At 34.4% G+C, this 115343-nt stretch carries 107 protein-coding genes, 1 tRNA gene and 1 riboswitch (2 of these 109 cut by a window edge); of the genes, 52 read left to right on the top strand and 56 right to left on the bottom strand.

The genetic code is table 11. The annotated features are described in order from the left end of the window. From ABEB23_RS02035 to ABEB23_RS02005, 7 genes are all read right to left on the bottom strand, one after another. Positions 1 to 1374: the 5' portion of a TonB-dependent receptor plug domain-containing protein gene (locus tag ABEB23_RS02035; RefSeq protein WP_348810708.1), read on the bottom strand. Its footprint begins 480 nt before the window's first position; only the first 1374 of its 1854 coding nucleotides appear in the window; it begins with the start codon at positions 1372 to 1374; its stop codon lies off the left edge, out of view. A 30-nt stretch (positions 1375 to 1404) separates the two neighbouring features. After that, positions 1405 to 1615, bottom strand: a riboswitch (cobalamin riboswitch). Between the two features lie 97 nt (positions 1616 to 1712). Next, positions 1713 to 2237 carry an alpha-ribazole phosphatase gene (cobC, locus tag ABEB23_RS02030; RefSeq protein ID WP_348810707.1) on the bottom strand — a complete coding sequence of 175 codons (525 nt, stop codon included), beginning with the start codon at positions 2235 to 2237 and terminating at the stop codon, positions 1713 to 1715. Continuing rightward, positions 2222 to 3028, bottom strand: a complete 807-nt coding sequence (locus tag ABEB23_RS02025) for an adenosylcobinamide-GDP ribazoletransferase (RefSeq protein ID WP_348810706.1) — start codon at positions 3026 to 3028, stop codon at positions 2222 to 2224. The genes cobC and ABEB23_RS02025 overlap by 16 nt, the downstream gene beginning before the upstream one ends. Positions 3029 to 3090: 62 nt before the next feature. Further along, positions 3091 to 4767, bottom strand: coding sequence for a nicotinate-nucleotide--dimethylbenzimidazole phosphoribosyltransferase (gene cobT / locus ABEB23_RS02020; RefSeq protein ID WP_348810705.1), 1677 nt, complete (start codon positions 4765 to 4767; stop codon positions 3091 to 3093). Between the two features lie 23 nt (positions 4768 to 4790). Beyond that, the gene (locus ABEB23_RS02015; protein ID WP_348810704.1) at positions 4791 to 5438 is read right to left on the bottom strand and encodes a Dph6-related ATP pyrophosphatase; all 648 of its coding nucleotides are present in this window, start codon (positions 5436 to 5438) and stop codon (positions 4791 to 4793) included. Further along, positions 5439 to 5948: a bifunctional adenosylcobinamide kinase/adenosylcobinamide-phosphate guanylyltransferase gene (gene cobU / locus ABEB23_RS02010; protein ID WP_348810703.1), complete on the bottom strand. Its 510-nt coding sequence runs from the start codon at positions 5946 to 5948 to the stop codon at positions 5439 to 5441. Positions 5949 to 5996: 48 nt separating this feature from the next. After that, complete coding sequence (locus ABEB23_RS02005) at positions 5997 to 6362, bottom strand: C1orf53 family protein (protein ID WP_348810702.1); 366 nt, start codon at positions 6360 to 6362, stop codon at positions 5997 to 5999. 96 nt (positions 6363 to 6458) lie between these two features. Between ABEB23_RS02005 and ABEB23_RS02000 the strand changes: the two genes are divergently transcribed. The 4 genes from ABEB23_RS02000 (at position 6459) to ABEB23_RS01985 (ending at position 11011) form a co-directional block, all read left to right on the top strand. Continuing rightward, positions 6459 to 7601, top strand: a complete 1143-nt coding sequence (locus ABEB23_RS02000; protein WP_348810701.1) for an ABC transporter substrate-binding protein — start codon at positions 6459 to 6461, stop codon at positions 7599 to 7601. A 1-nt stretch (position 7602) separates the two neighbouring features. Further along, the gene (locus ABEB23_RS01995) at positions 7603 to 8634 is read left to right on the top strand and encodes an iron chelate uptake ABC transporter family permease subunit (protein WP_348810700.1); all 1032 of its coding nucleotides are present in this window, start codon (positions 7603 to 7605) and stop codon (positions 8632 to 8634) included. Next, entirely contained in the window at positions 8634 to 9413 is a 780-nt protein-coding gene (locus ABEB23_RS01990; protein WP_348810699.1) for an ABC transporter ATP-binding protein, read from the top strand. The genes ABEB23_RS01995 and ABEB23_RS01990 overlap by 1 nt, the downstream gene beginning before the upstream one ends. Positions 9414 to 9616: 203 nt before the next feature. Beyond that, positions 9617 to 11011 carry a vanadium-dependent haloperoxidase gene (locus ABEB23_RS01985; RefSeq protein WP_348810698.1) on the top strand — a complete coding sequence of 465 codons (1395 nt, stop codon included), beginning with the start codon at positions 9617 to 9619 and terminating at the stop codon, positions 11009 to 11011. Positions 11012 to 11163: 152 nt separating this feature from the next. On the opposite strand, the gene ABEB23_RS01980 is transcribed toward ABEB23_RS01985, so the two are convergent. The 8 genes from ABEB23_RS01980 to ABEB23_RS01945 all read right to left on the bottom strand — a co-directional run bounded on the left by ABEB23_RS01980 (position 11164) and on the right by ABEB23_RS01945 (position 22184). Beyond that, complete coding sequence (locus ABEB23_RS01980) at positions 11164 to 12774, bottom strand: class I SAM-dependent methyltransferase (RefSeq protein ID WP_348810697.1); 1611 nt, start codon at positions 12772 to 12774, stop codon at positions 11164 to 11166. 116 nt (positions 12775 to 12890) lie between these two features. Further along, positions 12891 to 13346: a tRNA (cytidine(34)-2'-O)-methyltransferase gene (locus ABEB23_RS01975; RefSeq protein WP_348810696.1), complete on the bottom strand. Its 456-nt coding sequence runs from the start codon at positions 13344 to 13346 to the stop codon at positions 12891 to 12893. 30 nt (positions 13347 to 13376) lie between these two features. Then, entirely contained in the window at positions 13377 to 13955 is a 579-nt protein-coding gene (locus ABEB23_RS01970; RefSeq protein ID WP_348810695.1) for a pseudouridine synthase, read from the bottom strand. A gap of 361 nt (positions 13956 to 14316) precedes the next feature. Continuing rightward, positions 14317 to 15831 (bottom strand): hypothetical protein, encoded by a 1515-nt coding sequence (locus ABEB23_RS01965; protein ID WP_348810694.1) that lies wholly within the window; start codon positions 15829 to 15831, stop codon positions 14317 to 14319. Further along, positions 15828 to 16379 (bottom strand): RNA polymerase sigma factor, encoded by a 552-nt coding sequence (locus ABEB23_RS01960; RefSeq protein WP_348810693.1) that lies wholly within the window; start codon positions 16377 to 16379, stop codon positions 15828 to 15830. The genes ABEB23_RS01965 and ABEB23_RS01960 overlap by 4 nt, the downstream gene beginning before the upstream one ends. Before the next feature lie 57 nt (positions 16380 to 16436). After that, positions 16437 to 16838, bottom strand: coding sequence for a hypothetical protein (locus tag ABEB23_RS01955; protein WP_348810692.1), 402 nt, complete (start codon positions 16836 to 16838; stop codon positions 16437 to 16439). Positions 16839 to 16850: 12 nt separating this feature from the next. Beyond that, entirely contained in the window at positions 16851 to 17732 is an 882-nt protein-coding gene (locus ABEB23_RS01950; RefSeq protein WP_348810691.1) for a protease complex subunit PrcB family protein, read from the bottom strand. Between the two features lie 306 nt (positions 17733 to 18038). Further along, positions 18039 to 22184, bottom strand: a complete 4146-nt coding sequence (locus ABEB23_RS01945) for a hybrid sensor histidine kinase/response regulator (RefSeq protein WP_348810690.1) — start codon at positions 22182 to 22184, stop codon at positions 18039 to 18041. 327 nt (positions 22185 to 22511) lie between these two features. Here ABEB23_RS01945 and ABEB23_RS01940 point away from each other — a divergent pair, with 327 nt between their 5' ends. The 4 genes from ABEB23_RS01940 (at position 22512) to ABEB23_RS01925 (ending at position 25522) form a co-directional block, all read left to right on the top strand. Next, complete coding sequence (locus tag ABEB23_RS01940; protein ID WP_348810689.1) at positions 22512 to 23882, top strand: DNA recombination protein RmuC; 1371 nt, start codon at positions 22512 to 22514, stop codon at positions 23880 to 23882. Positions 23883 to 23892: 10 nt separating this feature from the next. Beyond that, complete coding sequence (locus ABEB23_RS01935) at positions 23893 to 24258, top strand: 6-phosphogluconate dehydrogenase (RefSeq protein WP_348810688.1); 366 nt, start codon at positions 23893 to 23895, stop codon at positions 24256 to 24258. A 6-nt stretch (positions 24259 to 24264) separates the two neighbouring features. Then, positions 24265 to 24813, top strand: a complete 549-nt coding sequence (locus tag ABEB23_RS01930) for an acyl-CoA thioesterase (RefSeq protein ID WP_348810687.1) — start codon at positions 24265 to 24267, stop codon at positions 24811 to 24813. A gap of 169 nt (positions 24814 to 24982) precedes the next feature. Further along, a complete protein-coding gene (locus tag ABEB23_RS01925; RefSeq protein ID WP_348810686.1) occupies positions 24983 to 25522 on the top strand; it encodes a YceI family protein in 540 nt (179 codons plus the stop codon). 8 nt (positions 25523 to 25530) lie between these two features. Here the strand turns inward: ABEB23_RS01925 and ABEB23_RS01920 are convergent, their stop codons facing one another. Next, on the bottom strand, positions 25531 to 25842 hold the full coding sequence (locus ABEB23_RS01920) for a DUF1731 domain-containing protein (protein ID WP_348810685.1): 312 nt from the start codon (positions 25840 to 25842) through the stop codon (positions 25531 to 25533). An 83-nt stretch (positions 25843 to 25925) separates the two neighbouring features. Next, positions 25926 to 26438, bottom strand: coding sequence for an NAD-dependent epimerase/dehydratase family protein (locus tag ABEB23_RS01915; protein ID WP_348810684.1), 513 nt, complete (start codon positions 26436 to 26438; stop codon positions 25926 to 25928). Between the two features lie 121 nt (positions 26439 to 26559). Here ABEB23_RS01915 and ABEB23_RS01910 point away from each other — a divergent pair, with 121 nt between their 5' ends. From ABEB23_RS01910 to ABEB23_RS01895, 4 genes are all read left to right on the top strand, one after another. Continuing rightward, positions 26560 to 27219, top strand: a complete 660-nt coding sequence (locus tag ABEB23_RS01910) for a TetR family transcriptional regulator C-terminal domain-containing protein (RefSeq protein WP_348810683.1) — start codon at positions 26560 to 26562, stop codon at positions 27217 to 27219. Continuing rightward, entirely contained in the window at positions 27219 to 28529 is a 1311-nt protein-coding gene (locus tag ABEB23_RS01905; RefSeq protein WP_348810682.1) for an ABC1 kinase family protein, read from the top strand. The genes ABEB23_RS01910 and ABEB23_RS01905 overlap by 1 nt, the downstream gene beginning before the upstream one ends. 105 nt (positions 28530 to 28634) lie before the next feature. Beyond that, positions 28635 to 29318, top strand: coding sequence for an SDR family NAD(P)-dependent oxidoreductase (locus tag ABEB23_RS01900; protein ID WP_348810681.1), 684 nt, complete (start codon positions 28635 to 28637; stop codon positions 29316 to 29318). Positions 29319 to 29392: 74 nt separating this feature from the next. Then, positions 29393 to 30811, top strand: coding sequence for an SDR family oxidoreductase (locus tag ABEB23_RS01895; RefSeq protein WP_348810680.1), 1419 nt, complete (start codon positions 29393 to 29395; stop codon positions 30809 to 30811). A gap of 95 nt (positions 30812 to 30906) precedes the next feature. Here ABEB23_RS01895 and ABEB23_RS01890 read toward each other — a convergent pair whose 3' ends face one another. The 7 genes from ABEB23_RS01890 to ABEB23_RS01860 form a co-directional block, all read right to left on the bottom strand. Then, entirely contained in the window at positions 30907 to 32202 is a 1296-nt protein-coding gene (locus ABEB23_RS01890; RefSeq protein ID WP_348810679.1) for a cryptochrome/photolyase family protein, read from the bottom strand. Beyond that, positions 32202 to 32663, bottom strand: coding sequence for an SRPBCC family protein (locus ABEB23_RS01885; RefSeq protein ID WP_348810678.1), 462 nt, complete (start codon positions 32661 to 32663; stop codon positions 32202 to 32204). The genes ABEB23_RS01890 and ABEB23_RS01885 overlap by 1 nt, the downstream gene beginning before the upstream one ends. A gap of 167 nt (positions 32664 to 32830) precedes the next feature. Continuing rightward, positions 32831 to 33271, bottom strand: coding sequence for a sterol desaturase family protein (locus tag ABEB23_RS01880; protein ID WP_348810677.1), 441 nt, complete (start codon positions 33269 to 33271; stop codon positions 32831 to 32833). A 25-nt stretch (positions 33272 to 33296) separates the two neighbouring features. After that, positions 33297 to 34136 carry a phytoene/squalene synthase family protein gene (locus tag ABEB23_RS01875; RefSeq protein WP_348810676.1) on the bottom strand — a complete coding sequence of 280 codons (840 nt, stop codon included), beginning with the start codon at positions 34134 to 34136 and terminating at the stop codon, positions 33297 to 33299. 2 nt (positions 34137 to 34138) lie between these two features. Then, on the bottom strand, positions 34139 to 35614 hold the full coding sequence (gene crtID, locus ABEB23_RS01870; RefSeq protein ID WP_348810675.1) for a bifunctional phytoene desaturase/3,4-desaturase: 1476 nt from the start codon (positions 35612 to 35614) through the stop codon (positions 34139 to 34141). A 35-nt stretch (positions 35615 to 35649) separates the two neighbouring features. Further along, on the bottom strand, positions 35650 to 36546 hold the full coding sequence (locus ABEB23_RS01865; protein ID WP_348810674.1) for a MerR family transcriptional regulator: 897 nt from the start codon (positions 36544 to 36546) through the stop codon (positions 35650 to 35652). 73 nt (positions 36547 to 36619) lie between these two features. Then, on the bottom strand, positions 36620 to 37582 hold the full coding sequence (locus ABEB23_RS01860) for an ion channel (protein WP_348810673.1): 963 nt from the start codon (positions 37580 to 37582) through the stop codon (positions 36620 to 36622). 276 nt (positions 37583 to 37858) lie between these two features. Here ABEB23_RS01860 and ABEB23_RS01855 point away from each other — a divergent pair, with 276 nt between their 5' ends. The 10 genes from ABEB23_RS01855 (at position 37859) to ABEB23_RS01810 (ending at position 47515) form a co-directional block, all read left to right on the top strand. Beyond that, on the top strand, positions 37859 to 38497 hold the full coding sequence (locus ABEB23_RS01855; protein WP_348810672.1) for a phosphoribosyltransferase: 639 nt from the start codon (positions 37859 to 37861) through the stop codon (positions 38495 to 38497). A gap of 45 nt (positions 38498 to 38542) precedes the next feature. After that, positions 38543 to 39178 (top strand): dienelactone hydrolase family protein, encoded by a 636-nt coding sequence (locus ABEB23_RS01850; protein WP_348810671.1) that lies wholly within the window; start codon positions 38543 to 38545, stop codon positions 39176 to 39178. 52 nt (positions 39179 to 39230) lie between these two features. Then, positions 39231 to 39644: a hypothetical protein gene (locus ABEB23_RS01845; protein ID WP_348810670.1), complete on the top strand. Its 414-nt coding sequence runs from the start codon at positions 39231 to 39233 to the stop codon at positions 39642 to 39644. 21 nt (positions 39645 to 39665) lie between these two features. Further along, complete coding sequence (locus tag ABEB23_RS01840) at positions 39666 to 41237, top strand: DUF6695 family protein (RefSeq protein ID WP_348810669.1); 1572 nt, start codon at positions 39666 to 39668, stop codon at positions 41235 to 41237. A gap of 179 nt (positions 41238 to 41416) precedes the next feature. Next, positions 41417 to 42229: a bestrophin-like domain gene (locus ABEB23_RS01835; protein ID WP_348810668.1), complete on the top strand. Its 813-nt coding sequence runs from the start codon at positions 41417 to 41419 to the stop codon at positions 42227 to 42229. 188 nt (positions 42230 to 42417) lie between these two features. Continuing rightward, on the top strand, positions 42418 to 43026 hold the full coding sequence (locus ABEB23_RS01830) for a YkgJ family cysteine cluster protein (protein ID WP_348810667.1): 609 nt from the start codon (positions 42418 to 42420) through the stop codon (positions 43024 to 43026). 64 nt (positions 43027 to 43090) lie between these two features. After that, positions 43091 to 43984, top strand: coding sequence for a dienelactone hydrolase family protein (locus ABEB23_RS01825; RefSeq protein ID WP_348810666.1), 894 nt, complete (start codon positions 43091 to 43093; stop codon positions 43982 to 43984). A gap of 254 nt (positions 43985 to 44238) precedes the next feature. Next, a complete protein-coding gene (locus tag ABEB23_RS01820) occupies positions 44239 to 45033 on the top strand; it encodes a hypothetical protein (RefSeq protein ID WP_348810665.1) in 795 nt (264 codons plus the stop codon). 193 nt (positions 45034 to 45226) lie between these two features. Continuing rightward, positions 45227 to 46300, top strand: a complete 1074-nt coding sequence (locus ABEB23_RS01815) for a serine hydrolase domain-containing protein (RefSeq protein WP_348810664.1) — start codon at positions 45227 to 45229, stop codon at positions 46298 to 46300. A gap of 579 nt (positions 46301 to 46879) precedes the next feature. Then, positions 46880 to 47515, top strand: a complete 636-nt coding sequence (locus tag ABEB23_RS01810) for a hypothetical protein (RefSeq protein WP_348810663.1) — start codon at positions 46880 to 46882, stop codon at positions 47513 to 47515. Between the two features lie 122 nt (positions 47516 to 47637). Here ABEB23_RS01810 and carB read toward each other — a convergent pair whose 3' ends face one another. Both carB and rpmH read right to left on the bottom strand, forming a co-directional pair. After that, a complete protein-coding gene (gene carB / locus ABEB23_RS01805; RefSeq protein ID WP_348810662.1) occupies positions 47638 to 50493 on the bottom strand; it encodes a carbamoyl-phosphate synthase large subunit in 2856 nt (951 codons plus the stop codon). 158 nt (positions 50494 to 50651) lie between these two features. Further along, entirely contained in the window at positions 50652 to 50813 is a 162-nt protein-coding gene (rpmH, locus tag ABEB23_RS01800; RefSeq protein WP_008464848.1) for a 50S ribosomal protein L34, read from the bottom strand. Between the two features lie 166 nt (positions 50814 to 50979). Here rpmH and ABEB23_RS01795 point away from each other — a divergent pair, with 166 nt between their 5' ends. Next, positions 50980 to 51495: a DUF2892 domain-containing protein gene (locus ABEB23_RS01795; RefSeq protein ID WP_348810661.1), complete on the top strand. Its 516-nt coding sequence runs from the start codon at positions 50980 to 50982 to the stop codon at positions 51493 to 51495. A 61-nt stretch (positions 51496 to 51556) separates the two neighbouring features. Here ABEB23_RS01795 and ABEB23_RS01790 read toward each other — a convergent pair whose 3' ends face one another. Further along, positions 51557 to 52459 carry a lytic transglycosylase domain-containing protein gene (locus tag ABEB23_RS01790; protein ID WP_438861662.1) on the bottom strand — a complete coding sequence of 301 codons (903 nt, stop codon included), beginning with the start codon at positions 52457 to 52459 and terminating at the stop codon, positions 51557 to 51559. A gap of 11 nt (positions 52460 to 52470) precedes the next feature. Next, positions 52471 to 53154 (bottom strand): alpha/beta hydrolase, encoded by a 684-nt coding sequence (locus ABEB23_RS01785; RefSeq protein WP_348810660.1) that lies wholly within the window; start codon positions 53152 to 53154, stop codon positions 52471 to 52473. 113 nt (positions 53155 to 53267) lie between these two features. On the opposite strand from ABEB23_RS01785, the gene ABEB23_RS01780 reads away from it, so the two are divergent. Beyond that, complete coding sequence (locus tag ABEB23_RS01780; RefSeq protein ID WP_348810659.1) at positions 53268 to 53990, top strand: pirin family protein; 723 nt, start codon at positions 53268 to 53270, stop codon at positions 53988 to 53990. 22 nt (positions 53991 to 54012) lie between these two features. Beyond that, positions 54013 to 54297: a GNAT family N-acetyltransferase gene (locus ABEB23_RS01775; protein WP_348810658.1), complete on the top strand. Its 285-nt coding sequence runs from the start codon at positions 54013 to 54015 to the stop codon at positions 54295 to 54297. A gap of 94 nt (positions 54298 to 54391) precedes the next feature. Here ABEB23_RS01775 and ABEB23_RS01770 read toward each other — a convergent pair whose 3' ends face one another. Continuing rightward, positions 54392 to 55459 (bottom strand): hypothetical protein, encoded by a 1068-nt coding sequence (locus tag ABEB23_RS01770; protein WP_348810657.1) that lies wholly within the window; start codon positions 55457 to 55459, stop codon positions 54392 to 54394. A 237-nt stretch (positions 55460 to 55696) separates the two neighbouring features. On the opposite strand from ABEB23_RS01770, the gene ABEB23_RS01765 reads away from it, so the two are divergent. Next, entirely contained in the window at positions 55697 to 56209 is a 513-nt protein-coding gene (locus tag ABEB23_RS01765; RefSeq protein ID WP_348810656.1) for a YybH family protein, read from the top strand. 85 nt (positions 56210 to 56294) lie between these two features. Here the strand turns inward: ABEB23_RS01765 and ABEB23_RS01760 are convergent, their stop codons facing one another. Further along, positions 56295 to 57929, bottom strand: a complete 1635-nt coding sequence (locus ABEB23_RS01760) for an ABC-F family ATP-binding cassette domain-containing protein (RefSeq protein ID WP_348810655.1) — start codon at positions 57927 to 57929, stop codon at positions 56295 to 56297. Between the two features lie 445 nt (positions 57930 to 58374). Between ABEB23_RS01760 and ABEB23_RS01755 the strand changes: the two genes are divergently transcribed. Then, complete coding sequence (locus ABEB23_RS01755) at positions 58375 to 58797, top strand: hypothetical protein (protein ID WP_348810654.1); 423 nt, start codon at positions 58375 to 58377, stop codon at positions 58795 to 58797. A gap of 72 nt (positions 58798 to 58869) precedes the next feature. Here ABEB23_RS01755 and ABEB23_RS01750 read toward each other — a convergent pair whose 3' ends face one another. Both ABEB23_RS01750 and ABEB23_RS01745 read right to left on the bottom strand, forming a co-directional pair. Next, positions 58870 to 60045 (bottom strand): GlmU family protein, encoded by a 1176-nt coding sequence (locus ABEB23_RS01750; protein ID WP_348810653.1) that lies wholly within the window; start codon positions 60043 to 60045, stop codon positions 58870 to 58872. A gap of 178 nt (positions 60046 to 60223) precedes the next feature. Beyond that, complete coding sequence (locus ABEB23_RS01745; protein WP_348810652.1) at positions 60224 to 60475, bottom strand: type B 50S ribosomal protein L31; 252 nt, start codon at positions 60473 to 60475, stop codon at positions 60224 to 60226. Positions 60476 to 60719: 244 nt separating this feature from the next. Here ABEB23_RS01745 and ABEB23_RS01740 point away from each other — a divergent pair, with 244 nt between their 5' ends. The 5 genes from ABEB23_RS01740 to ABEB23_RS01720 all read left to right on the top strand — a co-directional run bounded on the left by ABEB23_RS01740 (position 60720) and on the right by ABEB23_RS01720 (position 66807). Continuing rightward, positions 60720 to 61253 (top strand): DUF4199 domain-containing protein, encoded by a 534-nt coding sequence (locus ABEB23_RS01740; protein ID WP_348810651.1) that lies wholly within the window; start codon positions 60720 to 60722, stop codon positions 61251 to 61253. 5 nt (positions 61254 to 61258) lie between these two features. Continuing rightward, on the top strand, positions 61259 to 62218 hold the full coding sequence (locus ABEB23_RS01735; protein WP_348810650.1) for a glycosyltransferase family 2 protein: 960 nt from the start codon (positions 61259 to 61261) through the stop codon (positions 62216 to 62218). Positions 62219 to 62416: 198 nt separating this feature from the next. Next, complete coding sequence (locus ABEB23_RS01730; RefSeq protein WP_348810649.1) at positions 62417 to 64144, top strand: phospho-sugar mutase; 1728 nt, start codon at positions 62417 to 62419, stop codon at positions 64142 to 64144. A gap of 79 nt (positions 64145 to 64223) precedes the next feature. Next, entirely contained in the window at positions 64224 to 66050 is a 1827-nt protein-coding gene (locus tag ABEB23_RS01725) for an ABC transporter ATP-binding protein (protein WP_348810648.1), read from the top strand. Between the two features lie 55 nt (positions 66051 to 66105). Continuing rightward, complete coding sequence (locus tag ABEB23_RS01720) at positions 66106 to 66807, top strand: hypothetical protein (RefSeq protein ID WP_348810647.1); 702 nt, start codon at positions 66106 to 66108, stop codon at positions 66805 to 66807. A gap of 12 nt (positions 66808 to 66819) precedes the next feature. On the opposite strand, the gene ABEB23_RS01715 is transcribed toward ABEB23_RS01720, so the two are convergent. From ABEB23_RS01715 to ABEB23_RS01705, 3 genes are all read right to left on the bottom strand, one after another. Next, positions 66820 to 67542 carry a hypothetical protein gene (locus tag ABEB23_RS01715; protein ID WP_348810646.1) on the bottom strand — a complete coding sequence of 241 codons (723 nt, stop codon included), beginning with the start codon at positions 67540 to 67542 and terminating at the stop codon, positions 66820 to 66822. A gap of 100 nt (positions 67543 to 67642) precedes the next feature. Next, positions 67643 to 70069: a TonB-dependent receptor gene (locus ABEB23_RS01710; RefSeq protein WP_348811123.1), complete on the bottom strand. Its 2427-nt coding sequence runs from the start codon at positions 70067 to 70069 to the stop codon at positions 67643 to 67645. A 54-nt stretch (positions 70070 to 70123) separates the two neighbouring features. Further along, entirely contained in the window at positions 70124 to 71821 is a 1698-nt protein-coding gene (locus tag ABEB23_RS01705) for a M23 family metallopeptidase (protein ID WP_348810645.1), read from the bottom strand. Positions 71822 to 71999: 178 nt separating this feature from the next. On the opposite strand from ABEB23_RS01705, the gene ABEB23_RS01700 reads away from it, so the two are divergent. The 3 genes from ABEB23_RS01700 (at position 72000) to rny (ending at position 74367) form a co-directional block, all read left to right on the top strand. Further along, positions 72000 to 72290, top strand: a complete 291-nt coding sequence (locus ABEB23_RS01700) for a coiled-coil domain-containing protein (protein ID WP_348810644.1) — start codon at positions 72000 to 72002, stop codon at positions 72288 to 72290. Positions 72291 to 72299: 9 nt separating this feature from the next. Then, positions 72300 to 72593: a cell division protein ZapA gene (locus ABEB23_RS01695; protein ID WP_348810643.1), complete on the top strand. Its 294-nt coding sequence runs from the start codon at positions 72300 to 72302 to the stop codon at positions 72591 to 72593. Positions 72594 to 72801: 208 nt separating this feature from the next. After that, a complete protein-coding gene (gene rny, locus ABEB23_RS01690; protein WP_348810642.1) occupies positions 72802 to 74367 on the top strand; it encodes a ribonuclease Y in 1566 nt (521 codons plus the stop codon). Positions 74368 to 74482: 115 nt separating this feature from the next. Here rny and ABEB23_RS01685 read toward each other — a convergent pair whose 3' ends face one another. Together ABEB23_RS01685 and xerD are read right to left on the bottom strand one after the other, a co-directional pair. Then, complete coding sequence (locus ABEB23_RS01685; protein WP_348811122.1) at positions 74483 to 74686, bottom strand: ATP-binding protein; 204 nt, start codon at positions 74684 to 74686, stop codon at positions 74483 to 74485. Positions 74687 to 74717: 31 nt separating this feature from the next. Then, positions 74718 to 75614: a site-specific tyrosine recombinase XerD gene (xerD, locus tag ABEB23_RS01680; protein WP_348810641.1), complete on the bottom strand. Its 897-nt coding sequence runs from the start codon at positions 75612 to 75614 to the stop codon at positions 74718 to 74720. A 273-nt stretch (positions 75615 to 75887) separates the two neighbouring features. Here xerD and ABEB23_RS01675 point away from each other — a divergent pair, with 273 nt between their 5' ends. Further along, positions 75888 to 76430 carry a porin family protein gene (locus ABEB23_RS01675; protein ID WP_348810640.1) on the top strand — a complete coding sequence of 181 codons (543 nt, stop codon included), beginning with the start codon at positions 75888 to 75890 and terminating at the stop codon, positions 76428 to 76430. Positions 76431 to 76504: 74 nt separating this feature from the next. On the opposite strand, the gene ABEB23_RS01670 is transcribed toward ABEB23_RS01675, so the two are convergent. Next, the gene (locus ABEB23_RS01670; RefSeq protein WP_348810639.1) at positions 76505 to 77107 is read right to left on the bottom strand and encodes an outer membrane beta-barrel protein; all 603 of its coding nucleotides are present in this window, start codon (positions 77105 to 77107) and stop codon (positions 76505 to 76507) included. Positions 77108 to 77333: 226 nt separating this feature from the next. Here ABEB23_RS01670 and aroQ point away from each other — a divergent pair, with 226 nt between their 5' ends. Together aroQ and ABEB23_RS01660 are read left to right on the top strand one after the other, a co-directional pair. Next, complete coding sequence (aroQ, locus tag ABEB23_RS01665) at positions 77334 to 77747, top strand: type II 3-dehydroquinate dehydratase (RefSeq protein ID WP_348810638.1); 414 nt, start codon at positions 77334 to 77336, stop codon at positions 77745 to 77747. A 95-nt stretch (positions 77748 to 77842) separates the two neighbouring features. Next, a complete protein-coding gene (locus tag ABEB23_RS01660) occupies positions 77843 to 80332 on the top strand; it encodes a DUF5686 and carboxypeptidase regulatory-like domain-containing protein (RefSeq protein ID WP_348810637.1) in 2490 nt (829 codons plus the stop codon). Between the two features lie 116 nt (positions 80333 to 80448). Here ABEB23_RS01660 and ABEB23_RS01655 read toward each other — a convergent pair whose 3' ends face one another. The 4 genes from ABEB23_RS01655 to ABEB23_RS01640 form a co-directional block, all read right to left on the bottom strand. After that, positions 80449 to 81315, bottom strand: coding sequence for a cation diffusion facilitator family transporter (locus ABEB23_RS01655; protein WP_348810636.1), 867 nt, complete (start codon positions 81313 to 81315; stop codon positions 80449 to 80451). Positions 81316 to 81428: 113 nt separating this feature from the next. Continuing rightward, the gene (gene murA, locus ABEB23_RS01650) at positions 81429 to 82739 is read right to left on the bottom strand and encodes a UDP-N-acetylglucosamine 1-carboxyvinyltransferase (protein ID WP_348810635.1); all 1311 of its coding nucleotides are present in this window, start codon (positions 82737 to 82739) and stop codon (positions 81429 to 81431) included. 98 nt (positions 82740 to 82837) lie between these two features. Then, positions 82838 to 83545 carry a DUF4290 domain-containing protein gene (locus ABEB23_RS01645; protein ID WP_348810634.1) on the bottom strand — a complete coding sequence of 236 codons (708 nt, stop codon included), beginning with the start codon at positions 83543 to 83545 and terminating at the stop codon, positions 82838 to 82840. A gap of 2 nt (positions 83546 to 83547) precedes the next feature. Continuing rightward, positions 83548 to 83844: a DUF493 domain-containing protein gene (locus ABEB23_RS01640; RefSeq protein ID WP_348810633.1), complete on the bottom strand. Its 297-nt coding sequence runs from the start codon at positions 83842 to 83844 to the stop codon at positions 83548 to 83550. A gap of 160 nt (positions 83845 to 84004) precedes the next feature. On the opposite strand from ABEB23_RS01640, the gene ABEB23_RS01635 reads away from it, so the two are divergent. The 5 genes from ABEB23_RS01635 (at position 84005) to ABEB23_RS01615 (ending at position 88567) form a co-directional block, all read left to right on the top strand. Beyond that, positions 84005 to 84544, top strand: coding sequence for an AAA family ATPase (locus tag ABEB23_RS01635; RefSeq protein ID WP_348810632.1), 540 nt, complete (start codon positions 84005 to 84007; stop codon positions 84542 to 84544). Positions 84545 to 84594: 50 nt separating this feature from the next. After that, positions 84595 to 86490, top strand: a complete 1896-nt coding sequence (locus ABEB23_RS01630) for a RecQ family ATP-dependent DNA helicase (RefSeq protein ID WP_348810631.1) — start codon at positions 84595 to 84597, stop codon at positions 86488 to 86490. Further along, positions 86490 to 87437 (top strand): methionyl-tRNA formyltransferase, encoded by a 948-nt coding sequence (gene fmt, locus ABEB23_RS01625; protein ID WP_348810630.1) that lies wholly within the window; start codon positions 86490 to 86492, stop codon positions 87435 to 87437. Before ABEB23_RS01630 ends, fmt begins: the two co-directional genes overlap by 1 nt. Positions 87438 to 87616: 179 nt before the next feature. Next, positions 87617 to 87889 (top strand): HU family DNA-binding protein, encoded by a 273-nt coding sequence (locus tag ABEB23_RS01620; RefSeq protein ID WP_348810629.1) that lies wholly within the window; start codon positions 87617 to 87619, stop codon positions 87887 to 87889. A 117-nt stretch (positions 87890 to 88006) separates the two neighbouring features. After that, a complete protein-coding gene (locus ABEB23_RS01615) occupies positions 88007 to 88567 on the top strand; it encodes a YqgE/AlgH family protein (protein WP_348810628.1) in 561 nt (186 codons plus the stop codon). On the opposite strand, the gene ABEB23_RS01610 is transcribed toward ABEB23_RS01615, so the two are convergent. Together ABEB23_RS01610 and ABEB23_RS01605 are read right to left on the bottom strand one after the other, a co-directional pair. After that, positions 88564 to 89400, bottom strand: coding sequence for an aminotransferase class IV (locus tag ABEB23_RS01610; protein ID WP_348810627.1), 837 nt, complete (start codon positions 89398 to 89400; stop codon positions 88564 to 88566). The two genes, ABEB23_RS01615 and ABEB23_RS01610, sit on opposite strands and share 4 nt — an antisense overlap. Positions 89401 to 89455: 55 nt before the next feature. Beyond that, positions 89456 to 89848: an START-like domain-containing protein gene (locus ABEB23_RS01605; protein WP_348810626.1), complete on the bottom strand. Its 393-nt coding sequence runs from the start codon at positions 89846 to 89848 to the stop codon at positions 89456 to 89458. Positions 89849 to 90004: 156 nt separating this feature from the next. On the opposite strand from ABEB23_RS01605, the gene ABEB23_RS01600 reads away from it, so the two are divergent. Then, positions 90005 to 90078 (top strand) — tRNA-Met (locus tag ABEB23_RS01600). A gap of 92 nt (positions 90079 to 90170) precedes the next feature. Here ABEB23_RS01600 and ABEB23_RS01595 read toward each other — a convergent pair. The 4 genes from ABEB23_RS01595 to ABEB23_RS01580 all read right to left on the bottom strand — a co-directional run bounded on the left by ABEB23_RS01595 (position 90171) and on the right by ABEB23_RS01580 (position 93363). Further along, complete coding sequence (locus ABEB23_RS01595) at positions 90171 to 91442, bottom strand: tyrosine-type recombinase/integrase (protein WP_348810625.1); 1272 nt, start codon at positions 91440 to 91442, stop codon at positions 90171 to 90173. Next, positions 91439 to 91945 (bottom strand): hypothetical protein, encoded by a 507-nt coding sequence (locus ABEB23_RS01590; RefSeq protein ID WP_348810624.1) that lies wholly within the window; start codon positions 91943 to 91945, stop codon positions 91439 to 91441. Before ABEB23_RS01590 ends, ABEB23_RS01595 begins: the two co-directional genes overlap by 4 nt. 192 nt (positions 91946 to 92137) lie before the next feature. Continuing rightward, a complete protein-coding gene (locus ABEB23_RS01585) occupies positions 92138 to 92491 on the bottom strand; it encodes a hypothetical protein (protein WP_348810623.1) in 354 nt (117 codons plus the stop codon). After that, positions 92488 to 93363, bottom strand: a complete 876-nt coding sequence (locus tag ABEB23_RS01580; RefSeq protein ID WP_348810622.1) for a hypothetical protein — start codon at positions 93361 to 93363, stop codon at positions 92488 to 92490. The genes ABEB23_RS01585 and ABEB23_RS01580 overlap by 4 nt, the downstream gene beginning before the upstream one ends. 171 nt (positions 93364 to 93534) lie before the next feature. Here ABEB23_RS01580 and ABEB23_RS01575 point away from each other — a divergent pair, with 171 nt between their 5' ends. The 5 genes from ABEB23_RS01575 to ABEB23_RS01555 all read left to right on the top strand — a co-directional run bounded on the left by ABEB23_RS01575 (position 93535) and on the right by ABEB23_RS01555 (position 97247). Continuing rightward, positions 93535 to 93921, top strand: coding sequence for a helix-turn-helix domain-containing protein (locus tag ABEB23_RS01575; protein WP_348810621.1), 387 nt, complete (start codon positions 93535 to 93537; stop codon positions 93919 to 93921). A 104-nt stretch (positions 93922 to 94025) separates the two neighbouring features. Next, the gene (locus tag ABEB23_RS01570; protein WP_348810620.1) at positions 94026 to 94286 is read left to right on the top strand and encodes a hypothetical protein; all 261 of its coding nucleotides are present in this window, start codon (positions 94026 to 94028) and stop codon (positions 94284 to 94286) included. A gap of 179 nt (positions 94287 to 94465) precedes the next feature. After that, positions 94466 to 95365 carry a DUF8464 domain-containing protein gene (locus ABEB23_RS01565; RefSeq protein WP_348810619.1) on the top strand — a complete coding sequence of 300 codons (900 nt, stop codon included), beginning with the start codon at positions 94466 to 94468 and terminating at the stop codon, positions 95363 to 95365. Between the two features lie 230 nt (positions 95366 to 95595). Continuing rightward, positions 95596 to 95988, top strand: a complete 393-nt coding sequence (locus ABEB23_RS01560; protein WP_348810618.1) for a plasmid mobilization protein — start codon at positions 95596 to 95598, stop codon at positions 95986 to 95988. After that, entirely contained in the window at positions 95973 to 97247 is a 1275-nt protein-coding gene (locus ABEB23_RS01555; RefSeq protein WP_348810617.1) for a relaxase/mobilization nuclease domain-containing protein, read from the top strand. The genes ABEB23_RS01560 and ABEB23_RS01555 overlap by 16 nt, the downstream gene beginning before the upstream one ends. 18 nt (positions 97248 to 97265) lie before the next feature. On the opposite strand, the gene ABEB23_RS01550 is transcribed toward ABEB23_RS01555, so the two are convergent. From ABEB23_RS01550 to ABEB23_RS01520, 7 genes are all read right to left on the bottom strand, one after another. Further along, entirely contained in the window at positions 97266 to 98051 is a 786-nt protein-coding gene (locus ABEB23_RS01550; protein ID WP_348810616.1) for a hypothetical protein, read from the bottom strand. Positions 98052 to 98132: 81 nt separating this feature from the next. Continuing rightward, positions 98133 to 99998: a DUF8451 domain-containing protein gene (locus tag ABEB23_RS01545; RefSeq protein WP_348810615.1), complete on the bottom strand. Its 1866-nt coding sequence runs from the start codon at positions 99996 to 99998 to the stop codon at positions 98133 to 98135. A 76-nt stretch (positions 99999 to 100074) separates the two neighbouring features. Beyond that, on the bottom strand, positions 100075 to 101970 hold the full coding sequence (locus ABEB23_RS01540; protein WP_348810614.1) for an SIR2 family protein: 1896 nt from the start codon (positions 101968 to 101970) through the stop codon (positions 100075 to 100077). A 205-nt stretch (positions 101971 to 102175) separates the two neighbouring features. Then, on the bottom strand, positions 102176 to 103855 hold the full coding sequence (locus ABEB23_RS01535) for a coiled-coil domain-containing protein (protein WP_348810613.1): 1680 nt from the start codon (positions 103853 to 103855) through the stop codon (positions 102176 to 102178). A gap of 1 nt (position 103856) precedes the next feature. Continuing rightward, positions 103857 to 105749, bottom strand: coding sequence for an ATP-binding protein (locus tag ABEB23_RS01530; RefSeq protein WP_348810612.1), 1893 nt, complete (start codon positions 105747 to 105749; stop codon positions 103857 to 103859). 58 nt (positions 105750 to 105807) lie between these two features. Beyond that, complete coding sequence (locus tag ABEB23_RS01525) at positions 105808 to 106761, bottom strand: hypothetical protein (protein WP_348810611.1); 954 nt, start codon at positions 106759 to 106761, stop codon at positions 105808 to 105810. A gap of 15 nt (positions 106762 to 106776) precedes the next feature. Beyond that, a complete protein-coding gene (locus ABEB23_RS01520) occupies positions 106777 to 109818 on the bottom strand; it encodes an Eco57I restriction-modification methylase domain-containing protein (protein WP_348810610.1) in 3042 nt (1013 codons plus the stop codon). Positions 109819 to 111034: 1216 nt separating this feature from the next. Here ABEB23_RS01520 and ABEB23_RS01515 point away from each other — a divergent pair. The 3 genes from ABEB23_RS01515 to ABEB23_RS01505 all read left to right on the top strand — a co-directional run bounded on the left by ABEB23_RS01515 (position 111035) and on the right by ABEB23_RS01505 (position 114536). Further along, positions 111035 to 111469, top strand: coding sequence for an RrF2 family transcriptional regulator (locus ABEB23_RS01515; RefSeq protein ID WP_348810609.1), 435 nt, complete (start codon positions 111035 to 111037; stop codon positions 111467 to 111469). 88 nt (positions 111470 to 111557) lie between these two features. After that, positions 111558 to 112289, top strand: a complete 732-nt coding sequence (gene ric, locus ABEB23_RS01510) for an iron-sulfur cluster repair di-iron protein (protein ID WP_348810608.1) — start codon at positions 111558 to 111560, stop codon at positions 112287 to 112289. Positions 112290 to 112298: 9 nt separating this feature from the next. Next, positions 112299 to 114536, top strand: a complete 2238-nt coding sequence (locus tag ABEB23_RS01505; protein WP_348810607.1) for a nitric-oxide reductase large subunit — start codon at positions 112299 to 112301, stop codon at positions 114534 to 114536. 747 nt (positions 114537 to 115283) lie between these two features. Here ABEB23_RS01505 and ABEB23_RS01500 read toward each other — a convergent pair. Continuing rightward, positions 115284 to 115343, bottom strand: the final stretch of a protein-coding gene (locus ABEB23_RS01500; RefSeq protein ID WP_348810606.1) for a TonB-dependent receptor plug domain-containing protein. The gene runs 615 nt beyond the window's last position; 60 of the gene's 675 nt are visible here — the last part of the coding sequence; the start codon falls outside the window, past its right edge — the gene reads right to left on this strand; its stop codon occupies positions 115284 to 115286.

Genomic DNA, 115343 nt, shown 5'->3' with positions numbered 1-115343 from the left:
TTTGATCTTGATGTAATAAATAGTTTGGGAAAGGGTTATTTTTTTGAAAGAAAAGACATTTCCAATTTCCGCCTGATAGGAACTTTCAGGTTTCAAATTTTGATTTCCTCCTTCCTCCCAATACAAATCATTGTAGGTTGGAATTCTGAAATTACGTGAAAAATTAAATTTCAAATCATACAAATCACTAAACGAATAGGAAGAACCTACTGAAAATAAGACTGGCGGCTTATAATTATCTGTGAATTCTTTACGGATACCAAATTCATTTTGCCATTCTTTATTAATTTGTTGTTTGACCAACAAGGAAGCTGAACTAATTTCACGGACATGACTGCCAAAACTTGTTCCATATCCATTGGTTCTGTTATAATCTAACACACCATTAATGAGTGTCGATTTAAAAAGTTGGTATCCCAAATCGAATTTTGTGATTAAGCTTTCCGTCTTACCGTAACTGTAATAATCACGGTCAATATCTGCAAAATACTGGTAATTTTCGAAAACGTATGCTGTTTTAAAATTAGTCGTGAACTGCTTAAAATCGCCATTGTATTCAATCAAATTACGGCTAAAGCTATTAATGTATTTTGATTTTGTTTCAGATTCCGAAATCAAAGAAGTATTTCGATCTGTGTTTGAGGTTTGGCTGTATAATTTGAGACTGCTGTTTTTATTCCATTTGTATCCAAAATTAGCATTCAAATTCATCAAATCGTACTGTCCGTTCTGATTCCAACGTTGTTCTCCTTTCCAATTATAATTGTTTGGATATTTATAATCGTTAGTAGAACTGTTTTTAGAGAAACCTATTTGGGTACTCCATTTCTCATTCGAAACATTCATTTTATAATTTACTCCAATTGTGTTGAAGCTTCCATAATCAAGTTTTAAACTATTCTCAAATCTATTATAAAATGCTAAATCATTATTCAAATGAACAGTTCCCCCAATAGCACCACTCCCATAAATAACACTTCCTCCTCCTGCTTTTATGCTTATCGAATTGTAATCTGATCCTGAAATTGTATTAAAATCAGTACTCCCATTCATCTGTGAATTGATATTGATTCCGTTCCAGATTACTGCCGTTTGCGAAGCTGTTGTTCCTCTAAAGGAAACTGTTGAGAGCATTCCACGACCGTATTCTTTGAAATAAATAACCGAATTGAAGTTTAACAAATCCGTAAGCAATGCTTCGTTTTTGTTGATAATGGAATCATTGAGTGTTGAAACTGATTGCGAAGAAGAAAACTTTTTGAGATTATAATCAGAAATAATAACTTCTTTCAACTTTGTGATAGAGTCATTCTGTGCCGAAATCAATTGGCACAAGCATAGCAGGCAAAACACTATTAGTTTTTTTAAAGTCATAATTTCAGAACCTTTTTACCCGAAAGGTCGATATTTGTTAAGTAAAAGGCAGGTCTCCTGGCTTGCGTCTTGTTGTTCACCTTCCCAAGAAATTGAAATAAATTCAGTTAACTCAGTGGTCTTGTAGATAACAACAAGCTTTGTAGCTTACAGTTGCGGGAACAGCTTAGGTTTTGAACCTAATTCCCTTTTAATGCTGATTTAAAAAAACTAAACAGCAACCTTAATACGGCGGCAAAGATAAAACTTAATTCAGCTAAAAATCAAATTTAAATATGAATTTAGACATAAATTAAAACAAACAACTATTAATCAAATACTTATAAATACATTTAAAATTACAACTCTATTTTCAAAACCGAACCAAAATCGACTTTATTTTGAAAGGCATCCTTTAATGGTAACTCTGATATCTTACACAAGATGCTTCGTATTACGCCGGCATGAGCCACAATAACAATAGGTTTCGAGGTATTTCTTTCCAGTTCATTTTCCAAAAAATCAACTACCCGATCAAATACGTCTGTAAAAGCTTCCCCATTTGGAACACGGACGTTTACAAAATCATTCATCCAAGGCGTGAAATCATCTGAAGGAATCAAGTCCCAATTCGTCATTTCCCAATCACCAAAATCCATTTCCATCAAACGGGAATCAGTAATAATTGATGTTTCAGATACGTAACGGGCCAATTCTACACAACGTATCAACGGACTGGAATATACTGTGGCTTCATGTGGAATTTGCGATTTTATAACATCAAATTGTTCCCAATAGGGTTCTAATAATGCAACGTCTGATTGTCCGTAACAAACACCTTTCTCACAAACCGTTTCGGTATGGCGAACTAAATAAACTTCCATAAAGCAATAATTGATAAATAAAAAACAACTTCACAAACCTGTTGGGTAGCTCCAAGACAATCTCCCGTGTACCCGTCAATCCATTTTTGGAAATAGCGAGCGAGAAAAAATCGAGTTAAAAAAACAGGAACTAAAGCAAACAGAAGTTGCCATTGAAAAAAAGACAAAATAAAAAGAGGCACTAATCCAAAAAAGAAAGCTCCCAACACTTCGCGCCAAGTGTAACTCTGCGCAATCGGTTTGCTCTTGCTCGATGCATCTTCACGTGAATAATTGTGAGTAAAAACAATCGAAACCGCTGCCAAACGACTAACAGAATGTGCTGCAACAAACAGCAATAAAATTACAAATTGTGAATTGTAAATTGCAAATTTATGATTGCAGGAATCATCAATTAATTGAACCAAACCCTGAAACTTAAGTAAAAACAGTACTGCTAAACCAATGGCGCCATAAGCTCCAATAGCACTATCTTTCATGATCATCAAGATTTTTTCTTTTGTCCAGCCTCCACCAAAACCATCACAAACATCCGCAAAACCATCTTCGTGGAAAGCTCCTGTAGTAAGAATTCCAGCAATCATAGAAAGAACAATCGCTATTTCTGGAGTAAAGAAAAAAGAAGACAGGCAATAAACCGAAAAGCTAATTACACCAACTATCCAACCCACCAAGGGAAAATAACGGGAGGCCTTATTCAAATAATCAGGATTGTGATCTATGTTTTTGGGACATGGAATGCGGGTATAAAACATCAGTGCGGTAAAAAATATATGTAGTTCTTTTTTCATTTTTAAAATTGAATTTATTTATTGTGTAGAGACGCACTGCCGTGCATCTCTGCAGTGCGTTTCTACTGACCGCTAATACCTGCGGATTCAAAACTGGCCATCTCGTTCAAAAATGCAACTGCTGATTCAATGATCGGAAAAGCAATTGCACAACCGGTTCCCTCTCCCAAACGCAGATTAAGCTGCAATAATGCTTTTGCATTCAAATAATCCAGCAATTTCAAATGAGCCTGTTCTGCAGAACAATGGCAAAAAATGGCATTTTTGATAACTCGTGGATCTTTTTTATAAGCGGTCAGAAATGCGACTGTACAGATGAATCCATCAACAAGAATAAGCATGTCATTTTGAAAAGCCGAAAGCATTGCCGAAGCCATTTGCATGATTTCAAATCCTCCAAAATGAGCCAACTTTGCATCTAATTCATTTGAACCTTTATAATCATCAATGGCTTTTTTGAGTAAACTGTGCTTTTGCAATAATTTTTCATCTGTTACTCCGGTTCCTTTTCCGATGCATTCTTCTATCGGAATTCCGGTAAGAACACTCATTAAAACCGAAGCCGTTGAAGTATTCCCAATCCCCATTTCTCCAAAACCGATGCAATTACTTCCTGTCCTTGCTATTGTATTTACAATCTCCCCGCCTTTGGCAAAGCATTCCTGCAATTCGGATATACTCATCGCTGAACCCTGTAAAAATGACTGGGTTCCTTTTCCGACTTTTGCGGCAATCAAATTCGTATTCGTAGGGAAATCATAATTTACTCCCGCATCTACAATTGCTAATTTGATATTATTTTGTTTACAAAATACATTTATCGCTGCGCCTCCCTCAAGAAAATTAGTAACCATTTGTCTGGTAACATCTTGTGGATAAGCGCTTACTCCATGAGCGGCAATACCATGATCTGCGGCAAAAACGACTATCGTTGGTTCCTTTATTTTGGGTTCTAAAGTCTGAAAAACCTCTCCAATCTGTTTAGCCAAATTTTCCAAAACTCCGAGCGATCCTGTCGGTTTGGTTTTATCGTCAATTTTGCATTGCAATGCCTCAGACAAGCTGCTTAATTTTTCAGCTTCAACAGGCATTTCTATGGAAGAATCTTTCCTTTTTTGATGAATTATTTTAATTTCTTCCACAAAAGGATTCTCCATTTTTTGTTTCCAATTTAATTGTTGGAGCATTGGCTGATTCTCATAATTGGTGGCAGGTTTACCCACGCAAAAATAGCCTAAGGGTTCTATATTTTCATCCAGTCCCAATAACTCCTTAAACTGATAATAATTCAAAATAGAAACCCAGCCCATTGAATACCCTTGTTCTGTCAACGAAAGCCAAATGTTTTGTGCGGCACATACTGCACTGAACTTAATCGCCTCATTGCTTCCCACAGTTCCAATAGTAAAATTATTCAAAACCGAACGGTCGTAACAAATCACCAATCCAAGCGGAGCTTCCTCAATAGCCTCAAGCTTTAAGGTTTGGTATTGCGATTTTTGTTCATCATTATCCGTTTGATTTGCTGCTTTTTTATCATAATCCAAAAACAGTTCTTTAACCGCTTTCTTTATTTCATCCGATTTAATAAGATAGTATCTTGTAGCATCAGTCAACCCCACAGATGGTGCAAAATGTCCGGCCTGCAATGCCTTCTGAATAACAACTTCGGGCACTTCATCTTTTGTAAAATGTCGTGTGTCTCGGCGCGATTTTATAATTTCATCTAAATTTTTCATTCTGAAAGGCTTTGTTTCTTGGGTTATTCTTCCCAAATAATAAAACAATAATCGTTATAGATTTTGGTGCTAAACTTCGGCAATTTAATGGCTTCTGAAAACAAAGGGCAATTGATAACTAACGTATGAAATTCGCCGTTTTCGCCACAGGGATCAATGCCTTTATCCAATAATTCCTGAGCCAGTTCTTTGGTCAAAATTTTCCCCAGATAGCCTTCGCCCATTTGTGTATTACAGGAAACAATCATAGTTTCGATACCATTTTCAATCATCTCATTCACCAAAACGATTCGGTCTTGTTGCCATAAAGGTAAAATTGCTTTTATGGAAGCTGCTTCACACACTTTATCTTCCCAATCTTTATGCTGTTGCAAATCAATATCTCCAAAAACTGCAGCATCTAAATAGAACTGGGTTTTAAGTGTTTTTAAAGTACTGATAAACCTTTCTTCATAATCACCCCAAGTCGCAGAAACTGCTTCCAATGGCAATTGCATTTTTTGGGCCTGTTGATTCAAAATAATCAATGGCAAGCCATGAGAACGCGATATCTTTCCGTTTTCATTCATCATATTCAGCAATACTTTTGGAATAAAACCTTGCTGAATTGCTTTCATCATGGCATAACAACTGTCTTTCCCTCCACTCCACGAACTTACAAAATGTATCATTTATCCTTTTATTTTTACTGGAATTCCGGAAACCATCAAGATAACCTGATCTGCTTTTTTAGCCAAATATTGATTCATCCAACCTTGCAATTCGGTAAATTTTCGACCAATATGAGTTTCCGCATGTACCCCCATTCCTATTTCGTTTGTAATTATTAGGATTGTGATGTTTTCCTGACTGGCCATTTTTTCAAATTCGGTTTTGGCCTGTTCCAAACACAGGGGAACATCATTTTTAGTATCCACAAAAAAATTAGTCAACCAAAGCGTCACACAATCAACCACTGCCACTTTCCCCGAAAAATCGATCTCACTCAAATGCTTTTCTTTTTCAACATTTATCCAACGTTGATCCCGTTCTTGCTGGTGACGATCAATACGCTTTTGGAAATCACCATCCCATTTTCTGGCTGTTGCCACATACATTGGGGTGGCCGAAAGTTCCATGGCCAGCTCTTGAGCATAACTACTTTTTCCGGAGCGCTCTCCTCCTGTAATCAAATATATCATTGTAATTATTAAGTGTTAATTATTATAAATATCTAGTATTCGGTGAACTTATTTATAGGGACAATGACGACAGCCATTGGTACAACAAAAACCTCTTTTGAGATGAAACCAAGCCTTAAAAACATAGTTACCATTCTCTAAATAATAATCAATTCCTTCTACTAGATTGGATGATTGCGGTAAATCTTTAGCTCTGTTTTCGGTTGCTGTTTCAGGAGTTATTGTCGAAACATATTCTTCAATTTTAGCGGAACATGCATTTTTAAAACAAGTTGGACAAAAACAATCGATAGCATCAGAAGGTGCAAAAATAGGCGGAAAATCATTACACCAGCATTTACTTCCTTCCAAAGTATCGCCACAATTAAAGGCTGTGGAGCAATTTGAACAATTTTTGACTTTTATAACATTCATTTGGTAAAGATACAGTTTGTTGAATTTTTTACTATTAAAAATAAACAAGAATTTTTATAATTTGATTTACCTTTGCCACAATAGAAAAATTAAAATATGAAATTTTCCATTGTTAAAATGCTTTTGGGAGTCCTCTTTTTATCTTTTATAGGATGCCAAAAAAATGAAAAAAAAGAACCGCAACAAAAGATTGATTCAAAAAACACAATTGAATACGCTTCAGGCCTATCAATTTTTAAATATGAAGGATATTCAATTGTAAAAGTGATTAATCCTTGGCCGGACGCCAACAAAAATTTCACTTACATCTTAAAAGAAAAAAACGCTATCGTTCCTGATAGTTTACAAAAATATACCGCAGTCCAAGTGCCGTTGCAATCAATCGTAGTTACCTCAACTACTAATATTCCCTTCCTGGAAATGTTAGGTGTGGAAAAATCATTAGTGGGTTTTCCGCATACCGATTATGTTTCATCAGAGAAAACCAGAAAATTGATTGATGCGGGTTCTGTAAAAAACGTAGGGCAGAACGAAAAGTTAAACATGGAACAACTTATAGAATTAGCTCCTGAACTTATCGTTACTTTTGGCGTAGACAATAACAATCCAATGATTGAAAACTTACAAAAAAGTGGGTTAAAAGTGATGCTTCAAGGAGACTGGATGGAGCAATCTCCTCTTGGAAAAGCCGAATGGCTAAAACTGTTTGGGGCCTTATATGGTAAAGAAAAAGAAGCCAAAGTACTTTTTGATGACATTGTGAAAAACTATAATGAAGCTGTAGAATTAGTTGTAAATAAAAAACCGGAATCAACTGTGTTGTATGGCTCCATGTATCAGGAGCAATGGTTTGTTGCTAAAGGAAATAGCTGGGTTGCACAATTTATGAAAGATGCAAAAGCCAATTATCTTTGGTCGGATGTTTCAGGAACCGGTAGTCTTGGACTCTCTTTTGAAAAAATACTGGATAAGGCCAAAAATGCAAATGTTTGGATTGCTTCCGGTTCGTTTAAAACGATATCCGAATTAGGGAATAGCAATCCGCACTACAGCCAGTTTGATGCCTATAAGAAGAAAAACGTCTATACTTTTGAAAGTAAATTAGGGGCAACTGGAGGTACTATTTATTATGAGTTAGCACCAAGCCGACCTGATTTAGTTTTGAAAGATTATATAAAAATCTTTCATCCCGACTTACTTCCCGATTATACGTTTACTTTTGCGCAAAAATTAAATTAAATTGGCGAATCAAAAACGAAATACGATTCTGTTTTTCCTACTCGGTTTGGGGCTGATTGTCTTGTTTTTTATAAATATCAGTCTCGGCTCTATCAGAATACCTTTCAAAGATGTTTATACCAGTTTAACGGGGGGTCAAGCCAGTAAATCTACATGGGAATACATAATTATTAACTACCGTTTACCCAAAGCTATTACTGCAGTTTTAGTGGGAATGGGGTTATCTATAAGCGGTTTATTAATGCAGACTTTATTCCGAAATCCATTGGCAGGACCTGATGTTTTAGGCCTAAGTTCAGGAGCTAGTTTGGGAGTTGCTTTTGTCATTTTGAGCGCTAGTTTGTTACCTCCCTTTTTAAGTACGCTTTTGTTGTCTTCCTATGGAGTGGTTTTGGCATCAACAATAGGAAGTGCTGCGGTTTTGTTATTGGTTTTATTAATATCACAACGTTTACGTGATACGGTGGCGATCCTAATTGTGGGTTTGATGTTTGGCAGTTTTACTAGTGCGATTGTGGGCGTACTCACCTATTTTAGCTCGGCGGAGCAATTACAGAAATTCACTTTTTGGTCTTTGGGAAACCTTGGAAATTTGTCTTGGACATCGATCTTGATTTTATCCGTTTGCGTCGGAATTGGTTTGCTTTTAAGTGTTTTCAGTATCAAACCGTTGAATGCTTTACTTTTGGGCGAAAACTATGCCAGTAGTTTGGGTTTGAATTTCAAAAAAGCACGCCTGATTATCATTTTGGCAACAAGCATTTTAGCCGGTAGCATTACCGCTTTTGCAGGCCCGATTGCCTTTGTTGGTTTAGCTGTTCCTCATATAGCAAAATTGATATTCAAAACCAGTGACCATACTGTCTTGTATTGGAGTACATTAGTTTTAGGAGCTGCAATAATGCTGATTTGTGATGCTATTTCACAAATGCCGGGCATGGAAATTACTTTGCCTATCAATGCTATAACTTCTATATTTGGTGCTCCAATCGTGATTTGGTTATTGGTTCGTAAACGAAAAATGATGGGATAATGGAAAATAAAATCATCTTACAGGCAAAAATCAGCATTGGTTATTCTCATAAAAAGGAAAGAACAATTGTTTCTTCGGACATTGATTTATCTTTAGAAAAAGGAAAACTTATCTCCTTAATCGGGGCCAACGGAATAGGGAAATCAACTCTTTTACGAACAATAATTGGGATTCAAAAACCAATTTCTGGAACTGTTTTGCTTAATGGGACAAACATTCATGAACTGGATGCTTTGACCTTAGCACAAAATCTAAGTGTGGTCTTAACCGAAAAATTACCGCCCAGTAATCTGACTGTTTTTGAACTTATTGCTTTAGGAAGACAGCCTTATACCAACTGGATGGGGACATTGACTCCCATTGACATCACCAAAGTTAATGAAGCAATGGAACTGACTCAAATTAGTCATTTAGCCGCTAAAAAGCATTACGAAATTAGTGACGGTCAATTGCAAAAAGTATTAGTAGCACGTGCTTTGGCACAAGATACGCCCTTAATTATCCTTGATGAACCCACTACCCATTTAGATTTATTACATAAGGCAGCCCTTTTTAAACTTTTAAAGAAACTCACTCAGGATACCCAAAAATGCATTCTTTTTTCTACGCATGATATTGACATGGCTATTCAATTGAGTGATGAAATGATTATTATGACTCCGGAAACAGTTATTCAGGACCAACCTTGCAACCTTATTATGAAAGGTAGTTTCAATACTTTATTCAAAGACGAACACATTGTTTTTGATGCTGAAAAAGGAAGATTCTTCTTCACCTAATCCTTTTTTATAAAACGAACGAAATCGGGAAGTATTTTTAATGCTTTTTCCGCAATCCTATTATTCTTCCCATTAATTAATTTTTATATAAACTTATTGAAAATCAATAGTTTACATAATTTATTTGTATTTTTGTACTTCGTTTTTTTTCCCAAAGCTAAACTGATCTACGTCATTAAAACAATCTTTTAAAAATTTTAATTATGGAAAATTTGTTTACAATGTCGAAAAAAATTATTGTTTTGGGGTCATTATTTTTCCTGTTTTCTTGCAATCAGGACGAAATGATAAATAATGATTTACAAAAAAGTGTTCCCAGTTTTGATAAAAAAATTAAGGAATCCGGTTTTGCTGATAATGACATGGTCATGTATTGGAACGAGAAAACAAGTACTGTACTTACTGGCCCATTTAATCCTCCTACACAGGCTAGGTACTTTGCCATGATACAAATTGCCGTACATGATGCACTGAATGCCATTAAGCCAAAATACGAACGCTTTGCGTTGAACCAAAGAGAAAAATTTGCTGACCCTGATGCGGCAGTAGCCAGTGCCGCCTATTGGGTCATCAAAGGTACGAATGTTCAAGGTACACACCCAGTTGATTCCTGGTACAATGAAAGTTTGGCAACAATTCCAGACGGCGAAAGCAAGGAGCTAGGCAAAACACTTGGCAAACAGGCCGCCGATGCAATAATTGCCAATCGTTCAACAGATAATTTTGCGCAAGCTAATGTAGATTCGCCTGCCCCAGATGGTGATGATCCCGGCGAATACAGGTCCACACTTCCTTTCAGCTTACCGGGCCTGCCAAAAATTAAAGCTCTGCAGCAATGGGGTACATTAATGACTCCGTTTGCTGTACTAAGTAATAATCAATTCAGAGCTAGCGCACCGTACGCAGTTAACTCATTCAATTATGAAAATGACTATAATGAAGTAAAAACAAAAGGCGCAAGAGTGGGGCATACAAGAACTACTGATGAAACTGAGATTGGTGTGTTCTGGGTGGAAAGATCTACTATTGGTTGGAATCGTTTCGCCAGAAACATAATCGCTGATAAAAAATTAGATGCATGGAAAACAGCAAGGCTTTTTGCCTTATTACACACAGCGATGATTGATGGAGTATCAGGATGTTTTGAAGCCAAATATTATTATTTCTACTGGCGACCGGAAACAGCTATCCGTATGGGAGATGATGATGACAACAATAATACAATCGGAGTTGTTGATTGGTTACCCAGCTACACAGAAGGACCAAACCTTACTAATCCTGCCATGAATTTATACACTCCTCCCATTCCGGATTACCCGTCAGCCCATGCAAATTTTGGTGGCGCAGCAGCAGAAATACTGAAACTCTTCTTTGAAACAGATAATATTTCTGTTGATCAGACAAGTCCCACAGCACCGGGAGTAACCCGTCATTATTCCCGCATTTCGCAGGCTGCAAGAGATAATTCTTTATCAAGAATTTATGTGGGTTATCATTTCAGAAAAGCATGTTTGGCAGGTGAAGAACAAGGAAAACAGATAGCAAGTTATGTGTTCAGCCATAAATTTCAGGAAAGTGATAAGTGTGAAGAATTTTAACAATACTTCTCTCTAATCTATTTTAGTCCAATATTTTTTTGTCATATCGAGCGCAGTCGAGAATCATTAAAGTATCCCGACTGCGCTCAATGTGACAATTGGACTAATTTATAAACACTATTGGCATTAACTTTCAATCTGTTAAAATTGTATTATCCATTTCCCTTCAACAAATTAATACTCACTGTTGCAATAGAAGAATCCGGAAATCTTCTGAAAAAATTAGCATCAGGATACAAACCTGCTTCTGCAGCTATTTTGTGTAAAACAGGAATTTCAACTATATATTGATCGGAAAAACCATGTGTGGCATCATATGCCGTTGCGGCTGTTTTTCCTAAATTACCAGCAGTTAAAGCTGGCGCTATAGTATGCAATTCAATCATTAGCAAGCCATACTTCTTAACATAAGGAGACCATTTGTTAAAATGTTCCAACAGATTATCTTCGACCAAGTTGTTACTAATTCGCTTCCCTCTGTGAGCAAATGCCCCTGTTGAATGACTCACTCGCTCCTCGGTTATATGTTGTGGCATTTCCCAGATTCGATTATGATCCAGAAAGGTTCTTGCGTTCAACAAATCTTTTAAATCAATATTGTAATTTTCCATTAGATCTTCCGCCAATAAATCAGGTCTGCCAATATCACCCCAGATTACTTTGGCCCAGATATCGGCTTTTATTAAATTCGCCCGGGTTACTTTCAAAGCTGCCTGATTGTAATCGGCGCCGACAAGAAACAAAGGATAATCATCTAACATTTTTCCGCGTAGTGTCTGTCTTTCGATTACATCAAAAATATGTTCCAAAAAAGCCCCGTTGCCACAGCCCATATCCAGAATTCCTTTCGGTTGGTCTTCTATTGGTAAATTGAATAATCTGACAATGATTTCGTCTACCACTTTAAAATAAGTATCGTGCGCACCACCACTGCCCCACACATTCATTTCTCTATCTACATGAATTTCATCTTCTCCTTCTGCAGTATTTCTTAACACATTTGGATCTCCAAAAAGTAAATCTTCCATTTTATTAAACGTTGGCAAATAAGAGACTGTCACACCATAAGCAGAAGCCCTTTTAGCAAAAAATAGACCTGTCTCCGTAAATTGATAATTATCCTTTTTTTTGGAAAACCAACCTAGATAAACAAAGAAATCTAATATAATTTTGAAATTTTCCGGCGATTTATGGAACTCTTCCGCCCGAAAGGATATTTCCATAAAATACTTATGAAACATACCACTCCTACCCAAACGTACTAAAATTGGTCCAACAAGATTTCCCTCAATATGGGTTAGAATTTGCTGTTGAATTTCCTTGGTTAACGGATCATCGGAGATTGAAATACCGTAATTATCTTTATATAAATCGAAAATTAAACCCAGTCTGGCAAAAGGGATATCGTCTAATAACCGAGAGGGTGACTGCATCGTGAAATGCAATAAATCAACCACATCTTCGTACAAATGAAAGAATGAAAAAGCAATGGCGCTTTTATCGTTGACACTAAATTTGATCTGGTCATTAGCACTGTCAATGTGATAATCCAGAAATCCTTGGGAACACAAAACTCGCAGAGCCACATGGAGATAACCCTCATTGGCATTAAAATGTGTGGTAAGCTCTGCCAGAGTAGCCTCTTTTTTATAAAGAATATAAGACAGGATTCCATTTTCATTTAATGCATACGCTACGGGAGCAGTGACTAAACCATCCAAATGTTTGAAAATGGTACTTCTGAGAAAAACGGAATCTATCATAATGAGTAAATTTAAAAGACAAAAAATTACTGCTTAGACTAGGAAATGCTTTTCTCAAATATATGAAAATTCAGCAAAATAACATACTGAACTTCAAGCTTTTTAGTTCTTCGTATTTAAATTTTTAACGCAATTTGTCTTTTGGCTTCACCAACAACAAAGGCAACCGAATTGGCAATATTAAAACTTCTGATTAGTGGCGACATCGGAATTGTCAAATGATTTTCAAAAAGTGCTAAAACATCTTTACTCAAACCAACGCTTTCTTTTCCAAAAACCAACCAGTCTCCATCCTGAAAATGATTCTCCAAATACGATTTTTCGGCATGGGAACTCATCAGAAAAACACGAGATTTATCCGGAATTTGGTTCATCCATTCTTCGACATTTTGATATTCTGTCACATCAAGATGCACCCAATAATCCAAGCCGGAACGTTTCAGGTTTTTATCATTAATAACAAAACCAAAAGGATGGATTAAATGCAAACGACTTTCGGTGCCCACGCACAAACGGCCTATGTTTCCGGTATTATTAGGTATTTCTGGCTCTACTAAAACGATGTTTAACATACTGGTTTATTTGTTTATTTGGTAATTTGTTTATTCGGATACTTGAAAATCGGAAACGGGCAAGACTTCTCCCGCTTGTAAATCATTGAGGTGTACATTCCCTATTCGGACACGAACCAATCTCAAGGTTGGAAAACCAACGGCAGCAGTCATTTTTCTGACTTGTCGAAACTTTCCTTCATTGACTGTAATCGAAGCCCAGGAAGTCGGCCCATGTCTTTCGTCACGTATTTTTTTTCCTCTGGCGCCAAAGGCTGGAATTTCTGTTATCAAGGACGCTTTACAAGGTTTGGTGATATATTTTGAACCATTAAAACCTATTTCGACTCCCATTTGTATTTTATCAATCGCTTCCTGATTAATGATTCCATCGACCTGTACATAGTATTCTTTATCGACTTTTCTGCTTCGAATGGTTTCGCTCATTTTTCCATCGGTGGTCAGTAACAGCAGGCCTTCCGAATCTTCATCTAAACGACCTATCGCCATCGTGCCAATTGGAAAATCATACAATTCTCCCAAGAGTTTCTTTTTTCGTTTCAATTCGTAAATAAACTGACTTAAATAACCGTAGGGTTTGTGAAGGATGAAATGAGTGTGTAAGGACATTGTAATTTTATTTTCGAATGCAAAGATAGCACGAGAATTTGAATTTAGAATATTCGGCAATAGAACAATACCATTTGCAACCCGAGTTCGATTATTAGTTTAATACAATCAAAACACAATAACTCCATTTTTTTTCTGGTGTTATTTGTGTATTGAATTGCCTCTAGCTTCATCTAGAGAAATGCGTTTCAAAAAAGGTTTGGCTTTAAACAAAATATATAGCTTTTGGCTAAAGCCAATTTAATAACAATATAATTTACCTCCAACTAAAGCAGGAGGCAATTGATTTTCTTCTAAAAATGAAATAAAAAAAATCGTTTAGAGATTCCCTAAACGATCAATCCCCAAAAAAAAACCGTACTTAAAAAGAAACATTCAATCCAAAATTCAGTGCCCACTGAAATTGATTAAAAGATTGATTGTTTAAAGGATTAATATAATAATTCATCCCCGGTTCTACAAAAACACGGGTCTGCTTATACAAACGATATTGCACAGTACTACTCAACAAAGACCCGTAAACGAATTCATTTACATTAAGATTTTCACCAATTGAATTTCCGTTCAACAGCACTTCATTCGAAATTAATTTACCCACAAAACCACCTGTATTAAGGCTTATACTTGTTTTATTTTTATCCAAAATTGAATAGGAAACCTCTAAGGGCATTTCGATATATTTCAAGCTTTGATCAATAGTTCCTGTTTGAAAATTAGAATTTTTTGACTCATTTTGGTCATTATTTGAAATAAACACATAATTTGCATTTGTGCTGACACGTTCCATATTTGAATTCTGAATGAAAAAATTACCAGTAGCTAATCCAAAATTATTTTGTGCATTTACATACGAAACATCGGCAATAGCCTGACCTAATTCATTAAATTTAAATCCGGAACTTACTCCCCATTTTTTATTTAGCTTATAGTTTGTTTTTACACCATAAGCATTACCTTGTTTTGATTCTACGGCACTACCCAACGAACTTTCTGTTTTGTAATTTTGAGAATTCGAAACACCCGCAAATACCTGAACAGACCATTTATCAATTTCTGGAACAGGCTTGATTTTGTTATTTTTGTTTTCTCCTTTTGCAAAAGCATTTTCCAATCTTTGAAGTTCTGCCAGTTGTACTGAATCGTTTTGAGCCAAAGCCAAGTTTGTTGTTTTGCCTTTTCCGGATGCATTCATTACTGGCTTATTCGTTTCAGGTTTTAGGACGATAGTAGCCGTTGACGAATTTGTTTTGTTTTTTTGTACAATGCTATTAGTATTGTTACTGCTATTATTATCATTATTGCTATTATTGTTATTATTGTTATTATTGTTATTGTTATTCGCATCCTCAATTGGTTTTTCCAAAAAAGCATTCGTTATTTCTTGATGGGACGCGTTTAAATAATTTGATTTATTCGCATTTGAAACTAATCCGGTTTGTATTACAACTTGAGAACCGGTATTGCTTTTTGAAATTCTAGTTTTCCCGGATTCTTTTTTAACAACTGTATCCTCATTTTTATTTACAACAGCTACAGTTACTGTATTTTTAAGTTGATTGCTGTTTTTTGAAATTTCATCTTTAGTTGAAGTACCTTTAATCTTTGAATCTGTATTTTCATTTTGCAATACAACAGTATTGTTTTCGAAAGAAATGCTGTTTGGATTGTTACTGTTTGAAACCGAATTAAAATATAAAGCAGATGGAATCGCTAAACCCAACAAAAGACCAGCTGCAACTGACCACCAAATAATGGCTCTTTTCTTCTTTTTAGGTTTGCTTAGTTTTTCTTCAATTTCGATCCATAGTTCTGGTGGTGGAACACTAGAAAAATTTTCCATTGATGAAAAAATATCTTCTATTTTTTGCTTTTTCATGCTATCTTAAAATTTAATACGGTCAAAATTCTTTTTTGCAAAATTCTCTTTGCTCTATTCAAATTAGACTTCGAAGTTCCTTCTGAAATTTGAAGCAGTTTCGCTATTTCTTTATGCTTCATTTTTTCGAAAACATAAAGATTGAAAACCATTCGGTATTGATCCGGTAAATCCTGAATATACTCCAACATTTTCTCTTGACTAATTGGAATAATTCCTAATTCCTCTTCTGCAATTTCATCAGTTTCCGGATCAAAAACATCCAAAAAGAAACTTTCTTTTTTCTTTTTATTTAAAGTTTCAATCAATTTATTAATAAAGATCCGTTTCAGCCATCCCTCAAAACTTCCTTCAAATTTATATTGACTTATTTTTTGAAAAACGATAATAAATGCCTCTTGAAAAACATCTTTGGCATCATCTTCATTTTTCATATACTTAAGACAGATACCATACAAAACAGGAGAGAACAACTGATATAATTTCAGTTGTCCCGCTCTGTCATTTTGAATGCACTTGCGTATCAGTATTTCTAAATCTTCTTTCAAAAAATAATTTTAAAGTATTTCTAATTGGCAAAAATAAGTGTTTTATAACTCTTAAAATTATCTTTTATAATCAGAGCTGTACCCGTCAGCAAAATTATCAGCGATGGTTAAATTATGAGCATCTATAAACTGCACAACATAGGTCATTCCATCAAAGACAATCAGACTTCGCTCCTTTTCGTCAAAAATACTAGTCCCTTTTTTTATTTCGTAAGTCGTATTTGTAATTTCTACATTGTTACTATAAACCATTACTTTTCCTTCACCGGTAAAAACTATCTTTTTCTGGATTCCTGTGCTCTCAGGAGTTTCAGTACTTCCGGCGATTCCTCCCACCGATTTTTGCCAAGTCCAACTACCTATGATACTATTTGAATTTAAATCACCAACACTTGATTCTACTGAACAAGAAAGTGACAGAATACTGATTAGTATGATTATAAAGAATGATTTTTTCATATTTGAATACTATTAATTCGTTTTCAATGCAGTGATTTTATCTTGAATTGCTTTTTTGAAAAGTAAAATTTCAGAATTTTGATCGGCTGTATTATCGTTATCCAAATATATTTTGGTGATATCTGTCCCTTGACGGAGTTCAAAATACAATCCACCTTGATCGTGCGAATCGGGACTGCCGTAAGTTTTGGTTTGTCCTTTTAAATTTAAAATTTCTGCTGGGACATTTTTCAAAAACAGCGAATAATCTCCTTTTGGGGTCAATCCCTCAAAACTATATTGATTAAAATCATAATTTCCGTTCACCACGTTCAAAAAGTGTAGCACATTATAGTCGTTTATCTGATAAAATTTCTGGCAATCATTTCCTGTACATTCCCCGTTAAAACTTCCAATAATAACGCTGTTAGGCATTTGATTTACTTTATTAAAATAGATTGGTTTTGTAGTTTTTGGAATTAAAATAAAATCAGAAGGATAGCTTATAGCTTGCGTAACAACTTCACCAGGAAGGGGTGTTTTTTCATAAAAATCAATTACCATTTCACAATTATTTTCTACAACCGAAATTATTTTTATGCTATAACCACCTGTAGCTTTTGGTCCGGCAAAAAGACTAACTAAAAAATATTTACTAAAATCAATAGTCGCATTGGATGGATCTGGACACGTATTTTCGTGTTTTGTAAAATAGGTTTCCAATTTTTCCTGCGAGTTTATTATAATCGCAGTGGGGTTAGTTGGCAAAGTCTTAATGCTATAATTGCAATCCAAAGGAAAATTAGTAAATGCAACGTTGGTTGTGCTTCCGCAACTGTAATTTTCTTCATCAGAATTAATTGAACATGCACTAAAGCCAAAAGCGATAAATAAGCCTAACAGTATTTTTTTCATAATAGTTATATAAAGGTTTTACTTCATAGATACTATTGTTTTAAAATGGTTGCGTTAGTCCAAATTATTTTGGCAAAAAAATCAATTCATTGCATTATTTAATGGTTAAGAAAAGTTTCATTTTTCTTTTCAAATCGTTCATACACTGACATAATTAATCTTAGGGTTCGCAGCTAATCAAGTGACGGTAAAAGACATTATAATATTCTTTGCGATAGCAGCAATAGGCTGTTTATATGCAAATTAATTAGAGATTTGATTACTTTCTCGTTTTCTAATTTCGCATAATATCTTTTTCTTAATGCTTCAAGAACTAATTCTTGTTGTGCTAACCCTAAGTGCAGCTTGCTTTAACATCTCTATTAATATTTCTATTTTAATAGGTTTGGATATATAATCATCCATGCCGGCTTCTAAACAGGCCAACCTGTCTTCTGGAAATGCATTAGCCGTCATAGCTATAATCTGAGGTTGTACATCCATTGTCCCTCTGATTATCTTAGTTGCCTGCAGACCATCGATTTCTGGCATCAACATATCCATTAGGATTACATCAAATGGTTTCACTTTCAGCATATCAACAACTTCTTTTCCGTTATTGGCTACCTCTGGTTCATATCCTAATCTCTTCAAAATCCGCATGATTAACACCTGATTAATCTTATTGTCTTCAGCAATCAAAATACTCAACGGATAAGTTTCGGAAAAATCTTCAGGAAATAAGTTTTGCTTGCTCTTTTCGTTCGGAATTTGTTCCCCCTTATGTTTCAACTCCTGCTGGATTTCTTCATACAATTGCGCTTGCTTAATTGGTTTGGTTAATACCGATTTGAACAAATGTGCGTATTTTAATTTGTTTTCATTTTCTATAAATCCCATCAGAATAATTGGCATCTGTGGTAGTTTGGCTTTGATTTCATTAGCCAACATCACTCCATCCATCTCGGGCATTTGCATATCTGTAATGATCAAATCGAAGGTTTCTCCTTGACCCAGAATTTCAAGTGCTTCTCCCGCAGATTGTGCCAGAGTTGAGCTGAGTTTCCAGATTTCCAGCTGAGTTTTCAGGACACTTAAATTGGTCGCATTATCATCGACCAGCAAGACCTTTTTGCCCTCGTTTCCATCCGTATCAAAAATATCATACAGATAGGGAGATCCTTTAGCTACTTTGCTCTTTATAAAGAAACCGAAGGCTGTTCCTCCCCCTTCTTCACTGTTGACACTAACCTCCCCGCCCATCAGTTTTACTAAACGCTCACTGATTGCTAAACCCAATCCAGTACCGCCATACTTGCGGGTTGTTGAAGAATCTACTTGTGAAAAGTCTTTAAATAATCGGGACAGTTTATCTTTCGGAATTCCAATACCCGAATCTTTAACCTCAAAATAAATCCGTAGGTTCTCGCCGTCCGCTTTTTCAGAACGAATTTGTACAAATACCTCTCCTTTATGGGTAAACTTCAAAGCATTACTAACCAGATTCATTAACACTTGCTGTAAGCGAACACTATCTCCAACAATCATGACCGGAAGTGAATAATCGATTTGGCAAACCAATTCTAAGTTCAGTTGGGCCGCTTTTACAGCAAAATTATCCAGTACATTTTCCACACACTGACGCAGATTGAAATCATGCCGTTCTATTTCTATATTACCGCTTTCTATTTTGGAGAAATCCAAAACATCATTGATAACTGCCAATAAAGCGTCGCTACTCGTTTTGATAATATTTACATAGCCCTCCTGCTCATGGCTTAAATTGGTGCTCGCCAATAATGAAGTCATTCCCATTACACCATTCATGGGGGTACGAATTTCGTGGCTCATCGCAGCCAAAAAGGCACTCTTGGCCTGATTAGCGCGTTCAGCATCCAACATAGCGGCCTCGGCTTCTTTTGATTTATTCACCAATTCTTCGGTGCGCACTCTGACTTGTCTTTCGAGGTCTTCCTTTTTGGCATTAATATTAGCCAATCTATATTTGGCTTTTAATATAGTCACCCTGAACTTGAAAAATCCATATAAAGCGCCAAAAACCAATAGAACAACAACAATTCTAAACCACCAGGTAGCCCAAAAAGGTGGAGTAATTGTGATTTTCAGCGTAGTTCCTTTTTCGTTCCAAACACCATCATTATTAGAAGCTTTAACACGAAATATATAAGTTCCCGGGTTAAGATTGGTATAAGTTGCTTTTCTTTGGTCGCCTAAATAATTCCAATTTTTATCAAAACCCTCTAATTTATAAGCAAACTGGTTTTTTTCCGGATGGATATAATTAAGAGCCGAAAATGCTATCGTAAATACGGAATGCTCATAAGAAAGAACAATTTCTTTGGCTTCACTAATATCTTCCTTCAGTGGAGAATTTTCGTCTCCAACTACTATATCCTTATTAAAAATTTGAAAATTTGTGATAAAAACAGCCGGCACAAAAGGATTATCCTTTATTTTATCGGGATAAAACGAGTTAAGCCCTCCGGATCCCCCAAAAAACAATTCTCCATCCTCCGCTTTATAGCAAGCATTACGTCTGAATTCATTTCCCTGAATTCCATCAGAAATTCCGTAATTCCTGAATGTTTTACTTACCGGATTAAACTTTGAAATCCCTTTATTGGTTCCAAGCCACAGGTTTCCTTTTTCATCCTCAAGAATACCGGCAATAATATTTCCGGGAAGACCATCCTTTTCGGTAAATACGGTAAAGGAATTGTTTTTTTTATCGAATCGATTCAGACCTCCTCTGGTTCCTACCCATAGATTTCCCTTTTTGTCTACAAATAAATGTTCAACAAAATTATCTGAAAGACTGTTCTTTTCTAGATGGCTGCTTTTGTATTGCTCAAAACGATTACTGTGTTCATCATACCTGCAAAGCCCTTCATCTCCTCCAAACCACATCGCACCATCGTCATCTTGACAAATTGAATAAATGGTATTTCCAATAAGAGAGTTCTTGTCTCCTGATTTTTTAAGAAAATGAGTAAATTTCTTAGTTTCAAAATTATAACGATTTAACCCATAATTTGTGGACCCAAGCCAAAGATTCCCTTTATTATCTTTGTATGCGTAAGGTATCGAAGATCCCGTCAAACTATTGGTATCATTAGCATCCGGAAGGTGGTGGGTGAATTTTCCGGTTCTTTTATTAAATAAGTCAAAACCTTCATGCAAATAGGTAATAGCGATATTATCCCGATCAATTTCCTTTACGGAATAAATATAATTACTGCTAATACTGTTCTTGTCTCCATTATTTTTAAAAACTTTGAACGTCTTTTTATCTCTATTAAAAACATTTAATCCTCCACCATCAGTCCCTATCCAGACATTCCCTTCGTTATCGCCTCCAATGCCAAGAATATTGCCTGAACTAAGAGAAGTAGACGCATGAGGATTCTGCCTAAAGAGATTCATTTTATTTCCATATTTAGGTAAAAAATTAACCCCACCAGCATAGGTTCCTACCCACATGTTCCCTGAATTATCTCGGTACAAACTATGAATTGAGACATCATTGAGGCTTTGTGGATTGTTTATATCACTTATTACATTATAAAAATTATCTTTCTCTTTACTGTAGATACTGATGCCCCCATTTTCAGAACCAAACCATAGCTTACCCGCAGCGTCTTGGGAGATGGACAAAATAGCATCCCGATAAAGACTCTTAGGATTGTTAGGATTGTGTTTGAAATTTTTAAATGAATCTTCTTTTTTATTGTATAAGGATATTCCCGATCCATAAGTACCAATCCAAATATTACCGGCACTATCTGTATAAGTAACCCTAATATCATTCCCGGAGATGCTTTTTGGATTTTTAGGATTATTGAGGTAATGAACCATTTTATTGGTTTTGTAGGTAAACCGATCAAGCCCGTGATGCGTAGCCAACCACAAATTACCCTCGGTGTCTTCGGTAATTTTTCTTACATCATTCTTTATAAAAGCATCGTTCAGATCTCTTCCAAAAAACTTACATTTTCCGCTTTGTATATTGATCAGACAAAAACCATTAGAGGTCCCTAACCAAATGTTTCCGGATTTATCCTGAAAAATATCATTAATAATAACCCCTTCAATAGTGTAGTGTACAAATTTATTTGTTTTCCTGTCAAATTTATCCAAGCCTATTCTGGTGGCTATCAGCAAATAGCCATTTTGGTCTTCCAAAATATCGGTAATATAATTATTACTGAGACTAAAGCGATTATGAGGATCATTTTTAAATACCTTGAAATCATAACCGTCAAATCTATTCAGCCCGTCCTTCGTACCAAACCAGATAAACCCTCTACTATCTTGAAATATTGATTTAACAGTGCTTTGAGATAAACCTTCATTAGTTCCTATTTGTTTAAATGAAAAGTCATCATTTTGAGCATGGGCAAGCTTTGTCCCCATGAAAATCATAACAAGATATAATAAGTAAATAGATTTCATTTTATAATTTATTTAGAACGACTAATTCTGATGAACTATTATTAGGGATTACTAAGATGAAATTCTATTTTGAATCAAATCATCAAACACGATAAAAAAATTACATATGATGAGATACAACCATTTACTCCCTTAATTTATAAAACAATCTAAACACTTCATTTGACAAGCAATAAGCTAATATACGATTTTGAATTAAAAATCATCAAACCGCAGAAACAAAATTAATTAGGAACAAACCAATTCAGATTTTTTTAGAATACTGCTCTTATAAATTTTACTTTTGATATTATTCTTTACTTTTACTACTCAAAAAAAAGAATTTCTATGTCTGATATGTTTCCGTTTTTATTGATTTTTATTATTGCTCTTTCGCTTGGTGTTTTCATTGGAAAACTGATTTTCTCCGCCCGCTTTCAGTCGGAAAAAGTGAGTCTGGAAGAAAAACTGATTGCTTTAACCTCACAACTCAACCAACAGAAGGAACAATTTTCGACTGACAAATTAGCTTTCGAAAAACAATTATTTGCTGCCAATGAAGACAAGGAAAACATTCGAAATGAGAAAGACAGTTTAGCAATCCAGCTTTCTAAAAAAGAAGTCGATTTTGAGAATCTTTGGGAACGCAACAAAGAACAAAAAGAGGAAGTCGAAAAGTTACAGGAAAAATTCACTAAAGAATTCGAGAATCTGGCCAATAAAATATTAGACGAAAAGTCCAATAAATTTACGGAACAGAACAAGGAAAACATGAAAAATATCCTGTCTCCTTTACAGGATAAAATTCAATTATTCGAAAAGAAAGTCGAAGATACCCACAAGGAAAGTATTGACTACCATGCTGCTTTACGCCAACAAATATTGGGCTTGCGCGAGATGAACATTCAAATGAGCAAAGAAACTGTCAACCTCACCAAAGCATTGAAAGGAGACAGTAAAATGCAAGGAAATTGGGGTGAATTGGTTTTGGAGAGAGTATTAGAAAAATCAGGCTTGGAAAAAGGACGTGAATACGAAGTTCAGCAAGCCTTTACAACCGAGGACGGAAATCGTGTCTTTCCCGATGTTGTCATCAATCTTCCAGATGGCAAAAAGATGATTGTCGATTCGAAAGTATCTCTGACAGCTTATGAAAAATATACTAATGAAGAAGATGAGGATACGAAAACTGGCTTTTTAAAAGAACATGTCAACTCTATCAGACGACATGTAGAACAATTAGGAAACAAAAATTACCAAGATTTATATCAAATAGAAAGCCCTGATTTTGTATTACTTTTTATTCCTATTGAACCGGCTTTTGCAATGGCACTCAATGAAGACTCCTCTTTATACAACAAAGCATTTGAGAAGAATATTGTGATTGTAACTCCAGCCACCTTACTGGCTACATTACGAACAATAGACAGCATGTGGACCAATCAAAAGCAACAGGAAAACGCCTTGGAAATTGCACGACAAGCGGGAGCATTATACGATAAATTTGAAGGTTTTGTCGCTGATTTAATTAAAATCGGCAAGAAAATAGACGAAACCAAAACCGAGTACAGTGGTGCCATGAATAAATTGGTAGAAGGAAAAGGAAACTTAATCGTAAGTGTCGAAAAATTGAAAAAGATGGGTGCCAAAGCCAAAAAAGCACTTCCGGAAAACATATTAAACAGAGCCGAAAAAGACGAAAACCAACTATTAAACTAAACCCGCCACAATGAAACGAATTTTAGGAATTATTGCAGGAATTATAACCCTAGCCCTTTTGTGCTATTTTGCATTTATTTATTATGTCCCTTATAGTGAAGGAATCCGTTCTGGTGAATTAATCAAACTAAGTCATAAAGGCATGGTCATCAAAACTTGGGAAGGAGAGCTGAGCCAAGGAATTTCCGGTGCCCAAATTTTTAGTTTTTCCGTTTTAGACTCAGATAAAAAAGTGATTGAAGATTTAAAAGGACTTCAAGGTCATTATGTAAAAATGACTTATGTTGAAAGATATAAAACTTTTGCCTGGTGGGGAGAAACCAGATATTTTGTTACTTCAGTAAAAAAAGAGACTTCTCCATTTAATCAAAAATAAGTCACAATGAATACTGTTTTTAAAAGCGTTGCCTCGTCCTATGTCAGCATTTCAGAATTAATGCTACCATCACATACTAATTTCAGTGGAAAAATTCACGGGGGCTATATTTTGTCCCTGCTCGATCAAATTGCCTTTGCCTGTGCTTCAAAATTCTCCGGAAACTATTGTGTAACTGCATCTGTTGATACGGTAAATTTCTTGAAACCGATAGAAGTAGGTGAACTGGTGACCATGAAGGCCAGTGTCAATTATGTGGGCAAAAGCTCGATGATTGTTGGAATTCGCGTGGAAGCCGAAAACATTCAAACAGGAAAAATAAAACACTGTAATTCTTCCTATTTTACTATGGTTGCCAAAAACAAAGAAGGATTAAGCGTTCCTGTTCCTGGCCTTATTCTGTCAAATCTGGATGAAGTGCGCCGATTCAGTAATTGTTTAAAACAAATTGATTTGAAAAAAGAACGGGAACTTCACGAAGAAGAATTCAACTACAGCAGCATAGAAACAATCGCCAGCTTTAGCAAATATAACGTCCAAGTGCAATTAGGTTAGTATTTAATTATACCGTTTCTTATTTTTTATTTTATTTTCGGATTTCAAATAAAAACAATTAAAAAGCTTCATTATAAAATTGAAGCTTTTTAACTTTTTTTCAACACTGCTTCTATGTTTTTTGCGATTAAAAAATCGTAACTTTAAGTAATTTAATTCATGCCCCACTATGAAAAAAATTACTTTTTTACTTTTCATCTCCGTAATTTATGGGAGCTTCGCTCAAGAAAGATTGATGACTAATACTGGAATCATCACTTTTGAAGCGTCCATACCTTTTTTTGAAGAAGTGAAAGGAACACATGATAAAGTGATTTGCATTTTAGAACCAAAAACAAGTAAATTAAGCTGTGTTGTCATCATTAAGGGATTTCAATTTAAAAGACAATTAATGAAAACCCATTTCAATGAGAATTACATGGAAAGTGACAAACATTCGAAAGCCACCTTCAAAGGAAAAATCGAAAAATTTGATTTAAAAAACATTCATGAAGAAGCGTTAGAATACTTAATAAAAGGGAAAATAGAAATTCATGGTGTGACCAAAAACATTGCTGTAAAAGCCAAAATCAAAAAAGTGGCGGACGGACTTGAATTCACTTCCGATTTCAATTTGAATACTGATGACTTCAAGATTGAAATTCCATTCATCGTGAGTAACAAAATATCAAAAAATGTTAACACACAATTAAAATTTGTTTTACAATAAAGCCATTTTCATAAACAATCTTTCAATGCCGTTTCTAAATTTTTAAACTGAAATTGGAAACCTGTTTTTTCTATTTTCTCAGAGGAGATCCTTCTGCCTGCTAAAATGAGTTTTGCCATTTCACCCATTGCCAATTTTATCAAAAAACTTGGCACATTAGGCAGCCAAATACTGTATCCTATGATTTGTGCCAATGTTTTTGAGAAAATAGTATTGTTTGTATTATCATTTATTGCTGCATTATAAGATCCATGCATATTACTGTTTTCAACAGCTTCAAAATAAATAGCACAGAGATCATTAATATGAATCCAAGGCATATATTGTTTCCCTGAACCCAAAGCAGAACCTAATCCCCGTTTAAAAATAGGGACTAACTGGGCTAAAAAACCTTCATTTTTCCCTAAAACATACCTGTACGGATTTTCACCGTTCTAATTTCAAGCGTTCCAATTTCATCAGCTGCAGCTTCCCATTTTTGGCAGACAGTACCCAAAAAATCATCAGCTGCCGGAGTCTCCTCTGTACAAATCTCTTCTCCATTTACAGCACCATAAATTCCAATTGCCGAGGCCGAAATAAAGACATCCACTTTTTTATTATTTTTCTTCAAAACAGTGTAAATCAAATGGGCCGACTGTATCCGACTATCGATTATTTCTGCTTTACGTTTCGCTGTCCACCTTTTTCCTACAATGTTCTCTCCTGCTAAATGTATAATATAGTCTGCATTGAGAACAGCCGCTTCATCAATAAAATTACCAGCTACATCCCATTTATAATACGAAATATCTCCCATTGGTTTCTTTTCGCTTCTGCTCAAAATAGAAACCGTATATCCTTCCTTAAGCAACAAATCAGTAAGATGTCTGCCTACAAATCCGGAACCACCGCTAATTAATACATTTTTTTTCATGATAAATCACTATTAACTATTTGAATGTATAACAAAGATACGACAATTATTTTGTTTAACTTTATGAATATTTTGTTAAACATTTAGTATCTTTACACTTCAATTTGAAATTCTTCAGAAAATGGCAACTAAAAAAGTAATACTCACAAAAGATATGATCGTCTCAATGTTTATGAATTACACATTGGAACATGATCAGAAACCCAAATCAGTCTATCAATTCGCAAAACTAAACGGTTTTTCGGAGGCAGAATTCTATTCATTTTTCGGAACTCTGGAAAGTATCGAAAAAGAAATTTTCAATCTGTTTTTAGAAAAAACAATCGAATTATTACAAAAAGACAAAGACTATGATACTTATGACATGAAAACTAAAATGCTTAGTTTTTATTTTACGTTCTTCGAATTATTAGCGGCCAATAGAAGTTATGTGGTTCTTAGTTTGAAAGAACATCAAAACCAGTTGAAAAATCTAATGCAATTGTCTCGTTTGAGAAACAGTTTTAAAGATTTTGTTGCCGGTATTATATCGGATGAATACCGAATCAAACAAGAAAAGCTTCAAAAAATTCAGGAAAAAGCGATTCAGGAAACGTCTTGGATTCAACTTTTAATGACTCTGAAATTTTGGATAGAAGATGCTTCACCGGCTTTTGAAAAAACAGACATTTTTATAGAGAAATCAGTAAAAGCCACCTTTGAACTAATGAACATCACTCCTATTGACAGTTTAATTGATTTTGGGAAATTTATTTTCAAAGAAAAAATATACAGCAAATAATGAAAACCATCGATTATATTCCCACCTCAAAAATTGAGAGAGCTACAAAACTGGTGCAAACCGGAGCAAAAGTTGGCGTTAATTATCTGAAATATTACGGCGAAAAAATGGTTAATTCTGATTTAACCCGTGATAAACTCAATGAAGACAATGCCGAAGATATTTATGATGGATTAAAGAGTCTCAAAGGGAGCGCGCTAAAAGTTGCGCAAATGTTGAGCATGGACAAAAGTTTTTTACCTCAGGCTTATGTAGAAAAATTTTCATTGTCCCAATTTTCGGTTCCACCTCTTTCGGCGCCTTTGGTATTGAAAACCTTCAAGAATAATTTTGGCAAGACACCTTATGAAATTTTTGACGAGTTCAATTCGACTTCGGTGAATGCAGCGAGTATCGGGCAAGTTCATTTGGCAATAAAAGACAATAAAAGACTGGCCGTAAAAATCCAATATCCAGGCGTTGCCAACAGTATCTCGTCTGATTTGGCTTTGGTAAAACCCATAGCCATCAGAATGTTCAATCTGCAGGGAAAAGATTCTGATAAGTATTTCAAGGAAGTTGAAGACAAATTAATCGAGGAAACCAACTATTTATTGGAACTGAAACAAAGTCAGGAAGTCGTTGATGCCTGTAAAAAAATAGAGAATCTGGTTTTCCCGAACTACTATCCTGAGTTTTCTTCGGAGAAAATTATCACCATGGACTGGATGAGCGGTATTCATCTCTCGGAATTCACCAATAAAAACACCAATCAACCGATAGGAAACAAACTTGGTCAGGCGCTTTGGGATTTCTATATGTATCAAATTCATGTTTTGAGGAAAGTACATGCCGATCCGCATCCGGGAAATTTTCTGGTGAACCAAAATAATCAATTGGTAGCGCTGGATTTTGGCTGTATGAAACAAATTCCAACTGAATTTTATGTTCCTTATTTTGAATTAATCAACAAGGAAGTGATTGATAACAAGAATCTTTTCCGAGAAAAATTATTCGAATTGGAAATTCTTAGAACCGACGACAGCAAAGAAGAAATTGCCTATTTCACACAAATGTTCTATGATTTGTTATCGCTTTTTACGAAACCATTTCAAACCGAAACTTTCGATTTCTCGGATGAAGTATTCTTTGACAACATAGCGCAGTTAGGCGAACGTTTTTCAAAAGACACGAATCTCAAAAAAATGAATGGTAACCGAGGCTCCAAACATTTCATTTATATGAACAGAACCTTCTTTGGCTTATACAATTTGATGTTTGATTTGAAAGCTAAAATCGTTGTTAATGAATATCAAAAATATCAGGATTGAAAAAAGAATTAGCTGATTTAGACAAAAACAGAATCATAGAAATGGCTTGGGGGACCGAACCACTTTTGAGGCGATTCTATTGCAATACATAAAAATATTTCAAACATGAAAAACATCGTCATCATTGGGGGCAGTAAAGGAATTGGAAATGCTATTTTACAACAACAATTAGAAAGCAATAAAGTATATAATATCAGTAGAAATGCTCCTGAGCTTTCACATCCTAATCTGAAACATTATTCTTTGGATGTCTTACAGGATGCACTTCCCGAGATTGAAAATATTCATACTTTGATTTACTGCCCTGGATCTATCAATTTGAAACCGATAGGCAGTTTGAGTATTGATGATTTCAGAAATGATTTTGAAATCAATGTCATTGGTGCCATAAAAGCAATTCAGAAATATTTACCTGTTTTAAAAAGAGGAACAAATCCGTCCATTCTTTTGTTCAGCACAGTGGCAGCCAAATTAGGAATGCCTTTTCATGCCAGCATAGCTACAGCAAAAGCAGGGCTTGAAGGATTAGTGAAATCGTTGGGAGCAGAAATGGCGTCGGTAGTACGCATCAACGCCATTGCTCCCACGATTACCGAAACCTCTCTTTCTGCCAGTATTTTGAGAAACGATCGTATGAGAGAAAATATGATTGAGCGCCACCCGATGAAAGGCTATTTAAAACCGGAAGAAGTCGCCGATATGGCTGATTTTTTAATTTCCGAAAAAGCGAAATCAATTTCAGGTCAAATCTTCGAAATGGATTACGGTATCGTTAGTTTTAAAATGTAAAAACTAAAAAATGGCACATAGATGACACCAACTAAACGGATACACACGAATTATCTCCTTTACAAACCAAAACCATGAAAATTCTCTTAACAGGCGCAACAGGATACATCGGAAAACGACTTTTGCCTATGTTGGTTGGGCAAGGACACAATGTGTTTTGTTGCGTAAGAGATAAAAACAGATTTTATTGTCCGAAAGAATTTGAAAACAAGGTGACCGTACTTGAAGTTGATTTCTTGAATCAAGAAAGTTTACATGCCATTCCTAAAGACATAGATGTAGCCTATTATTTAATTCATTCCATGTCGGGCTCCGATACAAATTATGATGAATTGGAAAGTATTTCGGCACTCAATTTTGTCGAGTATCTCAATCAAACCAAAGTCAAACAAGTGATTTATTTGAGCGGTATCGTAAATGACCAGACACTCTCCAAACATTTATCCTCCAGGAAAGCCGTGGAAACTATTTTAAACACAGGAGCCTTTGCCACAACAACACTGAGAGCGGGAATTATTGTGGGTTCCGGAAGTGCTTCTTTCGAAATCATTCGGGATTTAGTCAACAAGCTTCCCATAATGATAACCCCAAAATGGTTGAATACCAAATGCCAGCCCATTGCCATAACAGATGTGTTGGAGTTCCTGACCAAATCGTTATCAAATCCCCTTACTTACAACCAGAGTTTTGATATTGGCGGGCCTGATATTTTGACGTATAAAGAAATGTTGTTGGGTTTTGCCAAAGCTAAAAACTTAAAAAGATGGATTTTCACGATTCCAGTGATGACTCCAAAATTATCTTCTTATTGGCTTTATTTTGTTACCTCAACTTCGTATAAACTCGCCACAGCATTAGTGAGTAGCATGAAAGTAGAAGTTGTTTGCAGGGATACAAAAATCAATGAATTGCTCCAAGTTCAACCCATGTCTTATAACCAGGCACTGTCCCGGGCTTTGATAAAGGTCAAGGAAGACAATGTGGCTTCGAGTTGGAAAGATTCCTTAGTCAGCGGGAGATTTAACAGCAATATTTCCGAATATTTGAAAGTTCCAAAAAAGGATTGTTTCATAGACCGTCGAAAAATGAAAATTGAAAATCGAGATTTTACTATCGAAAGAATTTGGTCCATCGGCGGAGAAACCGGTTGGTATTATGGTGATTGGTTGTGGAATTTACGCGGCTTTATCGACAAATTATACGGTGGTGTCGGTTCCAGAAGAGGACGAACCAAGCAGCATGATATCCATTCGGGCGATGCACTTGATTTTTGGCGGGTTTTGCATGCCAACAAAGAAGAAGGAAAATTAATCTTATTTGCCGAAATGAAATTGCCAGGAGAAGCCTGGCTCGAATTCAAAATCATCAACAACACCTTGTATCAATCCGCAACATTCAGACCAAGAGGAATTTGGGGGAAATTATACTGGTATTCTGTTTTACCTTTTCATGGCTTTATTTTTAATGGAATGTTGAAAAAATTGATTCGATAGTTTATTTAAGCTTCCTCCCAAAAATACGACTCGATTTACCGAAACAACAAAATAGCGGAATAAATAACCGTGCATGACCTATATAGTTCAAAAAATCACTTCAAAATTCCCGCTTTGTACGTTGCAATCGCCCTGTCTCTGGCCATAGCATGATCCACCATAGGTTCTCCATAGCCCAAATCAAATTCTGGAATCCATTTGCGGATGTAAATACCTTTCTCATCAAATTTTTTGAGTTGAATATCCGGATTAAAAACACGGAAATACGGTGCTGCATCGCAACCTGTTCCAGCCGCCCATTGCCAGTTGCCTACATTGGCAGACAATTCGTAATCCAATAATTTTTCGGCAAAATAGGCTTCACCCCATTGCCATTGAATTAACAGATGTTTGCACAAAAAACTCGCTACAACCATGCGGACACGGTTGTGCATGTATCCGGTTTCGTTGAGTTGACGCATTCCGGCATCGACCATTGGATAACCGGTTGTCCCGGTACACCAACGTTTAAAATCTTCTTCATTATTGCGCCACTGAATTCCATCATAAGCCGATTTGAAGTTTCGGTCAACAACTTTCGGGAAGCTGAATAATATCTGCATAAAAAATTCTCTCCAAATCAGTTCACTTAAGAAAACGTCGTTCTTTCGTACCGCCCAATTCACTAATTTTCGGATACTCACTGTTCCAAAACGCAAATGCGGGGACAAATAGGATGTACTATCTGCAGCGGGGAAATCACGCGTTTCATGATAATTGGCAATCTGAGTCAGGTTATGGGGTTTGACTTTGATTGGACTTTCTTCAAATCCGATTTGCTCCAAAGTTGGGAAAAGAAAATTGCTTTTAAAGAAATTAGAAAAACTTGTACCGGTATCATATTCTTGAACAGGCGCCATTGATTTGTATTTCTCTAACCATTTATTTTTATAAGGTGTGTAAACCGTATACGGCAAACCATCGGCTTTGGCGATTTCTTTTTCTTCAAAAATAACTTGGTCTTTGAAAGAATACGAAATGATTTTATTTGATTCCAATAGTTCACAAACCGCCAAGTCGCGTTGAATAGCGAAAGGCTCGTAATCTTTGTTGAAGAAGACTTCTTTTAGATCAAATTCAGCGATTAATTCCTGCCAAACAGTTTGGGTTTTTCCTTTTTTGATCAAAATTGAGCTGCCAATTTCGTTCAGCTGGGTATTTATTTTCGAAAGCGATTCGTGAATAAACCCCACTCTGGCGTCATTTTTTGGCAGACTGTCCAAAATGGAATCGTCAAAAATAAACAATGGAATTACCCGATATTTCGATTGCAGAGCATGAAACAAACCCACGTTATCCTCCAATCGCAAATCGCGGCGAAACCAAAAAAAGGAAACTTCTTGTTTAGACATTATTTAGTATTAAACAGTTGATCGACCATGACACGTCTGTGGTCAAAAATGGCTTTCAGTTTATTTTTCACGACCAAAGTATTCACAATCCGGCCAATGAAACCCAAAGGCAAAGCATAATGAACCACATCGGTCATTTTTACTCCGTTTTCCGTCGATTCAAAAAAATGTTTGTGATGCCACAACGCATAAGGTCCGAAACGTTGTTCATCTATGAAATAACTGTTTTCTTTTACATAGGTGATTTCGGTTACCCAAGGTAATTTTAATCCCAGAAGCGGTGATATCTTGTATTGAATAATTTGACCTGCGTACATGTTTTTGCCATCAAAATCAGTGATTTGAAAACCCATGGTTTCCGGTGTAATTTTTTGAAGATTTCTGGGACTGGAAAAAAAAGTCCAACATTCTTCGATACTGGCGTTGACGTGCTGAACGGCTTCTTTTTTATAGACTTTCATTAGTTCTAATTGTTGTTGTTTAATCGAAAATCGTCTTGAAATAGGGTCCGCGTGAGGGATTGTAGGCGATATCCTCGCAGTCCCGATCCCGAAACTTCGGGACGGGACGAAGAGATAAAGCCGTAAAGCCCGACCGCCTTTTCGGCGGGCACGCCCAAAATAAATGACTACATTTTGTAATACTTGAAAGGCACGAACAACATGCCGAAACATTCGCCGTCTTCCTTACCCAAATGTTTATGGTGTACTTTGTGGGCTTTTCGCAAGCCGATTAAATATTTATTATTGGTGTTTTTGAACCATTTGAACCGCTGATGAATCAAGACATCATGTATCATGAAATAGCAGAATCCGTAAAAGGTTATGCCTAAGCCTATAAAAAAAAGATAGTTCATCCCTCCTTCTACTCCGAAGTAAAAAAGAACAATACTCGGAATGGCAAAAATCACAAAAAAGATATCGTTTCGTTCGAACACATGGGCGTACTTGGGTTGGTGATGGTCGGCATGAAAATACCACATCAATCCGTGCATGATGTATTTGTGGGTGAGCCAAGTGACACATTCCATAAACAGAAAAACGCCTAAAAATATTAAAAAAGAAATCATTGTATTTTATTTGATTAAAGATGCGTTATACCATTTTCAATTTGTAGGTCACAAAAGATTGCGCTAAAAGTCCCGCTTTGGTATAATTAGAAACTCGTATTCTGGCATTTCCGATTTCGTGACAAGGTGTGTTTTTTAATTTTTTCAACAGCTTTTTGTAATACACAAAAGCAGTGTATACTCCAAATTTAGCTTCAATTGGCAACTTAATAATCCCTTGGAACGCGGCGCTGAAATCTTCTTCGATTTCATTAATAATCATTTTTTTTGCCTTCTCATCAAAGGAATTCAAATCGACTCCGGGAAAATAATTGCGGTTCAAAACCAGATTATCGTCTTTAAGATCACGCAGGAAATTGACTTTCTGGAAAGCCGAACCCAATCTCATGGCTTCTCCTTTCAGTTGTTCGTATTTGATGTCGTTGCCTTGCACGAAAACCTTTAAACACATTAATCCCACCACATCGGCAGAACCATAGATGTATTCATCATATTCGGCTTTGCTATGGTAATCTGACTTAATCAAATCCAGCTTCATGCTTTTCAGGAAAGCCTGAATCAACTCATCAGGAATGTTGTATTGCTTTACAGTAATCTGAAAAGAGTTCAAAATTGGATTTAAACTTATCCCAGAATTATACGCTTTGTAGTATTCGACCTCAAAATCATTGATCAGGGTTTCTTTTTCGAATCCATGAAACGAGTCTACAATTTCATCCGCAAAACGCACAAAGCCATAGATGCTGTAGATGGCATCCCTAATGCTCGGCGAAAGCATATAAACCGCCAAAGAAAATGAAGTGCTGTAGTTTTTTGTAACCAGCTTGCTGCACTTGAAGGATACATCATCAAATAATTGCTTCATATTTACTTTTCTGAAAATTGCTTATTAATTAAATCCGACACTAATTTCCCTGAGATTAATGCAGGAGGAACACCCGGGCCAGGAACCGTTAATTGTCCTGTAAAATAAAGATTCTTAACTTTTTTACTCTTTAATTTAGGTCTCAAAAAAGCTGTTTGTAACAAGGTATTTGCCATTCCGTAGGCATTCCCTTTATATGAATTGTATTCCTTTACAAAATCATTTTTACAAAAAGACTGTTTAAATACAATGCTGTTTTTCACGCTTTGCTGCGTCAAACTTTCAAAACGATCTATTATTTTATCAAAATATTGCTCACGAAGTTCTTCTGTATCCACAATTCCCGGAGCCAAGGGCACCAGAAAAAAAGCCGATTCCATTCCCTCAGGAGCAGCTGTTTTATCTGTCAGCGAAGGAAAATTAGCGTAAAACAACGGCTCTTTTGGCCATTGCGGCTCATCATAAATATCCTTCGCATGTTGATAAAAATCAGTATCAAAAAACAAGGCATGATGCGAAATATTAGCTATTTTTTTATCAAACCCAATATAAAAAAGTAAAGAGGAAGGCGCAAAAACACGACTATTCCAATACTTTTCAGAATACGCCCGATGCTCTTCATCTAACAAAGTTTCGGTATGATGGTAATCTGCACCGCTCAAGATTAAATCAGAAGCAACTGTTTTTCCATTTACCACCAATGCTTTGGCTGTTTTATTTTCGACAATTATTTTTTCAATATTTGAACTGGTATGAAAAACTACTCCCAACTCTCTCGCCAGAATTTCCATCGCACGAACCACATCAAACATTCCTGTTTTTGGATGCCAGGTTCCCAATCCAAAATCGGCATAATTCATAAAACTATAGAACGATGGCGTATCTGATGGTTTTGCTCCGAGAAACAAAACAGGAAACTCTAAAATTTGAATTAACCTTTCGTTCTTGAATTTCTTACGAACATCTTTACTGATGTTACTAAAAAACTGCCCGACTTTTTTAGCTGTCTCCACAGTCACCAACTCTAATGGCGAAACTCCGGGACGATAGACTAAATCTTTGATAGCAATATCATAGTTACTTTGGGCTTCGGCCATAAAATCTTTTAATACTGCACCGCTTCCTTTCTCTATAGCTTCAAAAGTTTCAACAATTTCCGTTAAATTATCCGCTATCGAAATGAATTCGTTAATTCCGAAATACACTCTGTACGCTGGCGATAATTTTATTAGCTCATAATAATCAGTCGTCTTTTTATTAAAATCAGCAAAAAACCGATCAAAAACATCCGGCATCCAATACCAGCTTGGTCCCATATCAAAAGTAAAGCCGTTGCTTTTTAACTGCCTTGCCCTACCTCCGACACTTGCATTTTTTTCAAACACTTCCACTCTGTGACCGCTTTGCGCTAAATAGCACGAAGCAGCTAAGGCTGAAAAGCCCGAACCTATAATTGAAATTGTTTTCTTTTCTTTCATTTGTTTAGCAAATATACAAAATGTTTAAACAAAATCTATATTTTTTCTACTAATTCTGAAATGGAATGAAAAAGGAAAACTTTATCGGAAAGATCTTCTGTTTGAATGCATTCGACCAATCGGCCAATGAACCACAGTTCTGTGTTTTGATCCATCAATTCATCAGTCATACGAAGAACATAATCAGTAACCGCATCTCTTTCAGGTTGAATAGTGAGATAAGAAATAAATACGATTGAATCAAAATGTGTTTTCAGGTCTTTTAAATTTTCAATAGGCATACTTTCGCCCAAGTAAATTGATTGATATCCATTGAGAAGAATTTCATAATGAAGATACATCAGACCCAATTCGTGTATTTCATTTAAAGGCAATGAAAGCACAAAAACTTTATCTGTTTTAGTCCGTTTAAGAACCTGAAGTTTTTCGGTATTTACCAACAGTTTTTGTTTTATCAGGTAACTGACAAAATGCTCGTGAGCCGGCGTAATGGTCTCCGACTGCCACAACAATCCGAGCTCATTAAGAAGAGGAATAAAGACTTGCTGGAAGATTTCCTTAAATGATTTCTCAGCAATCAACCAATTATAGGTTGTAAAAAACAACTCCTGATCAAAATTCATCATAGCCATTTTGAAATCACTGATTGCATGATTTTTGGCATTCTTCGTGGAGATAATTTCTCTTACTAGTGTGGGTATTTTCTCTGGAGGAAAACCTGCTATTTTGGATATTTTATACCCGTAGTCGTGTAACAAAGTAATATTCAATAATTTTTGCAAACTGGCCAAATCATACAATCTGATATTACTGTCAGTTCGCATTGGTTGAAGTACGTTATACCTCTTTTCCCAAATTCGAATTGTATGCGCTTTTATACCAGAAAGATTTTCAAGATCTTTTATACTGAATACACTTTTTATGTTGTTCATTGTTTATCCTTATTTGATAAACAAATGTAAAATATTTTTTAGTATAAAATTGAAATAATTCAAAAACAATTAATTATTCTAAAGTGGCCCAGTCAAATGCATTTAATTTATCTAAATTCAGGATAGTTTTAGAATTATCATTGCTTCGAGCGTACATCGGCTCAAATTTCGCCCCATAAATAACCTCATCAAAAGTATAGGAGGTACGAATTGCAACTGTATTACTGAACATATCATCAAAGGTTTTAACAAAAACAAGGATTTCCCCATGGATTGTACTGAAATCTTCTTTGGTAAAATTATATAGCGGACTATCTTCAGTAATCGGATGGACCAAAGTCCAACTCAAGGTTAGTGCATTTATTTTTTCCAATTCTAATTCCAAAGAAAAGAATTTATTGGTCATGATACCATTTTCTTCAATGCTCATTCCCAGAGTCATTTTTGCTTCAGCATCCGTAAGATTCGTGTTTTTAAACGGTACTGTTCGAATCATCAAACCCTTAATCTCGCCATAAGGAGCAATCAAAGCGTTGTGTGAAAACTTCAAAAATGCGGTAGGTTTACTGAATCTTCCAAAAAATAAACCCGTTGCAATAGCAAAACTCAACAAACCAATTAGGGCTTCTGCTGCCGCAATCAGGCTTGTCAGAAAGCCGGAAGGACTAATATGTCCATAGCCTACCGTGGTAAAAGTTTGCGCACTAAAAAAATAGGCTTGACCAAATTGTGTCCAATCAGATCCTGAAGAATCAATCCCATCCAAATGCTCAATTCCTATCGCATAATAAACAATGGCAAATAAAAAATTTACACCTCCATAAAACATCAAAAGAATCGTCATAAACTTCCATCGCGGCATATCAATCATGGTGTGATACCAACTGATGCGATGCAAAAGATGCATTCCTCGTTTCTCAATGTTTGCGGTACCGTTTTTATTGATGAAACGCCCTCCATAGCTATTGGCATTCGTGCCAAAACCAGTATTCCTATCTGTTTTGGCTTTTACATTTATTCTTTTTAACAATGCCATTTTTCTTCAGTTGGTTATGAAGTAAAAATAACAAAAAATCTCTTCGATAAAGAAAAGTGCTTTTTGCTTTCAAAAGGAATAGTAATTCGATTAAGCCACTTTTACAGTTCCTCTTTTTTTATCCCGACTCATGAATCAATCTTTTGAAAAATACATCCAACCAAATTAGACAGAATTCTAAATTTTACTCCAAAATAATCCATCTTAAACAAAACCAAAGTCACTGAAAATCAGTACCTTTATGTTACTTTTTTCTAATTTCACAAATTAAAGATTATGTACGACGAAACAATAAAGGATAGAATTGAAGCTGGTTTATTGCTTTCAGAGAAATTAAAAAAGTATCAGAATAGCAATAGTGTAATTCTTGCCGTTCCTCGAGGCGGTGTACCTGTTGGATTCGTAATTGCTAAAAGTTTACATCTTCCTTTAGATATCGTACTTTCAAAAAAAATTGGGCATCCTAGTAATAAAGAATTCGCCATAGGTGCCGTATCTATGGACTCCACACTTATTGATGAGCATCCCGGCGTTCCTGATGAGTACATCGAAAAAGAAATTATCCGACTCAGGAAATCGATGCAGGACAAATACCAACTCTACATGGGCAATCGTGAACCTCTGGATATAAAAGGAAAAAATATAATCTTGGTAGATGATGGCATCGCGACAGGAAATACCTTATTGGCCAGTATAAGTATGTTGCGAAAAAGAAAACCGGCAAAAATCGTTGTTGCTGTGCCCGTGATACCAGCTGACAGGGTAAACGTATTTGAGAAAAATACGGATGAATTTATATGCCTGATAGCTTCCCAATATTTTAGGGGAGTAGGTGGATTTTATGAAGAATTTGATCAGGTAGAAGATGCCGAAGTGATTCGGTTACTGAGCGATAAAAGCGCTAATAACTCATAAATAGAATTTAAAATCTGTTAATCGTTTACTTTAATGCAATCAATCATGAAAAAATCAGATATAGATATCCCCTTAGCTTCTGCGATATTGAAGGGAGATTTAGTAATTCCCGATAACGCTATTGGGATTGTTGTTTTCTCGCACGGTAGTGGCAGCAGTAGGTTCAGTTCCCGAAACAGAATGGTAGCAGAGCTGATTCAGCAACAAAAAATAGGAACCTTCCTCTTTGACCTGCTCACTGAAAAAGAAGACCAAATTTATGAAAACCGGTTTAACATTGATTTACTGTCCAGCCGATTGATTGATACTACCGAATGGTTGCTGGAAAATAAAGAAGCGAAAGGCTTACCTATTGCCTACTTTGGAGCAAGCACGGGTGCAGCTTCAGCATTAAGAGCTGCCGCTTTTTTTGGAAAAACCATTAAAGCAGTAGTATCACGCGGAGGGCGTCCAGATTTGGCGATAACCGAATTGCCGATGGTAAGCGCTCCAACACTTCTGATTGTCGGCGGTCTTGATGTTCCTGTAATTGGAATGAATAAAATGGCTTATGATGAATTGCAATCTGTAAAAGAAATGAAAATAATCCCTGGTGCAACACACCTTTTCGAAGAACCCGGAAAATTACAGGAAGTAGCTGAGCTGGCTATTGAATGGTACAAAAAGTATTTGACTAAATAAAGTGGTCAAATTAGCATAATTACTGGAAATACAAACGCAAAAACGTATTATCATGAAAAAGATTCTTATTTTTCTTATGCTTTTACTTTTTACAGTAAGGGTATTTGGTCAGGAAATCCCAAGCACAGAATTTTCTAAAGAATATTACTTGGAAAAAAGCAAAAAACAAAAAACAACAGGCTGGGTTATGCTTGCGAGCGGCGCCGTACTAACTATTGTAGGAGTAATTGGTTTTAGTGATACTTTTATGGAAGAAGATTCATACACCACAACAGATATTTACGGTGTGATGGCTGTTGGCGGCCCTCTTATCTGTTTAGGAAGTATTCCGTTTTTTGTAAGTTCAGGAAACAATGCCAAAAAAGCGGCAACACTCTCTTTTAAAAACCAACCCATTCTTATGCCGCAACAGGGTTCACTTGTTCAAAATTCGCAACCCTCATTATCTTTAAAAATAGATTTCTAGCCACTGTAAAAGCAATGCAGTATGAAAAACCAAAAAAAAACCATTCCTCTATTTGACAATCCATTATTGGAAAGATTCTCGAGAACCAATGCTGCACTAGCTATAAGTACTTTGGTATTTATTTCTTTGGGAATTTTGGCATATGGTATATTCGAAGGGGAAATAAAAATAATGGTACAGATGGCTGTGTTCACTCTGGGATTTCTGTTTTTCACCCTGGCTGAATATCTCATTCATCGTTTTGTTTTTCATTCTGGAGAATACATGAACACCCAGAAATGGCAATTCAAGATTCACGGAATCCATCATACAACACCTCAGGATAAAGAGCGGCTGACCTTGCCAATTCCGTTAGCTATAATACTTTCCAGCCTCTTCTTTTTCTTGTTTTGGATGATAATGAGATCCCATGCATTTTCCTTTTTCCCGGGTTTTCTATTGGGATATGCTTTTTATCTTTCTGTGCATTATATCATTCATACGCGGAAGCCTCCAAAAAACAGTTTCCGGTTTTTATGGAAGCACCACAACATTCATCATTATAAAAATGACCATCAGGCATTTGGTGTCACCAGCCCTTTTTGGGATATCGTCTTTGGAACAATGCCAATAAACAAACCTAAAGAGTCTTTCAAAATGAACCTATTCAACGGAACAGCAATCGCTATAGCCTGGCCAGAATTTACCGGTAAGCAACCGGGTTCTTGGTATGATGAGCCTATGAGATGGGTGGGACATAATAGAGACTTCCAATACAAAGTAGGGCATGCCGCTTTGGTATTGGTAAACAACTCCACAGGCAGCTGTTATCATTTTGATTGTGGGAGATATCACGCCCCTTTTCAGCATGGCCGTATTCGTGATGTCTCAACAGATACTAATCTTACCATACACACCAAGGCAAACTTTTTAGATAATAAAATCGCTAATATAAACCACATACTCACTGAAATACAAGGAAACGAATCTACTTTTGGGATGGGTCCCTTATACGCTTCCTATTGTCCTGTAAATTTTGATGCTGCCCAATCAAAGATCAAAGCGTTGCAAAATAAAGACGCCATTCCTTTTGGCCCGTTTGTAGTCAACGGTATCAACTGTTGTCGGTTTGTCAGAACCGCAATTTTGGCGGGAAACCCTGCTTTTAAATACAGCTTTAAACTTCGTTATTTATGGTTTTTAAAACCCATGCCTATAAACAATATCAATTGTCTTACGGATAAAATGATCGTTCCGGAATGCCTTTCTTCCGAAACGCAAAAACAGAATCCACACTCCCATTCACCCTATACCAAAGAAAATGTAAAAGGCACGCTACCGGCACCAACAAAGCCCGAAAACATTCCAGCAGACAGTCAATGGTTGGGCGGTGAAGTTGTCGGTGGATGGTTTTGGATGCATCCAAAGGAAGACAATTATATCATAAACCGATATTCATCAGAAGGCAAAGCGGAATGTAGCGGAATATTCAGACTGGTCGGCAAGGTTTCTTTCGATGCCAAATTACCGTATTCATTTTCCCATCTGTCTCATTGCAGCAAGGTGACCATCACTCAAAATGGGAAGGTATTTCGGTTTTTACGGAACGAATAAACTATTTAATCTCTGAAACCCGAATATATTTCATTAAAACATCTAAATGCCTGTACCATCGCTTTTGCACTTGAAAACCAAAATATTGCCCGATAATGCGTTTGTTCAGACTGATTACAACTGTTATCAAAATACAATTAGATTCAAAAATTGAATTAAACCTTTAAATAATTAAGATTATGAAGATAGAATCCATCCCCATTTTAGTGTTTTTCCTGATTGTATGCATCATAGTAGTCGCTTCTATTGAAATTGGATACCTAATCGGTAATAGTGTACATAAAAAATCGGTTAAAAAGAGGGAACTGTTTGAAGAGAAGGAATCACCGGTATCCGGTATTTCAGGCTCTGTACTGGGCTTACTGGTTTTTATTTTGGTTTTTACATTTAGTATTGTTTCCGAACGATATGATAACAAAAGAAGACTTGTTCGGGAAGAAGCCAATGCCATCCGCACGGCTTGGTTCAGAACTGATTTCCTGCCCGAGCCAGACCGTGGCAAATCCAAAGAATTGTTGAAGGAATACGTCGCTATGCGTTCGGATGTAATTCAGGCAGCCAAATCAAATCAAATGAAAGAATTGATGGCTAAGTCTACCAAAATTCAAGACCAACTGTTTGACATCGCAGTAGTGAATGCCAGAAAAGATATGAACTCCGATGTAGCGGCACTCTATATTGAATCGCTGAACGAAATGATTAACTTCCATTTTGAACGGGTATCAATCGGATTGCAGGTGCGAATACCCAATGGAATTTGGCTTATCCTCTTTGTTCTTATGGTTTTCTCAATGTTTACTGTTGGATACCAAACTGCCATAGCCAATTCCAGCCGAACATGGTTATCAGCTGTTTTAGCCATATCTTTCTCTTTGGTGGTTACTTTGATTGCCGTACTTGACAGGCCTCAAACTGATTTCTTAACTATTTCACAGCAGTCGATGATTGATCTCAATACGTATATAAATCAAGAGATGACGCAAAAGAAATAACCCAATTGTCCTCCTAAATAAGCGGATCGATTTATAAAATATTCCCGACTGTATCAAGCAGTCGGGATTTTTGTTTTTAATAAATAAGACTTGACTGTACGAATATGTACCTGCTTTGAAAATAAACTGTAAGTAAAACCAGGATTTACCTTTAACCCTTTTTAATAGCGTACATTAGACAAAAATTAATGTCCATAGAACATAAAGTACGATTGGTAGAAAAGTTGTTCGCCCGTCTTGAAATTGAAATTACCACTTTTAAATCAGAATCACATTTAAATTGCAATGCAGGCTGTGGCCAATGCTGCTCAAAACCCAATATAGAGGCCTCACCTTTGGAGTTTTTACCTTGGGCTTTTTATTTATTTTTAAATGGTAAAGCCGAAGGCACTTTAGTGAAGCTCAACCAAAAAACCAATACCAATTGTCATTTATACCGCCCTCTTTCTGTTCTTGACAGCAATAACGGAAGCTGCAGCAATTATCGCTATCGTGGATTAATTTGCCGCCTTTTTGGATATGCTGCTAATAGAGATAAATATGGGCAACTTCGAATGGCCACTTGCAAAATCATAAAAGAAAACCAACAGGAAAACTACAACAATACCGAAGAAGCCATTAGCAAAGGACTGTATGTACCTGTTTTTACAGATTACTATATGAGGCTTACCCAAATTGACAACCGATTGGCCACCACCTTGCTCCCTATAAATGAAGCCTTAAAAATAGCCATCGAAGAAGTCCTGCATTATTATGCGTACAGACCATTTCCGGGAGGGCTCGAAAATATTGCTTAGCATCAGAAGCAATGCTAAAACAATCGCTTTTTTTTCTAAATTAGTTGAATCAAATAAAACAACTATGGAAAAGCTAACCAAAGAAGACATCAGTCAGGAAATTTTTGATTTATATGATGACTACGCCCATAATAAAATAGAAAGAAGGCAATTTATAGAAAAATTATCCCTGTTTGCGGTAGGAAGCCTTACACTTCCTTCCCTTCTTAGCTTTATGACCCCAAATTATTTGGATTCTATTGTAATCAAACCCGATGATCCGAGATTGAAATCAGAATACATCACTTATGAATCTCCTAAAGGCGGAGGAAAAATTAAAGGTCTTTTATCCCAACCCATCGAAGCCAAAAAGAAATTACCCGGAATCATTGTCGTTCATGAGAATCGAGGACTGAATCCTTATATTGAAGATGTCGGAAGAAGAGCGGCAGTAGAAGGATTCATCACCTTGGCACCAGACGCTTTATCTCCTTTGGGCGGTTATCCCGGCAATGACGATGCAGGAAGAGAATTACAGAAAAAACGTAGCCGCGAAGAAATGCTCGAAGATTTTATTGCGGCTTACGAATACCTCAAATCACACAAAGATTGTAATGGTTATGTAGGTGTCGTTGGATTTTGTTTTGGAGGCTGGATTGCCAATATGATGGCAGTCAAAATTCCAGATTTGCGGGCAGCAGTTCCTTATTACGGAGGCCAACCCACTGCTGAAGAAGCTGAAAAAATTAAGACGCCACTCCTGCTTCAGTACGCCAGTTTAGATACCCGTGTCAATGAAGGTTGGCCAGCATTTGAAGCCATACTCAAAAAGAACAAAGTAGCACATACCGCCTATTTCTATGAGGGCGTCAATCATGGTTTTCACAACAATACCACTCCTCGATACGACGAAGCAGCCGCAACTTTATCGTGGACACGAACGATCGCCTTTTTTAAGGAGAAACTAAAAAAGAAATAACTCAGTATTTTAGCATCAGCAAAGTCCCTTCATCGGGGCTTTTTTTTATGACTCATTGAGAGCTATTTTACAGAAAACACTTTATAAATCTAAAAGAAGAATAAATTTAGGTATATTTGAAAATACGAATAGCTTTACAAATTAATACAAACGATGGCTACCATTTGTACAGGTGTAGCGGATATTTATGAGTTGGCAGACATATAACTCGAAAAAACGAAAAGACATTAAATAAGAAATTAAAAATTAGATTTATGACACCAAAGCAATTAGTAAAATTGAGCAATATAATTGGAATAACCGCAATAATACTTTTAGTTTATTGGGTTTTTACATTTATAACAATTGAAGTTTTCGGCTTGAAAGTTTTTAGAGAAAATATGACTGAAACTTTTTATTTGAGTGTTTTGGGAATTCTTGCTTTAATGGCTGGCTCGTTAATCATAAACGTAATGTTTAATCTTACAAGAATTGCAGAAAACAAAAATAAAGATGATGATACTGCAAAATCTAATAAGAGAATGTATTTAATTCTTTTAGCAATTTTTCCAGTAATTGGAATAATATTATTTGGCGGAGATTATTTAACATCGAGTAAAAAAGAAAAAATGCTAATTAAATCAGCAAAATCAATTTTAGAAAAAAACGAAAATAATAGTGTGAAATTAGTAAACTACGAATTTTCTGAAAAGTACATAAATGAAACAAGCAATATTCTAGAAATATATTCAGATACAGACAAAAATTTTCCAAGCGTAAATTTATTGGTTAAAGATAGCATAAATGCTTCACCAGTATATTTAGGATTTAATCAAGGCAACGTTGAAAAGGTAAATGACACAATAAAACCTAAAAAAAGAGAATATATTTACCAAACAACTCAAGAAGAAAGAGAATATCTGGACAAAATATTTAGTGGAAAAAGTGAAGAATTAAGATATCGCAATCACGATGGAGAATATGAGCTATTTTATCCATACAAAAAAGGCAAAAAAGTAATTGTTTTATATTTTTCTGAAAATCAGAGATACGGAAAACTAGGAAGCTAAAAATGATTGGATCCGCCAACAGCGGTTACAAAAGATTTGGGTTTTGGACATAAACTGAAACTTGGTTTTGTGCCTTAAAGTTCAGTCTTTACTGAAAATTAAAACATACTTTTCCCAAAACCCCTTGTACATACCAAAAGTTGACAGTAATTACACCAAGAAAACCATAAAAATCAACCAAATAAAAGAAAATATGAAAAAAATAATGTTTTTACTTGCCTTTTTTGCCCTTAATAATCTTACTTATTCGCAAGTTGACAAAGTTGATATTGCAATAAAAGACCTGATGCATAAAAATAAAATTGTTGGTTTGCAATTAGCGGTAATTAAAGATAATGTGATTATTAAAACAAGTCATTACGGATTAGCTACTATTGAAGATTCAATTGCGGTTGATAGCCAAACCGTTTTTAGCATTAATTCTATTGTTAAGGCATTTACAGGAGTTGCTATTATGCAATTGGTAGAAAATGGTAAATTAAATCTCGATGAGCCTATTTCAAAGTATTTGGATAAGCTGCCTAAAACTTGGCAAAATATTACAGTAAAACAAGTGGCAACTCATAAATCGGGACTTCCTGAAATTTGGGATTCAGAAGGAAACATGTTATCTGAAAATAGCGAGACGTTATTCCAAAAAATGCAAAAATTTCCTCTTATTTTTAAACCTGGAGAAGAATTAAGAGACAATCAAGCGAATTACCTGCTGCTCGGAATGATTATTGAAAAAATAAGCGGACAATCATATGAAAAATATATTGTTGAAAACGAGTTTAAAAAAGCTGGAATGAAGAACTCGATTAAGGCAGGGATGGGAGATTTTTACAATATAATTAATCACTCTGCAAAGCCGTATTCTTATTTTAGAAATGGTGTTTTAACCAATGTTTATCAACCGATACCTTCAAATTTGTATCCAGCAGCGGGGATATATTCAACTGCAACTGAAATGGCACAATGGGTAATTGCATTACAAAGTCATCAATTAATTAATGCAGAAAATCTTAAAACGCTTTGTGAACCAATACAATTAAATAATGGAAAAACATATGAAACAAACGATTTTCTAAACAGAAGTTCGATTGGTTTTTCTACAACTTCAAGAACTAAAAACCCTGTACTTGCTTTGTTAGGCGGTAATAGAAATGCCTTATACATTTATCCAAAAGATAATGTTTCAGTAGTGATTTTGACGAATCTAGTAGGCTCACATCCGGAAAATTTTATAGAAGAAATAGCAAATTTATACATAACAGAGGAAAAATAACATCTTCCGCTTTCAAAAGCATTCATAATAAAAGCTGCGCAAACGTCTCTGACTTTGCGCAATTTTTTTGATGTGCTTGTAAATTATAAACCCGATAAAAGTCTCCCGACTCAAACTACGGGTTTTATCCAAAAGCATGTTTTAGAATTTAATAGAAAAAACCTTCTCATGAAAATGCTGCCCTAGCCCAGACAGGAGCGGCATCCTTTGCTTGCTTTCTTTAAGCAAGCAAAGATATAGTCGTATGGCTGGAAATAGCTTCTAATAAAAGTGACGTTCTCATATATGCTAAAAGAAAACACCTGTCAAACGTTCCCTACTTTGCCACCAGCTATAAACAGCTAACAAAATACAATTGATAAAAAACCTCAACGAGACTTTTCAATACTCTAAATTCAAGTATTATTCAGTACAATTCGCAGAACTGTTCAAGTCGTCAATAAACAAGATGCTTTTCTTTAATATATTTATATTATAAATAACTGAAAATAAGCTAGTTAAATAAATAACTCCAATTATAATTTCGTAAATTTGATAGTTGTTTGATGGTTCATTTAGCACAATCTTAAAAATATCGCTATGAAAAAACAATCTGCCTATCTATTAATTTGCTTTTTTACTTTACTGGTATCCTGCTCCTCATCAGAATCAGAAAATCAGGAAGAAATCAAATCTTATACAATCAAAGTAAAAGAACACAAAACCAATTTGCCTCTGCAAGGAGTAGAAATCAGTTTATACTATTGTAATTATGATATTGAGTTTGGATGTCAAAAAAAGCTATTACGGACACATATGACTAATGCAATGGGTGAATACAAAATGACGGAAGAAGAATATTTAGAAGCTGACGAAGGATTTATTTTAAGAAAACCTCAATACTGGGATGTGAACAGAAAGGTGGAAGAAATAATTATGGAACCGGAAGCTTGGACAACAATAAATATTAAAACAAATACAACCTATCCTAGTACGAGTTTTTTTGTATTAAAAACCACTAGCGAATTAGGTATTGAAAGCTCTAAAATTTTTAAAGCACCAAAAGACTCTATTGTAAATTTCAGGCTATTCGGCAATGAAATGAATATCGTTAGCTGGGCAGTCTATGAAGTAGGATATCCTCCCTATTGCAATCCTTGTGAAGTTCTAGCAAATGCAAGTTTCAATTTACGTCCTCAAAAATTTGAAACCATTCCTTCAACAATAAACTATTAGCTAAAACTTATATCTTATATCTTATATCTTATATCTTATATCTTACTTCTTTCTTGATACTAAAAATGCTACTCCACAAAAAAAGCCCCAAACGGGGCTTCTTTACTATAAAAAATTCAAGTTTATTTACTCAAATACATTTTTCTTCTGGAGTACAATTCGTAGAACTGATCGTCTTTCAAGTCATCAATAAACAAGATACTTTCTCCTGTTGATTTCATCTCTGGCCCTAATGCTTTGTTTACATTTTGAAACTTGCTGAAAGAGAAAACCGGTTGTTTAATCGCATATCCTTTCAACTGCGGATTGAATTTGAAATCGGTTACTTTATTGTGACCCAACATTACTTTAGTAGCATAGTTTACATAAGGTTCTCCGTATGCTTTTGCAATAAATGGAACAGTACGGGAAGCTCTAGGATTTGCCTCGATAATGTAAACAGTATCATCTTTTATAGCAAACTGAATATTGATTAGACCAACAGTTTTTAACGCTTTAGCAATTTTAACTGTGTGATCTTTTATTTGTTGCATCACAAATTCTCCTAAATTAAAAGGAGGCAAAGTAGCATTACTATCTCCTGAGTGCACTCCACAAGGTTCAATGTGCTCCATAATTCCTATGATATACACATTACCGTCAGCATCACAAATTGCATCGGCTTCCGCTTCGATTGCTCCGGCCAAATAATGATCTAAAAGCAATTTATTACCTGGGATCTGTTTCAGTAAGTTGATAACGTGTTCTTCCAATTCTTTTTTGTTGATCACAATTTTCATTCCCTGACCACCCAATACATAAGAAGGACGAATCAATAATGGAAAGTCTAAAGTATCTGCCAAAGCTGCAGCTTCATCAGCCGTTTCTGCAATCCCGAATTGTGGGAAAGGAATCTTCAATTCGGTTAACAAATCAGAGAAACGTCCTCTGTCTTCGGCTAAATCCAAAGCATCAAAACTGGTTCCTATAATCTTAATACCATATTTAGAAAGCTTTTCAGCCAATTTCAAGGCTGTTTGACCACCTAACTGAACAATTACACCTTCTGGTTTTTCGTGTTGGATGATATCGTAAATATGTTCCCAAAATACAGGCTCAAAATACAATTTATCGGCTGTATCAAAATCAGTCGAAACCGTTTCCGGATTACAGTTGATCATGATGGTTTCATAACCACATTCTTTTGCAGCCAAAACTCCGTGAACACAAGAGTAATCAAACTCGATTCCCTGACCAATTCTATTTGGGCCTGACCCAAGAACGATTATTTTCTTTTTATCGGTTACAATACTTTCGTTATCTACATAACGTTCACCGTTAGCTTTTTCAATTTCAGCCTCAAAAGTGGAGTAATAATAAGGTGTTTTAGCCTGAAACTCGGCCGCACAAGTATCAACCAGTTTAAATACACGGTTAACATCCATTGTCATACGCAAAGAATGCACTTCACTCTCCTTGGCTCCCATCATGTGTGCAATCTGTCTGTCCGCAAAACCTTTTTGTTTCGCTTCAAGCAATAATTCTTTTGGTAAAGATTGTATGGTATAGTTAGAAATTTCTTTTTCTAAAGTATAAAGTTCTTCGTATTGCTTCAAAAACCACATATCGATTTTAGTGATTTCATGGATACGGCTCAATGGAATTCCCATTGCGATAGCATCATAAATTACGAAAACACGATCCCAGCTTGCAAAAGTCAGTTTCTCGATAATTTGCTCGTAGTTGGTATATCCTTTTCCGTCGGCACCTAAACCATTTCTCTTGATTTCCAATGATTGGGTGGCTTTGTGTAAAGCTTCTTGGAACGAACGTCCAATTCCCATTACCTCTCCAACCGATTTCATTTGAAGTCCTAAAGTTCTGTCAGCTCCTTCAAATTTATCAAAGTTCCAACGTGGTATTTTTACAATCACATAATCTAAAGTCGGCTCGAATAAAGCTGAAGTAGATTTTGTAATTTGGTTTTGCAATTCATCTAGGTTATAACCCAAAGCTAATTTAGAAGCAATTTTTGCAATTGGGTAACCTGTCGCTTTTGATGCCAAAGCAGATGAACGGGATACGCGAGGATTAATTTCAATCGCAACGATATCTTCTTTTTCATCCGGAGAAACAGCGAACTGTACGTTACAACCTCCTGCGAAGTTTCCGATGCTACGCATCATTAATATAGCGTAATCACGTAATTTTTGGAATGTTGTATCAGACAAAGTCATTGCCGGTGCTACAGTAATCGAATCTCCTGTATGGATTCCCATTGGATCCATATTCTCGATAGAACAGATGATCACAACATTGTCGTTTTTATCTCTCAACAACTCCAATTCGTATTCTTTCCAACCTAACAAAGCTTTATCAATCAAAACTTCATGGATTGGTGACATTTCTAATCCGTAGGTTAGTTTTTCGTCAAACTCTTCTTTACTATGCACAAAAGCTGCTCCAGTTCCTCCAAGTGTAAATGAAGGACGAATTACTAATGGAAATCCAAATTCCTGAGCAATTTCTTTTCCTTCCAAGAAAGAAGTGGCTGTTTTTGCCGGTGCGGTAGGAACATTTATTTTTTGAAGCAATTGTTTGAATTGCTCTCTGTCTTCTGTAATATTAATGGCGTTCACATCAACACCTATTAATCGTACTCCGAAATCCTGCCAAATTCCCTTTTCATCAGCTTCCAAACACAAGTTTAGCGCAGTTTGACCACCCATGGTAGGTAAAACAGCGTCAATTTGTGGATGTGCTTTAAGAATTTCAATAATGGATTTGGTCGTTAACGGTTTCAAATAAACATGATCCGCCATAGAAGGATCGGTCATGATTGTTGCCGGATTAGAGTTAATCAGGATAACTTCAATTCCCTCTTCACGGATAGAACGGGCTGATTGAGATCCTGCATAATCAAATTCGCAAGCTTGACCAATAACAATAGGACCAGAACCTATTATTAAAACTGATTTTATGGATGTGTCTTTTGGCATTGTATTGTATTATTGTGTTGTGTAGTTTTTTTTTTTGAAAGTTTAAAGTTAGCCAACTTTAACCCCTTAGAACTTAACTGTTAATGTTTTTTTAACGATTAGGTATAAAAAAAGGCGATACTAAAAGAAGTAACGCCTTATATAAGTTTATACAAACATTATTTTTTGTGTCTAGGTTCACTAGAAACAGTCAATTTATGTCTTCCTTTAGCTCTTCTACGCGCTAGAACTTTTCTTCCATTCGCAGAAGCCATTCTGTCCATAAATCCGTGCTTATTTCTTCTTTTTCTTTTCGATGGTTGAAATGTTCTTTTGCTCATTGCTTTGTATCTTTAAAATCTTAGTTTATGTCTTATTGTTTTTTGAATAACCGTTATTCTAAAACCGAGTGCAAATATACAAAGACTTTTTTTTCTGGCAAGTAGTTTTATAAAAATATTTTTAATTCCTTTTACTATCTTTGCAATCATAAAATTACACCTTACTATGTTTCACAAAAATATTAAACTTATTATTGCCGGACTTATTATAGTTGCTGGCATTTGGCAATTTACAGAAAGCAATATCGGAAATGGAATTTTCCTTATTTTACTAAGTGCCATTCCTGTTTTTCTTTACTTTAAAAACGAATTCATTTTATTGGCTTTCCTAAAATTGAGAAAACAAGATTTTGAAGGTGCTAAAAAATGGTTGGCTTACATCAAAAATCCAGAAACTGCTTTGGTAAGAAAACAACAAGGATACTTTAATTACCTACACGGAATTATGCTTTCGCAAACCAATATCAATCAATCTGAGAAATATTTTAAGAAAGCAATCGAGTTAGGATTATCTATGGATATGGATTTGGCTGTAGCCAAATTAAATTTAGCGGGAGTTGCGATGACACGTCGCAGAAAACTGGAAGCTACTGCTCTATTAAACGAAGCTAAAAAACTGGACAAGCAAAACATGTTGAAAGATCAAATCACCATGATGAAAGAACAAATGAAGAAAATATAATTTATAAATTATTGAAAAAGGGCCAAATGAAAAACATTTGGCCCTTTTTTTTTATTTCAAATTAATATCCTTTTAAAGGAATCTCTATCTGGTATTTTTTATTGGAATCATTGACAAACTTAGATTCTCTCAGCCACGGATTGTGTATTTTTAGAATCTTATAATTAATACCCTGGCTTTTTGCAAAATCGGCCAAATCCGTAATAGAACTGTCTATTTCCACCTTCTTTACAGGCAAAATTTCATATTGTGCTTCCGGAGCAATTGCAAATCCAAATTGTGACGGGTTTTTCATAATCTCTTTTAAGGCTAGAATCCTGAACACATATCTTGAGGTTTCATCAGAAAGCAATAAATCATAGTAATTAGACACTTTTTGAATATCTATTTGCTTTTTAATTCCGGCTTCTCCTGCATTATAGGACGCAGCCACGAGCGTCCAATTCCCAAATTTTTCTTTAGCCTTCAAGAAATAACTGCAGGCTGCCTGCGTAGCTTTCTCTAAATGATAACGCTCATCTATGTTTTCATTCACTTCCAAACCTCTTTCCTTGGCCGTTTCCGGCATAAATTGCCAAACACCTTTGGCCCCGGCCGGAGAAACCACATTGACCAAACCACTTTCTATAACCGCTAAATATTTGAAATCATCAGGGATTCCATTTTTTTTCAAAACAGGTTCAATCACCGCAAAAGCACGATTGGCTCTTTTCAAAATCAATGCGGTCGAGGCATGAAGATTTTCGTTTACCAATAACTCCCTGTCCAAACGTTCTTTAACATCCGAAATTCCCAAAGGAGCTGCTTCACCTGCAAAATCAACTTTCGCTGGAAAATAACCTCCTTCTACTTGTCTTGCAAATTCATTTTGGGATTTTGGTTTAGTTGCAAAAATAAACATACCACTCACCAAAACCATTGCTGTAATCAGACTTATCCTTTTAATTTTATTTAATTTTTCCATTTTCATATTCATTATACTTTTAAATCAAAATTAGTACTTGTGCCCATTATAATATCAGGTAAATTTTCATTTAACCATTTGTACTTGTTCAGAATCATAATATGTGTTCCTCCTTTTACAATAATACATTTTGTGATGTATCTAATTGGAAAAACATCATCATTGTCCCCGTGAATATGGACAACACTTTCATCTACAACTATTCTGTCCCACAGAATTACCCGCTCAACCGCCCAATTCAAATAGCGAATATCCCGAACGGAAAGAAACTTTTCATACAATTTCAACCTTTGGTTGACCTTTTCCCCAAAAGAAAATTTAGCCAGATTTTCAACATTCAGAATCAGACTCATCGGGATTAATTTGTATGCTTTGGTCGTTTTGGCAATTTTCATCCTTCTCGGGAATTCCAAATTACTTTTGACACTTGAAATAATGATTATTTTTCTGGTTTGAACAAATTTTGCCATTTCCTGAACCAAAATCCCACCAAACGAAACCCCAATTAAAACCGGATTCGGATGTGTGATTTTTTCTGCAATCCGCTTCGCATAGTCCGGTAAGGATTCGTTATCCAAAGGAAGCTCCCATTCCAGCAGTATCATCTCAAAATTATCTTCCGGAAGCGCAATGCGCTCAAAAATTTTAGAACTGGCCGCTAAGCCCGGCATCAAATAAACAGGGATTTTACTCATATTTGTTTTAACGATTTTACAACAGTATTCCGAATTATTATCCCGAATTTTGTATAAAATTAATTTTTTTATTGAAACTTAACCGAATTCCCACCTTATATTATCAATAATTTATGACTACAAAACTATTTGAATCGAGTTCAAGAGGCAAAGCTGATTTTGGATGGCTTAAAGCTAATTTTTCTTTTTCGTTTGGAAATTATTTCAATCCTGACCGAATTCAGTTTGGCATGCTACGTGTCTTAAACGATGACACAATTGCTGGAGGAACGGGTTTTGGCACACATCCACATGCCAATATGGAGATTATCACGATTCCGCTTGAAGGCGGCTTACAACATAAGGACAGTATGGGAAACGAGGGAGTAATCCGTTTTGGAGAAGTACAAGTCATGAGTGCCGGAACTGGAGTTGAACATTCGGAAATGAATGCTAGTCAAACAGAACAGGCAAAAACACTTCAATTATGGGTATTCCCTGACAGGGAAAATGTAGAACCGAGATACGATCAAAAATCATTTGATATTGAAAATCAAATCAATACCTTTGTAAATATTGTTTCACCAAAAGAAAATAATGACGGAAATGCGCTTTGGGTTTACCAGAAAACCTTTTTTAGTTTAGGAATTTTCGAAAGCAATTCCACAACGACATACAAAGTTAAAATACCCAAAAACGGTGTGTACTTATTTTTAATTGATGGCGAAATAGCTATTGACAATGTAATCTTGAAAGCAAGAGATGCTATGGGAATTACTGATTTTGAAGAATTCAAAATACAATGCAAAACCAAATCAAAAATACTTTTGGTAGAAGTACCAATGAATCATCATTAAACACACAGAAATAAATTTTACTATGGAAATCAAAGACAATACATTTGCAAGACAATTTGAAACCGTAGTCGACGAAGGATTAGTTTCTGTTGAATATTCTTTTCAGGAAAAAAAGATATTTTTAACAAAAATCAATACCCCGGAATTATTTGATAACGAAGAATTTATTTCAAATTTTCTTAAAAACATTATGGAAATAGCCCTGGAGCGAAAATTTAAAGTAGTTCCAATCCTTCCTAAAATAGTTGTTTTCTTCAAAAAGAATCCAGTCTATAAAGAATTACTTCCTCCCGGAATACGATTATAAAAAAAGAGGCAGCCTTATTAAAGACTGCCTCTTTTTTTATATGTTTTATCTAGTCCTGAAAAACAGATACAGGATTAAAAAAAACAACTACTTATTATCTTCTTCCTCCACGCATACCGCCGCCGCCGCCGAAACCGCCGCGACCACCACTAAAACCTCCGCTTCCACCTGAACGACCTCCGCCACTGTAAGAGCTAGAAGAGCGTGAACTACTTGATGAAGGGCGAGTTGATGCCGATTGACGCGTTGACTTAGATTCACGTGAAGATGATTGTCGTGTTGATGCTGATGGAGTTGTTGGTCTTGTAGATGGTCTCGTTGACGCTCCTGTAGATGGTCTTGTCGATGCTCCCGTTGACGCTCTATTACCTCTGTCACTACCTGATCTATTACCAACATTTTTATAATTACCACTGGCCTTATTATGCGACACAGTGTTAGATCTATTTCTACTATTATTATTATAATTATTAAAATTATTTGTATTATGAATCACAGTCGTATTGCCATAACCATAACCGCCACCGTGATAATGATAATGATTATGTCGATAAATACCAACCGCCATTATCGTAAATGCCGCAAAATAAGGAGGGTAATATCCGTAATAATAAGGTGGATAGTAAGGTACATAAGCCGGAGAATACACATACTGCACAATTGGGGCAGATTCAACTACAACGGTAGTCGTTGCCGGGACATTCACGGTAACAGGATCTGGGCCCACATATCCAGGATTAGAAGTAACGGATTGAGAAGCTTTCGGTTCTACAATATAATTTTTTCCATACAAGTCTTCATCTCCCACAATCTGCATGGTAACTTTCTTATTTTTATCCTTTGAGACCAAAATAACAGCAACATCCTGTGTTTCCGTTTTACTTACCGCATCCTGAAGAACAAATGTAAAATCATCACCATCTTTCTTAGTGACTACTTTTATAAAATCAACCTTCTGGTCATTATCTAAATCAAGATTATTTACTTTTGTTTTTTCATCGTTTAACGTTTTTTCAAAATCTTCAATGGTTTTTGATTTTTGAAAAATATCCAAGACTGCATAAAGATCTAAATTATCTCCAGGCAATCCTAAAGCTTCGGGTTCTTTGTCGGTTTGTGAAAACATCGGTACGCTCCATAAGCCTGAAACTAATATTACCAATGCTAAAAAACTATTTTTCATATCTTTAATTTAAAATTAAACAACTTGAGCCAACATATCTATGCTAAATTACGAAGAAATACCTTTCTTCTTCTCAATTCCACTTAAAATTTTCACATAAACCATTCTTGTTCAGAAAAATAGAAATTATTCAAATTATTTCATAATATTAGATTAAATTTGTTTCAATAAATCTTTGAAAAACGCATTATTAGTGATTTTAAACTAAATATAATTATGAAAAACAAGATTTTAAAAGGAGGATTATTGGTCGTTATCACTGCTTTATCGATAGCCTGTAATCAAAAAAAGGAAGAACCAATCCCGGTTCCAACAATTGACAAAGAACAAATAAAAGCCGAAATTCAAGCTATTGAAGATGCTTTTGCGAAAAATTACAATACAAGAGATTCTACTGGCTTAACGTATTACGCAGATGATGCTATCAGCTTTTTTAACGGAAGCAAACCATTAGTTGGCAGAGATGCTATCCTAAAGTCTTTTAGGGAAAATCTATCGACTTTTCGAAAAGGAGTGACAGTTTCATTTGTTACTAATGAAGTTTTTGTGTCAAATGACGCTAACCATGTCGTTGAAATTGGAGGATACCAGCTAACCGATTCTACAAACACCAAAATTGAAAGTGGAAACTATATGAGTTTATTCGAGAAAAGAAATGGCAAATATTTATGCGTTAGAGACATGAGTAATCTTGACTCTCCGCCACTTGATCAATTAAACAAGGAATAAATAGCAGAAAGTCCTAAAATAAAAAGACCGTCTTTAAATATAAAAGACGGTCTTTTTGTTTTAGTATTCAGTCAGAAAGTAAATACTACTTCTCTATCTCTCTCAGATTTTCCATTTTTTTGTGCGCCAAGAAACCTGTGATATCTTCAAAATGTTCTTTCACGCGTTTGTTTCCAAATTCGAAAACTTTGGTAGCCAATCCATCTAAAAAATCACGATCGTGAGAAACTAATATTAATGTGCCGTCAAAATCACGAAGCGCATCCTTAATAATGTCTTTAGTTTTCATATCCAAATGGTTAGAAGGCTCATCCAGAATCAACAAATTCACTGGCTCCAACAATAATTTTATCATTGCCAAACGTGTTTTTTCCCCACCTGAAAGCACTTTTACCTTTTTGGTTACGTCATCTCCATGAAACATGAAAGCACCCAAAATATCTTTAATCTTAGTTCTAACATCACCAACGGCAATATCATCAATAGTCTCAAAAATAGTGGCATTTTCATCTAATAAAGCTGCTTGATTTTGGGCAAAATAACCAATTTGAGAATTATGTCCAATTTCAACAGAACCATTATCAATCCCAATTTCTTTCATTATAGCTTTGATCATTGTCGACTTACCTTCTCCATTTTTCCCAACAAAAGCAACCTTTTGACCTCTTTCAATCACAACATTGGCATCTTTGAAAACCACGTGATCTCCATAAGACTTTGACATCTCTTTTATAATTACTGGATATTGTCCGGAACGAGCAGCTGGTGGAAATTTTAGTTTCAATGCTGAAGTATCAACTTCATCCACCTGTACAATAACCAGTTTTTCTAACATCTTAACTCGAGACTGAACCGCATCTGTTTTAGAAAATGTTCCTTTAAAACGGTCAATAAAAGCCCTATTATCAGCAATCATCCGTTGTTGCTCATCATATGCTTTTTGCTGGTGCATTCTACGGTCTTTTCTTAACTCTAAATAATGGGAATACTTGGCTTTGTAATCATAAATCCTTCCCATCGTCACCTCAATAGTACGATTGGTAATATTATCAACAAAAGCCCTGTCGTGTGAAATAACTACGACAGCTTTAGCCGAATTAATCAAGAAATCTTCCAGCCATTGGATACTTTCGATGTCCATGTGATTGGTAGGCTCATCCAGCAAAATCAAATCCGGTTTTTTCAAAAGGATTTTCGCTAATTCGATTCTCATTCTCCAACCTCCCGAAAACTCCGAAGTTTGACGTGTAAAATCTTCACGAACAAAACCCAAACCCACTAATATTTTCTCAACTTCAGCTTCATAGTTTACTTCTTCAATCGCATAGTATTTCTCACTCAAGTCAGAAACCCTTTCGATAAGCTTCATGTATTCATCGCTTTCATAATCGGTACGAATAGTCAATTGCTCATTGATTTCATCGATTTCTGCTTTCATTCCAAAAATTTCTCCAAAAGCTTTTGAAGTTTCCTCCATTACCGTTGCTCCATCAGTCGTTAATAAATGCTGAGGCAAATAAGCAACAATAGCATCTTTGGGTGCCGAAATATTTCCAGTCGAAGGTTTGCTTTGTCCTGCGATTATTTTTAGAAGCGTCGATTTTCCTGCTCCATTTTTACCCATTAGGGCAATTTTATCATTTTCATTAATAGCAAAAGAAACATCACTAAAAAGTGTAGTCCCACCAAATTGCACCGATATGTCGTTAACTGTAATCATTATTTTTATTTAAAGTTTAATGTTCAAATGCTTAAAGTTATGATTTATACTTTTGAACACTTTTTTTGAAGGTGCAAAGATAGGTTAATTAAGCAATTAGACAATTGTTAATTAAAAAAGGAAGCGCCAACAAAAACTTTCGTGGAGTCTCAAAAAAAGAGGAAGTGTTATTTCACAATTCATATTAAATCCAAACAGTAAAATCACCCCCATTTTTATCTTATAATGAGGAAAACCGTAAGGAAGTGCTCAATATTGACTTTAGTTTTGTTCGAATAAAAACACACAATGCCACAGATCTCTCTAGATATTAATTTATTAATGACCATAGAGCTGGCTGTACTACTCATGGGAGCTGCATGTGTCATTTATATCATTTTAAAAATGCGCCATAAAAAGTAATAGTAAAAAAAACTCAAAACAGGCAGCAAGCCAGCAAAATAACATGATTTCAAAAAACAAAATCAAAGACATCAGTTTAGTTGATACCGGGATAATTTTAGACTTTAAATTCCAAAAACAAATCGAAATTTCATTTAAGAAACTAGAAAAAATTCACATTAAAGTGATTCAAATTCGCCCCATTCATGAATTTCTATTCCTGTTAGGTTGCGTGAGTTTTGGCGTCTTATGTTTAATCTATTTACCATTCGATTTCGCTCTATTCATTCCTTTTGCACTCGTGATAATAGCAGCAGTAAAAATAAATAATTATAAAAATTACGAATTATGCATCACTTTAAAAAACGGCCAAGTTCTAAAAAAAACAGTCCCTTTAGAGTTAAAATATAAGACTTTAGAAATCATAGACAGCACTCGTAAAAAAATTTATTTGTCTAAAATAAATAATGAAAATAACCCTTCTTAAATTAATTTTAAAAAAAGTGCTTGTAGAAAATTGATCTCTACAAGCACTTTTTGAATACTCCTGTTTGTTATTCTATTCTTTCCTCCACTTTTTAGTTTCCTCAAAAATATGTTCTAAAATAGCGGCTTCTTTTTCATCGAATTCAACATTCCTGCGACTCATCACTAATCGAGCCGTTTCAAAAGCCTTTTTAGTAATATAAGTGGTAAAGCCTGAGGCACCTCCCCAAGAAAAACTAGGCACAAAATTGCGAGGAAATCCCGTGCCAAAAATATTAGAACTCACTCCCACTACCGTACCTGTGTTAAACATCGTATTTATACCACATTTACTATGGTCTCCCATCATCAATCCACAAAATTGCAATCCTGTTTTAGCAAATCCTGCGGTTTCATAGCTCCACAAACGCACCTCTTCATAATTGTTTTTCAGGTTCGAATTGTTACTGTCTGCACCTATATTACACCATTCACCAAGAACAGAATCACCAAGGAATCCATCATGTCCTTTATTTGAATAAGCAAAAAGAACTGCATTTTTAACTTCTCCGCCAATTCTGGAATAGGGACCAACAGTTGTGGCTCCATAGACTTTAGCAGCCATTTTAATCTGAGCATTTTCACACAATGCCAATGGCCCTCGCACAACAGAACCTTCCATTATTTCTGCATTTTTACCGATATAAATAGGTCCTGAAGAAGCATTTAAAGTAACAAACTCCAATTTGGCTCCCTCCTCGATAAAAATATTTTCTGGCGCAATCACATTAACGCTTTTAGGTATCTGTTGTGATGTCCTGTCTTCTGTTAAGAAATTAAAATCTTCCCGAATAGCAGCATCATTATTAGAGAAAATATCCCAGGTGTTTTTAACTGTAATACAATCCCCTTTATATTCTATAATATCGTAGCTGTCAAAATCAACTTCTTCCTGATTTTCATTGGTATAAAATGCAATTACTTCATCACCTTTGAAAATAGCCTGATTCGATTCCAGATTACTCACCATTTCAGCCAATACATCATTGGGAAGAAAAGAAGCATTAATCATAATATTCTCTTCCAACTCAACCATTGGAAACTTCTCCGAAAGATATTCCTCGGTCAATGTAGTTGTGGTAGACCCCAAACGCATTTCCCATTTTTGACGAATCGTCACAATACCGATAAGTATATCTGCAACAGGACGTGTAAAAGTAAAAGGCAATAATGCATTTCTGGCTGGGCCATCAAAAAGTATGTAATTCATAAATAAAAATGATTTTCTGAATGTTAAAATATTGATTTGGTTATCACCGTCAAAGTTACAATTATTTTTTATGTAACCTCAAAAGGACAAATCCCTTAAATCGGGCTTTTTAAAAATAAATCCATAAAAAAAGCCTTCCAAAAAGGAAGGCTTCATTGTATTAAAAAACAAGTTAAAATTATTTAACGTGTTTAGCGTATTTAGTTTTGAATTTATCAATACGTCCTGCAGTATCGATAAGTTTAGATTTACCTGTGTAAAAAGGGTGAGAAGTTCTAGAAATCTCCATTTTCACAACTGGATATTCTACACCGTCAACAACGATTGTTTCTTTAGTATCTGCAGTAGATTTAGTAATAAAAACATCTTCGTTTGACATGTCTTTAAAAGCTACTAATCTGTAATTTTCTGGGTGTACACCTTTTTTCATCTTAAATCTTTTTTTATTTGTTTCAATTATAACTTGCTTTGAAGCTTCTCTTCTGACAGAAAAGGTATAAACACTTTATAACTTTTTGTTTTTACATCATTATTTTGAGTCTGCAAATTTACAATTATTTTTTAATAATCAAATCTTTGTTTGACTTTTTTTATCTGCATTGTAAAAAGCGTTTTTTATCCTTCTATATATTGGGAATTGCTATATTTGTGGATTAATAATAAAACAGCTACTAATGATTAATGAAATTATAAAAAGAAACGGAATTACTTTTGGAATAATAACAGGAATTAGTTCTGTATTACTAACAACCATAATCTATTCTATTGATTTGGAATTATTTACCGCATGGTGGAATAGCGTTGTGAGCTTCACTCTTTATATTGTAATTGCCGTAGTCTTACTTACCAAAACAAAGCGTGAATTAAACGGAATATTTCCTTTCAAAGACGCCTTCACGACTTATTTTATATCAGCAGTGATTGGTATTCTTATTTCTGTTTCTTTTAATATCATATTATTTAACTTTATTGACCCTGCCGCAAAAGATGCTATTAAGGAAATAACCATAAAATATATGATTAGCACTTTAGAGAAATTCGGCACTCCAGCCTCGGCAATTAACGAAGCCATTGCTAAACTAAAAGAAAACGATCAGTTTTCAATTACCGAACAATTAAAAGGATCTATATTCAGTATTTTATTTAGTGCCATTTTCGGATTACTTTTGGCCGCATTCTTTAAAAGCAAAACTTCATCACAAGAATAATAGTAATGAATTTATCTATACTCATACCGCTTCTTAATGAAGAAGAATCACTTCAAGAACTTTACACTTGGATCATCAAAGTAATGGAATCAAACCATTATTCTTATGAGATCATTTTTGTAGATGACGGAAGTACCGATAATTCATGGTCACTTATAGAAGGCTTTGCTCGCAAAAACCCTCATGTAAAAGGCATTCGTTTCATGAAAAATTTTGGAAAATCACAAGCACTGCATGCCGGTTTTGCAAAAGCCCTGGGTGATGTTATTATCACTATGGACGCCGATTTACAAGACAGTCCCGAAGAAATTCCAGGATTGTATAACAAAATCGTTAAACAAAATTTCGATTTGGTTTCCGGTTGGAAAAAGAAACGATACGATTCTGTTGTTGCTAAAAACTTACCTTCCAAATTATTCAATTGGGCAGCCCGAAAAACATCTGGTGTAGAATTGAATGATTTCAATTGCGGATTAAAAGCCTATAAAAACGTAGTCGTGAAAAACATCGAAGTATCTGGTGAAATGCACCGTTATATTCCTGTTTTAGCAAAAAATGCCGGCTTTGGAAAAATTGGGGAACAAGTTGTACAACATCAGGCAAGAAAATACGGTGAAACCAAATTTGGAATGGAACGTTTCATCAATGGTTTCTTAGATTTAATAACCATTTGGTTTCTTTCAAGATTTGGAAAAAGGCCCATGCACTTATTTGGCGCCATCGGATCTTTAATGTTTATCATCGGGTTTATACTGGCGGGATATATCGGGATTTCAAAACTATACCATATGTATAACGATATGCGCTATAGTCTGGTAACAAATAATCCATGGTTTTATATTGCTTTAACCACTATGGTTTTGGGAACACAATTGTTTTTAGCGGGATTTCTTGGTGAAATTATTTTACGTACAAAAAACAATGAAGCAAGATATAAAGTTTCAAGTGAGGTGAATTTTTTATAACTCCCGTTCAAGAAAAACTATTTAAATAGTATAACATATTGATTGAATTTGCGAATTGCATTTCATCAGAATTACTGAAATTTGTCCAAATTATTTTGTAGACAAAAAAAGTGAAAGACGCTATAAAGTTTCAAAGGAGGTGATTTTTTTATAGTTATCATTTGCACAAAAAAACTAAAAACTAAAAAAACTGATACAATGAACATCGCACAAAACATTTTGGATGCCGTAAATGAATGGTTGACCCCAACATTTGACGCTGCAACGCAAGAAGCTGTCAAAACTATGATGACCAATTCCCCTAAAGAACTGGAAGAAAGTTTTTATAAAAATCTCGAATTCGGAACTGGTGGTATGCGAGGTATCATGGGAGTTGGAAACAACCGAATCAATAAATACACCCTTGGAAAAAGTACACAAGGACTTTCGGATTATTTGCACACAGCTTTCCCAAACCAACCTCTGAAAGCGGTTATTGCTTATGATTGTCGTCATAACAGCAATACATTAGCCAAGGTGGTTGCTGATGTTTTCTCTGCTAATGGAATTCAGGTATATTTATTTTCGGATTTACGTCCAACACCAGAGTTGTCATTTGCACTTAAATATTTAGGTTGTCAATGCGGAATTGTATTAACTGCATCACATAATCCGCCAGAATACAATGGATACAAAGTATATTGGCAAGATGGAGGACAAATTGTTCCACCGGAAGACGAAGGAATTATAAATGTAATTGAGAATTTGAATTACAATCAAATCAAGTTTGCCGCTAATGAAAGTTTGATACACTATATTGATAAAGACGTAGATCAGGCTTTTATTAAATCATCCATAGAAAATGCCAGTTTTAATACACCGGCTGAAGCCAAAGAAAATCTAAATATTGTTTTCACCTCATTACACGGAACCTCTATAACATTAGTTCCTGATACTTTATCACAGGCAGGATATCCTAATGTAAATATTGTTCCTGAACAAGCCGTACCAAATGGAGATTTTCCAACTGTGAAATCACCAAATCCGGAAGAACCGGAAGCCTTATCAATGGCATTGGCATTAGCGGATAAAACTAATGCAGATATCGTTATTGGTACTGACCCGGATTGTGACCGATTAGGTGTTGCCGTTCGAAATAACGAAGGCCAAATGACTTTACTCAATGGTAATCAAACCATGATTTTAATGACTGCCTTTTTATTGGAAGAATGGAAAAAAGCAGGTAAAATCAATGGCAAACAATTCGTAGGTTCTACTATTGTTTCAACTCCTATGATAATGGAGCTAGCCACTGCTTACGGAGTAGAATGCAAAGTAGGTTTGACTGGTTTTAAATGGATTGCCAAAATGATAAAAGATTTCCCGGAACTGCAATTTATTGGCGGTGGAGAAGAAAGTTTTGGATACATGGTTGGCGATGCTGTGCGTGATAAAGATGCTGTTGCAGCTACTTTATTGATTTGCGAAGTTGCGTCTCAGGCCAAAGCCAAAGGAAGCACCGTTTATAAAGAATTATTGAAACTTTATGTAGAGCACGGTTTCTACAAAGAATATTTGGTTTCATTAACCAAAAAAGGAATGGATGGTTTACAGGAAATCAATCAGATGATGATTGACTTGAGAGAAAATCCATTGAAAGAAATCAACGGACAAAGAGTGGTTATGGTTGAGGATTATCAATCTTCAATAGCCAAAAACCTGCTTAGCAATGAAGAACTAACAATGGATCTTCCAAAATCGAATGTACTTATTTATTACACCGAAGACGGTTCAAAAATTTGTGCACGACCAAGCGGAACAGAACCAAAAATAAAGTTCTATATCAGTGTGAATACTGAATTGGATTCGGTTGAAAATTTCACGGAAGTGGAAAGCATTTTAAATGCCAAAATAAAAAACATCATTGCTGCCATGCAATTGAATTAATAGCATACAAATTGATTTTTCTGAAGGACCCGACATGTTTATAAAACGTGTCGGGTCTTAACGATAAAAAATAATACAAATGAACAATTTCAAAAAAATATTCCCTTTCATTATTCCTTATAAAAAATATGCTTACCTGAACATATTTTTTAATATCCTCTATGCGTTTTTCGGTACACTTTCTTTTGTATCCTTAATGCCTATGATGGATGTTTTATTTGGGCAGTCGAAAAAAAATTACGTACTTCCTACATATAAAGGAATTTGGGAATTAAAAGCTTATTTATCTGATTCTCTAAGCTATTATTTAACATCGATTACTGATGCTAACGGAATTGGCTATACCCTATCCATATTGGTTGCAGGTATTATCACCATCTTTTTATTGAAAAATCTATCCGATTATTTGGCTATGTTTTTCATTACCTACCTTAGAAACGGTATTTTGAGAGACATTCGAAATGCGATGTACAAAAAAACACTTGATTTACCACTTTCCTTTTTTTCTGAAAAGAGAAAAGGAGATACCATTTCCAGAATTTCAGGCGATGTAAATGAAGTTCAAAATTCATTTTTATCAATCTTGGAATTAGCGGTAAAAGAGCCGTTGACCATAATTTTTACAATCGTAACCATGTTTACAATCAGCGTAAAACTTACGGTTTTTGTATTCATTTTCATTCCTGTTTCCGGTTATGTCATTTCACTGATTGGAAAAAAATTAAAAAAACAATCAACCAAAGCCCAAGAGGAACAAGGAATATTTTTATCTACCATTGAAGAAACACTTGGCGGGTTAAAAGTGGTAAAAGGATATAATTCTGAGAAATATTTCAATAGAGTATTCCAAAATTCAACCAATCGTTTTTTCGGTTTGTCTAACAGTATTGGAAACCGACAAAATCTAGCCTCCCCTATGAGTGAATTTATGGGAATTATGGTTATTGCCATTTTACTTTGGTACGGAGGACATATGGTTTTAATTGAGCAAACTCTAAAAGGTGCCGCTTTCATTACTTACATGGGATTGGCATACAACATCCTTACCCCCGCAAAATCTATTTCGAAAGCTTCTTATGCAATCAAAAGAGGAAATGCAGCAGCAGAAAGAATATTGGAAATCCTGGATCAGCAAAACACAATCACCAGTAAAAAAGATGCGCTACAAAAAAACTCCTTCGATTCAGAAATAGCAATCAAAAACATCAACTTTAAATACGAAGAAGAAACAGTTTTAAAAGACTTTTCACTTGACATAAAAAAAGGACAGACTGTTGCTTTGGTTGGTCAATCAGGAAGCGGAAAAAGCACCATTGCCAATTTACTGACACGTTTCTACGATGTCAATGAAGGAACTATCAGCATTGATGGTGCCAATATTAAAGACATGAATCTGCAATCTCTTCGTGGATTAATGGGATTGGTAACCCAAGACAGTATTTTATTTAACGACACCATAAAAGCAAACATTTCCCTTGGCAAATTGGACGCCACTGACGACGAAATCATTGAGGCCCTTAAAATTGCTAATGCTTTCGAATTTGTAAACCAACTTCCAAATGGTATCTACACCAATATTGGTGACAGTGGAAATAAACTTTCGGGCGGACAAAAACAACGTTTATCAATTGCTCGCGCCGTTTTGAAGAATCCACCGATAATGATTCTTGACGAAGCCACTTCGGCTTTAGATACCGAAAGCGAAAAATTTGTGCAAGTAGCCTTAGAGAACATGATGCAAAACAGAACTTCTATTGTTATAGCACATCGTCTTTCTACTATTCAAAAAGCAGATGCCATTGTAGTGATGCAAAAAGGAAAAATTGTTGAACAGGGTACTCATGAGGAACTTATTGCACTAAACGGCACTTATAACAAATTAGTAACCATGCAGTCTTTTGAATAACGGTTGGATATTCGTACTTTTATGTTGAATTATGAATGAAAATTTAAAATAAAAAATGTACCTCAATAATCCAAACATAAAACTTCCTGATGATTCTGATACTATTGTTTGGAAATATCTGGACTTATCAAAATTTCTCGATTTGTTGCTGTCTAAAAAATTATTCATGTCCCGTTCCGATAAATTTGAGGATCAGTATGAAGGCACTTTTAGCGAGCCTACCTATGAAGAAATCAGGAAATTGGCCACCGACAATCCTGACTTCTTAAATTATTACAAAACTCATCGGGAAAGAGTCGCTATCAGCAGTTGGCATATCAATGAATATGAATCGTTTGCCATGTGGCAGATTTTTACACAAAACAGCGAAGGACTGGCTATTCAATCTACAATTAGTAGACTACAGAAGGCATTGGTACCGGAAACCAATTTCAATCAATACATCGGAGAAGTCAATTATATCGATTACAAAAAAGAATATATTCCGTTTGACGATATGTTTTTCCCCTTTTTGTTCAAAAGAAAAAGCTTTCAATATGAGCGTGAGGTACGTATCATTTCAGATATTTCCGAAAGCAAAATTAAACTTAATGATGGTTTAAAAATCAATGTGGACATTAATCAATTGATTGAAAAAATCTACATCCATCCTAAATCAGAAAACTGGTATAAAAATTTAGTAATTCAATTGGTCTCAGAATTGGGTTTCAATTTTGAGATTGAAAAATCAGATCTTGAAAGTGATATCTTGATTTAGACTATTAAAAACCTAAACCGGTTTATAACCAATCACCTTCCATTCATTACCCGACAAATCGATATAATTGTAATGCACCACATCTTTTTTATCGAATTGTCCGTTTTTATTGGTATCCTCAACCGTTCTAAAATACAAACGGTTTTTTGACTCGATCAGATTCCAATCAATTATTTCCTGAAAATCACTAGAAATTTTAGTTAATTTCTCACCGCTGATTTTACTTAAATACAAAGCTTTAATATCACTGGTATCCAGCTTTCCATCCTTATTTGTATCGATATCAACCATAGTATATACCATGATTTGTTTATTGATTTTATCGGAAACCGATTTTAAGTAGGTAGCCGTTAGAATTAAAGCAGGCTTATCTGTCAAAGCAGTTATGGAATCAGAGTCTATTTTTTGAAACTTTAAATTTTGCAAATAGCCCGTAATCTCATATTGTGCCACATTAGAAATGGTGAAGCTCAAATCGTTGACACTTGAAGAACCATAAGTATTTTTGGTCCTTTTTTCAAAAATACTCAAATCCCCAACCGGATGAATCAAATAATGGGTTCCTTCCATTTGAATTGGCAAATCGGCAATTTCTATTTGAGTCGAATCGATTTTAGTGATTTCTCTTCCTTTATTTGTGGTATCGTAAATTACTCTTGGCTTTTCAGCATCTTCTTTACAACTGCCTAAAAGTAAAAGAGTCATTCCGAATAATACTATATGTATTTTTTTCATGTTGCGTACTATTAAAAAATAAATTCAAATGTAATCATTTTTAAAAATGCTTTTGATTTCTACAATTCATTTATTTCATTAAAATAATTTAGAATCATTGCTATAACCTCGCATTCAGTTTAATATTAAAAACTCTGGTGGTCATATAATTTGGAATTGCGTACTGGGTTTTAGAATATACATCCCGAACCCAAGTGTTTGTAATTGCGTTCTGATTGTCAAAAAGGTTGAAAATTTCTAAACCGATAGCCAATTCCTTAAAATCCTTAAACCAACTCTTATCAGATACTTTAGTGGTATTATCTATAAAGACTTTCGAAAAACCAATATCAGCACGGCGGTAATCATTCAATCTATTTTGATACAAATAAGGATCCGCATATGCTGGAGACCCGCCTGGCAGACCGGTATTGTAAACCAAATTCAAATATAATTTTATACTTGGAATATTAGGCATATAATCCTGAAACAAAAGTCCAAATTTCAATCTTTGATCTGTTGGTCTGGCAATATATCCTCTGTCATTACTGTTTTCTTCTGTTTTCAAATAACCAAAACTTATCCATGATTCGGTGCCCGGAACAAATTCCCCATTCAAACGAAGATCCAATCCTTGCGCGTAAGCTATGGCGTCATTAGAAGCAGCATAACGGATCCGAACATTATCAATAGTGTAAATATTTACATCGGTCATTGATTTGTAATACAGTTCAGAAACCAGTTTGAAAGGTCGGCTCCACATTTTGAAATTATAATCATTCCCCAAAACCAAATGAACTGATTGTTGCGCCTTCGTATTGGGTTGTACCACTCCATCAGCATCCCGCAACTCCCTGTAAAAAGGCGGTTGATGGTATAAACCTCCGGAAAGTCTGAAAATCATATCCTTTTCCCAATCGGGTTTTATGGCAAACTGGGCTCTCGGACTAAAAGTAGTCTGCATTTTCCCTTCAGTATTTTGTCCGGAAACTTCCCAATTGTGAAATCGTGCGCCTGCATTATACCAAACCTCGCTCGTCCCAATAGTACTCTTCAAACTCCATTGCGCATATCCCGAAAATCTGTTGATGTCATTGAAATTAGTAGCTCGTACATTCTGATAAGGAACTAACGGACCTGTGTACGATGAATAGGGTTGATCATTCTTTGGCAAAATAACAATGGGTGGATTTATAGAAAACCCTGCAGAATCAATTACTTCCCATTCTACAATTCGATCACGAATAGATTCCCGGGTGTATTTAACTCCCCATTCAAATTGATTTTTTTTCCATTCTTGAAATCCTTTCAGTTCCGCGTTTATGATTAAAGCATCCAAATCATTACGGGCATGATTCAATTGCGAACCAATTCCTCTTGAAAAGGAAACATCCCCGTAGGTTTCCGAACCAATATTCGAATCTACTTCTCCTAAACGATATTGAGCTAAAATATCAAAATATTCCTGCTCCAAAGTTTGAAACACTGAACCTATAAATTTTAAAGTAAACGCATCTGAGGCTTTAAACGTTGTTTTGATGGCTCCAAAATAGGTATCGTATTTATCTTTTTCCTGTCCTTCATAATAAACAGAAAGCGCCATAGGCTCATCAATTGTCCCAAAATTAGTTTGACGGGTCAAGGGCTGGTATTGGTATTTATTTTGAGAAATATTTCCCAAAAAACTCCATTGCCATTTTGAGGAAGCCTGATAATTTACATTGGTTTGAATATCTGCAAATGTTGGTGTATAGTTGGTTTGCGTTTCCTGACTATCTACTAAAAGACTATTATTACGGTATCTTACACCTGTAATCGCAGACCATTTTTTATTTTTAGAAACAGCATCAGCAGAAACGCTTCCTCCCAAAAAACTAGCTTCAAGCGTTGCACCAAATTGTGTGGGGTTTCTATACGTGATATCCAAAACTGAGGAAAGTTTGTCCCCAAATTTTGCTTGAAATCCTCCCGCAGAAAAATCAATATTCTGAACCAAATCCGTATTGGTAAAACTCAAACCTTCTTGCTGTCCTGAACGAATAAGAAAGGGGCGATACACTTCTATTTCATTTACGTAGACTAAGTTTTCGTCATAATTTCCACCACGTACAGCGTATTGGGTACTCAATTCATTATTCGAATTCACACCCGGTAAAGTTTTTAAAATATTTTCAATCCCAGCATTGGCTCCTGGAATTTTTCGCAGGATTTCAGGCTCTATTGTTGTAACTCCTTCAACCCGTTTTCTATTTTCTGAAGTGATGATAACTTCTCCCATTTGTTCTTCACGATCACTCATCACAGGATTGAATTCATAGGACTCATTTGATTTCAAAGTAATCGATACGGTTGTTTTTTTTAAAGAAACATGAGAAAACACGATCACTGCCATTTTATTGGCAGGAACAGTTATTTCATAAAATCCATTGGCATTAGATTGAGTACCTGCTCCCAAACAAGAGACATTTACATTCTCGACGGCTTGGTTATTTTTATCAAGAATAATTCCTTTTACAATTGCAGTTTGGGCAAAAGACACAAACCCCATCCAAGAAAAAAAGAAAACAAATATTATTTTGGAGACACTCAAGCGATTTACTTTTTATTTTTTTTGACTTCTAAAAAATCGAGTCTCAAAGATAGTTGAATTTCCTACATTATCGATTACAACTACTTTTAAATCGTTGGCTCCTTCGGCAACAATACCATCGTTGAAATCATGGGTTATTTTTTTTGTTTTATTATCATATTCCATTAATATCCATTTCCCGTTCAAATAGCCATTATAGGATTTAATTCCCGATAAGGAATCGCTAATGGTAAATTGAATATTTTTTTCATTAGTCAGCCATTTCCCTTCGATAGGATTTGAAATTGTAATTTTCGGCGCTATAGTATCCATAACCAAAGCATATTGTCCTAAGGTTTTTACTTTAGTACTAAAAATGCTGTCTTTTCGAAATGTTGAATTGTAACTGATATTTTTCCCTTGAATTCTCCCGATAAATATTTTCTGTCGCTGCTCTTCGAAATATTTAGAGTCTTCAATTGAAATCGTAAAATTAGTATGGGCCGGAACCGTATCCTCATGAAGAAATAAGGTGTCGTTTTTTACATCGAAATTCAATTCAAAATCATCATAGAAGGTTCCCGCAGGAAAGAAAACTGACATGTTATCTTTAACAAAATTATTATCTTTATCAGATTTTATAAAATAATCGGAAGCGATAGGTTCCGGTTGTATAATAGCGGGAAGCGAATCAAATTCAATAGGAATGGAAACCATGGTCTGATTCCCCAAAAAATCTGAGACCTCGATACGGCATACAGAAGACAAATTAGGAACTACCATTGGAATCCCAAAAGTTTCATCTGTGACTATAAAACTCAACTTATACGGTTTTTTCATAAACAATTTCTGAACCCTTTGTTGTGTCTTTTTATACCTTGAATAATCAATCAGTGCATTTACATAACGCATGTCGTCAAAAGAATAGGTATCTAATTGATAACTAAAATTAGGTTTCCCATTAAAAAAAGACTGAACTTTATACACCCCGTTTTTATTAAAAGAAACATCATCATAATCAAAAGTACTAATCCCGAAACCAATTTTACCATTAGTAACTACCTTATCAGACAGATAGGTTCCATCATTTTGCAAAGACAAATTCAATAAAATAGGACGCTTTGATTGATTAACTGTCGTGTTAATATCCAGCGGATAAACGTACACGCCTGAAAGAACAGGTTTTTTAGTATCTTTTATGAATTTATCAAACCCGAAAAGCATTGGATTAATAATGAACTCAGTTTTTGAATCCCTAAATTCAAAATGTAAATGAGGCCCTTCCGAAGCACCAGTATTTCCGGAAAAAGCAATTACTTGTCCTTTTTTGACTAGCAACTCATCCGGTTTATAAAACACTTCTATTTCAAAAGATTCTTTTTTATAATGCTCTTGTTTGATAAAACTTTCAATCGTGTCGGTCGCTCTTTGCAAATGAGCATAAACAGATGTATAACCATTAGGATGTGTAACATATATAGTCTTACCATTACCAAAAGTAGAAATTTTTATTCTTGACACATATCCATCAGCGACCGCATAAACTTTCAATCCCTCCCTTTGCAAGGTTTTAAAATCAAAACCCGCATGAAAATGATTGGGTCTTAATTCTCCAAAATTGCCAGACAATTCCATCGGAATCGAAAGTGGCGGACTAAAATAATCCTGCGGATAATTGGTTTGTGCAAAAACAGAACCTCCGAATAATATAAAAAACACAAAAAATCTCATTGAATACATTTTTGCTAAGATAAAAGAAAGCGCTTAATAAAAAAACACAAAACAACACAAATGACAACATATTGAATATCAATTCGTTATTTTTTTTAATGTAAAAAAACAGATAAATTATTGCAATAATAAAAAGGAATACTAACTTTGTAAGATTAAGTAATGAATAGGATTAATAATGAGTGTAATTGCAGAAATAATTGATACTCTTGAAAATAAGATTGGTAAACTTTTCTTGAAAATAAAAAGTTTAGAAAAAAACAATCAAGATTTAAAAATAGAATTAACAAATGCTGCAACCATCATACAAATGCAATCCCAAGAGATTGAAATGCTCAAAAAGCAATATGAAACACTTAAAATTGCCAATACATTACTAGGCAGTGACGATAATAAAAGAGATACAAAGCTTAAAATAAATTCATTAATTCGTGAAATTGATTACTGTATAGCCCAGCTGTCAGATTAGTAAAAAATTATGGACGAAAAGCTTAAAATTAAAATATCAATAGCAGATAGAGTTTACCCTCTAACGGTTGAACTATCTCAAGAAGAAGGGCTTCGGAGCGCTTCTAAAAAAATTGATATGATGATAAAGCAATTTGAAGAAAATTATGCCGTTCGTGATAAGCAAGACGTTTTGGCCATGTGTGCCCTACAATTTGCTTCACAATCCGAACAAAAAAATATTGATAGCACCTCAGACGGTGAAGTCGCCATTGAAAGAATAAAAAAACTCAATGCGCTTTTAGATCAATATCTCGATAATTAAACGTTCTTTACATAGACTAAGATACTGCCTACATTAGTTCATATTTGGTAAACTCAACACTAACAATTTAGAATGAGCAAATCATCACTACTAAAGCATGCCACGCTCCGGCGAGGAAACTTGAACAGTGAGTTAGCTCAAAACTTGTCTTTTCGAGTTTATTCAAGCAATCTAATGTAGGCTTTTTTATATATAAATTTTAACAAACATGGACAACATATTAACGATTATTATTACCGGAATTATAGGGATAGCAGGAGGTTTTGGTATAGCCAAAATCATAGAAAAAAGCAACATTTCCAATCTAATTAAAAATGCAAAAAAAGAAGCAGCTTCTATTTTAAAAGACGCTAATCTTGAGGCAGAAAACATTAAAAAAGACAAAATTCTTCAAGCAAAAGAGAAATTTATCGAATTGAAAGCTGAACACGAACAAGTAATTCTATCTCGTGACAAAAAAGTAGCGGAAGTGGAAAAAAGAGTTCGTGATAAAGAATCTCAAATTTCAAATGAATTGGCTAAAGCCAAAAGAGTTAATGATGATTTTGAAACTAAAACCCTTGAATACGCAGCCAAAATTGAAACTTTAGACAAAAAACAAGCTGAAGTAGATAAATTACATAAAAGCCAACTACAACAATTAGAAGTAATTTCTGGTTTGTCTGCCGATGAAGCAAAAGAGCAATTGGTAGAAGGCTTAAAAGCGGAAGCTAAAAGTAAAGCCATGTCTCATATCCAAGATACTATCGAGGAGGCTAAACTCACCGCACAGCAAGAAGCGAAAAAAATCATCATCAATACTATTCAAAGAGTAGGGACAGAAGAAGCGGTGGAAAACTGTGTTTCTGTTTTCAACATTGAATCAGATGATGTAAAAGGAAGAATTATTGGTCGTGAAGGTAGAAACATTAGAGCGTTGGAAGCAGCAACAGGTGTTGAAATTATTGTAGATGACACTCCTGAAGCAATTATCCTTTCTTGCTTTGACCCTGTGAGAAGAGAAATAGCCCGTTTGGCATTACACAAATTAGTAACAGACGGTCGTATTCACCCAGCCCGTATCGAAGAAGTGGTTGCTAAAACCGCCAAACAAATTGACGATGAAATTATAGAAGTTGGAAAACGTACCGTTATCGATTTAGGAATTCACGGCTTACATCCGGAATTGATTAAAGTTGTAGGACGTATGAAATACCGTTCTTCTTATGGTCAAAACTTATTACAACACTCCCGAGAAGTTTCTAAGCTTTGTGGTATCATGGCAGCTGAATTAGGATTGAATGTAAAATTAGCCAAAAGAGCCGGTTTACTTCATGATATAGGGAAAGTGCCTGACACAGAAAGTGATTTACCTCACGCTTTATTAGGAATGCAGTGGGCTGAAAAATATGGTGAAAAAGAAGAAGTATGTAACGCGATTGGAGCACACCATGATGAAATAGAAATGAAATCTTTATTATCACCAATTATCCAGGTTTGTGATGCAATTTCAGGTGCAAGACCGGGTGCAAGAAGACAAGTTCTTGACTCTTACATTCAACGTTTAAAAGATTTAGAAGAAGTGGCTTATGGTTTTAGTGGAGTGAAAAATGCTTATGCAATTCAAGCCGGTAGAGAACTTCGTGTTATCGTGGAAAGCGAAAAAGTTTCTGACGACAATGCGGCTACCTTATCATTTGAAATATCTCAAAAAATCCAAACGGAAATGACTTATCCTGGTCAAGTAAAAGTTACTGTAATTAGAGAAACCAGAGCGGTGAACATCGCAAAATAAAAACACCAATTAATAAAAAAAACTTCTCTTAACGGGAAGTTTTTTTTTTGGCCTTTAGTTTTGGAAGCCACAGTCTAATCAACTTTAGAAAATTTAGGTAAAAAAGATTCAAATATTAATCATTAAAAATGACTTTAAAGGTAGTTCCCTCTCCTACTTTGCTACTAACAGCAACTTTCCCTTTCATGGCTTCAATTTGATTTTTTGTAATATATAACCTTATCCCCTGAACGTCCTTATGCTTATGAGATGTCTTATACAAACCAAATAACATTTCTCCATGTTTATCCAAATCAATCCCTAAACCATTATTAGCTATGCTTAAAACCTTTCAATCGCATCGGCAGAAACTATTTCCTTGGATGAAATGCATGAATTACTTCTGTTAAATATTTCCTGTCCAAATGGACATAAATTTCCGTTGTGGTAATTGATTCATGGCCTAACATCAATTGAATAGATCGTAAATCAGCTCCATTTTCCAGAAGATGCGTAGCGAAAGAATGTCGCAAGGTATGCGGACTAATACTTTTATTTAATTCTGTCTTGACTGCTAAATCTTTAATAATAGTAAAAATCATTGCTCTGGTCAGTTGGCTCCCTCTTCTATTCAGAAACAGAGTATCTTCAAACCCTTTTTTTATAGTCAAATGATTTCTTACTGTATTTCTATAAATTTCAATATATTTCTGGGTTAAATCCCCAATAGGAACAAAACGCTGTTTATTGCCTTTTCCGGTAATCTTAACAAAGCCTTCCTCAAAAAATAAATCAGAAATCTTTAATGAAATTAATTCTGAAACGCGCAGTCCACAACCATATAAAGTCTCCAACATTGCCCTATTTCGTTCCCCTTCATTCGATGTTAAATCAATAGCAGAAATAAGCGCATCAATTTCAGCAACAGATAAGGTATCTGGCAGTTTTCTACCTGTTTTTGGTGCTTCAATTAGCTCCAAAGGATTGTCTGATCGATAATCTTCAAATATCAAATAACTGAAAAAACTTTTAAGTCCCGATAGTATCCTGGCTTGAGATCTTGGATTTACCTGTTTCGAAACATTATAAATGAACTGCTGGATAGTTTCTTCCTCAATTTTAAGTGGTGAAACAACAATTTCATTTTGAGTCAGAAATTGACACAGTCTTTCTATATCGAAAGAATAATTATCGATGGTGTTTTTTGACAAACCTCGTTCGATTTTCAGATACGATTGATAATTCTTTATATAGCTGCTCCAATTCATAAAACAAAGTAAACCATTTTTTAGACATAAAAAAACCTTCACCATTGCGAGAAGATTGAAAATATTATATTTCAAAAAAATAGAAATACGTTGTCATAAAAGTATTGATTACCAATAAGATTCAACTACACCACCCCCTGCAATAAAATTTATCGCATTAAAAATGAAAGAGAGTTACCGTTAAATTCCCAAAAGAGCTCTAGGATTAAAGCAATAAAACCAGTACTATTGAGTTTTTATGTTACAAATCATGTTTAAAAATTCAAAAAAATTATGAAAAAAATCATTGTCCTATTCGTTTTTATTTTTGCTTCATCAGTAAACGTTCAAGCACAATTACTTAAATTAGGGTTAAAAGGCGGTTTAAATTATTCTAACCTTACTGGCTCTGAAATTCAAACTGATGCCTTAACCAGCTATCACATAGGTGCTGTTGCAGAAATTAAACTTGCTGAAAAATTTGCAGTACAACCTGAACTATTGTACTCAACACAAGGCGCAACCTACAAAACCATTTTAGGAGATATTGACAATGAATTGGGTTATTTATCGATTCCGGTATTGGCAAAAATTTATTTAAACAATACAATAAGTTTAGAAATGGGACCCCAAGCTTCCTTTTTATTAAGCGAAAAAAACGATTTTGATATTGAAAATCAGAACACTTTTGATTTTGCCGTTGCTGCGGGTTTAGGTGTTAATCTCACTAAAAACATTTTTATCCAAGGTCGTTATGTTTTGGGATTAACAGAAGTTTCTACAACTGCCGATACTAAAAACTCTGTTTTACAATTATCAGCTGGTTTTATGTTTTAAGGAAAAATTTCAGTTACAAAAAAAAACCACGCTGTTTGCGTGGTTTTTTTTTATAAATATTGCTCAAAAAAACATTACCATTTATATAATAAACCAAATTTTGGCTGAGCGAAAATATTATTAAATAAATTAATATTGATAACCAAGTCATCAGTACTTTCGCCATTTTCCGGATTAGCATTATTATAACTCAAAATCTCCGCTAAAGTAAATGTAGCGGCCCATTTTGGAGTGAAAAAATAATTGATCCCTAAATCAATATTTGCTTTAATTCCATTATTATTTTCAGAACTATTATCCAGATACTCGAGTTTAGTATGATTATAACCTACACCAGCTTCTCCGTATGCTTTAAAATTTTTTAATTCTAAGAAATAATATCTTACAAAACCACCGATACCATAAGAATTCGATTTATCAAGGCCATTACTGTTTGGCAAATAGGTTGTAGCTGAAACATTTAAATCCCCACCTACAGCTAATTTTTCTGATAAAAAATATCCAAATTTTGGCGTCAATGCAAAATAATCATCATTACTGTCCCCAGTAGTTAATGAAATCCCCCCTTCAAGCCACATATCCCCTTTTGAGAAAGTTGCTTTTTTTATTTCCGAATCTTGAGCATTAGCATATGCAAATGCTAAAACTGTTGCTACAGTTAAAAAAACTTTTTTCATTTTGTTTGGTTTTTATATGTTAATTCTGCACAAATATAAAATAAAAACCAAAAATAAAACACATTTTAAATATAAATTTCCTACTAATAATAAAAACAATTAAAACTAACAATCTGTTAAACAATAACATAACCAAAATTTAACGTTCTTATATCAATACACACATTATTTTACTGCTGAACACTATAAATTAGAACGCTTTTTTTATTTTTACAAAAAATGAATTATGAAAATTTGTATCATCAACGGTCCTAATCTGAACCTTTTAGGAAAACGTGAACCTGAAGTTTATGGCAGTCAAACTTTTGAAGACTATTTTGAAACCTTGAAATCAAAGTTCCCACAAGTGGATTTGACTTATTACCAAAGTAATATTGAAGGGGAATTAATTGGAAAAATTCAGGATGTTGGATTTTCATACGACGGAATCATCCTAAATGCAGGAGCCTATACTCATACCTCAATAGGAATTGGTGATGCGATAAAAGCCATAACAACACCTGTAATTGAAGTGCATATCTCAAACACTTTTTCCCGTGAAAGTTTTAGACATCAATCCTATATTTCAGGCAATGCGAAAGGAGTTATTCTAGGATTTGGATTAAAGAGTTATGAATTAGCAATTCAGTCATTCTTATAATTAACCAAGCTTAACTTACATAAATTTCAATTTTTAACAAAATATTAAGGCATTCCTCTTAAGCATAATCTATTTTTGTGAAAGAAAAAACTTTCATGAGAAACACCTATTTATTTTTATTTTTTTTAATAAGCTTTTCAAATTTTGCTCAGGTCAAAGGAACTGTCACAGATACGAAAGGTAATCCATTACCATTTGTAACCATTTTTGAAGCAAACACCTATAATAGTACCACTTCAAATGAGCAAGGAAATTATGAACTGAACATAAAAACAACAGGAAAACATTCAATTGTATTCCAATATTTAGGATTCAAAACCCAAAAAACAGCATTACTGACAGAAAAATTTCCGCATACTCTAGATATTAAAATGGATGAGGAAAACTATACTTTAAATGAAGTAGTGATTAATCCTAAAAATAATCCTGCCAATGCCATCATAAAAAATGCAATTGCAAGTAAGAAGGAAAATGAGCAAAATACAGCTCGTTTTAAAGCCGATTTTTATTCGCGAGGTATTTTTAAACTAAAAAATTTGCCAAAGAAAATTTTAGGAATGAAAGTAGATATTGGTGATGATTTAAGCTCTAATTTAGATTCCACCGGAACTGGCATCTTATATTTATCCGAAACCGTTTCTAAAATCACTTTTGAGAAACCTGACAATTTTAAAGAGAAAATCATCGCTTCCAAAATCTCCGGAAATGATAAAGGTTACAGTTACAATACTGCAGAATCAACCATTTATGATTTTTACGACAACACATTATCCTTTGGATTAAATATCATTTCTCCTATCGCAGACAATGCTTTCAATTATTACAAATACAAACTTGAGGGGACTTTTTTTGATGAAAACAATCATCAGATCAATAAAATAAAAGTGATTCCAAAACGCGATAAAGAACCTGTTTTTGAAGGTTACATCTATATTGTTGATGACAGTTGGGCCATTTATGCAATAGACCTTGATATAAAAGGCTACCGAATGAAAGATGAATTTACGGATTCGATGACCTTAAAACAAAGCTTCAGCTACAACTCTAAAGCCAAAATCTGGTCTAAAAGTTCCCAAAGTTTGGCTTTTACAGCCGGTTTCATGGCTATTAAATTTTCAGGCAAGTTCAATTATGTGTATAGTAATTATGAATTTCAGGATACTTTTGATAAAAAAACATTTGGAAATGAAATCGTAAGTTTTGAAGAAAATGCCAACAAAAAGGACATTGATTTTTGGAACACAAACAGACCTATTCCTTTAACGGACGAGGAAGCTGATGATTACATAAAAAAGGACAGTCTCTACAAAATTCGAAATTCAAAAAAATACTTGGATTCGATCGACGCAAAGGGAAATAAATTTAAGGTATTTGATATCCTTGCCGGCTATACCTACAAAAACAGCTCGAAAAAACACTCTTTTAGCTACGATGGATTACTTAACATTAACTCATTGGCCTTTAATACCGTTCAAGGCTGGAATTTAGATTCTGGTTTTAGTTTCAAGAAATGGAATGATGATAAAGGAAAAAACACTACCATAAGTACTAAATTCAATTATGGTTTTTCTGATGATCGCTTGAGGATTTCCGGACTATACAATCACCAATTCAACAATCAAAATTACGCCTACCTAACTGTTTCCGGCGGAACCACAGTCCAACAGTTCAATCCTAACGAACCGATCAGTAATTTGATAAACACGATCAGTACTTTGTTTTTTAAGGACAATTACATGAAATTATACAATCTGGAGTTTGCCAGAATTATGTATAGTCAAGATGTTGCTAACGGGATTAACCTTAGCGGAAAACTTGCATTCGAGCAACGAAAACCACTGTTCAACACGACTGATTATACTTTCATAAAAAGTGATGATCTATATACGTCAAACAATCCTTTAGATCCAAACGATTATACAAATCCTGGTTTTGAGAAACATAGTTTAGCAAAGATGAGTCTGAATGCGACAATTTATTTTGGAAATAAATATATCTCCCGTCCAGATGGAAAATTCAATATTCGCAATCCAAAATACCCAAAATTACTTTTGAATTATGAAAAAGGATTTGCAGCTACCGAGAAAAAATATGAATTTGACAAGATAAGTTCCAGCGTCGTTTATGATCTCAGTTTAGGTAATAAAGGAAATCTTGGACTGAATATCGTAGCTGGTAAATTCTTTAATGCCTCAAACATTTCGTTCATCGATTACAGACATTTCAACGGAAACAAAACCCATATTGGTGATTCTAATCGATACCTGGATGTTTATAATTTATTACCTTATTACACTAACAGCACAAATAACAGCTACTTTGAATTACATTCAGAATACAATGATCAGGGTTTTATCATGAACAAAATTCCACTTATAAATAAATTAAAATCAAGTTTAATTGTAGGAGTTCATAATCTTGCGGTACCCCATTCAAAACCCTATTCAGAGCTTACTGTTGGTTTAGACAATCTCGGTTTTGGCAAATTTAAAATGTTCCGAGTAGACTATATTCGCTCGTATCAAAACGGCTTTATGGGAGACGGTGTCATTTTTGGTTTGAAATTTTTAAATATTCTAGAATAGAATTTAAAAGGAAAAGAACTCAAAAATCCATCTATTCGCCTATTTCAAATAAAACAAAAAAAAAGTCCCAAAGCTTTTGCGATGGGATTTTTTGTTTTTAGAATTGGACAATCAGGCTAATTCGGTTCTACATGAATTAAAACATGTCCTAATTCCGGAATTTCTCTTCTCAATGTATCTTTAAGCAAATGGGCTAAATCATGTCCTTCCTTTACTGTAATGTTTGCGTCTACACGAGCGTGAAGATCCACATGGTATTTCATTCCTGATTTGCGGATAAAACATTTTTCTGTATCTATAATTCCCTCCACTTCATGAGAAACCTTTCTAATTTCTTCAATTAAATCATCATTCAGATGCTCATCCATAATTTCTCCTAAGGCTGGTCTAAAAATCAGATAACTGTTATACAATATAAAGCCGGAAGCAAAAAGTGCCGCCCAATCATCTGCTGATTCGTATCCTTTACCCAAAACCAATGCAATCGTTATCCCCATAAAAGCAGCAACTGATGTTATAGCGTCACTCCTATGGTGCCATGCATCAGCTTTCAGCGATGAACTGTTTGTTTCTTTACTTCGTCTCATAACCACCCGAAAAGAGTATTCCTTCCAAATAATGATCGATCCCAAAACCAGTAAAGTCCATGATTTTGGCAATTCGTGAGGAGTTCCTATATTAAGAATACTTTCGTAAGCAATAATTGTTGCAGAAGTAATTAAAAAGCCAACTACCAAAAAAGTAATTAACGGTTCTGCCCGACCGTGCCCATAGGGATGATTATCATCTGCCGGTTTATTAGAATATTTAATTCCAAACAAAACCAAACAAGAAGCAAGAATATCGGTCGTTGATTCAATCGCATCTGCAATCAAGGCATAGGAATTTCCAAAAAAGCCCGCTACCCCTTTTATTATAGCCAGAGAGGTATTACCAATTATGCTAAAATAAGTCGCTTTGATTGCGGTTTGTTCTTTTGACATTACAAGTTTTTCTTTAGGTTTAAAATAAATATCGCTTAAATAAATCTTTTTACTGTAATTCCTTCAAGGGAATAAAAGACTTATTTAAACGATATCTTATAAAAAAAATTGAGTTAAGCTCTTATGATCTTAGCTCCTATTGCTCTTAATCGTTCATCAATTCGCTCATATCCTCTGTCGATTTGCTCAATGTTTTGAATGGTACTGGTACCTTTTGCAGAAAGCGCTGCGATTAATAAGGATATTCCGGCACGAATATCTGGCGAAGACATAGTAGTAGCTTTTAGTTGTGATTTAAAATCATGTCCAATAACTACCGCTCGGTGCGGGTCACACAACATAATTTTGGCTCCCATATCGATTAATTTATCCACGAAAAACAAACGGCTTTCGAACATTTTTTGGTGTATCAAAACATCTCCTTTTGCTTGTGTGGCAACAACTAAAACAATGCTCAATAAATCCGGTGTAAATCCAGGCCATGGAGCATCTGCAATGGTTAAAATAGAACCGTCGATATCTGTTTTTACTTCATATCCATTTACATGGGCAGGAATGTAAATATCGTCTCCTTGTTTTTCTATAGTAATTCCTAATTTTCTAAATGTATTAGGAATAATTCCTAAATTTTCCCAACTCACATTTTTTATGGTAATCTCTGATTTAGTCATAGCTGCCAAACCAATCCAGCTCCCTATTTCAACCATATCCGGAAGAATTCTGTGTTCACAACCTCCAAGACTTTCAACACCCTCAATGCTTAATAAATTAGATCCAACCCCAGTGATTTTAGCTCCCATAGAGTTCAACATTTTACATAATTGTTGCAAATAAGGTTCGCAAGCAGCATTGTAAACAGTTGTTTTCCCTTTAGCTAAAACAGCTGCCATAACAATATTGGCGGTTCCAGTTACAGATGCTTCATCAAGTAACATATCAGTACCTGCCAATCCTTCAGGAGCTTCAACTCCATAAAAATGATCTTCTCTGTTGTATCTGAATTTAGCACCTAAATTGATAAATCCTTCAAAGTGTGTATCCAATCTTCTACGTCCGATTTTATCTCCTCCTGGTTTTGGGATATACCCTTTTCCAAAACGTGCCAAAAGTGGCCCAACGATCATAATAGAACCTCGAAGAGAACCACCTTCTTTTTTGAAAGCCTCTGTTTCCAGATAATCTACATTTACCTCATCAGCTTGAAAAGTATAAGATCCAGGTCCAATTTTTTGAATTTTGACACCCAAATTCCCCAACAGGGTAATCAATTTATTGATATCGATGATATCAGGAATATTATTGATTGTTACCTTTTCTGGAGTAAGTAATACCGCACAAAGTATTTGCAAAGCTTCATTTTTCGCTCCTTGTGGTGTGATTTCTCCTTTTAGAGGAATACCTCCTTCGATTTTGAAAATTCCCATATTCTTATTTTAAGGTTCTGAGGTGCTAAGTTACTGAGGTTTGTAATAAGTTTTATAACTTAGAACCTTAGCATCTTAGCACCTCTTTTTATTTTTGATTATTTTTTTTGAAAAGGTTTTGATTTTCCCGTTTTGTTATTCTTGTTACTTTGAATTTTCGGTTGACCGGCCGGTGTAATTTTATTTGAAATTCGCTTGTTAGTACGCAATAAATCTGTCGTATTCAACAATTCTTCAGTACTTTGAAGCATATTCAATTTGCCATCGGACAACTCATATAAATGCTCAAAAATCACATCGTCTTTCACAGTGTCTTTATTCCAACTCAAATAGGATTTTTTCATGTGATTGGCAATCACTTTTACCAATGCATTTTTCATTTCACCCTCTTCCCATTTATTGGCAACATCAATCATGTATTTAATGTTATTGCCATAATATCTGTATTTTGGGAAATTCTGCGGATATTTTAAAGCGTCCGGCTTTAGTTGCAATACTTCACGGGAAGGAATGGGATATGGAGATTCCACATCCAGTTTAAAATCGGACATAATAAACAATTGATCCCATAATTTGTGCTGAAAATCTGGCACATCTCGCAAATGAGGATTCAAACTTCCCATAACCTGAATGATGTATTTTGCCGCTTTGTTGCGTTCTTCAGCATCTTCGATTACAGTAGCCTGATCAATCAGTTTTTGCAAATGACGACCATACTCAGGAATAATCAAATGCGATCTTTCAGCATTGTATTCCAAATGATGAACGACATCATTTGCATTTTCTTTTGTGTATTTTGAATTCATATTTATAAGGAAACTATACCTTCGATTACGGAGACTTCTATGTACTTATCAACTATTTCTTGTGCATCCTTCATTTGGACATCAACAGATATACTGGTAAATTTACCGGTTCTTGACTTGGTTGTTTTTATAACAGCTCCCATACAGTCAAAAGCCATTTCAACACGTTCAATGTTTTCTTCTGAAGTCGGCACAATAAACTTAAATAAATACAAGGCAGGCCAAGTATTATTCATATCCAACTCCACTTTTAATCTTTCGTAAAACTCAGCGATCTCTCTCTCTTTATCTTTATCCATGCTTAAATTAAAAAATAAACGCAAATATACGGTATTGATTTTAGATTTGGGAATTCGGATTAAGGATTTAGGTTATTTTTAAAACTAAAGGTAATTATATATTTTAATTATTTTTCAAATCCCAATAACTTTAGGTAAATTTGCCCCTTATTTTTGAAAAGTGCAGAAAGAAATTATAGTTATTATTGGCGGACCAGGATCCGGAAAAACCACTATTATCAACCAATTGGTCACAAATGGATATTGCTGTTACCCTGAAATCTCCAGACAGGTAACCCTTGAAGCACAAAAAAAAGGAATTGAGCAATTATTCTTAAAAAACCCTTTATTATTCAGCGAGTTACTTCTTGAAGGCCGAAAAAAGCAATTTGAAAATGCCTGTAACGAACCTCATGAAGTGGTGTTTCTGGACAGAGGAATTCCGGATGTTTTAGCCTACATGCATTATATTGGGGACAGTTATCCCTCTTTTTTTGATGCCGCGTGCAGAGAACATACCTATTCAAAAATCTTTATTCTTCCGCCTTGGGAGGAAATTTATGTGAGCGACCAAGAGCGCTACGAAAACTACGAACAAGCTAAACTCATTCATAATCACCTTACAGAAACCTACCAAAATTACGGATACGAACTCATCGAAGTCCCTAAAGATAGTGTGGATAACAGAATTCTTTTTATCTTAGATAAAATTTCTAACTAATTTACGATTTCTGCGACACCATGAAATCTGATTCCTAAAATCGGGAATGTATGCAAACAGCATTATCAATTCTTCAAAAATATTGGAAACACGATCAATTCAGGTCACTTCAAAACGAAATCATTGATTCTGTTTTAAATGGCCAGGATACCTTTGCCCTAATGCCAACAGGCGGAGGAAAATCAATATGTTTTCAGGTGCCCGCAATGATGAAAGAAGGAATCTGCTTAGTCATCTCCCCTCTTGTGGCCCTGATGAAAGATCAAGTAGCCAATTTACAAAAGAAAGATATAAAAGCAATTGCATTGACGGGAGGCATCAAATCAAATGAAATGATTGACCTTTTAGACAATTGTCAATTCGGAAATTATAAATTCCTATACGTATCGCCGGAAAGACTGCAATCGGATTGGATTTTGGATCGAATAAAAAGCCTACCCATAAATCTGATTGCGATTGATGAGGCTCATTGTGTTTCGCAATGGGGACACGACTTCAGACCAGCATATTTAAAAATTTCCAACTTAAAAAAACATTTTCAGAAAGTCCCTTTTTTGGCTTTAACGGCGACCGCAACTCCAAAAGTCAAAGAAGACATCATAAAAGAGCTGGGATTACAAAACCCGCAAATTTTTCAGAAATCATTTGCCAGAGCCAACATCGCTTATATGGTTTTTGAAGTTGAAGACAAACTTTTTAGAATAAAACAAATACTTACTAAAAATCCACAACCGTCAATCATATATGTGAGAAACCGAAAATCCTGTTTAGATATTGCCGGCCAATTACAAGCAATGGGATTTAAGGCTACCTATTATCATGGAGGGCTTACACCAAAAGAAAAAGATAAAAACATGCAATTGTGGATGCAGGAAGAGGCACAGGTTATCGTGGCCACCAATGCATTTGGAATGGGAATTGACAAAGCCAATGTAAAAACGGTCATCCATATCCAGTTACCCGAAAATATTGAAAATTATTATCAGGAATCGGGACGCGCAGGGCGAAACGGTGAAAAATCATATTCTGTTTTACTAACCAGTCCTTCAGATATTTTTCAAGCAGAAAATCAATTCATCCGCAACCTTCCGGATAAAGCCTTTCTGAACACTATGTATGTTAAGTTATGTAATTATTTCCAAATTGCCTATGGAGAAGGAATTAACCAACAATTTGCATTTAATTTAAACCATTTTTGTCTGAGATATGAATTTCCTGCGGTAAAAACCTTTAATGCTTTGCAATTTCTGGACAGACAAGGCGTTATCAATTTGTCTCAGGAATTTTCAGAAAAAATTAGTATGCAGTTCCTTATCCCCTCGAAAGAGGTTATTCGCTATATCAGTTTAAATCCAAACGACGAGGAAATTATACTGACCATATTACGAACCTATCCAGGCATCTACGAAATGCAAACTCCTTTTAACCTACAACTGATTGCAAAAAAATCAAATCATAAGGAAAGCGAAGTTCATGCTGTTTTACAAAAATTAAAAGAAAAAGACATTATTGAATACCATTCTAAAAACAATGATGCCACATTAATTTTTAATGAAATAAGAGAAGATGAAAGAACTATCAATAGAGTTTCTAAATATTTAGAAAAGCAAAATCAGCTTAAAAAAGAACAATTAAAAGCTGTTCTTTTTTATGTCAATGAAAAAAAGACTTGCAAAAGTAAATTGATTTTGGATTATTTTGGCGAAAAAACAGAAACTGATTGTGGCATATGCTCGTATTGCATAACTAAGAAAACAAGAAAAGCAGATATCACAGCACTTTCGCAAGAGATACTTACTATATTGAAAACAGAGTCTTTAAATTCCAGAGAAATACAAAATAGAACTAAAAACAATTCTGACGAGCTTATCTTTGCATTACAGGAATTATTAGAAAAAGAGTACCTGATCATAAATTCAAACAACAAATATTCAATAAAATCATAATGAAAAAATTACGAATTGTTTTTATGGGAACTCCGGAGTTTGCTGTTGGCATTCTGGATACCATAATCAAAAACAACTATGAGGTTGTTGGTGTTATTACTGCTGCAGACAAGCCTGCCGGACGTGGGCAAAAAATAAAATATTCTGCTGTAAAAGAATATGCGTTAGCCAATAACTTACCATTATTACAGCCGACAAACCTGAAAGACGAAAGTTTTTTAACCGAATTAAAAGAACTGAATGCCAATCTGCAAATTGTAGTAGCTTTCAGAATGTTGCCAAAAGTAGTTTGGGAAATGCCTGAATTGGGCACATTTAATCTTCATGCTTCACTTCTGCCTAATTATCGCGGTGCTGCACCTATAAACTGGGCCATCATAAATGGGGAAACAAAAACAGGAGTTACCACATTTTTTATTGATGACAAAATTGACACCGGTGCAATGATTCTTAGCGCAGAGACAGCTATTGAACCAACAGAAAATGCAGGTCAATTACACGACCGCTTAATGCATCTGGGAAGCAAGACAGTTATCGAGACTTTGACTTTGATCGAAAAAGGAAATGTCCCAACGACTATACAAGAAGACCCTGTCGATATAAAAACAGCTTATAAATTAAACAAAGAGAATTGTAAAATAGATTGGACAAAATCAGCTTTGGAAATAAACAACTTAATAAGAGGCTTAAGCCCTTATCCTGCTGCTTGGTGTTTTTTTGGGGATAATAATGAAGAATGGAACGTAAAAATTTATGAAGCTAAAATTATTTCTGAAGCGCATTCAAAAGCAATAGGAAGTCTGATTTGTACCAAAAAAGAAATGAAAATAGCGGTTGAAAATGGGTATATTCAAGTCTTAAGTTTACAATTTCCCGGTAAAAAGAGAATGAGCACTCCAGAATTGTTGAACGGAATCACTTTTTCTGAAAATGCAAAAGCCTACTAACATCAGTAAAAACGGGAGTTTATCAAGTATTTTCGACTAATAATCATTGCTTTATGAACAAAAAAAACAAGTTATTAACAAAACAGGCTAAATTTAGATAAAACGCTTGCAAGGAACATATTTCCTACTAAATTTGTGTATTAACAATTTTTTTAACCAACAATTAATAACTAATTATTATGAACAAGTCAGAATTAATCGACGCTATCGCTGCTGATGCAGGAATTACAAAAGCAGCAGCAAAATTAGCTTTAGAATCATTTTTAGGTAATGTAGGTGGTACCTTGAAAAAAGGTGGAAGAGTATCTTTAGTAGGTTTCGGATCTTGGTCAGTATCTTCTAGAGCTGCAAGAGACGGTAGAAATCCTCAAACAGGAAAAACAATTCAAATTGCTGCTAAAAACGTAGTGAAATTTAAAGCCGGTGCTGAATTAGAAGGAGCGGTAAACTAATTTAAGTTTTCCAAAATATACTTAAAACCTTCCTGATGGAAGGTTTTTTTATGCCTTTTGACGATTTTATTTGGATAACCACCCATTTATTTGTTAAATTTAATAAAAAATGAAGCCATGATTTCAGAAAAATTAAAAAAAGGACATTTACTTATTGCTGAGCCTTCTATAATTGGAGATTTATCATTCAATAGGTCCGTAATCTTATTAGCAGATCACGATGAAGAAGGCTCAGTGGGTTTTATTATTAATAAACCCTTAAAATATACTATTAACGATCTTGTGCCTGAAATTAAGGCTAATTTCAAAATCTATAACGGTGGTCCCGTCGAACAGGATAATCTCTATTTTATTCATAACATTCCAGAATTGATTCCTAATAGTGTCGAAATTTCAAATGGCATTTATTGGGGAGGTGATTTTGAATCGACAAAATCACTAATCAATAGCGGTCAAATAACAAAAGACAACATCCGCTTCTTTTTAGGTTATACCGGATGGGAAGAAAACCAACTGGAAAATGAAATGCATAACAATTCATGGATCATTGCCTCTAACACTTATGAAAATAAAATTTTAGGAAAATCGCCCACTCATTTCTGGAAAAAACAAATCATGGAACTAGGCGGAGATTATCTCATTTGGTCTAATGCCCCAGAGAATCCATATCTCAATTAATTCACACCTACAAATTCGTTCAATTTTAACAGCAATAGATGTGCTGTAGCGGTCGTATATTCTTTTTTTCGGTATTTTGTAATAGGCTGAATTCCTTTAATCACATTCGTAAGAAATAATTCATCTGCTTTTTGAAGATCAAAAGGAGAAATTACTTCTTCAACGACTTCAAGGTTTTCTATTGTTTTAGCTAATTCTAAAATTTGCTTTCTCATAACACCATTAATACACCCTTCTGAAACAGGGGGTGTACTTAGTTTATTTCCTTGTAACATAAAGATATTTCCCTGCAAAGCCTCTACAACATTCTTATTGTCGTTTAGTAAAATACAATTATCTAATCCATTTTCATTTGCAAAAATACTAGCTGTAACATTGATAATCCTGTTAGTAGTTTTTAAGGTAGATAGTAATTGCTTGCTTATATAAAAATCTTTGTATAAATCCACTTCATAATTTTTCTGATCAATTGAATACGCTTTTTCTAAAGCTATTGCATGAATCAAAAAAGAAATGATATTGTTTTTTGGCAAATAATATCCCCCATCATTTCTGTAAACCGTAATTCTGGCACGTGCTGAAGCCGAAATAGTATTATTATTAACCAGGGAGAGAATTTGCTCCTCAAAATATTCCATGGTAAAATTCATAGGTATTTCCATTCGAACAATACGCATCGAAGCCATTAATCTAAAATAATGGTCCTCTACAAAAAGGATTTTTCCATTTACTATCTTAACTGTTTCAAAAACCGCATCACCATATAAAAAAGCACGGTTTTGAGTTAATATATTTGACTCTTGTGCTACTATTGTTCCATTAAAATTAATCATAAAAAAAGCCCTAAATAAAATTTAGGGCAAATATATGTTATAAAATAGAATTTCACTACACAGAACCTATGAGATGTTTCAAATCTGAAATTTGATTCTCCCACAATTGGGTGGCTTCTTTAACTTCATCTTTATAGGCAAAATCAATAACCATCAAAGAGACATCTTTTGTAAGGTCATCTTCTAAAATATGTAATTCGAAAAAATACTCAGTATCCTTGTTATTCTCATCTACCCATTTGAATTTTACTTTTTCTCCTGATTTTTTTGAAGCAAGTCTTGCTTTTTCTTGGGAATCATTCCAAATGAAAGTAAAAAATTCTCCTCTTGAATTCACATTATCGGCAAACCATTCTGATAAACCTGAAGGTGTCGATATGTACTGATATAACAACTGAGGGGATGAATTTATGGGGAATTCGATTTCGTAACGTACTTTTTGATCCATGAGCTACAATTAATTTTTTGTGAAATATATAGAATATAAGTTCGAAAAAAAAGCATTTTCAAAAATATTTTTTTTTCTTTAAAATATACTTGCGAGCTATAATATTATTTTTATCTTTGCACCCGCATTGAGGAACAGCAGTCAGTTCTAAAACATGGCGAGGTAGCTCAGTTGGTTAGAGCGCAGGATTCATAACCCTGAGGTCACGGGTTCAACTCCCGTCTTCGCTACAAGAACAAACCCCTAAACATAAACAGTTTAGGGGTTTTTTATTGCTTTTACTCCATCAAAACAAACAAATCTTTATACAGAGAGTGAGGAATTAGAGTGAGGAATCCGCTCCAAATATCTTTATTTCGATAGCACCTTTTTCAACTACAGATAAAATCTGAGGGTCGATATAATAAGATTCCAACACTTTTGTAGTCGAGTGCGAAGTCAACACTCCAGTTTCTTTTTGCATCACTTGATAAACCCATGTAATGTATGTTTTCCTTAAACTTTTCAAACTAATATCTTTTTCTATACCAGCTCCATTTTTGTAATGCGAAAAAGCTTTAGAAAGTGAATCCATTATGGTTTTTGATTGAACTTCTCTTTCTGGGAATAAAATATAATCGCCCGTTTGCTTTTTTTCATGATACCCCATCTCCACCAACAGGTCAAACAAATCAGAATTTATTGGGATGTACTTGTATAATCCATCTATATTGAGATTTCTCTCCACTTTTAAATTTTGGACTCTAAAAAATTTAACTCCACTAACAGATACATAAATATGACTCCACCGTAAATCAACTATTTCCTCCCGTCTTCCACCAGTTAACAAAAACAATCTAAAACCATCTTTCAAATAAGGTTTATACATGTTTTTCCGTTCTCCTTTACCCCCAAGAACAACAATAGGACTGTATATATCAACGGCTTCAAGAATTGCATTAAACTCTTCTTTAGTGACAGAATCAATATTTGTTTTTGGTATTTGTTTTCGAGAATATTTCCTAAAAGGATTCTTCATTTCAATTTCTTCAACATCAATCAGAAAATCAAAAAAGCCTTTGACCCCATTCAAACATTTATTAAAAGTTTTCGGATTGTAATGATTATCAGCCCAAGAATAAAAATTTGAGACATCTTGCTTACTGACATCTTTAATCCTAGTCAACTCAATATTTTTATTTTTCTTTAGTGTCTTTGCGAAATATTTACAAAATCGTATTAATTCCTTACGGTGTTCAACCGTAACATTTTTTTTAAATTGAGCGTACTCACTTTCTCCATTTAGATAATGATTATATTTTATTATGGAATCAATAACAGAATAATCATTTCCTTCTTCCGTATCAGCTACTATTGTTTCATAATTATTGGATTTTAAGTGCTTTTCAAAATTTATTGCTTCAGTTACAGCATCGCTATAAACTGTAGAATTCAAGATTTTAGATTTCACACTTTTTTTGGTTCCAGGGATATGAATTCTTACTTTGTAGGTAAAGCTTTCAAAATGATTGCATTTCGGATTATCTACTTTACATTTTTTACAATAAATCTTAATCCCTTTATAGGGATTTTTCGGCATTGTTAGCTTTCTCATTGCATTAAATCATTATATAATTTCTCATCGCATTTATTCCTTTTTACCTTGGTAGTTGGAACGTAATCAAGCTCTCCTTCTAATTGTAAAATTAAAAGCTCATACACCTTATAATTTTTAACCAGACGTTTGTATATATTTTTCCACTTTAAGGGATATTTCAATTTTAACGCTTTTACAAAAGGTTTGTCAATTTCACATATAACCTCAATTTCGTAAACCCAATTTTGTTTTGAAAATTTATGAATTCGAATATCACTTTTTTCTAGCCATTTTTTAGCTGCTTCATTATTAATCAACTTTAATTTAGTCGCAACTTCCGGAATTGTTAAAATTGACAAATTGGTTAACTTATCTTGATTATTTTCAGCATTCTTTTTTGCATCGAAAAATAATTTTTTCTCCTGTATAGGAGTTAAACCCTCCTCCTCATCTCTTAACACTTTTAAAGCTTTCTCCTTAGTGATTTTTCTTTTTTCACCCGTTTCTTCATTTCCCATCATACACCTCCTCTTTCAATAGCAAAAGACCGCTTTAACGGTCTTCACTAATTCAACATTAAATCACACTTCTACACAAAGATAACATTGATTTTTCTTCACATCTTAAGCAAAATAAAGTCATGATAGTGATCGAAAATTATTGGTTATCAAAAGATAAAACCACGAAATTGTACGGTCTATTTCTGATCTGAATCATTCTTGTTTTTCTTTACTGTGATAATTTACAGGAAATAAAGTGCTTATCTCATTTAGCAGTTCAAATTCATCAATTGGAAATAATTGCAAGGCGATCCCCAGAATAAGCCCCACATCAATTGACTGGTTTTTTATTGTAATGGGAACTTCAGCTCCATCATGATCCAGAGCAACAATACATAATTTCAGTAGGTTCCTAATAACGGAGGCAAGTTCGTAATAATCATATACTCTAATTTCAGCATTGTGAATCCCGTGTTTATCCTGAGTTGGCTTCAAAGTATTGAGACAGCTGGAAGTTAACCTCTTAATAGTCTCTAATTTGTTAATTTCATCTATTTCCATAATCATTCTTTATTTTCTATGATTCGATTTTCCTTACTTTCAATTTGCTTTAATCTATCGACTTCTTCTTGTATCAAAACATCTGCTAGGTCTATAAACTTACGACACCTTTCTTCCAACAACTGGTAATATAAATAATCAACTTCATCCGTTTTGCTAAAACGCAGGGTACTTGGCTGCCGTTTAAGCAAGTTAAACATAGCTAAATCTTCCTTGGATTTACGGGGAAAGAAATCTGCCGTTATAGTACTGAAGTATTCGCAGAGATTAAACAGATGGCCTAACGAAAAATGATTGGGGGTGTAGCCCATAAAAACACGAATCAAAGACAAACAGCTTTGCTCCACTATTTGATGAAGAGCAGACATTTTCACTTCAATCGACGAACAGGCGTCTTCATCGTTATAAACCCAACTCCAAATAGTGGAAATAGTGGTCTTTCTGCGTGCCACATAAAGTGATGTTAATTTTAGATTCCTTTTTGGAGTTGCATCGGTAATCAGATAGGGAGGTTTGACCGCATTTTTGTATAGTAACTCTCCGTTTTGCATGATTCGCCAAAAAAAGTACTGCTGATCATCACATATTTTTTTAAGACTCTTCACTTGATGTATAAGAAGCGTAGCGGTAATACGCCCGTCCGTAATCGTTTTTATTTTATCACAAATGTCATTGGTGGCATTTTCTATGTTTTCTTCTACAAAAACTAATAGGTACAAATGTGTGTGCCTTTTTTGTATCCCATTATCAGGATAAAATGTATGATTTGAACTATAAGTTGTTTTAAGTTTACCAAAACAACAAATAGCAGCTGTCTTAATATGTTCTTTAATAACTGCCTTCAATTCTTTCTGCTGTGGAAATTCAATTGCTTTCATAATTTTACTTTTTTAATTGTTACATGTCCGAAAAATTGTATTTTTGTTTAATACATAGCAAGTAAGCAATAGATTGTACCGTACCGAACTATTCGAAATTGTATCGTACAAAAGCATACTTGTTTTTTACCAAAACAGAAAAACTTCAAGAATTTTAAATATCTTTGAACTATGAACACAGCAACAAAACCAAAGCATATTGGCAGAAATATTAGTCGAATCAGGGAGCTTAGAGGTATGAAACAAGAGGCATTGGCTACTGCAATTGGTGTAAGCCAACAATCAGTTTCTAATATTGAAGGAAGTGAGACGATTGATGAAACTGTGTTAGAAAAGATTTCAGCCGTTCTAAATGTCTCGACAGAAGGTATAAAACAGTTTAGCGAAGAAGCTGTATTCAATATAATAAACAACACTTTTACTGATAGCAGTTCAAATAACAATAATTATTTATGTTCAATTAATCCATTAGATAAAATTCTTGAACTATATGAGCGTTTGTTGCAAGCTGAAAAAGATAAGGTTGAGTTTTTGGAAAAATTATTAAAAGGAAAATAGCCTTTATAGATGACAAATTAATTCCAAAAAGAGACTCAACAGGGTCTCTTTTTTGTTTAGAGTATTTTTGTTTTATTGTTCAATATTAATAAGAAACCAACAAGATGGATAAAACTATTAAACTCCGTGTGAAAAAGGAAATCGGTAACAGCAATGAACTTAAAGTATTGAAATTAAAAGGCGCATTAATTACTAAGGGATATACCGAAATCATTCACATTGCAGATGAAAATGAAGATTTTTATCTGAACTCCTTTTCTACTTCTTCCGTTATTAAAAAAGATGTTGAAAATTTTGTTTTGGACTATATTTCAAATAACAATCTTGCTGGCACTATAACATTGATTACTCCTACAATCAAATAGTTTCAATTACATTATGTGTTTTCTAATTGAATAGCCTCGCAATTATTGTGAGGTTTTTTTCTTTTCATTAAGCAAGGACAGTAGTTCCATCATAGACATAATATGTCTAGGATTGCTTGACCGTTTTCTATTTCTTAACTTCACTTTTGGCTAAAAAATGAACTTGAAAATATACAGATATGGATTTCAGAAAAAAAAGGCTCTCTGCCCAGGAAGCCAAAAAAATTGATTTGACGGCCTACCTCTCATCACTGGGATACCAACCGGTAAAAATCAGAAATGTGGAGTATTGGTATCGTTCCCCTTTGCGAGACGAACAAGAGCCTTCTTTTAAAGTCAATCAAAAATTGAATTTATGGTTTGACCACGGGCTGGGCAAAGGAGGGAATCTAATTGATTTTGGAATCCTATATCATGGTTGTACCGTTAGCGATTTTTTGCAAAAACTTGACACTAATTTTTCTCTTCAACAGCCAACCGTTTTACCTTCAAATTATAATATCGCTACAGAAAATAAAATCAAAATACTGAAAGATTTCCCTCTGGTCTCCCCTTCCCTTTTAAGATATCTTGAACAAAGAAAAATCCCTATTGAAATTGCCAATCAATTTTGTCGTGAAGTCCGCTATGAAATGAATAGTAAAACTTACTTTGGAATCGGGTTTAAAAACAATTCCGGGGGGTATGAAATTCGCAATCCCTATTTCAAAGCTAGCAGCTCACCAAAGGATATTACTACCATAAATAATAACAATCAAAAAGCTCTAGTCTTCGAAGGTTTTATGGACTTTTTATCCTTTAAAGCGACAACCAAAAACCTTCCCGAAAAAGGTCAGGATTTTGTTGTTTTAAATTCCGTTTCATTCTTTGAAAGAGCACGCCCTTTTATGGAAAACCACAAACAAATTCGGCTTTATCTTGACAGGGATACTACAGGTATAAATTGTACTAGGCGTGCACTTTCAATGAGTTCAAAATACAAAGACGAAAGTACCCTTTACAAAAATTATAAAGATTTTAACGACTGGATTATGAATCCTGAAAAAGCTCCAAAAAAACATTTGGGACGAAAATTGTAAAAATTACCAACGACTTATTTTAATATTTTCAAGAACTGTTACCTTTTTGGCAGTCAGTTAAAAATTGAAAGCCTTGAAGACTTATAAAAAGCTAAAAAGTTACAACGTTCCTGTAACGGCCAGATGAACGGTTGTCTGACAACCGGATCTTGCCACCCTATGCCTCGGAACTCGGCGGTGAAGACACTAAAAGGATAAAAGAGTTTGATAAACAATGAAAATGAAAGATGATGGAAAGAGAAAATTCAAACAGAACACGCAGAATCACACTGCGCTTGACACCCGAAGAATACACAAAAATTGAACATAAATGGAAAGTCAGTACTTGCCGTAAGTTGAGCGACTATGTTCGTAAACACCTATTTGACAAACCTATTACAACCCACTATAGAAATCAGTCTTTGGATGATTTTATGGAAGAAACGGTACTACTCCGCGATGAGCTAAGTGCTATCGGAAACAATGTAAATCAGGTTGTAAAAAAGATGCACACCCTGCAACAAATTCCTGAATTCAAAGCGTGGATTGTACGTTACGAATTGGAGAAAAGAATCCTTTCCAACAAAGTAAATGATATTCAAAATCACATGCAAAAAATCACGGACAAATGGTTACAATCATAAAAACAAGCCATTCCATCCGCAGTATTTTAAACTACAATGAGAATAAGGTTAAGGCGGGAGTAGCAGAATGTATCGGTGCGGGTAATTATCCCGTTGATGTCGATAAAATGAGTGATACCATAAAGCTAAACCGCTTTATGAAACGACTTGAATTAAACGAAAATGCTAAACGGAACAGCGTGCATATTTCCCTAAATTTTGACTCGTCAGAAAACCATTCCAAAGAAAAACTGATGGCTATTGCCGATACCTATATGGAGAAAATTGGGTTTGGAAAGCAACCCTATTTGGTTTACCAACATCACGATGCTGGACACCCGCACATACATGTCGTGACCATAAACATCGAAAGAGACGGCAAACGGATTGACCTCCACCATTTGGGAATACGAAAATCAGAACCGGCGAGAAAGGAAATTGAAGATCTCTTTGGACTGGTTAAAGCGGAAGGACGAAAAAAGAAAGAAGAATTTAATCTGAAACCAATTTCAATGGGTAAGGTAAGGTATGGCAGGATTGAATCAAAGAAAGCCTTAACAAATGTTTTAAATGAGGTTTTGAATGAGTACAAATACTCGAGCCTTCCTGAACTTAATGCAGTGCTAAAACAATATAATGTTTTTGCTGACCGCGGTAGTGAGAACTCAAAAATCTTTTTAGCAAATGGATTAGTGTATCGAATATTGGACGAACAAGGAAAGCCAATTGGAGTACCTATAAAGGCAAGTGATTTTTATTTCAAACCGACTTTGAAATTCTTGGAAGAAAAATTTAAGGGAAATGAAACTAGAAGAATTCCGGACAAATTAAGAGTAAAAAACATCATTGACAAGGCTCTGCTAAGAGATCGTGTAATATCCATAAACGAACTGGCAAAGCTATTGGAAAAAGAAGGTATCCACACAGTGTTTAGAAGAAGCTCCTTAGGTCAGCTTTATGGCGTTACCTATATTGACCATACAACAAAAAACGTTTTTAATGGAAGTAGTTTAGGGAAACAATACAGTGCCAAAGCTATTGAAGAACGTTGTGGATTAAAAATTGCTGGTGAAGAAAAAAGGAGTCAGATTTATGAAAAACATCCTTCTAAAGAATCGTCAATCGATAACCTTCAACAACAAAAAGATACTTTCACTATTCCTGATTTGGTTAAGGCATTGGATATGCTTTTACGGGCTGAATATTCTTCAGATTTTATGCCGAATCAATTAAAAAATAAAAGAAAAAAGAGAAAGAGAAGAGGGCTTTCTAATAACTAAAAACATTACTAGAAATTTTTAAGTGTTGTAAACAGATTCTATAATTTTCATTGCTTCTTCGTATCCTTCTTTTGAATTATTAAAAGTCCTATTATAAAAGTAAAACAATGCAATTTTAAATTCTGGTAACTCAAGATAAATAAAATCATTCAGATGATGAAAAAAATAGAAACTTTCATTTTTGGTATTGAAAATGACTAGAGAGTTTTCATTTAAAGATTTGTCCTTAATAGCGATTCTCTTTTGAGAATATCTAATTTCAGCAATAGCTTTACGCGGTGAATATTCTATGTTTTTTCTCATTACTGAAATTGGAATATCTCTAAAGAAAGAAATAGTTGGTACAGCTTTTGTCTTTATAAATTTTCTGCGTATTTCAAGAATTTGAAATTTATATTCAATAATTTCAAGCCAGCGTATTATGTTTTGAATTTCATTTTTATCGAAAAAGTTTTCTTTTAAATTAGTATTCTTAAAAATTGAAATAATATAATTTTCGATACTAGCTAGTCTACTATTATTGCACTCTGCGCATGCTGGTATTGTAGTTTTGTTATAAGACTGTTCGCTTATATTTGTATCAGTTATAAAAAAATCCTCCGTAGATTTTCCAAACGTCCATCTAGGCAGTACGTGCTCTTTGGTTAAATTTTCTTGAGTACCGCAAAATACACATATTTCAACTTTTGATTTGTTATTTGAACTTACATTAGGGAGATGCCTTGCAACAACATCGTCCATAATCTTTTTAGAACTCTGTCTGATTTTAACTCGAACAGTTTTCATTCCAAAATCAATATTCATGCTTTATATTTAAATTATTATCCAATTACGATAAAGAAGATGTAGTGCAATAAAAAAAATTAACTAGTGCACTAAGCTATTTTATTCTGCTTTTTCGTCCGTTTTTACAATTGTTATATAAGCCTGATTGGGATGATTAATCATATCTGGAATGGTATAATTTATTTTTTTTTCATCCAGCAAAGGCTTTAAAAATTCTCTAAAAATATACTTTTCCGTTTTTCCCAATACCTGTGCAATCACCCTACCTTTCATAGGTTTATGCGAACATAATTGCAAAATAATATTTGCTATTCTTTCCTTGTCATTAGTTCTTTTGCCTAATGACTCTATCAGCTGTTTTAGCTCATTAGGAATATCATCCCCGACAGGTAGTGCACTAAGGTCAAGAGGTGGTGCACTAAGGTCAGGAGGTAGTGCACTAAGGATTTCTTCTTCATTGGAAATATAGGATTTCAGAAGTTCCGAACTGGTGTAATACGTGAATTTACTTTTGCCTTTTTGATTCAACAAATCCAATTCCCTTAATTTTCTTAAATCGGCATTTGCCGTAAGAATATCGGAACCATTGATTTGTCGGGCAGTTGAATTATCGATTGCATTTACTTCACGAACGAAAATCAAAATTCGTTTTTGATTATCATTCAAATCGAAATTACTGAAGCTATTTAGCCAATGGATGTCTTCTTCATTTAGCAAGTGGTGCAATAAGAGTCTTACCGTAAAAGTGTTGTTTTCTCTACTGCTTTCAAAAGTAGGAGGCATCATATCGACTTTTTCCATCAAGCTTCTCATAGTACGAATACCACTTCCTTTGGTTTCAGCTAAGTTGGTTTCGTGGAAAATTGCTGATATAAAAGGGTTTCTGTTTACAGAACCCGGTTCGCCCAATTGGTCTTCGGTTTTTAATGAAAATCCCGGATTTATAATCTCAATTCTGTTTGGATATCGAATAATCTGTATGGGGCTGTTTTCTCTGTATGAACGATGGATTAGAGCATTCACCACAGCTTCACGTAAAACACGCATTGGCAACCCTATATTTTTGGCCTGAATGTTATTGTCGTTTAGCACAAAACCTTTAGGCAAGTCATCTGAAATTGTTGAAATAATACGTTGCACTAATTCCAAAAGGGAACCTCGCATGTCGAGCGTTGCATCGAAACGCTTGTCTGCGTCTTCAATCCATTTGTTGGTGCTTACACGAATGTAATCAACTCTTACCATAGGCAATAATCTACGAAGTGCCATTCTGGTACCAAAGCATAATAATCCGGTATAGGTAACCTGATAGTCTCCATTGTTTTTTCGTATAGCGTTAAGCGCTTTCAACAAATCGGTATCATCGTAGGTAAGCTCCTCTGCAGAAGGATTGACATTCCTTCTGAAACGCCTGTAAAGGGAAATCGCTTCTTCCGACACATCATCCGAATCGGCATCTTTGATAATGGATTTGTCCAAGGTTTCATTTCCTTGATAAAAAATCACCAAATCATCTTCGGTGCATTTGTGGTCGGCAGAACCAATACGACGGTAGGCCCCTTGGGGTAAACCTTTGTGTTTAAGAAATAGCGGTTTTTGTTCAGCACTTAGTTCAGGAACAAAAACTACGATAGCATATTTATCATCAGCCGTTTTTTCAACAGTAATCTGAGGTCTGATAGGAATATTAAAATTTTCACCACATTGATTGGCTAAATCAGCCTGTATCTTATCCAATTTTTCCTGGGGAATTCCAGAAACGATATAACCAGGAAACAAACTCGTAACCTCATCTTCTCTTTCCACCCCTAGAAGTAAATACCCACCACCAAGACCCGGTTCGTTGCTAAAGGCACAAACGGTTTCTAGCAACGATTTACCTATTTCGGAAGCGCGTTTTGCTTCCAAATCAGTACATTCATCTGATAAGTTTAATCTTTCTACTAAGTCTTTTAAATTTTCCATTTGTTATATTAATCAACTATTAATTTTACCAATCTAATTAAACATTTATGCATGTTATACGAAAACATTTATTACTTTATTGCTCTGAATCATTTTGATTTAAAAGCATGTCTTTGTCTTCACTAAATTGAATTTTCATAGATTCAGATCTACTTTTTAATTCAACTTTATTTGTATTGTTTTTTATTAGATCTTCTCTATTAACTATATAAGCATCTACAATAATTTGGTTTAAATAACCTGTTTCAAAATCCAAACCATGTAAAGAATAGGTCGATTTAATGTTTTCTGACGCTAGGAAAACTCCTCTGTCTTTACATATTTCTAATAAATAATTTATCTCATCTCTATTTTTATTTATGAAAGTTAATCCGTTAAATTTAACTTTAAGAGCTCTATTTTCGATATAAGCTATTACTTTTTCAACATTTTTTTCATCTATCTGATTGAAGTCTATATTTGAAAATTTCACGTTAAAATGTTTCTCAATTTTTTTTAATTTCTGAAAGTAATCTAAAAGAATTTTGGCGTCAAAAGGATCTTCTTCAAATTTAATTCGATTATCATAAGCATAAAACAGTTTTTCCTCTTTAAAGAGTTTAAATGTTTGATTATTAACTATTCTTGAAATTATATTGTAAAAGTTTAAACCACTTTTTACAAAAGAAATCAGTTTGTTTGAATGAATATTAATTTTATATTGCGTATTGTCGTCATTAAAAATAATTTCAATAATTACCGTAAAATCAATAAACACAATTTTTATATGAGATTTGTTTTCTTCAGGATTAATTATAAAAATCTCCATTTTATAATTGTCCATTTCAAACCCATCTTCAAAAACAAATTCAAAATTACCATGAATATTTGGAACTTTTTTAATCAAAAATTTTTTAATATTGTCTCTATTCGAAATCCGAATGTCGTTAAAAAAATGACTAAAGTCTTTTATGATTTCCCCATCCAATATGACATCATCAAAATTTTTACCATTGAGTGCATCTAATATTTTATCCTTTTTGTCGTCTGGTAATTCGAGATTAAATCTTAATTCAGATTTTCCTAAACCTTGTAATGAAGAAAATTTGCCAATTTGTAAAGCATCTTTGTGTTTGCTAATTTGAAGGTCAATATGATTTAATAACCCAAAATTAAATGCTGTATCTGCAGAACCATCCCCTTTAGTTAGCCCAGGGATATAATTTAATCTTAAATCTTCATCTATTCCTTTAATTAAGTCTTCTCCGGTGCTTTCTATATAATTAATGCCATTACGATCTAAAAAATTTTTTGTGAGAAGATTAATTGACGGAGCTACAAAAAATAATTCTTTTCTCATTTCACCTAATTCACTCAATATTCTCTCAAACATAAATCTTATGTTTTGATCTTCTAAAGCATACCCGATGAATAAAATATGTTTTGAAGCTAACCTATCTTTTACTGCCGTCCAAAAAATTGTTTCATCTTTGTTTTCAATGAAAAAATTATTGTAATCCGACTTTGTTAAAATAATATTTTTAGTATCAGTAAGGTCACCATGTATTTTAAATAATTCTTGTTTTTTGGTATTAGCAATTGAATAATCACAGCTTCTACGAATCACTTCCAGATTTTTGTTTGTTCTTTCAAAAAGATCGTCGTAATTAGTAGTTATAATCGTTTTGATTTGTGGAATTTTCGCCAAAAGTTGATGAGTTTCAGTTGAATCAGGTTCTTTTTGAAACTCATTTTTCAAAATATTAATCAAGTAGTTTTTATTTCCGTTTTTAATATTGTAGATATCTTCTGTAACTTGAAGCAAATCAAAAGTTAACTCGATTTCTTCCTGCTCGCTTGGGGTCAGTCCGGCATGTATTCGTTCTACTAATTCTTTGCCTGAAGGATATCCAGCATACCTTGACAAACCTGCTCCTGCAAATAATAAGATTTCTTCTTTTCTGATTAATTCAAAAATTCTTTCTTTTTCCATGTTAATCAATTATAAACTTACTGTATTGATTATCTATATAATTTTAATGTTCTTAATTAAAATTATAAATTATTTTAAAAATCATTTTTAGGAATGAACCAATATGTGATTATATCACTATTGGCGCTATTTAGAAGCAGATTAGCATCATTTATCCTAAAAAGAGCCGGGCCGTCGTTATTGCAAATTGTTCATAAACCAGTCCTTATTTATCCCATTCTTTGTAAGTTCCGTTTTTAATAATTGCTCTTCCTTTTCGGTATCTTTCGAGAGTTCGTTGTTGAGCTGAATAACCGTCACATAATCCCCGTAATTCAAGTATTGCTTCAATTCTTTGGGACAATTGGTCATTTCCAGTGTAATCTCTTTTGTTAATTCTTTGAGCAATTTGTTCGTATAACCATTGATATCCGCTTCTAAATTCATCTTCCATTGCACTTCTGAGTTTTCTTTCATCAGTTGTATCTGATTGAAACTGTCTTTTATGGGTTTCAAAGCGTTCTCGTTCTTGATTCTCAAGTTTTCCAAACTCTTGTTCAAGGAGTCTTCCTTCTTCTTCAATTCGAGTTTTTTCTCCTTCAAAATTTCTCTCAAATTCTGATTCTTGTTCCGTATCGTCCTCAATGTATCCCTGCTCTCGCTTAATACGTGCGATTTCATTCTCAATTCTTCTCTTTTCAGGCTCAAATTGTCCTCTAATGTCTGCCTCAGATTTTCCAAGATTGTATCGGCGTTCGAGTTGTTGTCTAATAATTGCTGTTTCGCTTTCAATTGTTTCTCTTTTTGCAATATATCGGCTTTCCAAGTTGCTGTATCGTTCTTCAATTGCTGAGTATTGGAGGTAATATTCATTGTATAAGTTGCTTTCTGTTTCTGTAATGAATTGTTGAAAGTCTCTCTCTGCTCGTTCAAGAGATTCCAACGTTCCTCGATGTCTGTTTTCAACTGCTTCTCTAAATTGGCTTCGTAACTTTTCCAATTGCAGTTTTGTTCTTTCTGTATTTGTCTCAATTCTTGATATTTCCTGTCCAAGTTGGAATTCAGTTCGCTTATATGATTGCGATTCCAAACATCTTGTAATTGATCGTATAAGATTGCTAATTTGGTTCTTTCGGCAGACGATAGATTCTCCGAAAAATCCCATTTGGAATTCATCAATTTGTGAAATTCCTTCTGCATCTCCAGCGGGAAGTTGAAAGTAGTTGGTGTTTTGTTCGACATGATTAAATACCCATTTAGTGTTTTTTGTTACGAGAAAGTTCTTTGCAATATTCTCAGGAGAATCTTTTGGAATTATGATTTGAATGGTGTCTATTCCGAGTCGTTTTATTTTTGCTTTTTTGTCATCATCCAACTTATGTGAGACAACAATTTCAATTAGGAGAATTGGTTTTCCATGAATATCGAAGAAAGTTACATCCGGTCTAATCAACAAATTCTTATTGTCAATTTCAGGGTTCTTTCCAAATTTTACTTCACCATCATCATCTTCGTAAAACGAAAGCTCTTTTTTTACAGAATGTGCCTCAACAAAAGTAGCTTCTTGAATTAGTTTTGCACTTTTACCGTCTGGTGCATATTTATACAAGTTTGGTACTTTTATTCGTTTAGTTCTTTGAAGAATGTCAATTGCTAAGTTGTGCCTATAATCCTGATTACTGAATGTACATGGGATTTCTCCCTTTTTTACATCTTTTGCTATATGCCGGAAATAAGATTTGTAGTAAGTATTTTTTTTCTGTATAACCGCTTCCATTTCTGCATCACAACCCATACACCAATAACCTTTGCGACCGCTTCCGGCTTCAAGGATGTATATAGGTTCTCCTTTTACGTTTTTGGCGTATTCGTTTTGCTCTTTTGGATTTGATTTATCAGTAATCATTTTAATTTGATTCAATAAGTCTCTTAATTTCTGTTAACCAAATGCGCATTTCATTATAACCATCTCTTTCCTTTAATCTTTCAATTGTCATCAGCTCGACAGCCATTTTGTTAAGAAACCCTTTTTTGCTGTTAGCTTTTTCTTTTTTCTTTTCTTCAGACAAAATAATCCAATCACCCCCTGTATTAGCATATAAATTCTCTGCTACTTTAAAAGGCACATCATCAGCATCATCTATCATTACTAAATTAGATATGTTACCTTGTGAAATGTAAGCTTCATTTATTGCATCGTGATGCAAATAACTTTCCAATTCACTTTTGGACGTATTAAATGCTTTTTTCAAAGGATTCCCTTCCGCATTTATAGTTGCTACATCATTAATATAACTGACAACATCACTATCATATAAATGAAATTCTGGTTTACCCAAACCTTCTAAATATTTATTTTCTAAATAATGTTTTAAAGATGACCCCCCTGTTATTACCCAAGCAATTTCTTCAGAATTTAAATCAATTAAACTTTGATCATCATTAACCAAAATTGTACTATATCGCTTTAAACCATTCACATCATGATTCCCTTCGACATAAACCAATATTTTGACCTTATCAGCTGGATTTGGCAAAATCCCTAATGTTTTAATAACTTTTTTGATGGTTACTTCATTTTTTTCTCCTGTATCATAATCAAACCCATAATCAATTGTGAGTCCTGCATCATTAAAAGATATAAATCGCAATGCCTCAACAGGTATTTCTCTTACCAAATTGGCACTGTGAGATGTGAATAAAACCTGAGTGTTATTTTGTTGGCTTAATTCTATTAATGAATTTATTAATAATAATTGATGATTAGGGTGTTGCGATGTTTCCGGTTCTTCTATAGCATAAATAATTGAAGGAGCATTTTGGTCAGCTTTTCTTTTTTCTGCTTGTGCCTGGAAAAAACTAAGTAACACCAAACGTCTAACACCACTACCTCTTTTATTTAATGGAATATCATTTTCATTAAGTAGTGTTAAATCGAATACGTTTTTCCAAGTTGGAGTTTTTTTAAAATCAGACTTTAATTTTTCAGCTAATGATTCATCAATATCTTTGAGTTTCTCAATTATTTTATCAGCAACCTCGGAAGATTTTTCTCTAACTTTCGTTTCAATTTGTTCTAATAATTCTTGTATTTCCGGAATAGCCAAAGTTTCTTCAACAGCACTTTTCATCGGATCCTGAATATCTTTATCCTTATCATCAAGTGGCTTATCAACTTTGAAAAGCGTATATATTGGCAACATTGATTTTAACTTAGACCAAACCGTTTTAAGATTGCTCTCTGTTGAAAGATTACCGTCCACTTTAATTTCTTTCATTATTCTGTCTCCGCCAAAATAATTTCTAATAGCATTTCGTAATGGTGGATTTTGCTTCTTAGGAACTCCTGCTAAATCTATCCCAAAGGTTTCAGCTTTTAACTTTAAACTGTCATTTTTTAAACTTAATAAATCTGCTAATTCTGGGTTTTCAGGATAATGACAATTAAGAAATATTGATTTTGAAACTGTAGCACCAATATTGTATCGCCGAATAATTTCTAACTGGTTATCGCTATTCAAAATACCTTCTTCTATTGGAGATGTTTCAACAGTTGAATCTAAAATAATTTTTTCAGGAATACCGGAAAAATAACATATAATCTCAATTGTATTGCTATCTCCATTACTTGATAAATCACCTGTGTCAATACTATCGTTAAAAAAAGCATCCAATGCCTCTAACATGGTTGATTTACCAATATCATTTTTACCAATTATGCAGACCAAGTCATCTATTACAAGCTCTGTTTCAGTATTGTAACATCTAAAATTTTTAAGTTTAATTTTATCTAGCTTCATGTTTTCACAGTTTTAAATCTTCATAATCCTAAGTTATTCTTTACTCAACTTTCAATCTTTATCTACCTCTCAAATCCATTAAATCAGCTGGCTTATAATGTTCGCAGTAAATTTCTAAACCAAACTTTATTATTAGTGAAATAATTGAAGCTGAAAGCAATTTTAAACCAATCCCTAAACTCGCCAAACAAGTTATTACAGCAGTTTTAATGTATCCTTTACTTAAAACCATTTTCATTCCGTTTTCAAACCACGTTTTATAAATCTCACTGTTACTATCGCAAAGAGAATTATAGATTACTCTCTTTACTGATTGAAAAACGGTTTTACCAACTTCATTATCTTTTAATTTTTCTTCAGGACTAGGCAAACATAATCTTTCAGCTGAAGGCAACTGTTTAGTTGAAAATTCATGAACTTGAAATAATAAAAACTTAGTGTGCTGGGGCACTGATTTTCCTAAAAAGCTAAAAATTTCATTGTCATTTAAGGTCGAAATTATTCTTGCAACTTCATTTTCCAATTCTTCATCTGTAAAATGTTCCATTGCTTTACTTTTTAAAGAATATAAAGCAGTTTCTTCATTAAACCGTTCAATCATTTCTGCTCTAAAAACTTTCCTTGTTCGTTCCGTTTTTATGACTGAATCATTGGTAAGAACTTCTTTTATTAAAGGCTTTGCATTTTCTATATCTTCTTTTCTTAAATAACAAATTGCTAAAAGAGCAGATGACTCTAGATAAACCCTTGTGTTTTCAGACACATGTTGCAAACCGGAATTAATGCCCATAATTGCAAAATCAAGTTCATTTAGTTCAATAGCTAATTCATATAATCTATTTTTTAGTGTTATCAACTTTGTAAAATGACCCGAAGATCTAAGTACCATTTGTAAATCAATAGCAAGACTTTTTGCAGTTTCAAAATCCTTATTTCTTATAGAATATAAAAATTTAGGCTCTAATATTTTTAATCTTTCTTTTTGTTTTTCGGTTAATTTTGGTGGTCTCATAACACAATATCTTTTCTAGTTATTCTCTACAATCTTAATCTCCTCCTCACTCAACCCATACAACTCATAAACCATTTTATCAATCTCCTTATCCGTTTTATCGATTTGAGTTTTCAGCCCAATTGCTTTTTGTTGTTCTTGGATAAAATAATCCTCCCATTCTGATTCTTGAGATAGAGATAGTTTTACATTCTTTTTAGCCAGTTCTTTTATGAATTCAGGATAAGCCAGCAAATACCAATCTTGAAGTTTTTTGGGCAAATCTATTATTTCAAATTTACGTTGAAGCGTTCGTTGGAATTTTTGGGAAACATCTTGGATTTCTTTGTTTAACGACAACATCAAATTGGCTTTGTCAATAAATGGTATTTGATGTTTAATCGACGTGTTTTTTATCGGGAATTCTTTAATGTCTTTAGGATTCAATTTTGGGAACGTTTTTTTTGAAAAATTTGAACATTTTTGAGAAGCATACCAACTAATTAATTTTGAATTAACTACCGACAAAACAAAGAAAATATTATATTCAGAATTCTTTAGCAAGAAAGGTGTAATACTATGTCCATAATAGGATTTTTCATCTGTATAAACGGCTTGAATTCTTTTATTTTGACCTGGTATTTCTCTAAATAATAGCCTTGGTAATTCAAAATACTTAGGTTCTCTTGGTGCAGCTAACCAATCTCCATATTTCAACCATTCATCACCATCTGTTAAAAAATATCTATTTAAATGTTTTCCGTCAAGCCATTTACCACATGAATCATCTACTCTTTCTTTAAAATGAAATGCTCTGTTTTTTATTATTTCTTGAGATTGCCCCCTATAACTATCATAAGCAGTCAACCCTTGTATACAATCTCCTAATTCCCCTAAAAAAACGGTATCAGAAATAATATTATCAATAACAATATTAATATCATCTGAAATTTCATATTCTAAAATATAATTCTGCGATTCTAACCATCGTTTCTTTAAAAAAGAAACAGAATTATCATTTTCATATACAATTTTAATGTATTCATAATTGATTTCTTGTTTGTTTAAAGTCAATACAACAGAATTAACTTTTATATCTGCAAAAACATTTTCACCACAGAATTTAACCTCCAAAACATTGGATTTTTCAAGCAATAATTTCCTGATGTTTTCAGACTTTTCAAGTCTTAAAAATAATTCTGGTGTGATATATGATAAATAACCTTTGTCCTTTAAAATGTCAATTCCTTTTTCATAAAAATATAAATAGCTTTCATATTTATATTGATAAGAAAAATAATTCTCTTTGATGAAGATTTTATCAGAGTTATTAAAGCTTGCGCCATAAGGAGGATTCCCAATAATCACATCAAAACCACCTTTTGCAAAAACCTGCGGAAAAGCTTCCAGCCAATTGAATGCTTTGTTTCCTGCCACTTCGGGATCGTCAATCAACGAGTTCCCGCATTTGATGTTGCTGTTCAGGTCGTTCAGCTTTCGGTTGGGCTGTGCGGTGCGTAACCAAAGGGAGAGTTTGGCAATTTCGACACTTTCATCGTTGAGGTCAACCCCAAAAAGGTTGTTTTCCAAAATGCTGTTCTCAATGTCGCTCAACACCAAAGCATCGCCAAAGAGTTTGGCCTGCAGTTCATCTACATAGCGGTGTTCCTCAATCAGGAAATCCAAAGCTTGGTTCAGGAACGCTCCAGAGCCACAGGCGGGATCGCAAATAGTAAGTTGCAAAAGCCACTTACGGTATTCTTCCAACTTGGCCACCAATCCCTGCAGGGTTTTCTTTTGGCGTTTTTTGTCGGTGGTATAGTCTTCCTCCACCAACTGCAATTCTGTTTTCTTTTCATCACATAGCTTTCCAACGGTATTTTCGACTATGTATTTGGTTATGTATTTGGGTGTATAGAAAACCCCGTCTTTCTTGCGCCTGGTTTTGGTTTTGTCAATTTCCTGTCCCTCCAACTGTGACTTGATTTCGTCGAGTTCATTCAAGGAATTTTCAAAAATATGTCCCAAAATGTTTACATCGACTTCGCTGGCAAAGTCGTAATGGCTAAGTTTTTCGGTATGGGCAAACAATACAACATCGTCAATGCGAATGCTGTCAAGCAGATCATCGGGTTTGAACAAACCACCGTTGTAGGCAAAAATCTGGTGTTCTTCTTTTACCATCGCAACGGTTTCGCTAAAAGCCGGCAACGATACTTTTGCACCTGAATTCAAATCGTTGAAATAGATTTTGTAACGGTCGTACAAAGAAACTTCAATGCGCATTTCACGCAATTGTTTCCATTCTTTATTGATTCGGAAAATTAGGTTGGTCGGCAATAGGTTTCTGTCTTCGGCAAAGAAAACAAATAGGAAACGATCTAATAATTTCTGTGACTTTTTGAACAATTCCAACGGTTCATAATCGGGATTCAAAGCGACCATATTCTGGTACAATTCTCTTTTGAAAACCGAATAGTCTTTGTACAGCTTTTTGGTTATGACATCTTCCTGGCTTACCGATTCGTTTTTGATTTTACGGGCTATGTCATTGGAAATATTTTCATGAGCCAAGCACAAATACAGCAAATTGAATTCTTCCTGCATGAGCTTGAACAGGTTGAATTCCAAATGTTCGATGGCATTGTCTATGTAAAAACGCAATTTTTCAAAATTGGACGTAATGACATACACACAATCCGGCTGGTTGTTTTTATAGCCAAAAGCCTGAGTTTCTATTTTCCCTAAATCTGTTGTATTAGTTCCTTTGAGTTCGATAACAGCGGTTACCTTTTCCTTGATGACAATGGCACCGTCAGCTTTTTTACTGTCTTTTACGTTTTTATATTCGGTAGTTAGATTGAAATCCGGTTGCGGGTTTTTGGTATAGCCCAAAATAGCAACAAACAAATCTATCAGGAATTCTCCCTGGTATTGTTCTTCCTTGCTGTTTCGGATATTTTCCTGAATGGTTGCATTATGGAAATGATTCTGGAACTGTTGCCATTTTTCCTGTAAAACGGTTTTGTTTTGGGATTGCAGATGCTTTAGGACAACAGATTTTTGGAATAATGACATTTGGTAACGCTTTTTATTATAGAATTTTTAAAAATACGCAATTTATAAGGATAAAAAGGATATTGTTATTAACAAATTTAGTTGAAAAATCCTGCATTAAAAGTTTATTTATAACTGAAATTCCCTTAATCCCAAATTTATGTTTCATAGTTGAATTGTCACGAGAAACCTCACTTACGCGATACAAAACATAGCGACTCCAAAAACTTCAAATAAAGTTCACCCTCTATCTTTTGCTTTCTTATCAAATACTATCAATTGAAACAAATACAACGAATCGACAGCAATAGAATTAGCCACTCACCAATTGCTTTTGTTTAATTTTGTGTTTCTACACAAATAGATAATCGGTAAAATATCGATTATATATGTTTATTTTCACAAGAATATATGATTATGTACTTAAAAAAGATCAAACTGAACACTTTGTTCCAGTTTTAATTGACTAGTACAAATTAGTAACCCATACATTTTTAAAAATTCATTTATTTATCTAAAACAAATCAATTGCAATTAGATTATTACTTACAAAATGCATTAAAATTCAATATCAGTACAAACTAGAATTATTATCAACGGCAATGGAATTTGCAAACATGTTTGAAAGTCATGTTCGAAAAAACAAAAAAACTTAACAAGTTGAAAACCTCATGTTAAAAAAATAGAAAAAAGTTAACACGTCAATAATGTCATGTTAAATAATGAGGATATAACTAAATACTAAAATGTAGATTAACTATTCCTCTACTTTTTATTTGGGTAACCAAAATTTTGAGAAGACAAAAAAGAGTGAGGAAACGGAGTGAGGAAAATTCGAAAACATGACAAATATCGGAATATTCAAGATTCATAAATAGCCCCTAAAAATGAGAGCTAAGGAGGAATTAGAGAACAATGAAACAGTATTCCAATACTTTTGTAGTCGAATGTGAAGTTAGTAGTCCTGTTTCTTCTTGCATCACTTGATGAGCCAAAAGCCTGAGTTTCTATTTTTCCTAAATCGCTTGTATCGGTTCCTTTGAGTTCGATGACAGCGGTTACCTATTGATTGATTACAATAGCTCCGTCGGCTTTTTTGCTGTCTTTTACATTTTTGTATTCGGTAGTCAGATTGAAATCCGGTTGCGGGTTTTCATCATAATGCAAATTAATAGTGGATAAATTAGTCTACTATTAAAAATAAATACTTACATTTGTCCTGTAAAAAAAAGAATAAATGTTTTCAAAAGCTTGTGAATATGGCATTAAGGCATCGATCTACATTGCCGAACAATCTTTGACAGGAAGAAAAGTGGGCTTGAAAGAAATTTCAGAAGCAATAGAATCGCCAACTGCTTATACTTCAAAAATATTGCAACACCTTTGTCGAAGTTTTATCATAAACTCCGACAAAGGCCCTACAGGAGGCTTCTCAATGGATATACAAAAAATGGAAAAGATAAAGCTGAGCGCAATAGTTTTTGCAATTGATGGAGATTCAATTTACAATGGCTGTGGTTTAGGATTAAAAAAATGTGATGAAAAAAAGCCCTGTCCTGTACATAATCAATTTAAATTAGTTAGGGATGAACTTAAAAAAATGTTAGAAACAACTACTGTAAAAACATTGGCTATGGATCATGAAAAAAAATTAACTTTTTTAAAACGATAAAAAAAAAAATTAAAATAATAGTGGATATTTTTGTCCAGTATAGTTATAAAAACATACATATTATTACAAAACTTTAAATTATAAAAAAATGAATATTCAAGAAAACCAAATTATAGGCGAATTGGTAGCAAAAGACTACCGAACTGCATCAGTATTTAAAAAATACGGTATTGACTTTTGCTGTCAAGGTAACAGAACCATTAATGATGCTTGTGAGGTAAAAAAAATTGATGACAAATTAGTTGTTTCAGATTTGAATGCACTCATACAATCCAATTCAGAGAATACAACCGATTATAAATCTTGGCCTATAGATTTATTGGCTGATTATATCGAGAAAAAACACCATCGTTATGTGGAAGAAAAAACGTTAGAAATAAAACCCTACCTAGATAAAATCTGTAGAGTTCACGGAGAACGTCACCCCGAGTTGTTTGAAATCAACGAACATTTCAACGCTACTGCCGGCGAGTTGGCAAAACATATGAAAAAAGAAGAACTTATTTTGTTTCCCAGTGTACGCAAAATGGTTCAAGCAAAACAAGAAAACTCCAAGTGGAAGACATCACAATTTGGTACCGTACAAAACCCTATCCAAATGATGATGGACGAACACACCACGGAAGGAGATCGATTTAGAAAAATTGAAACATTGAGCAATAATTATACACCGCCAGAAGATGCCTGCAATACTTATAGAGTAACAATTGCACTACTCAAAGAATTTGAACAAGATTTACACCTTCACATTCATTTGGAGAATAATATTTTGTTTCCAAAAGCTATTGAATTGGAAAAAGAATTGTCACAAAAAAACTAATCAAAAATTATGAGTCAAGAAAAAAAATTATGGATTGGATTGTTATTGGTAGCGGTCTTTTCCTTTGGAGTTTTAGGGTACTATGGCTATGAAATTTACCAACAATCACCACCCGTTCCTGAAAAAATAATTTCAGAAAACAAGGAAGTCATTTTTACCAGTCAGGAAATTAAAGACGGTCAAAATGTTTGGCAAAGTATAGGAGGCCAAGAAGTAGGAACCATCTGGGGGCATGGTGCTTATGTTGCCCCAGATTGGACTGCCGACTGGCTCCATAGAGAAGCCGTTTTTATATTGAATCGCTATGCGCAAAAAGATTTCAATAAAGATTTTGACGCATTGGACAAGGAAAAGCAAGCTGCTCTAAAAATACGTCTACAAGCCGATTTAAGAACCAATAGATACGATGAAAAAACAAAAACAATAACTATTTCTGAAAATAGGATTTTGGCCATTCAATATTTAAGTCATCATTATGAAGGTTTGTTTATGAATTCTCCCGAATTTGACAAATTGCGAAATGACTATGCTATTCCAAAAAATGCCATCAAAGACGCAAATAAAATGCACAAAATGAATGCGTTTTTCTTTTGGGCAACTTGGGCAACAGTTACAGAACGACCTAATTCTGATATTTCATACACGCACAACTGGCCTGCAGATGACTTAGTGGGAAACAAAGCCACCACCGATTTAATGGCTTGGTCAGGTGTCAGTATTATAACCTTGATACTGTGCATTGGATTATTGGTTTTTTATCATGCAAAATCCGGTGAAGGGGAAAGTTTGCCGATACCAACATCAGATCCGCTTTTAAAACAAGGGATGACCCCATCGATGTATTTGGTGAAAAAATATTTCTGGGTGGTAAGTTTGCTCATGATTTTACAAGTGCTGTTGGGAATTGTAACTGCCCATTATGGTGTCGAAGGAAATGGTTTGTATGGAATTCCAATAGACAAATTTCTGCCTTATGCCGTAACCAGGACTTGGCACACCCAATTGGCCATTTTATGGATAGCCACAGCCTGGCTTGCAACAGGATTGTATATTGCTCCGGCAGTTTCGGGTAAAGATCCAAAATTTCAATGTTTTGGAATCAACTTTTTGTTCATTGCCTTACTCATAATAGTGGTTGGATCCATGATCGGTCAATGGTTTGGAGTGATGCAAAAACTAAACTTGGCTCAAAATTTTTGGTTTGGACATCAAGGTTATGAATATGTTGATTTAGGTCGTTTTTGGCAAATCTTTTTGCTGGTTGGACTTTTCTTGTGGTTGGCTTTAATGGTTCGACCTCTACTTCCTATTTTAAAAAGAAAAACGGAAGAAAAAAATCTAATCATTCTCTTTTTAATTTCATGTTCCGCGATTGCACTTTTCTATTCTGCCGGATTAATGTGGGGAAGACAAACCAATCTTGCCATAGCCGAATATTGGAGATGGTGGGTAGTTCACTTATGGGTTGAAGGATTCTTTGAAGTATTTGCAACAGTTGTAATTGCTTTCCTTTTTGTTCGTTTGGGCTTATTGAAAACAAAAACAGCAACATTAAATGTATTGTTTAGCACGATAGTCTTTTTGTCTGGAGGAATTTTAGGTACATTTCACCATCTGTATTTTTCAGGAACACCCAGTGCCGTTATGGCTTTGGGAGCTACATTCAGTGCATTGGAAGTAGTGCCGCTAACCCTTATAGGATATGAAGCATATCATAATTATAAACTTTCTAAAGCGACAGCCTGGGTTGATGATTATAAATGGCCGATTTATTTCATGCTTGCCGTATCTTTTTGGAATTTCCTTGGAGCTGGTATATTCGGGTTTATCATTAATCCGCCCATAGCATTGTATTATGTTCAAGGGCTAAATACTACTCCTCTTCACGGCCATACTGCATTATTCGGCGTTTATGGAATGTTGGGAATAGGTTTGATGTTATTCGTGCTAAGAAGTTTGTATAGAAACACCTTATGGAACAACAAGTTAATCAAAACCACTTTCTGGTCACTTAATATTGGTCTGTTTTTAATGGCAACAATGAGTTTACTTCCAATTGGTATTTGGCAAGCCATCGAAAGTATCGAAAAAGGAATGTGGTATGCTCGTTCCGCTGAATTAATGCAAGACCCTACTATGATTACTTTAAAATGGCTACGTACCTTTGGAGATGTTCTCTTTGCAATAGGTATTGTTTCCTTCGCTTGGTTTGTATTTGATCTAACATTAAAAAACAAAAACAAGTAAATATTAAGTAATATCAAGGACTTGAATTAGATTGTTTTAAAAAATTATCAAATTCATAACCTTTAATTTATTGGTTCAATTCCTGTCTTCATTATAAAAAACCTTAAATATCAATTGTTTAAGGTTTTTTTATTGAAATGGTATTTTAACCCAGAATCCGTATTAGAAATAAGGAGTTCGGATCATAATGGTTTGAAATCGATAATCATCAATTTAATCATCATTCCATCAACTATTTCAAAACATCTACAAAAAGGTTCAAAAATTGTCTGACTAGACCACAATACTTCAATAAATAGCGAAAATAAATATTCAAAGTTCAAATAGGCAAAAAAGAGTGAGGAAACAGAGTGAGGAAAATTCGAAAACATGACAAATACAGAAGTATTCAAGATTCAAAAAAGCTCCTAAAAATGATACCTAAGGAGGAATTACAGAGCAATAAAACAGTATTCATAACCCTGAGGTCACGGGTTCAACTCCCGTCTTCGCTACAAGAACAAAGCCCTAAACATTAATTGTTTAGGGCTTTTATATTTTTACAAAACTTATAATTACCGTATAAAATACATCCCAAATAATAGTATTTATCTTTCGGTTGCAGCGCCATTAATCATTTAAAAACGTGAAATTAAAAAAACACAATAGCAAACTATTTTAAAATAGTTTTGAAATCATTTTTACAAAGCAATTAAATTAAAGAAATAGGAATACTTTTTACAATTTCTGAACTGCTTACCATAAGTACTACTTTGTTTTTATTATTATAACACCACTAGAACCTTGTGAACCATAAATAGAAGCTTC

The sequence above is a fragment of the Flavobacterium maritimum genome (assembly GCF_040049085.1).
GTDB classification, from domain to species: Bacteria; Bacteroidota; Bacteroidia; order Flavobacteriales; family Flavobacteriaceae; genus Flavobacterium; species Flavobacterium maritimum.
Note: the sequence above shows the minus strand (reverse complement) of the source record. Positions and strands in the feature narration are given on the sequence as shown.

Bases quoted from the DNA above. Each gene is read 5' to 3' on its own strand.
- cobC (WP_348810707.1), bottom strand. From the start codon at position 2,237: ATGGAAGTTTATTTAGTTCGCCATACCGAAACGGTTTGTGAGAAAGGT.
- ABEB23_RS02025 (WP_348810706.1), bottom strand. From the start codon at position 3,028: ATGAAAAAAGAACTACATATATTTTTTACCGCACTGATGTTTTATACC.
- cobT (WP_348810705.1), bottom strand. From the start codon at position 4,767: ATGAAAAATTTAGATGAAATTATAAAATCGCGCCGAGACACACGACAT.
- ABEB23_RS02015 (WP_348810704.1), bottom strand. From the start codon at position 5,438: ATGATACATTTTGTAAGTTCGTGGAGTGGAGGGAAAGACAGTTGTTAT.
- cobU (WP_348810703.1), bottom strand. From the start codon at position 5,948: ATGATATATTTGATTACAGGAGGAGAGCGCTCCGGAAAAAGTAGTTAT.
- ABEB23_RS02005 (WP_348810702.1), bottom strand. From the start codon at position 6,362: ATGAATGTTATAAAAGTCAAAAATTGTTCAAATTGCTCCACAGCCTTT.
- ABEB23_RS02000 (WP_348810701.1), top strand. From the start codon at position 6,459: ATGAAATTTTCCATTGTTAAAATGCTTTTGGGAGTCCTCTTTTTATCT.
- ABEB23_RS01990 (WP_348810699.1), top strand. From the start codon at position 8,634: ATGGAAAATAAAATCATCTTACAGGCAAAAATCAGCATTGGTTATTCT.
- ABEB23_RS01985 (WP_348810698.1), top strand. From the start codon at position 9,617: ATGGAAAATTTGTTTACAATGTCGAAAAAAATTATTGTTTTGGGGTCA.
- ABEB23_RS01980 (WP_348810697.1), bottom strand. From the start codon at position 12,774: ATGATAGATTCCGTTTTTCTCAGAAGTACCATTTTCAAACATTTGGAT.
- ABEB23_RS01975 (WP_348810696.1), bottom strand. From the start codon at position 13,346: ATGTTAAACATCGTTTTAGTAGAGCCAGAAATACCTAATAATACCGGA.
- ABEB23_RS01970 (WP_348810695.1), bottom strand. From the start codon at position 13,955: ATGTCCTTACACACTCATTTCATCCTTCACAAACCCTACGGTTATTTA.
- ABEB23_RS01965 (WP_348810694.1), bottom strand. From the start codon at position 15,831: ATGAAAAAGCAAAAAATAGAAGATATTTTTTCATCAATGGAAAATTTT.
- ABEB23_RS01955 (WP_348810692.1), bottom strand. From the start codon at position 16,838: ATGAAAAAATCATTCTTTATAATCATACTAATCAGTATTCTGTCACTT.
- ABEB23_RS01950 (WP_348810691.1), bottom strand. From the start codon at position 17,732: ATGAAAAAAATACTGTTAGGCTTATTTATCGCTTTTGGCTTTAGTGCA.
- ABEB23_RS01945 (WP_348810690.1), bottom strand. From the start codon at position 22,184: ATGAAATCTATTTACTTATTATATCTTGTTATGATTTTCATGGGGACA.
- ABEB23_RS01940 (WP_348810689.1), top strand. From the start codon at position 22,512: ATGTCTGATATGTTTCCGTTTTTATTGATTTTTATTATTGCTCTTTCG.
- ABEB23_RS01935 (WP_348810688.1), top strand. From the start codon at position 23,893: ATGAAACGAATTTTAGGAATTATTGCAGGAATTATAACCCTAGCCCTT.
- ABEB23_RS01930 (WP_348810687.1), top strand. From the start codon at position 24,265: ATGAATACTGTTTTTAAAAGCGTTGCCTCGTCCTATGTCAGCATTTCA.
- ABEB23_RS01925 (WP_348810686.1), top strand. From the start codon at position 24,983: ATGAAAAAAATTACTTTTTTACTTTTCATCTCCGTAATTTATGGGAGC.
- ABEB23_RS01920 (WP_348810685.1), bottom strand. From the start codon at position 25,842: ATGCCTTGGATTCATATTAATGATCTCTGTGCTATTTATTTTGAAGCT.
- ABEB23_RS01915 (WP_348810684.1), bottom strand. From the start codon at position 26,438: ATGAAAAAAAATGTATTAATTAGCGGTGGTTCCGGATTTGTAGGCAGA.
- ABEB23_RS01910 (WP_348810683.1), top strand. From the start codon at position 26,560: ATGGCAACTAAAAAAGTAATACTCACAAAAGATATGATCGTCTCAATG.
- ABEB23_RS01905 (WP_348810682.1), top strand. From the start codon at position 27,219: ATGAAAACCATCGATTATATTCCCACCTCAAAAATTGAGAGAGCTACA.
- ABEB23_RS01900 (WP_348810681.1), top strand. From the start codon at position 28,635: ATGAAAAACATCGTCATCATTGGGGGCAGTAAAGGAATTGGAAATGCT.
- ABEB23_RS01895 (WP_348810680.1), top strand. From the start codon at position 29,393: ATGAAAATTCTCTTAACAGGCGCAACAGGATACATCGGAAAACGACTT.
- ABEB23_RS01890 (WP_348810679.1), bottom strand. From the start codon at position 32,202: ATGTCTAAACAAGAAGTTTCCTTTTTTTGGTTTCGCCGCGATTTGCGA.
- ABEB23_RS01885 (WP_348810678.1), bottom strand. From the start codon at position 32,663: ATGAAAGTCTATAAAAAAGAAGCCGTTCAGCACGTCAACGCCAGTATC.
- ABEB23_RS01880 (WP_348810677.1), bottom strand. From the start codon at position 33,271: ATGATTTCTTTTTTAATATTTTTAGGCGTTTTTCTGTTTATGGAATGT.
- ABEB23_RS01875 (WP_348810676.1), bottom strand. From the start codon at position 34,136: ATGAAGCAATTATTTGATGATGTATCCTTCAAGTGCAGCAAGCTGGTT.
- crtID (WP_348810675.1), bottom strand. From the start codon at position 35,614: ATGAAAGAAAAGAAAACAATTTCAATTATAGGTTCGGGCTTTTCAGCC.
- ABEB23_RS01865 (WP_348810674.1), bottom strand. From the start codon at position 36,546: ATGAACAACATAAAAAGTGTATTCAGTATAAAAGATCTTGAAAATCTT.
- ABEB23_RS01860 (WP_348810673.1), bottom strand. From the start codon at position 37,582: ATGGCATTGTTAAAAAGAATAAATGTAAAAGCCAAAACAGATAGGAAT.
- ABEB23_RS01855 (WP_348810672.1), top strand. From the start codon at position 37,859: ATGTACGACGAAACAATAAAGGATAGAATTGAAGCTGGTTTATTGCTT.
- ABEB23_RS01850 (WP_348810671.1), top strand. From the start codon at position 38,543: ATGAAAAAATCAGATATAGATATCCCCTTAGCTTCTGCGATATTGAAG.
- ABEB23_RS01845 (WP_348810670.1), top strand. From the start codon at position 39,231: ATGAAAAAGATTCTTATTTTTCTTATGCTTTTACTTTTTACAGTAAGG.
- ABEB23_RS01840 (WP_348810669.1), top strand. From the start codon at position 39,666: ATGAAAAACCAAAAAAAAACCATTCCTCTATTTGACAATCCATTATTG.
- ABEB23_RS01835 (WP_348810668.1), top strand. From the start codon at position 41,417: ATGAAGATAGAATCCATCCCCATTTTAGTGTTTTTCCTGATTGTATGC.
- ABEB23_RS01830 (WP_348810667.1), top strand. From the start codon at position 42,418: ATGTCCATAGAACATAAAGTACGATTGGTAGAAAAGTTGTTCGCCCGT.
- ABEB23_RS01825 (WP_348810666.1), top strand. From the start codon at position 43,091: ATGGAAAAGCTAACCAAAGAAGACATCAGTCAGGAAATTTTTGATTTA.
- ABEB23_RS01820 (WP_348810665.1), top strand. From the start codon at position 44,239: ATGACACCAAAGCAATTAGTAAAATTGAGCAATATAATTGGAATAACC.
- ABEB23_RS01815 (WP_348810664.1), top strand. From the start codon at position 45,227: ATGAAAAAAATAATGTTTTTACTTGCCTTTTTTGCCCTTAATAATCTT.
- ABEB23_RS01810 (WP_348810663.1), top strand. From the start codon at position 46,880: ATGAAAAAACAATCTGCCTATCTATTAATTTGCTTTTTTACTTTACTG.
- carB (WP_348810662.1), bottom strand. From the start codon at position 50,493: ATGCCAAAAGACACATCCATAAAATCAGTTTTAATAATAGGTTCTGGT.
- rpmH (WP_008464848.1), bottom strand. From the start codon at position 50,813: ATGAGCAAAAGAACATTTCAACCATCGAAAAGAAAAAGAAGAAATAAG.
- ABEB23_RS01795 (WP_348810661.1), top strand. From the start codon at position 50,980: ATGTTTCACAAAAATATTAAACTTATTATTGCCGGACTTATTATAGTT.
- ABEB23_RS01790 (WP_438861662.1), bottom strand. From the start codon at position 52,459: ATGGAAAAATTAAATAAAATTAAAAGGATAAGTCTGATTACAGCAATG.
- ABEB23_RS01785 (WP_348810660.1), bottom strand. From the start codon at position 53,154: ATGAGTAAAATCCCTGTTTATTTGATGCCGGGCTTAGCGGCCAGTTCT.
- ABEB23_RS01780 (WP_348810659.1), top strand. From the start codon at position 53,268: ATGACTACAAAACTATTTGAATCGAGTTCAAGAGGCAAAGCTGATTTT.
- ABEB23_RS01775 (WP_348810658.1), top strand. From the start codon at position 54,013: ATGGAAATCAAAGACAATACATTTGCAAGACAATTTGAAACCGTAGTC.
- ABEB23_RS01765 (WP_348810656.1), top strand. From the start codon at position 55,697: ATGAAAAACAAGATTTTAAAAGGAGGATTATTGGTCGTTATCACTGCT.
- ABEB23_RS01760 (WP_348810655.1), bottom strand. From the start codon at position 57,929: ATGATTACAGTTAACGACATATCGGTGCAATTTGGTGGGACTACACTT.
- ABEB23_RS01755 (WP_348810654.1), top strand. From the start codon at position 58,375: ATGATTTCAAAAAACAAAATCAAAGACATCAGTTTAGTTGATACCGGG.
- ABEB23_RS01750 (WP_348810653.1), bottom strand. From the start codon at position 60,045: ATGAATTACATACTTTTTGATGGCCCAGCCAGAAATGCATTATTGCCT.
- ABEB23_RS01745 (WP_348810652.1), bottom strand. From the start codon at position 60,475: ATGAAAAAAGGTGTACACCCAGAAAATTACAGATTAGTAGCTTTTAAA.
- ABEB23_RS01740 (WP_348810651.1), top strand. From the start codon at position 60,720: ATGATTAATGAAATTATAAAAAGAAACGGAATTACTTTTGGAATAATA.
- ABEB23_RS01735 (WP_348810650.1), top strand. From the start codon at position 61,259: ATGAATTTATCTATACTCATACCGCTTCTTAATGAAGAAGAATCACTT.
- ABEB23_RS01730 (WP_348810649.1), top strand. From the start codon at position 62,417: ATGAACATCGCACAAAACATTTTGGATGCCGTAAATGAATGGTTGACC.
- ABEB23_RS01725 (WP_348810648.1), top strand. From the start codon at position 64,224: ATGAACAATTTCAAAAAAATATTCCCTTTCATTATTCCTTATAAAAAA.
- ABEB23_RS01720 (WP_348810647.1), top strand. From the start codon at position 66,106: ATGTACCTCAATAATCCAAACATAAAACTTCCTGATGATTCTGATACT.
- ABEB23_RS01715 (WP_348810646.1), bottom strand. From the start codon at position 67,542: ATGAAAAAAATACATATAGTATTATTCGGAATGACTCTTTTACTTTTA.
- ABEB23_RS01710 (WP_348811123.1), bottom strand. From the start codon at position 70,069: ATGGGGTTTGTGTCTTTTGCCCAAACTGCAATTGTAAAAGGAATTATT.
- ABEB23_RS01705 (WP_348810645.1), bottom strand. From the start codon at position 71,821: ATGAGATTTTTTGTGTTTTTTATATTATTCGGAGGTTCTGTTTTTGCA.
- ABEB23_RS01700 (WP_348810644.1), top strand. From the start codon at position 72,000: ATGAGTGTAATTGCAGAAATAATTGATACTCTTGAAAATAAGATTGGT.
- ABEB23_RS01695 (WP_348810643.1), top strand. From the start codon at position 72,300: ATGGACGAAAAGCTTAAAATTAAAATATCAATAGCAGATAGAGTTTAC.
- rny (WP_348810642.1), top strand. From the start codon at position 72,802: ATGGACAACATATTAACGATTATTATTACCGGAATTATAGGGATAGCA.
- xerD (WP_348810641.1), bottom strand. From the start codon at position 75,614: ATGAATTGGAGCAGCTATATAAAGAATTATCAATCGTATCTGAAAATC.
- ABEB23_RS01675 (WP_348810640.1), top strand. From the start codon at position 75,888: ATGAAAAAAATCATTGTCCTATTCGTTTTTATTTTTGCTTCATCAGTA.
- ABEB23_RS01670 (WP_348810639.1), bottom strand. From the start codon at position 77,107: ATGAAAAAAGTTTTTTTAACTGTAGCAACAGTTTTAGCATTTGCATAT.
- aroQ (WP_348810638.1), top strand. From the start codon at position 77,334: ATGAAAATTTGTATCATCAACGGTCCTAATCTGAACCTTTTAGGAAAA.
- ABEB23_RS01660 (WP_348810637.1), top strand. From the start codon at position 77,843: ATGAGAAACACCTATTTATTTTTATTTTTTTTAATAAGCTTTTCAAAT.
- ABEB23_RS01655 (WP_348810636.1), bottom strand. From the start codon at position 81,315: ATGTCAAAAGAACAAACCGCAATCAAAGCGACTTATTTTAGCATAATT.
- murA (WP_348810635.1), bottom strand. From the start codon at position 82,739: ATGGGAATTTTCAAAATCGAAGGAGGTATTCCTCTAAAAGGAGAAATC.
- ABEB23_RS01645 (WP_348810634.1), bottom strand. From the start codon at position 83,545: ATGAATTCAAAATACACAAAAGAAAATGCAAATGATGTCGTTCATCAT.
- ABEB23_RS01640 (WP_348810633.1), bottom strand. From the start codon at position 83,844: ATGGATAAAGATAAAGAGAGAGAGATCGCTGAGTTTTACGAAAGATTA.
- ABEB23_RS01630 (WP_348810631.1), top strand. From the start codon at position 84,595: ATGCAAACAGCATTATCAATTCTTCAAAAATATTGGAAACACGATCAA.
- fmt (WP_348810630.1), top strand. From the start codon at position 86,490: ATGAAAAAATTACGAATTGTTTTTATGGGAACTCCGGAGTTTGCTGTT.
- ABEB23_RS01620 (WP_348810629.1), top strand. From the start codon at position 87,617: ATGAACAAGTCAGAATTAATCGACGCTATCGCTGCTGATGCAGGAATT.
- ABEB23_RS01615 (WP_348810628.1), top strand. From the start codon at position 88,007: ATGATTTCAGAAAAATTAAAAAAAGGACATTTACTTATTGCTGAGCCT.
- ABEB23_RS01610 (WP_348810627.1), bottom strand. From the start codon at position 89,400: ATGATTAATTTTAATGGAACAATAGTAGCACAAGAGTCAAATATATTA.
- ABEB23_RS01605 (WP_348810626.1), bottom strand. From the start codon at position 89,848: ATGGATCAAAAAGTACGTTACGAAATCGAATTCCCCATAAATTCATCC.
- ABEB23_RS01595 (WP_348810625.1), bottom strand. From the start codon at position 91,442: ATGAGAAAGCTAACAATGCCGAAAAATCCCTATAAAGGGATTAAGATT.
- ABEB23_RS01590 (WP_348810624.1), bottom strand. From the start codon at position 91,945: ATGATGGGAAATGAAGAAACGGGTGAAAAAAGAAAAATCACTAAGGAG.
- ABEB23_RS01585 (WP_348810623.1), bottom strand. From the start codon at position 92,491: ATGATTATGGAAATAGATGAAATTAACAAATTAGAGACTATTAAGAGG.
- ABEB23_RS01580 (WP_348810622.1), bottom strand. From the start codon at position 93,363: ATGAAAGCAATTGAATTTCCACAGCAGAAAGAATTGAAGGCAGTTATT.
- ABEB23_RS01575 (WP_348810621.1), top strand. From the start codon at position 93,535: ATGAACACAGCAACAAAACCAAAGCATATTGGCAGAAATATTAGTCGA.
- ABEB23_RS01570 (WP_348810620.1), top strand. From the start codon at position 94,026: ATGGATAAAACTATTAAACTCCGTGTGAAAAAGGAAATCGGTAACAGC.
- ABEB23_RS01565 (WP_348810619.1), top strand. From the start codon at position 94,466: ATGGATTTCAGAAAAAAAAGGCTCTCTGCCCAGGAAGCCAAAAAAATT.
- ABEB23_RS01560 (WP_348810618.1), top strand. From the start codon at position 95,596: ATGGAAAGAGAAAATTCAAACAGAACACGCAGAATCACACTGCGCTTG.
- ABEB23_RS01555 (WP_348810617.1), top strand. From the start codon at position 95,973: ATGGTTACAATCATAAAAACAAGCCATTCCATCCGCAGTATTTTAAAC.
- ABEB23_RS01550 (WP_348810616.1), bottom strand. From the start codon at position 98,051: ATGAATATTGATTTTGGAATGAAAACTGTTCGAGTTAAAATCAGACAG.
- ABEB23_RS01545 (WP_348810615.1), bottom strand. From the start codon at position 99,998: ATGGAAAATTTAAAAGACTTAGTAGAAAGATTAAACTTATCAGATGAA.
- ABEB23_RS01540 (WP_348810614.1), bottom strand. From the start codon at position 101,970: ATGGAAAAAGAAAGAATTTTTGAATTAATCAGAAAAGAAGAAATCTTA.
- ABEB23_RS01535 (WP_348810613.1), bottom strand. From the start codon at position 103,855: ATGATTACTGATAAATCAAATCCAAAAGAGCAAAACGAATACGCCAAA.
- ABEB23_RS01530 (WP_348810612.1), bottom strand. From the start codon at position 105,749: ATGAAGCTAGATAAAATTAAACTTAAAAATTTTAGATGTTACAATACT.
- ABEB23_RS01525 (WP_348810611.1), bottom strand. From the start codon at position 106,761: ATGAGACCACCAAAATTAACCGAAAAACAAAAAGAAAGATTAAAAATA.
- ABEB23_RS01520 (WP_348810610.1), bottom strand. From the start codon at position 109,818: ATGTCATTATTCCAAAAATCTGTTGTCCTAAAGCATCTGCAATCCCAA.
- ABEB23_RS01515 (WP_348810609.1), top strand. From the start codon at position 111,035: ATGTTTTCAAAAGCTTGTGAATATGGCATTAAGGCATCGATCTACATT.
- ric (WP_348810608.1), top strand. From the start codon at position 111,558: ATGAATATTCAAGAAAACCAAATTATAGGCGAATTGGTAGCAAAAGAC.
- ABEB23_RS01505 (WP_348810607.1), top strand. From the start codon at position 112,299: ATGAGTCAAGAAAAAAAATTATGGATTGGATTGTTATTGGTAGCGGTC.